Annotated in this window: 96 protein-coding genes and 1 other RNA gene (1 of these 97 running past the window's edge); 47 read left to right on the plus strand and 50 right to left on the minus strand. The window is 46.2% G+C overall.

Annotated elements, in window-relative coordinates; translation table 11 throughout:
• Positions 1-43 precede the first annotated feature (43 nt).
• Together HCJ96_RS10610 and HCJ96_RS10615 are read right to left on the minus strand one after the other, a co-directional pair.
• On the minus strand, positions 44-1,411 hold the full coding sequence (locus HCJ96_RS10610; RefSeq protein WP_169211029.1) for a DegQ family serine endoprotease: 1,368 nt from the start codon (positions 1,409-1,411) through the stop codon (positions 44-46).
• Between the two features lie 77 nt (positions 1,412-1,488).
• On the minus strand, positions 1,489-1,932 hold the full coding sequence (locus HCJ96_RS10615) for a ZapG family protein (protein ID WP_169211030.1): 444 nt from the start codon (positions 1,930-1,932) through the stop codon (positions 1,489-1,491).
• A 273-nt stretch (positions 1,933-2,205) separates the two neighbouring features.
• Here HCJ96_RS10615 and zapE point away from each other — a divergent pair, with 273 nt between their 5' ends.
• The 5 genes from zapE (at position 2,206) to rnpB (ending at position 7,704) form a co-directional block, all read left to right on the plus strand.
• Positions 2,206-3,303 (plus strand): cell division protein ZapE, encoded by a 1,098-nt coding sequence (gene zapE, locus HCJ96_RS10620; protein ID WP_169211147.1) that lies wholly within the window; start codon positions 2,206-2,208, stop codon positions 3,301-3,303.
• A gap of 103 nt (positions 3,304-3,406) precedes the next feature.
• Positions 3,407-4,129 carry a YebC/PmpR family DNA-binding transcriptional regulator gene (locus HCJ96_RS10625; protein WP_169211031.1) on the plus strand — a complete coding sequence of 241 codons (723 nt, stop codon included), beginning with the start codon at positions 3,407-3,409 and terminating at the stop codon, positions 4,127-4,129.
• Between the two features lie 659 nt (positions 4,130-4,788).
• On the plus strand, positions 4,789-5,784 hold the full coding sequence (locus HCJ96_RS10630) for a THxN family PEP-CTERM protein (protein WP_169211032.1): 996 nt from the start codon (positions 4,789-4,791) through the stop codon (positions 5,782-5,784).
• A 327-nt stretch (positions 5,785-6,111) separates the two neighbouring features.
• Positions 6,112-7,251: an AI-2E family transporter gene (locus tag HCJ96_RS10635; RefSeq protein ID WP_169211148.1), complete on the plus strand. Its 1,140-nt coding sequence runs from the start codon at positions 6,112-6,114 to the stop codon at positions 7,249-7,251.
• A 97-nt stretch (positions 7,252-7,348) separates the two neighbouring features.
• An RNA gene (rnpB, locus tag HCJ96_RS10640) (RNase P RNA component class A) lies at positions 7,349-7,704 on the plus strand.
• A gap of 11 nt (positions 7,705-7,715) precedes the next feature.
• Here the strand turns inward: rnpB and HCJ96_RS10645 are convergent.
• Both HCJ96_RS10645 and HCJ96_RS10650 read right to left on the minus strand, forming a co-directional pair.
• Entirely contained in the window at positions 7,716-9,143 is a 1,428-nt protein-coding gene (locus HCJ96_RS10645) for an O-antigen ligase family protein (RefSeq protein ID WP_169211033.1), read from the minus strand.
• Complete coding sequence (locus HCJ96_RS10650) at positions 9,140-9,853, minus strand: hypothetical protein (RefSeq protein ID WP_169211034.1); 714 nt, start codon at positions 9,851-9,853, stop codon at positions 9,140-9,142. The genes HCJ96_RS10645 and HCJ96_RS10650 overlap by 4 nt, the downstream gene beginning before the upstream one ends.
• A gap of 227 nt (positions 9,854-10,080) precedes the next feature.
• Between HCJ96_RS10650 and HCJ96_RS10655 the strand changes: the two genes are divergently transcribed.
• Positions 10,081-10,569, plus strand: coding sequence for a 3'-5' exonuclease (locus tag HCJ96_RS10655; protein ID WP_169211035.1), 489 nt, complete (start codon positions 10,081-10,083; stop codon positions 10,567-10,569).
• A 22-nt stretch (positions 10,570-10,591) separates the two neighbouring features.
• On the opposite strand, the gene HCJ96_RS10660 is transcribed toward HCJ96_RS10655, so the two are convergent.
• Together HCJ96_RS10660 and metK are read right to left on the minus strand one after the other, a co-directional pair.
• Positions 10,592-11,086 carry a hypothetical protein gene (locus HCJ96_RS10660; protein WP_169211036.1) on the minus strand — a complete coding sequence of 165 codons (495 nt, stop codon included), beginning with the start codon at positions 11,084-11,086 and terminating at the stop codon, positions 10,592-10,594.
• Positions 11,087-11,316: 230 nt separating this feature from the next.
• On the minus strand, positions 11,317-12,462 hold the full coding sequence (gene metK, locus HCJ96_RS10665; protein ID WP_169211037.1) for a methionine adenosyltransferase: 1,146 nt from the start codon (positions 12,460-12,462) through the stop codon (positions 11,317-11,319).
• Positions 12,463-12,765: 303 nt separating this feature from the next.
• Between metK and tkt the strand changes: the two genes are divergently transcribed.
• The 5 genes from tkt to HCJ96_RS16540 all read left to right on the plus strand — a co-directional run bounded on the left by tkt (position 12,766) and on the right by HCJ96_RS16540 (position 19,435).
• Positions 12,766-14,757 carry a transketolase gene (tkt, locus tag HCJ96_RS10670; RefSeq protein ID WP_169211038.1) on the plus strand — a complete coding sequence of 664 codons (1,992 nt, stop codon included), beginning with the start codon at positions 12,766-12,768 and terminating at the stop codon, positions 14,755-14,757.
• A 21-nt stretch (positions 14,758-14,778) separates the two neighbouring features.
• Positions 14,779-15,789 (plus strand): erythrose-4-phosphate dehydrogenase, encoded by a 1,011-nt coding sequence (epd, locus tag HCJ96_RS10675; RefSeq protein WP_169211039.1) that lies wholly within the window; start codon positions 14,779-14,781, stop codon positions 15,787-15,789.
• 26 nt (positions 15,790-15,815) lie between these two features.
• Positions 15,816-16,991, plus strand: coding sequence for a phosphoglycerate kinase (locus HCJ96_RS10680; RefSeq protein WP_169211040.1), 1,176 nt, complete (start codon positions 15,816-15,818; stop codon positions 16,989-16,991).
• A 112-nt stretch (positions 16,992-17,103) separates the two neighbouring features.
• On the plus strand, positions 17,104-18,003 hold the full coding sequence (locus HCJ96_RS10685; RefSeq protein WP_169211041.1) for a fructose bisphosphate aldolase: 900 nt from the start codon (positions 17,104-17,106) through the stop codon (positions 18,001-18,003).
• Between the two features lie 271 nt (positions 18,004-18,274).
• On the plus strand, positions 18,275-19,435 hold the full coding sequence (locus tag HCJ96_RS16540) for a diguanylate cyclase (RefSeq protein WP_169211042.1): 1,161 nt from the start codon (positions 18,275-18,277) through the stop codon (positions 19,433-19,435).
• Here HCJ96_RS16540 and ppx read toward each other — a convergent pair.
• From ppx to HCJ96_RS10705, 3 genes are all read right to left on the minus strand, one after another.
• Complete coding sequence (ppx, locus tag HCJ96_RS10695) at positions 19,432-20,973, minus strand: exopolyphosphatase (protein ID WP_343034705.1); 1,542 nt, start codon at positions 20,971-20,973, stop codon at positions 19,432-19,434. The genes HCJ96_RS16540 and ppx overlap by 4 nt on opposite strands.
• Entirely contained in the window at positions 20,970-23,048 is a 2,079-nt protein-coding gene (gene ppk1 / locus HCJ96_RS10700; RefSeq protein WP_169211043.1) for a polyphosphate kinase 1, read from the minus strand. The genes ppx and ppk1 overlap by 4 nt, the downstream gene beginning before the upstream one ends.
• A gap of 98 nt (positions 23,049-23,146) precedes the next feature.
• Positions 23,147-23,653 carry a glycine cleavage system transcriptional repressor gene (locus HCJ96_RS10705; protein WP_169211044.1) on the minus strand — a complete coding sequence of 169 codons (507 nt, stop codon included), beginning with the start codon at positions 23,651-23,653 and terminating at the stop codon, positions 23,147-23,149.
• Between the two features lie 164 nt (positions 23,654-23,817).
• On the opposite strand from HCJ96_RS10705, the gene HCJ96_RS10710 reads away from it, so the two are divergent.
• The 6 genes from HCJ96_RS10710 (at position 23,818) to HCJ96_RS10735 (ending at position 30,591) form a co-directional block, all read left to right on the plus strand.
• Positions 23,818-24,552: a class I SAM-dependent methyltransferase gene (locus tag HCJ96_RS10710; protein WP_169211045.1), complete on the plus strand. Its 735-nt coding sequence runs from the start codon at positions 23,818-23,820 to the stop codon at positions 24,550-24,552.
• A 129-nt stretch (positions 24,553-24,681) separates the two neighbouring features.
• Entirely contained in the window at positions 24,682-27,342 is a 2,661-nt protein-coding gene (locus tag HCJ96_RS10715) for an ATP-binding protein (protein ID WP_169211046.1), read from the plus strand.
• A gap of 82 nt (positions 27,343-27,424) precedes the next feature.
• Positions 27,425-28,333, plus strand: a complete 909-nt coding sequence (locus tag HCJ96_RS10720) for a hydrogen peroxide-inducible genes activator (protein WP_169211047.1) — start codon at positions 27,425-27,427, stop codon at positions 28,331-28,333.
• A gap of 123 nt (positions 28,334-28,456) precedes the next feature.
• Positions 28,457-28,999 (plus strand): sigma-70 family RNA polymerase sigma factor, encoded by a 543-nt coding sequence (locus HCJ96_RS10725; protein ID WP_169211048.1) that lies wholly within the window; start codon positions 28,457-28,459, stop codon positions 28,997-28,999.
• On the plus strand, positions 28,992-29,666 hold the full coding sequence (locus tag HCJ96_RS10730) for an anti-sigma factor family protein (protein ID WP_169211049.1): 675 nt from the start codon (positions 28,992-28,994) through the stop codon (positions 29,664-29,666). The genes HCJ96_RS10725 and HCJ96_RS10730 overlap by 8 nt, the downstream gene beginning before the upstream one ends.
• Complete coding sequence (locus HCJ96_RS10735; RefSeq protein WP_169211050.1) at positions 29,659-30,591, plus strand: CCDC34 family protein; 933 nt, start codon at positions 29,659-29,661, stop codon at positions 30,589-30,591. The genes HCJ96_RS10730 and HCJ96_RS10735 overlap by 8 nt, the downstream gene beginning before the upstream one ends.
• Before the next feature lie 70 nt (positions 30,592-30,661).
• On the opposite strand, the gene HCJ96_RS10740 is transcribed toward HCJ96_RS10735, so the two are convergent.
• Positions 30,662-31,210: a VOC family protein gene (locus tag HCJ96_RS10740; RefSeq protein WP_169211051.1), complete on the minus strand. Its 549-nt coding sequence runs from the start codon at positions 31,208-31,210 to the stop codon at positions 30,662-30,664.
• On the minus strand, positions 31,210-32,298 hold the full coding sequence (gene hppD / locus HCJ96_RS10745) for a 4-hydroxyphenylpyruvate dioxygenase (protein ID WP_169211052.1): 1,089 nt from the start codon (positions 32,296-32,298) through the stop codon (positions 31,210-31,212). Before hppD ends, HCJ96_RS10740 begins: the two co-directional genes overlap by 1 nt.
• A gap of 173 nt (positions 32,299-32,471) precedes the next feature.
• Here hppD and HCJ96_RS10750 point away from each other — a divergent pair, with 173 nt between their 5' ends.
• Together HCJ96_RS10750 and HCJ96_RS10755 are read left to right on the plus strand one after the other, a co-directional pair.
• On the plus strand, positions 32,472-32,933 hold the full coding sequence (locus HCJ96_RS10750) for a MarR family winged helix-turn-helix transcriptional regulator (RefSeq protein WP_169211053.1): 462 nt from the start codon (positions 32,472-32,474) through the stop codon (positions 32,931-32,933).
• Positions 32,934-33,029: 96 nt separating this feature from the next.
• Complete coding sequence (locus tag HCJ96_RS10755; protein ID WP_169211054.1) at positions 33,030-33,629, plus strand: FMN-dependent NADH-azoreductase; 600 nt, start codon at positions 33,030-33,032, stop codon at positions 33,627-33,629.
• A 66-nt stretch (positions 33,630-33,695) separates the two neighbouring features.
• Here the strand turns inward: HCJ96_RS10755 and HCJ96_RS10760 are convergent, their stop codons facing one another.
• On the minus strand, positions 33,696-35,108 hold the full coding sequence (locus tag HCJ96_RS10760) for an undecaprenyl-phosphate glucose phosphotransferase (protein ID WP_343034707.1): 1,413 nt from the start codon (positions 35,106-35,108) through the stop codon (positions 33,696-33,698).
• A gap of 478 nt (positions 35,109-35,586) precedes the next feature.
• On the opposite strand from HCJ96_RS10760, the gene HCJ96_RS10765 reads away from it, so the two are divergent.
• The 4 genes from HCJ96_RS10765 to HCJ96_RS10780 are packed head-to-tail and all read left to right on the plus strand — an operon-like array spanning position 35,587 to position 40,343.
• Positions 35,587-36,786 (plus strand): outer membrane beta-barrel protein, encoded by a 1,200-nt coding sequence (locus tag HCJ96_RS10765; RefSeq protein ID WP_169211056.1) that lies wholly within the window; start codon positions 35,587-35,589, stop codon positions 36,784-36,786.
• Positions 36,786-37,331, plus strand: coding sequence for a polysaccharide biosynthesis/export family protein (locus HCJ96_RS10770; RefSeq protein ID WP_211162773.1), 546 nt, complete (start codon positions 36,786-36,788; stop codon positions 37,329-37,331). The genes HCJ96_RS10765 and HCJ96_RS10770 overlap by 1 nt, the downstream gene beginning before the upstream one ends.
• A gap of 60 nt (positions 37,332-37,391) precedes the next feature.
• Positions 37,392-39,608, plus strand: coding sequence for a GumC family protein (locus HCJ96_RS10775; protein ID WP_169211057.1), 2,217 nt, complete (start codon positions 37,392-37,394; stop codon positions 39,606-39,608).
• 15 nt (positions 39,609-39,623) lie between these two features.
• Positions 39,624-40,343: a CpsB/CapC family capsule biosynthesis tyrosine phosphatase gene (locus tag HCJ96_RS10780; protein ID WP_169211058.1), complete on the plus strand. Its 720-nt coding sequence runs from the start codon at positions 39,624-39,626 to the stop codon at positions 40,341-40,343.
• Here the strand turns inward: HCJ96_RS10780 and HCJ96_RS10785 are convergent.
• Positions 40,334-41,809, minus strand: a complete 1,476-nt coding sequence (locus HCJ96_RS10785; protein ID WP_169211059.1) for a hypothetical protein — start codon at positions 41,807-41,809, stop codon at positions 40,334-40,336. The two genes, HCJ96_RS10780 and HCJ96_RS10785, sit on opposite strands and share 10 nt — an antisense overlap.
• A gap of 390 nt (positions 41,810-42,199) precedes the next feature.
• Between HCJ96_RS10785 and HCJ96_RS10790 the strand changes: the two genes are divergently transcribed.
• The 4 genes from HCJ96_RS10790 (at position 42,200) to HCJ96_RS10805 (ending at position 46,856) form a co-directional block, all read left to right on the plus strand.
• Positions 42,200-43,369, plus strand: coding sequence for a glycosyltransferase (locus HCJ96_RS10790; protein ID WP_169211060.1), 1,170 nt, complete (start codon positions 42,200-42,202; stop codon positions 43,367-43,369).
• Complete coding sequence (locus HCJ96_RS10795) at positions 43,353-44,675, plus strand: O-antigen ligase family protein (RefSeq protein ID WP_169211061.1); 1,323 nt, start codon at positions 43,353-43,355, stop codon at positions 44,673-44,675. Before HCJ96_RS10790 ends, HCJ96_RS10795 begins: the two co-directional genes overlap by 17 nt.
• Before the next feature lie 67 nt (positions 44,676-44,742).
• The gene (locus HCJ96_RS10800; protein ID WP_169211062.1) at positions 44,743-45,873 is read left to right on the plus strand and encodes a glycosyltransferase family 4 protein; all 1,131 of its coding nucleotides are present in this window, start codon (positions 44,743-44,745) and stop codon (positions 45,871-45,873) included.
• A complete protein-coding gene (locus HCJ96_RS10805; protein ID WP_169211063.1) occupies positions 45,870-46,856 on the plus strand; it encodes a glycosyltransferase family protein in 987 nt (328 codons plus the stop codon). Before HCJ96_RS10800 ends, HCJ96_RS10805 begins: the two co-directional genes overlap by 4 nt.
• A gap of 30 nt (positions 46,857-46,886) precedes the next feature.
• On the opposite strand, the gene HCJ96_RS10810 is transcribed toward HCJ96_RS10805, so the two are convergent.
• Positions 46,887-47,663 (minus strand): sulfotransferase family 2 domain-containing protein, encoded by a 777-nt coding sequence (locus tag HCJ96_RS10810; protein ID WP_169211064.1) that lies wholly within the window; start codon positions 47,661-47,663, stop codon positions 46,887-46,889.
• Between the two features lie 81 nt (positions 47,664-47,744).
• Here HCJ96_RS10810 and HCJ96_RS10815 point away from each other — a divergent pair, with 81 nt between their 5' ends.
• The 3 genes from HCJ96_RS10815 to HCJ96_RS10825 are packed head-to-tail and all read left to right on the plus strand — an operon-like array spanning position 47,745 to position 50,267.
• On the plus strand, positions 47,745-48,611 hold the full coding sequence (locus HCJ96_RS10815; protein WP_169211065.1) for a glycosyltransferase family 2 protein: 867 nt from the start codon (positions 47,745-47,747) through the stop codon (positions 48,609-48,611).
• A gap of 19 nt (positions 48,612-48,630) precedes the next feature.
• Complete coding sequence (locus tag HCJ96_RS10820) at positions 48,631-49,422, plus strand: Stf0 family sulfotransferase (protein ID WP_169211066.1); 792 nt, start codon at positions 48,631-48,633, stop codon at positions 49,420-49,422.
• Between the two features lie 44 nt (positions 49,423-49,466).
• Positions 49,467-50,267: a polysaccharide pyruvyl transferase family protein gene (locus HCJ96_RS10825; RefSeq protein WP_169211067.1), complete on the plus strand. Its 801-nt coding sequence runs from the start codon at positions 49,467-49,469 to the stop codon at positions 50,265-50,267.
• Here HCJ96_RS10825 and HCJ96_RS10830 read toward each other — a convergent pair.
• The 4 genes from HCJ96_RS10830 to trhA all read right to left on the minus strand — a co-directional run bounded on the left by HCJ96_RS10830 (position 50,256) and on the right by trhA (position 55,294).
• Positions 50,256-51,743: a lipopolysaccharide biosynthesis protein gene (locus tag HCJ96_RS10830; RefSeq protein ID WP_169211068.1), complete on the minus strand. Its 1,488-nt coding sequence runs from the start codon at positions 51,741-51,743 to the stop codon at positions 50,256-50,258. The genes HCJ96_RS10825 and HCJ96_RS10830 overlap by 12 nt on opposite strands.
• A 132-nt stretch (positions 51,744-51,875) precedes the next feature.
• On the minus strand, positions 51,876-53,951 hold the full coding sequence (locus HCJ96_RS10835; protein WP_169211069.1) for a right-handed parallel beta-helix repeat-containing protein: 2,076 nt from the start codon (positions 53,949-53,951) through the stop codon (positions 51,876-51,878).
• Positions 53,952-54,130: 179 nt separating this feature from the next.
• Positions 54,131-54,640: a hypothetical protein gene (locus HCJ96_RS10840; protein WP_169211070.1), complete on the minus strand. Its 510-nt coding sequence runs from the start codon at positions 54,638-54,640 to the stop codon at positions 54,131-54,133.
• A gap of 18 nt (positions 54,641-54,658) precedes the next feature.
• Positions 54,659-55,294: a PAQR family membrane homeostasis protein TrhA gene (gene trhA, locus HCJ96_RS10845; RefSeq protein ID WP_169211071.1), complete on the minus strand. Its 636-nt coding sequence runs from the start codon at positions 55,292-55,294 to the stop codon at positions 54,659-54,661.
• A gap of 558 nt (positions 55,295-55,852) precedes the next feature.
• Here trhA and HCJ96_RS10850 point away from each other — a divergent pair.
• From HCJ96_RS10850 to HCJ96_RS10870, 5 genes are all read left to right on the plus strand, one after another.
• Positions 55,853-57,013: a hypothetical protein gene (locus HCJ96_RS10850; protein WP_169211072.1), complete on the plus strand. Its 1,161-nt coding sequence runs from the start codon at positions 55,853-55,855 to the stop codon at positions 57,011-57,013.
• Entirely contained in the window at positions 57,013-57,450 is a 438-nt protein-coding gene (locus tag HCJ96_RS10855; RefSeq protein ID WP_169211073.1) for a type 2 periplasmic-binding domain-containing protein, read from the plus strand. Before HCJ96_RS10850 ends, HCJ96_RS10855 begins: the two co-directional genes overlap by 1 nt.
• The gene (locus HCJ96_RS10860; protein WP_169211074.1) at positions 57,443-59,029 is read left to right on the plus strand and encodes a sensor domain-containing diguanylate cyclase; all 1,587 of its coding nucleotides are present in this window, start codon (positions 57,443-57,445) and stop codon (positions 59,027-59,029) included. The genes HCJ96_RS10855 and HCJ96_RS10860 overlap by 8 nt, the downstream gene beginning before the upstream one ends.
• Entirely contained in the window at positions 59,022-60,929 is a 1,908-nt protein-coding gene (locus HCJ96_RS10865; RefSeq protein ID WP_169211075.1) for a putative bifunctional diguanylate cyclase/phosphodiesterase, read from the plus strand. Before HCJ96_RS10860 ends, HCJ96_RS10865 begins: the two co-directional genes overlap by 8 nt.
• Before the next feature lie 391 nt (positions 60,930-61,320).
• Complete coding sequence (locus HCJ96_RS10870) at positions 61,321-63,291, plus strand: class I adenylate cyclase (protein WP_169211076.1); 1,971 nt, start codon at positions 61,321-61,323, stop codon at positions 63,289-63,291.
• An 85-nt stretch (positions 63,292-63,376) separates the two neighbouring features.
• On the opposite strand, the gene HCJ96_RS10875 is transcribed toward HCJ96_RS10870, so the two are convergent.
• Positions 63,377-64,285, minus strand: coding sequence for a porin (locus tag HCJ96_RS10875; protein WP_169211077.1), 909 nt, complete (start codon positions 64,283-64,285; stop codon positions 63,377-63,379).
• 386 nt (positions 64,286-64,671) lie between these two features.
• Between HCJ96_RS10875 and HCJ96_RS10880 the strand changes: the two genes are divergently transcribed.
• Positions 64,672-66,546, plus strand: coding sequence for a methyl-accepting chemotaxis protein (locus tag HCJ96_RS10880; RefSeq protein ID WP_246261330.1), 1,875 nt, complete (start codon positions 64,672-64,674; stop codon positions 66,544-66,546).
• Positions 66,547-66,599: 53 nt separating this feature from the next.
• On the opposite strand, the gene HCJ96_RS10885 is transcribed toward HCJ96_RS10880, so the two are convergent.
• From HCJ96_RS10885 to HCJ96_RS10980, 20 genes are all read right to left on the minus strand, one after another.
• Positions 66,600-68,279: a Na(+)/H(+) antiporter subunit D gene (locus HCJ96_RS10885; protein WP_169211079.1), complete on the minus strand. Its 1,680-nt coding sequence runs from the start codon at positions 68,277-68,279 to the stop codon at positions 66,600-66,602.
• Positions 68,279-68,590: a hypothetical protein gene (locus HCJ96_RS10890; RefSeq protein ID WP_246261292.1), complete on the minus strand. Its 312-nt coding sequence runs from the start codon at positions 68,588-68,590 to the stop codon at positions 68,279-68,281. Before HCJ96_RS10890 ends, HCJ96_RS10885 begins: the two co-directional genes overlap by 1 nt.
• Positions 68,590-70,101 (minus strand): proton-conducting transporter transmembrane domain-containing protein, encoded by a 1,512-nt coding sequence (locus HCJ96_RS10895; protein WP_169211080.1) that lies wholly within the window; start codon positions 70,099-70,101, stop codon positions 68,590-68,592. The genes HCJ96_RS10890 and HCJ96_RS10895 overlap by 1 nt, the downstream gene beginning before the upstream one ends.
• Entirely contained in the window at positions 70,098-71,606 is a 1,509-nt protein-coding gene (locus tag HCJ96_RS10900; RefSeq protein WP_169211081.1) for a monovalent cation/H+ antiporter subunit D family protein, read from the minus strand. The genes HCJ96_RS10895 and HCJ96_RS10900 overlap by 4 nt, the downstream gene beginning before the upstream one ends.
• Positions 71,599-71,961 carry a cation:proton antiporter subunit C gene (locus tag HCJ96_RS10905; RefSeq protein ID WP_169211082.1) on the minus strand — a complete coding sequence of 121 codons (363 nt, stop codon included), beginning with the start codon at positions 71,959-71,961 and terminating at the stop codon, positions 71,599-71,601. The genes HCJ96_RS10900 and HCJ96_RS10905 overlap by 8 nt, the downstream gene beginning before the upstream one ends.
• Positions 71,958-72,380, minus strand: coding sequence for a Na(+)/H(+) antiporter subunit B (locus tag HCJ96_RS16315; RefSeq protein WP_169211083.1), 423 nt, complete (start codon positions 72,378-72,380; stop codon positions 71,958-71,960). The genes HCJ96_RS10905 and HCJ96_RS16315 overlap by 4 nt, the downstream gene beginning before the upstream one ends.
• Entirely contained in the window at positions 72,370-72,930 is a 561-nt protein-coding gene (locus tag HCJ96_RS16320) for a DUF4040 domain-containing protein (RefSeq protein WP_246261294.1), read from the minus strand. Before HCJ96_RS16320 ends, HCJ96_RS16315 begins: the two co-directional genes overlap by 11 nt.
• Positions 72,927-73,268: a monovalent cation/H(+) antiporter subunit G gene (mnhG, locus tag HCJ96_RS10920; RefSeq protein ID WP_169211084.1), complete on the minus strand. Its 342-nt coding sequence runs from the start codon at positions 73,266-73,268 to the stop codon at positions 72,927-72,929. The genes HCJ96_RS16320 and mnhG overlap by 4 nt, the downstream gene beginning before the upstream one ends.
• Positions 73,265-73,573: an MrpF/PhaF family protein gene (locus HCJ96_RS10925; RefSeq protein ID WP_246261296.1), complete on the minus strand. Its 309-nt coding sequence runs from the start codon at positions 73,571-73,573 to the stop codon at positions 73,265-73,267. Before HCJ96_RS10925 ends, mnhG begins: the two co-directional genes overlap by 4 nt.
• Positions 73,570-74,058 carry a Na+/H+ antiporter subunit E gene (locus HCJ96_RS10930; RefSeq protein WP_169211085.1) on the minus strand — a complete coding sequence of 163 codons (489 nt, stop codon included), beginning with the start codon at positions 74,056-74,058 and terminating at the stop codon, positions 73,570-73,572. The genes HCJ96_RS10925 and HCJ96_RS10930 overlap by 4 nt, the downstream gene beginning before the upstream one ends.
• 334 nt (positions 74,059-74,392) lie before the next feature.
• Entirely contained in the window at positions 74,393-75,088 is a 696-nt protein-coding gene (gene phoU / locus HCJ96_RS10935) for a phosphate signaling complex protein PhoU (RefSeq protein WP_169211154.1), read from the minus strand.
• A gap of 30 nt (positions 75,089-75,118) precedes the next feature.
• On the minus strand, positions 75,119-75,928 hold the full coding sequence (gene pstB / locus HCJ96_RS10940) for a phosphate ABC transporter ATP-binding protein PstB (protein ID WP_246261332.1): 810 nt from the start codon (positions 75,926-75,928) through the stop codon (positions 75,119-75,121).
• 108 nt (positions 75,929-76,036) lie between these two features.
• Complete coding sequence (gene pstA, locus HCJ96_RS10945; RefSeq protein WP_343034706.1) at positions 76,037-77,332, minus strand: phosphate ABC transporter permease PstA; 1,296 nt, start codon at positions 77,330-77,332, stop codon at positions 76,037-76,039.
• A gap of 20 nt (positions 77,333-77,352) precedes the next feature.
• Positions 77,353-78,738, minus strand: a complete 1,386-nt coding sequence (gene pstC, locus HCJ96_RS10950; RefSeq protein ID WP_169211087.1) for a phosphate ABC transporter permease subunit PstC — start codon at positions 78,736-78,738, stop codon at positions 77,353-77,355.
• A 158-nt stretch (positions 78,739-78,896) separates the two neighbouring features.
• Positions 78,897-79,973, minus strand: coding sequence for a PstS family phosphate ABC transporter substrate-binding protein (locus HCJ96_RS10955; protein WP_169211088.1), 1,077 nt, complete (start codon positions 79,971-79,973; stop codon positions 78,897-78,899).
• A gap of 161 nt (positions 79,974-80,134) precedes the next feature.
• Positions 80,135-81,403, minus strand: a complete 1,269-nt coding sequence (locus HCJ96_RS10960) for an inorganic phosphate transporter (protein WP_169211089.1) — start codon at positions 81,401-81,403, stop codon at positions 80,135-80,137.
• Between the two features lie 13 nt (positions 81,404-81,416).
• Positions 81,417-82,094: a TIGR00153 family protein gene (locus tag HCJ96_RS10965; RefSeq protein ID WP_169211090.1), complete on the minus strand. Its 678-nt coding sequence runs from the start codon at positions 82,092-82,094 to the stop codon at positions 81,417-81,419.
• A gap of 330 nt (positions 82,095-82,424) precedes the next feature.
• Entirely contained in the window at positions 82,425-85,544 is a 3,120-nt protein-coding gene (locus HCJ96_RS10970) for an efflux RND transporter permease subunit (RefSeq protein ID WP_169211091.1), read from the minus strand.
• 11 nt (positions 85,545-85,555) lie between these two features.
• Positions 85,556-86,665, minus strand: a complete 1,110-nt coding sequence (locus HCJ96_RS10975; RefSeq protein ID WP_169211092.1) for an efflux RND transporter periplasmic adaptor subunit — start codon at positions 86,663-86,665, stop codon at positions 85,556-85,558.
• A 37-nt stretch (positions 86,666-86,702) separates the two neighbouring features.
• Entirely contained in the window at positions 86,703-87,317 is a 615-nt protein-coding gene (locus tag HCJ96_RS10980) for a YigZ family protein (RefSeq protein ID WP_169211093.1), read from the minus strand.
• Between the two features lie 142 nt (positions 87,318-87,459).
• Here HCJ96_RS10980 and HCJ96_RS10985 point away from each other — a divergent pair, with 142 nt between their 5' ends.
• The 5 genes from HCJ96_RS10985 (at position 87,460) to HCJ96_RS11005 (ending at position 94,627) form a co-directional block, all read left to right on the plus strand.
• The gene (locus tag HCJ96_RS10985) at positions 87,460-88,956 is read left to right on the plus strand and encodes a DUF2235 domain-containing protein (RefSeq protein WP_169211094.1); all 1,497 of its coding nucleotides are present in this window, start codon (positions 87,460-87,462) and stop codon (positions 88,954-88,956) included.
• A gap of 82 nt (positions 88,957-89,038) precedes the next feature.
• Positions 89,039-90,172 (plus strand): sensor histidine kinase, encoded by a 1,134-nt coding sequence (locus HCJ96_RS10990; RefSeq protein WP_169211095.1) that lies wholly within the window; start codon positions 89,039-89,041, stop codon positions 90,170-90,172.
• A gap of 107 nt (positions 90,173-90,279) precedes the next feature.
• Positions 90,280-91,812, plus strand: coding sequence for an alkaline phosphatase (locus HCJ96_RS10995; protein ID WP_246261336.1), 1,533 nt, complete (start codon positions 90,280-90,282; stop codon positions 91,810-91,812).
• A gap of 121 nt (positions 91,813-91,933) precedes the next feature.
• Positions 91,934-93,706 (plus strand): SLC13 family permease, encoded by a 1,773-nt coding sequence (locus HCJ96_RS11000; protein WP_246261301.1) that lies wholly within the window; start codon positions 91,934-91,936, stop codon positions 93,704-93,706.
• Positions 93,707-93,775: 69 nt separating this feature from the next.
• Complete coding sequence (locus HCJ96_RS11005; protein WP_169211097.1) at positions 93,776-94,627, plus strand: patatin-like phospholipase family protein; 852 nt, start codon at positions 93,776-93,778, stop codon at positions 94,625-94,627.
• Here the strand turns inward: HCJ96_RS11005 and HCJ96_RS11010 are convergent.
• Both HCJ96_RS11010 and HCJ96_RS16545 read right to left on the minus strand, forming a co-directional pair.
• Positions 94,624-95,523 carry a glycosyltransferase family 2 protein gene (locus HCJ96_RS11010; RefSeq protein ID WP_169211098.1) on the minus strand — a complete coding sequence of 300 codons (900 nt, stop codon included), beginning with the start codon at positions 95,521-95,523 and terminating at the stop codon, positions 94,624-94,626. The genes HCJ96_RS11005 and HCJ96_RS11010 overlap by 4 nt on opposite strands.
• Before the next feature lie 202 nt (positions 95,524-95,725).
• A complete protein-coding gene (locus HCJ96_RS16545; protein WP_169211099.1) occupies positions 95,726-97,639 on the minus strand; it encodes an SGNH hydrolase domain-containing protein in 1,914 nt (637 codons plus the stop codon).
• A 249-nt stretch (positions 97,640-97,888) separates the two neighbouring features.
• Between HCJ96_RS16545 and HCJ96_RS11020 the strand changes: the two genes are divergently transcribed.
• Both HCJ96_RS11020 and HCJ96_RS11025 read left to right on the plus strand, forming a co-directional pair.
• Positions 97,889-98,149 carry a hypothetical protein gene (locus HCJ96_RS11020; protein ID WP_169211100.1) on the plus strand — a complete coding sequence of 87 codons (261 nt, stop codon included), beginning with the start codon at positions 97,889-97,891 and terminating at the stop codon, positions 98,147-98,149.
• A gap of 114 nt (positions 98,150-98,263) precedes the next feature.
• The gene (locus HCJ96_RS11025; RefSeq protein WP_169211101.1) at positions 98,264-99,748 is read left to right on the plus strand and encodes a bifunctional 2-methylcitrate dehydratase/aconitate hydratase; all 1,485 of its coding nucleotides are present in this window, start codon (positions 98,264-98,266) and stop codon (positions 99,746-99,748) included.
• Positions 99,749-99,867: 119 nt separating this feature from the next.
• Here HCJ96_RS11025 and HCJ96_RS11030 read toward each other — a convergent pair whose 3' ends face one another.
• Genes HCJ96_RS11030 through gntA form a run of 3 tightly spaced genes read right to left on the minus strand, consistent with a single transcriptional unit; the run spans position 99,868 to position 102,417 of the window.
• Positions 99,868-101,124 carry a cyclic di-GMP phosphodiesterase gene (locus HCJ96_RS11030; protein ID WP_169211102.1) on the minus strand — a complete coding sequence of 419 codons (1,257 nt, stop codon included), beginning with the start codon at positions 101,122-101,124 and terminating at the stop codon, positions 99,868-99,870.
• A 41-nt stretch (positions 101,125-101,165) separates the two neighbouring features.
• Complete coding sequence (locus tag HCJ96_RS11035; RefSeq protein ID WP_169211103.1) at positions 101,166-101,753, minus strand: DUF1989 domain-containing protein; 588 nt, start codon at positions 101,751-101,753, stop codon at positions 101,166-101,168.
• A 1-nt stretch (position 101,754) separates the two neighbouring features.
• Positions 101,755-102,417: a guanitoxin biosynthesis heme-dependent pre-guanitoxin N-hydroxylase GntA gene (gntA, locus tag HCJ96_RS11040; RefSeq protein ID WP_169211104.1), complete on the minus strand. Its 663-nt coding sequence runs from the start codon at positions 102,415-102,417 to the stop codon at positions 101,755-101,757.
• A 512-nt stretch (positions 102,418-102,929) separates the two neighbouring features.
• On the opposite strand from gntA, the gene mscL reads away from it, so the two are divergent.
• Together mscL and HCJ96_RS11050 are read left to right on the plus strand one after the other, a co-directional pair.
• The gene (gene mscL / locus HCJ96_RS11045; RefSeq protein WP_169211105.1) at positions 102,930-103,352 is read left to right on the plus strand and encodes a large conductance mechanosensitive channel protein MscL; all 423 of its coding nucleotides are present in this window, start codon (positions 102,930-102,932) and stop codon (positions 103,350-103,352) included.
• A gap of 216 nt (positions 103,353-103,568) precedes the next feature.
• A complete protein-coding gene (locus tag HCJ96_RS11050) occupies positions 103,569-103,883 on the plus strand; it encodes a hypothetical protein (RefSeq protein WP_169211106.1) in 315 nt (104 codons plus the stop codon).
• A 110-nt stretch (positions 103,884-103,993) separates the two neighbouring features.
• On the opposite strand, the gene HCJ96_RS16460 is transcribed toward HCJ96_RS11050, so the two are convergent.
• Positions 103,994-106,462: a S8 family serine peptidase gene (locus HCJ96_RS16460; RefSeq protein WP_169211107.1), complete on the minus strand. Its 2,469-nt coding sequence runs from the start codon at positions 106,460-106,462 to the stop codon at positions 103,994-103,996.
• A gap of 667 nt (positions 106,463-107,129) precedes the next feature.
• Between HCJ96_RS16460 and HCJ96_RS11060 the strand changes: the two genes are divergently transcribed.
• Complete coding sequence (locus tag HCJ96_RS11060; protein WP_169211108.1) at positions 107,130-109,637, plus strand: patatin-like phospholipase family protein; 2,508 nt, start codon at positions 107,130-107,132, stop codon at positions 109,635-109,637.
• A gap of 82 nt (positions 109,638-109,719) precedes the next feature.
• On the opposite strand, the gene HCJ96_RS11065 is transcribed toward HCJ96_RS11060, so the two are convergent.
• The 3 genes from HCJ96_RS11065 to HCJ96_RS11075 all read right to left on the minus strand — a co-directional run bounded on the left by HCJ96_RS11065 (position 109,720) and on the right by HCJ96_RS11075 (position 112,025).
• The gene (locus HCJ96_RS11065; RefSeq protein WP_169211109.1) at positions 109,720-110,274 is read right to left on the minus strand and encodes a carboxymuconolactone decarboxylase family protein; all 555 of its coding nucleotides are present in this window, start codon (positions 110,272-110,274) and stop codon (positions 109,720-109,722) included.
• Positions 110,275-110,485: 211 nt separating this feature from the next.
• Positions 110,486-111,079 (minus strand): hypothetical protein, encoded by a 594-nt coding sequence (locus HCJ96_RS11070; protein ID WP_211162774.1) that lies wholly within the window; start codon positions 111,077-111,079, stop codon positions 110,486-110,488.
• An 85-nt stretch (positions 111,080-111,164) separates the two neighbouring features.
• Positions 111,165-112,025 carry a DUF5694 domain-containing protein gene (locus HCJ96_RS11075; RefSeq protein WP_169211110.1) on the minus strand — a complete coding sequence of 287 codons (861 nt, stop codon included), beginning with the start codon at positions 112,023-112,025 and terminating at the stop codon, positions 111,165-111,167.
• 277 nt (positions 112,026-112,302) lie between these two features.
• Here HCJ96_RS11075 and HCJ96_RS11080 point away from each other — a divergent pair, with 277 nt between their 5' ends.
• Complete coding sequence (locus HCJ96_RS11080) at positions 112,303-114,060, plus strand: monovalent cation:proton antiporter-2 (CPA2) family protein (RefSeq protein ID WP_169211111.1); 1,758 nt, start codon at positions 112,303-112,305, stop codon at positions 114,058-114,060.
• Between the two features lie 99 nt (positions 114,061-114,159).
• Here the strand turns inward: HCJ96_RS11080 and HCJ96_RS11085 are convergent, their stop codons facing one another.
• Entirely contained in the window at positions 114,160-115,110 is a 951-nt protein-coding gene (locus HCJ96_RS11085) for a DMT family transporter (RefSeq protein WP_169211112.1), read from the minus strand.
• Positions 115,111-115,213: 103 nt separating this feature from the next.
• On the minus strand, positions 115,214-115,343 hold the 3' end of the coding sequence (locus HCJ96_RS16550) for a helix-turn-helix domain-containing protein (RefSeq protein WP_169211113.1). Its footprint extends 578 nt past the window's final position; the window shows 130 of its 708 coding nt (coding positions 579-708); the start codon falls outside the window, past its right edge — the gene reads right to left on this strand; its stop codon occupies positions 115,214-115,216.

The raw sequence follows: 115,343 nt of genomic DNA on the forward strand, positions 1-115,343 counted from the left end.
GAAATGGAAAGAGGGCAGCGAAGGCCGCTGCCCGAAAAGATAGCTATCGGATAACCAGGTAAAGGGTAGAGTTGCCACGTCTGACATTCAATGCAATCACACCTGTGGCGGAGTCCAGCGCATCACGAAATTCGCTTACCGTGGTCACTCTGCTGCGGTTAACCCCGATGATCACATCATCTGATTGCAGACCAATGCGTGCGGCGGGACTGTTGCGTTGTAGCTCAGTAACCAGAACACCGGCATTACCTGCACCGTCATCGCCATTCATCAGGGTGGCACCTTCCAGCGCAGGATGAATTTGCGCCGCAGTCACTTCAGACTGGGTGGCATCGTCCAATACCACTTCCACATTCATCTTGTCGCCTTTGCGCAATACAGTAAGCTCCACCTCTGCACCAGCACCCATGCTCGCAATTTTGGCCCGCAACTCAGCGAAGCTATGCAAGTTTCTACCATTGACCGCGGTGATGATATCACCTGCCTGCAAGCCAGCTTTGGCCGCAGCCGATTCGGGCTGAACTTCGCTTACGAATGCGCCAATGTTCACTTTGGCATTCATCGCTTCGGCTAAGCCAGCATCCACATCACTTCCAAGAATTCCGAGTAAGCCGCGACGCACCTCGCCAAATTCGGCAATCTGATCAATCAGGCTTTTCATCATGTTACTGGGGATGGCAAAACCAATACCGACGTTACCCCCATTGGGACCAAAGATAGCGGTGTTAATGCCAACTAATTCGCCTTTAAGGTTCACCAGTGCTCCGCCAGAGTTGCCGCGGTTTATCGCAGCATCGGTTTGAATGTAGTCTTCATAGCCACCAATATTCAGCCCTGAACGGCCCAACGCACTGACAATCCCAGAGGTAACGGTTTGAGAAAGGCCAAACGGGTTACCGATTGCTACCACAAAATCACCAACCCGAATTTTATCTGAATTCGCAATTGGCAGTGCAGTTAAATCATTGGCATCAATTTTCAGTAACGCGATGTCACTTTGCTCATCTTCACCCAGCTTTTTCGCCTTGAACACTCTGCCACCGGTGAGTTTTACGGTAATTTCGTCAGCGTTTTGAACGACGTGGGCATTGGTGACTACATAGCCTTTATCAGCATCTATGATTACCCCAGAGCCTAACCCCCTGAATGGGCGCTCCTGAACCTGTTCCTGTGGGCCGCCAAAGAAATAGCGGAACATTTCGGGCACTTGCTGACGCGCAGTTTGCGTCCCCTCTACCGCAATACTTACCACCGCGGGCGTTGCCTGCTCAAGCATTGGCGCTAAAGAGGGCACTTCTTTGTCTTTATCATTGCCGAAAAAGGGTAATGCTGCCGAAGCATGCATCTGAAGACCAAAGGCGCCAACAATTATACCGGACACCATCAACATCTGGCGAAAACGCTTGTTCATACTCGCTTACACTCCTTACAAAATTATGCGATATATGTGGTTAACTCAGAGACTGAAGGGAATACAAAAAAGTTCCCTTAGCGGGTTTTTTCCTCGGTAGACTGCCCGGCAGAACCGATGAATAACCCGGAGCCTGTGTTTGCAAAATCAAGTGGCTGAGCACCAGCAACTTTTGATTCTTTATTCTTTTCTTTGCCTTTTAGATTATTTCTCAAATAAGACGTGGCTTGTTCCCCGTAAAACGGAACACGAGACGCATCGTCGCTGTCACCCTGTTTCAGCAGAATTTCATATTCCTGTACCTGCTGTTTGAGTGCATAGCATTGGTTCTCAATGTCTTCAATGGTTTGACGGGTTTGGTGAATGTGGTGTTCAGCCTGTTGTGCCATCATGTCTTTAATTGACTGTTCAGCGCGTTTTTCAGCAGTGCTGTTATCCGACCCAGTATACATATGACGAGCAACAAAAAATCCAATAATCAGGCCTGTAGCCAGTAATGCTAAAGGAATTAATACATCCATCGACATCTCCAGTTTATTCTTTTGGGTAATTAGGGTTGGTACTTATTAATACGCTTCATAGCGATGTTTAGTGCGGTTTTTCCAAGACTATAGCAAGTAACCGCCGCTAATGCGCAGAAAAATGTATGTCAATGTGCGAAGAACTGTACATCGGAAATGCGCAAAATTTACTATTCACCGTGATTTCCCCTTAAATTAAGGCCATAATAACTTTTTTCAAGCGCCTTATAAGATTATCAATTTATTACCATGAGTTCAGCAGTATCGCCACCGATGACGCCCTGGCAAAAATATCAGCAAGACCTCACTTTACCAGACTTTCATTATGATGCAGCCCAGGAGAATGCGGTAAAAGAGTTACAACGTTTGTACGATGATCTCACCCGCACTCAGCCCGAATCAAAGTGGTCACATAAAATTAAGTCACTGTTTGGCAAAGCCGAATCGGTGCCAGTAGTGCAGGGAGTTTATTTTTATGGTGGTGTTGGCCGCGGGAAAACTTACCTGGTGGATACTTTTTACGAATGCCTGCCGTTTGATAACAAAATGCGTGTGCATTTTCACCGGTTCATGCATCGTATTCACGATGAGTTAAAGCAACTTAAAGATGTGTCCGACCCACTGCAAAGTATTGCTGCAAAAATTGCTAAAGAAACGCGGGTGATCTGTTTTGATGAATTTTTTGTCTCTGACATCACCGATGCCATGATCCTGGGTACCTTGATGGAAGCCCTGTTCAAACACCGCATTGTGTTGGTTGCTACCTCCAATATTGTTCCAGATGATTTATATAAAAACGGCTTACAGCGCGCGCGCTTTCTACCCGCCATCAGACTGATTAATGACAATACGCGTGTGGTCAATGTCGACAGCGGTATTGATTATCGCCTTCGCACGCTGGAGCAGGCAGAGATTTATCATCATCCATTGGATGAGGCGGCGACCAAAAACCTGCATGAATATTTTTTACAGTTGGCACCAGAAGTAGGCACTGAAGAAGAAACGATTGAAATTAATCATCGGCCGTTAAAAACGACTCGCAACGCGGATGGGGTAATGATGATTGACTTTAAAGTGTTATGCGAAGGCCCTCGCAGTCAAAGTGATTACATTGAAATCAGCCGTTTATATCACTCTGTCTTGCTCGCCAATGTTAAGCAGATGGGACAAAACAATGATGACACGGCAAGACGCTTCATCGCCATGGTAGACGAGTTTTACGAACGTAATGTTAAGTTAATTATGTCGGCCGCCGTTCCATTGACCTCACTATACAGTGAAGGAAAACTCAGCTTTGAATTTAAACGTTGCTTAAGCCGACTTAAAGAAATGCAGTCACATGAGTACCTGGCGCTGCAGCATTTACCGTAGGGGCTGTTATCGTGCTCATTATCGGGTAGAATCGGCCTAATTTTTTATCCCTGAAACGGGATAGCCTGAGAACAGATACACATAAAGATACGAGAACGTAAAAATGGGAAGAGCATTTGAAGTAAGAAAAGCGGCAATGGCTAAAACCGCTGGCGCAAAAACCAAGGTGTATTCTAAGTACGGTAAGGAAATTTACGTCTGCGCCAAAAACGGAGGGGCCGATCCCGACACCAATCTGTCACTTAAACGCCTGATGGAAAAAGCCAAAAAAGATCAGGTTCCCGGTCACGTAATCGACAAAGCGATTGATAAAGCGGCGGGTGGCGCCGGTGAGGACTTCGTGCCCGCGCGTTATGAAGGCTTCGGCCCGGGTAATTGTATGGTGATTGTTGATTGCTTAACCGATAACAACAACCGTACCATCACCGATGTGCGTAACTGTTTCACCAAGACCGGCGCAAAAATTGGCGCCCCGGGTGCGGTATCGCACATGTTTGATCATCAGGCCATTTTTGTATTTGCAGGCGAAGACGAAGATGCGGTATTAGAAGTGCTGATGGAAGCTGACGTAGACGTGACCGAGGTGGAAGAAGAAGACGGTAAGATCACGGTTTATGCGCCAAACACTGAGTTTTTCAAAGTCAAAACCGCGCTCACCGATGCGTATCCTGAAATTAATTTTGACGCCGAAGAAATCAGCTGGATCCCACAAACGGAAACAGACATCAGCGAAGAGGACTTACCCATGTTTGAAAAATTCATGGAAATGCTAAACGACTGCGATGATGTACAGGATGTTTATCACAATGCGAATTTGCCTGGGTGAACATTACGCCACATAATTTGCTGAAACCATTGTAAAAGCCCACTTCCAGAAGTGGGTTTTTAGTATTAAGGACATAGCAGCAAAATGGGTTCCCCACTAAGCGAACTTAAATTGACTTGTACGAAATTTAACCAAATCATTGATCTTTTTAGACCTCGCAAGGTTATAGACCTGAACGACAAGTATTAACAAAAAGTAATGTTTGTTAACTTTTGTCGTTTGCATATCGCGTGAAGCGATTCTCACCGTTGAATTTTCATTTAAGACAGTGCGAAACATTGCTGTATTCACGTCTAAACAATAACAACTAGCAGTCTCTACCGTCCACGACAATGACAGGGGATTAACTATTCACACTACAAACTTTATCTGCTCAATAACGCTGTAGGTTTTTGTTTGATGCTCGTGCTATTACTGAAGTTAACAGTAATTAGCAGTAAGACACGGCTGGGCGAAGCGACACCCTGAATTGTATGTTGCGATAGATATTTCTTTACTTAATCGTAAATCGCTATTGGTAGTGCCCCAAATGATGCTTTAACCATAATTTAACCAGGAAGCTTGTTTTTAAGTACTTATAGACTAAGTACGGTGGAAGCTTATCTACCAATCGTTGCGGAGGTAATCGCAAATTACGATAGTAAAGGAATCGAAAGATTATGAAAAAATTAAAGTTATTCGCCACTACAACTGTTTTAACCACATGTTCATCTGCTTTTGCTGCACCCATGCTTATTACTGATTGGAATTTTGTAAATGAAGCGGGATTCAGTGGCTGGACCTCGCAGGGCAGTGGCAGCAATCCGATTACCGCATCAGGAAGTAGTTCTGATTTTGGTCCGTCAATTCTGTCTTCAGGCTCACTCCCTGACACTCTTTGCTGGGGCGATCCAGCAACAACAAACGGACAAAGTTGTCTAGGTATAAATTCCCGCGTAGACCAAAATACGACCCAGAGTTGGGGGGAAGACGGCTCAATGATAGACATTAACGGTGGGTTACCGCAGGGTTCTGCACGAACCGTAGGAATGGGAATGGATTATTCATTATCATTCAAACAAGGTGCTGCGCTTCGACATGATAACAATGCTGTAACCGGGGTGATGTTGGATACAGTAACCATTCGCGATGGTATACAACTTGAGGCGATAACGCCAAGTGGAGCAGTGGCAGTAGCACCTGAACTAGAGTTCGTGGTTGATTTTTGGGAAACACCTAACGGTGGTCTTGATGCTGATGGCACTTGCCCCTTCGGCCCACCTTCGCGAACCCCAACTTCAATTAACGAAAATGGTTGCGCGGATATTTTTAAAATCATGGGTTTTGAGGACGGTGAAGGCGCTGATTTAGTTATCGTGGATTCAGGGCCTGACTTTATTGATTTTGCGGTCAAGTTTAAAGTTACCGGCGTTGATGCTTCTATCTGGCATACACACTATGAACTGATCACTCGGCTTAGTGGCTTGGATGTGCTATTTGACGATGGTCAGGTTGGATTCGTGACACGCGAAGCGGGCGTTAACATTCTCAATGCACAATTCTCTAATCGCGCGTTTGTTATCCGCGCAGTAGAGGCAGCGGAACCATCCACCTTTGCAGTGCTTGCCTTAAGCTTATTGGGGGTTGCCGGTATCGCTAGCAAACGACGTAAATAATATGAACTTTTTTATGCAATGGTTAATCCTGACATTGACATAAAAAAACTATCCCCGCTTTGACATCAGCGGGGATTTTCTATTTCTGCAACCCAGTGTTAGCGCTGCCGGGTTGAAAATAGGGTCTAAGAAGAGAGGTCCACTTTACATTCATTCTCGTAAGAAGAGTATGAAATACAAATATGTGTCGTTGTGAAATAGTCGGCCTGACATACACATGTGCCGATGGAAAAGAAATGAATTGGAGTATTAGATACATTGGCAGATGGGAATAAGACCGAAGATCTCAGTCACGACGATCCCCATAAATGGGAAGACCAAAGTGGCATTTCTCTGCGTGAAGCCAGACAAACACATCTCTTGAAAGTATTTCTTGTGCTGTCAGCCATTTACACTTTGTATCTGGCAAAAACGCTGTTTATCCCGCTGGTATTTTCTGCATTTGTTGCGTTGTTACTTAGCCCCTTGGTTGCATTGGGGCGCAAAATCTATATTCCCCGCACTATTTCTGCGTTCGTGTTAATTGGTCTGTTAATCGCACCTTTCACTTTTTTAGGCGTTGAGTTGGTTAAGCCGGCTGAACGCTGGATGGAGACTTTACCCAAAATCTCAGCTGAACTTACTGAACAAATTAATGAGATCAGCGAAAAATTTGAAAACGAACAGAATGCAGCCCAACTCAAAGCAGAAGAGGAAAAGAAACGCAAAGAAGCTGAAGAAGCCTCATTTTTTGATAGATTGTTTAAAGATGATGAACCTGAGCCAGAAGTGAAGAAAGAGGAAGCAGAAGAAAGTGTTGTTACCGGCAAAATTAAACAGGGCAGTATTGAAGTGCTGCTGTCACTACTGGCCAGCGCACCGTTCCTCATTGCGCAAATGTTTGGTAGCGTGATCCTGATCCTGTTTTTGTTAATCTTCGGCCCTGCCTTATTTAAAGTGTTTATTCAGGATTTTCCGGTGGTGGTAAATAAAGATCGCACCGTCGAGCTGGTTGGGCAGATTCAGAAACGACTTTCCAGTTACATCATAACGATCAGTATCATAAATGGGTTGCTTGGCAGCGCCACCGCGGCGGCATTTTATGTACTGGGGGTTGAGGATGCGATTTTGTGGGGGGCGCTGGTAGGCATGCTTAATTTTGTCCCTTACCTTGGCGGCTTAATTAGTTGTACCATTTTGCTTATGGTGGGTGTGGTGCAATACGGGTTAGTCTCAACGGCATTTTTGCCGCCAGCTGTCTTCTTATGTATCAATATTCTGGAGTCTCAGTTCATCACTCCGGCGATATTGGGCAAGAGTTTCAGGCTCAATCCCCTAATCATCATTCTCTGGCTTGCGGTAATGGGCTGGCTATGGGGAATTATCGGCGTTTTGCTTGCTGTGCCTATTCTGGTGTGTATTAAAATCATTTTTGAGCATTTGCATGTGCTGCCCCACTGGGTGAAGTTATTGGAGTCTGACGGGTGACAAGCTGAGCGTGAAGACTGATAGTGGGGCAATGTTAACGCACTGACGAATGAATTAAGCATCGCTTATAGAAGCTATCTCATGTAAAATCCAGCGCGGAGTTGGCCAGGCAATCGCTGCTTTCGCAAGAAAGGGGAGGAAAGTCCGGGCTCCACAGGGCAGAGTGCCAGATAACATCTGGGCGGCGTGAGCCGACGACAAGTGCAGCAGAGAGTAGACCGCCTAAGTGTATCGCATGGTACACCGGTAAGGGTGAAAGGGTGCGGTAAGAGCGCACCGCGCAACTGGTAACAGTTTGTGGCACGGTAAACTCCACTCGGAGCAAGACCAAATAGGATCCCGCTATATGTGGCCCGCGTTGGGATCGGGTAGGTTGCTTGACCTATTCAGCAATGAATAGGCTAGAGGAATGATTGCCCCAGACAGAACCCGGCTTATCGGCCAACTCCACTTATTTCTTTACCTTACCTGGCCTGATATGCTGCTTGGTAACGAATCCGCGTCGACGTCAGTCGATTGCCCACTGCCAATAACACCACAAAAAATGTCGGCAGATAGAAAGCCGAAATGTTGACGTCAAAGCTGGACTGTATCATATAGGCTAGCAAGCCAACGTAGATACCATAGTTAACCAATCCTGCCTGAAAATGGGTTTTGCGTAAGGTTCCGTAAATCAGACTGAGCAATATGATCAGTAACATCAGCGCACCTGCAAAACCCAGTGTAGCAATGGTTTCTAAGTAGTCATTGTGGGCCCGTTTAGACATTGCACTGTTGCCAAGCTTCTCATGTTTAAAATGATGTTGTACATAAGGATAGGTCCCTGGCCCCGTGCCAACAGGACCAAATTCATTGATAACTTTCAGCGCAGTTTGATGCAGCATAATTCGGCCATTATCTTCAAACTGACTTTCGCTAAAGCGTTTAAACACTGAGGTTTGGCTGAATACCGCTATCGCTGCTAATAATATCAGTGTGCTGATTGCCAGCATTTTGGGCTTGAAAATCATCTTGCGAAAGCGTTGATCGGACAGTATGACAATACCTACCACACAGCCTGCTGCCAGTACCATTGAAACCAGAGCGCCACGAGAGCTGGTATTAAAAAGGGTAAGCAGCAGGATGACGATACAAATAAATAAAATGAAAATTTTGGGCGCAAAAAACGTAAACGAAGTTGAGGACGTTGACTGACGCCGCTTGACTGAATGCCACTTCTCAACAAATAAACCTCCTGCAACCGCAAGTGACATAACCAAAAACAGCGCATACTGATTTTTATAGCTGAACGTTCCTCTTACACCCTCATTCCAGCTTAGATCCCAGGGCGGAATTGCCGGGCTTATTTCGAATGCACCACTGGTCGCAAAATTGAGTAAAGAGTAGAGCGCGGTAGTGGTAGCACTTACCACCATTAAATAAAGCAACGCTTTAATTTTTTCAAACGTGTCACATAGCCGAAAAACCCCGAAAAATAGAGCACCCAGACTCGCCAGTTTGATTATTTCGATTAGCGATATATGTGGATAGACGGATATTGGCAGGTAAGTATTCGCACTGCCGGATTGATGCCATTGATAAGTAGTTGGAGCGATACTTTTCAGCCAATTGATGGGAATCGGAATGACATACAGCGACATCCCGACCAACCAGACAACAAATACGCCGGCTGCAATTTTTAGCGAAGTTGGGGTGTTAAAATCGGGTTGCCACGATACTGTGCTAAGTAAAAAAGCGGCAAAAATAGCACCACAAAGAAAGAGTTGCTCCCAAATCAGCTCCGCACCATGCAACCAGGGGAAAACGCAGAGAGTGACACCTAATAATATCAGGGCAATGCGGTGCAAAGAGGCTGATCGATGCACCACTAGCTGAGTATCAAATCCTGTCATTGCAGTTCCTCTTGCAGTTGCTTCAACAGGGCAGAGGTTTTGCGATTGGGTGAGAACTTGGCGAAAGGTCGATACAGTTTCGCTTTATGCATCGCAGTGAACAGCACTTCTCTGACGTCCTCTTCGGAAAGCATACTCTTTATCATAGGGCCCGCCAGCTGCTGGAGAGCTTCAGGAAGTTGCTGCCATCGTGCCACTACCACAGGACCCAGAATAAGTTGGCTTTTTTGCTCCAGACCTCCTGAAGTCAGCGCATCGCGCAAATAGTTTTCTACCCGTTGAGGCGAGGCCTGTTGTTTCACTGCAACTAGAACCATCAGGCTGTCGGCTTCAAAATGGGTAGGTTGAAGTTGTTGAACCTGTTGTAAAATCGTATGCGCAATCTCCAGATAGAATTCGGCATTGTTGTTTTGAGCGAGTAAAATATAGAGTTTTGCCAATGCGATCTTTATCTGCGCATCGTCACGTAGCACTTCATCGGCATGCTGCAAGTCAGCAAGCGTACTAAGCACTTCGGAATCTGAGTAAATCCTGCCCGCCGTAAACCAGTGCTCTACATTTTGTTGTGCCGACTGGCTGGAAAAGTAAACCGCGCCAAAGCGGAAAGATAACAATAAAAGAAATGCAGCAAAAAAAATGACAAACACTCGGATCACAGCAAATGACCAGTTCTGGTTTTTCAGACGTGAGTGAGGCCTGTTCATAGTCATATTGAATGCAGTCATTTTCCAACGTGGTGCGCATACCGCCAAAATATTAGCGAGATTGATCATTAATTCTAAAGTGAAATACGTTTTAAGCAATTATTTAGCCTAAGGAAACTGAAAGTTTAGCGAAGTAACCTCAGGGGCAGATTGATTTATCGCTTATTCCTCCTGATTTTTTTGCCGGAAGCAACTAAGCTTAATTTATTTAATAAGGTAATTCTTAATAATTCATGGTTCCTACTATATTAGATATCGAAGCGAGTGGTTTTGGTGCGCATAGTTATCCTATTGAAATAGGTGTAATTACTGGAGAAGGAGAAAAATACTGCAGCCTTATTAAGCCATTTAGTGAATGGCAGCACTGGGACGAGAGTGCAGAGCAGATTCACGGCATTTCACGCAATGAACTGTTGCACCGCGGCCAGCAGGGAAGAGAAGTCTGCCTGATGTTAAATCGAATGCTAATGGGGCAAACGGTTTACTCAGACGGCTGGGCAGTAGATTATTCCTGGTTAAGAAAATTATTCGCTGCGTCGGGCTTAGCTATGGGATTTTCGTTGTCCCCCATCGAAATGATTTTAAATGAACGACAATTGGAAGGGTGGTACGGTATCAAACAAGGTGTACTGGCTAAAATGAAAACGCCCCGCCACCGCGCGAGCGCCGACGCGCAAATGATTCAAATGACCTACGCGTTGTCGGTGCGCAGCGTATTCTGAATTATTTGTGAGTGGGGAGTGGTTAGAACGCGTATTGCACACCCATTATCAACGTATTGATATCCATTTCACCCACTTCACGGTATTCAAATTCCAGAGCCATATTTAACGAATCAGGTTCGCCGAGTTGCCAACCAAAGCTAGCGGCATTGCCCGCGTTGGTCGGAAGAAACAAAAGTGTATCATCTACATCAGAACTATTACTGCTTTGCACGGCTGCAAACAGGCGTTGGGATGAGCTTGATGATATTGACCGGCTGGCCGTAACTCGCACAGAGTCAATCGGCGAGCGTTGATTGATCGTATCCAGCCAAACGGTCTGGTCAAGCAACTGACGATCATAGTGCAAATCAAATGACCATTTAGGCAGTAATTCTGTCTGGTATGAAATCGCAGATTCAAGCTGATTCGCGTAAACTATGGTTGGTCGATCAAAATCGATATAGTCGGCGGCCATTGCGTAGCAGGGACATATCAACAAACAGGTCATTGCTGTCTTATGTAATGCGTACTTCATTGTGTATTCCAAAAAAACCAAAGTGTGAAAGTAACGTGTTATTGTGCTTTTTATTAAGCAATATTGTTTTTATTTAAGTGTAGACGTCAGTTGCAAAGATAAAAAACTTTTTAAAACTTTTTTTATCTTTTTCGTCTTATCAGCTAGTTACGCAGGGGGCTTAATTTTGATCAGAACTGAATTAGGTACAAAAGGCTGGTATCCGCATCGACACCAGCCTGCTTAGCGCATTAGAGCGCGCTTTTTAATACCTCTGCTTTATCTGTTTTTTCCCACGGGAAATGGTCCCGTCCAAAATGGCCGTAGGCAGCTGTCGCGCGGTAGATTGGACGTTCAAGATCAAGCATTTTGATAAGACCATACGGACGCAAGTCAAAGTGTTCGCGCACCAACGCGACCAGCGTGCTTTCTGATACCGTGCTGGTACCAAAGGTTTCAATACTGATTGAGGTTGGCTCTGCGACGCCGATAGCGTAAGAGATCTGAATTTCGCAGCGTTTAGCCAAACCAGCAGCAACAATATTCTTCGCTACATAACGGCCTGCATATGCAGCAGAACGATCCACCTTTGAAGGATCTTTGCCAGAAAATGCGCCGCCACCATGACGTGCCATGCCGCCATAAGTGTCCACAATAATCTTTCTTCCAGTCAGGCCGCAATCACCCATAGGACCACCAATTACAAAACGGCCTGTTGGATTGATATGCATGCGGGTGTGTTTTGTAATCCACTCTGCTGGCAGTACCGGTTTGATAATCTCTTCCATTACCGCTTCACGCACCGTATCAGTGCTGACACTTTCACAATGTTGGGTGGATAAAACGACGGCATCAATGCCCACAGGTTTATCGTTTTCATACACGAAAGTAACCTGACTTTTCGCATCTGGGCGTAACCAGGCTAACTGACCCGACTTGCGAACTTCCGCCTGACGCTGCACCAGTCGATGCGCATAGGTAACCGGTGCCGGCATCAATACATCGGTTTCGTCACTGGCATAGCCAAACATCAGTCCCTGGTCACCCGCGCCCTGTTCTTCAGGGTGTGACCGGTCAACACCCTGGTTGATATCCGGTGACTGCTTACCGATCGCATTAAGCACCGCACACGAATTGGCGTCAAAGCCCATATCCGAGTGCACATAGCCAATTTCTTTAATGGTCTGACGGGTCAATTCTTCGATATCGACCCACGCCGTGGTTGTAATTTCACCGCCCACTAATACCATGCCAGTTTTTACAAACGTTTCGCACGCAACCCGTGCTTTGGGATCCTGTTCAAGGATAGCATCCAGCACGGCATCTGAAATCTGGTCTGCAATTTTGTCCGGGTGCCCCTCAGACACAGATTCAGACGTAAATAAATGCGTAGCCATAGTTTCTCCAACTCATCTTTTTATCTGTCGCTAATAACGCGGCATTGTACTTAATTCAAACAAAAAAGCCAGCTTTACGTCTGGACGTCTAAAATGTGGCTGTTTCGTTTAATTGACATACGCCCTGAGATTGTATTTAGCCTTTAAAATACACAAAACACATTGAACTGATATTTCGCATGGGGGAGAATACCCGTCTCAATTTCTTTGACACCCAGAGTCCGCAATCAAAGCAAGCTTAGGTTGTAAGCTGTTGATATGCAAAATTGACACTCTGACGCTACTCAATATGCAGGAGATAACATGCCCACTCGTAGTGAACTTGCCAACGCTATACGCGCTTTAAGTATGGATGCCGTACAACAAGCTAATTCAGGTCACCCCGGAGCGCCAATGGGCATGGCTGATATCGCACAGGTGTTATGGTGCGATTATATGAATCACAATCCGGCTAACCCTGAGTGGGCGAACCGTGACCGCTTTGTGCTATCCAATGGGCACGGCTCTATGCTGATTTACTCACTGCTACATTTAACCGGTTACGATCTGGCGCTTGAAGAGCTTAAAAATTTCCGTCAGTTGCATTCCAAAACCCCGGGGCATCCTGAGTATGGCTATGCGCCGGGTATCGAAACGACCACCGGTCCATTGGGCCAGGGGGTCAGTAATGCGGTAGGAATGGCGTTGGCAGAAAAAGTACTGGCGGCACAGTTCAACCGTGACGGTCACAATATCATCGATCACTATACCTATGCCTTCATGGGTGACGGCTGCCTGATGGAAGGTATTTCACATGAAAGCTGTTCTCTGGCAGGCACCTTAGGTCTGGGTAAACTCATCGCGTTTTGGGATGACAACGGCATTTCCATCGACGGTGAAGTAGAAGGCTGGTTCACCGACGATACGCCAAAACGTTTTGAATCCTATGGCTGGCAGGTAATTCGCCATGTAGACGGGCATGATCCTGAACAGATTCGCAATGCTATTGAAGAGGCACGTGCCAATACCACGCAACCGACGTTAATTTGTACCAAGACCATCATTGGTTTTGGCGCGCCGAACAAGCAAGGTACGGAATCGTGTCACGGTGCACCGCTGGGTGAGGATGAGATCAAAGCTGCACGTGAAGAGCTTGGCTGGACTTACGGTAAGTTTGAAGTGCCTGAGGACGTGTATGCAGAATGGAGCGCGAAAGACAAGGGACAGCAGGCTGAACAAAACTGGAATGAGGCATTTGCTGCGTATGAGAAAGCGCATCCTGAACTTGCCAAGGAATTAAGCCGTCGCTTAAGCGGTGACTTGCCTGCTGATTTTACCGAAAAGGCGGATGCATATATCAGTCAGTTGCAAAACAATCCGGACAAGATCGCTACCCGTAAGGCATCGCAAAATGCACTGAATGCTTACGGCCCCTTATTACCCGAATTACTCGGCGGCTCTGCCGATCTGGCCGGTTCTAACCTGACCATCTGGTCAGACAGTAAAGGGGTTGAAGCCAACGACGCCAGCGGTAACTATGTTTACTACGGGGTGCGTGAATTTGGTATGTCTGCGATCATGAACGGTATCATGTTACACGGTGGTTTCAGACCGTACGGCGCCACTTTCCTGATGTTTATGGAATATGCCCGCAACGCTGTGCGCATGGCCGCATTAATGCGCATTCCGGTGTTATTTGTCTACACCCATGACTCCATTGGGCTGGGTGAAGATGGACCAACTCACCAGGCGGTGGAGCAATTAGTAGCCTTGCGTTCGACCCCGAATCTGGACAACTGGCGCCCGTGTGATCAGGTAGAGTCAGCTGTTGCCTGGAAGGCCTCGATTGAACGTAAAGATGGCCCATCGACTTTGATTTTCACTCGTCAGGGCGTGCCTCAGCAAGAGCGCAACGCTGAGCAGCTTAAACTGATTGAACGCGGTGGTTATATTCTTAAAGACTGTGAGGGCACCCCCGAAATCATCTTGTTGGCTACCGGTTCTGAAGTATCATTAGCCGTCGATGCCGCTGAAACGCTTGGCCAACAAGGTAAGCAGGTTCGCGTGGTGTCAATGCCTTCCACCGACGTGTTTGACCGTCAGGATGCCGATTACAAAGCGTCTGTGTTACCTGCTTCAGTGACCAGGCGCGTGGCAGTAGAAGCGCTGGCCAAAGACAGCTGGTACAAGTACGTCGGTTTGAACGGTGCCATTATTGGCATGGATACCTTTGGTGAGTCCGCGCCTGCTGCAGATTTGTTCAAGCACTTTAATATTACCGCAGAAGCGGTGGTTGAGGCCGCACTTGGCCTGTAATGATTGAGTAGTCAGCAGACAATGGTAAGAATCGCCATAAATGGCTTTGGTCGCATTGGCCGAAACGTATTGCGGGCGCTTTTTGAAAGCGGCCGCACGAGTGAAATAGAAATTGTGGCTATCAATGATGTAGCCAAACCGGAAGGAATTGCACATTTATTAAAGTATGATACTGCCCATGGCCGCTTCGCTTTTGATGTGCAATTAAACAATGGTGATCTGCTGGTGGACGGCAAGCCTATAAGGTTGTTAGCGCAACCTGACATTGATTTGTTACCCTGGCGAGAACTGGCAGTGGATATTGTACTGGAATGCACCGGAGTGAACGGCGACCGTCAGTCCGGACTTGCTCATCTGGCAGCGGGGGCGGGCAAAGTACTTTATTCTCAGCCCGGCAGTAATGATTTAGATAATACCATTATTTTCGGTAGTAATGAGCACACGCTAACTGCTGAGCAAAAACTGGTCTCAAATGGCTCCTGCACCACTAATTGCATTGTGCCGGTAATACAAGCACTGGACGATGCCTTTGGCGTGCTAAGCGGCACCATCACCACAATTCATGCGTCAATGCATGATCAGCAGGTGATTGACGCCTATCACGATGACTTACGTCTGACCCGTGCCGCCAGCCAGTCAATTATTCCGGTTGATACCCGTTTGGCCAGAGGGATCGAGCGAATTTTGCCTAAGTTTGCAGGAAAATTTGAAGCCATCGCTGTACGTGTGCCCACCATTAACGTTACCGCGATGGATTTAAGCGTTACATTGGACACAGACGTGACGATTAAAGATATCAACAGTGCGTTAAAAGCTGCGCGAAAAGGCCGCTTATCCGGCATTCTGGATTACACTGAAGAGCCTCTGGTGTCTGTAGACTTTAACCATAATCCGCATTCATGCATTGTGGATGGCACCCAGACCCGCGTCAGTCACCGTCAGCTGGTAAAAACCCTGATCTGGTGCGACAACGAATGGGGCTTTGCTAACCGAATGCTGGATACCGCTGTCGCAATGCATAATGCAACCTAATTAGTTTGAGAATATAAGGAATTCACATGGCAATACCCAGCATGCATGATTTTTCGCTCGAAGGGCAACGGGTTTTAATCCGTCAGGATCTCAACGTTCCGGTTAAAGACGGCAAAGTGACATCAGATGCACGCATCAAAGCATCCATTCCTACCATCCAGGCCGCATTGGATGCGAAAGCCGCGGTGATGATCATGTCTCATCTGGGACGACCTGATGAAGGCCAACCAGACGACGAGTACTCACTGCAACCTGTGGTCGACTATTTAATCGAGGCGCTCGACGTACCGGTGAAACTGGTTAAAGATTATCTGGGCGGAGTAACTGCTTCACCGGGTGAATTGGTGGTACTGGAAAACGTTCGCTTCAATAAAGGCGAGAAAAAAGACGACGAAACATTGGCTAAGCAGTATGCGTCGTTATGCGACATCTTTGTTATGGACGCGTTTGGCACGGCTCATCGTGCGCAGGCATCGACCCATGGCGTGGCCAAATTTGCACCCAAAGCCTGTGCTGGTCTATTATTGGCCGCTGAGCTGGATGCATTGTCAAAGGCATTGGATAACCCGGCGCGCCCCATGGTCGCGATCGTGGGTGGTTCAAAAGTTTCGACTAAATTAACCGTACTGAAAACCTTAGCAACCAAAGTCGATCAGCTCATTGTCGGTGGCGGTATTGCCAATACATTTATTGCGGCCAAAGGCCATAATGTGGGCAATTCGTTAGTTGAAATGGATTTGGTTGACGAAGCCAAACGGCTGATGGATGAAGCTAAGGCGAACAATGCTGATATTCCGGTCCCCACTGATGTGGTAGTAGGTCAGAAATTTGCAGAGGATGCTGAAGCCACCTTAAAATCAGTTGACCAGATTGCCAGTGATGACATGGTGTTTGATATTGGTCCCGATTCAGCAGCAGAACTGGTGGAAATACTGAAAAACGCGGGCACGATTGTATGGAACGGCCCGGTGGGCGTGTTCGAATTTGATCAGTTCGCTGAAGGGACTAAAGCCATTGCCAATGCAATCGCAGAAAGCCCGGCCTTCTCCATTGCTGGTGGCGGTGATACCTTAGCAGCAGTAGATAAGTATAATATTGCAGATAAAGTATCGTATATCTCAACCGGTGGCGGTGCGTTTTTAGAGTTCCTGGAAGGTAAAACCTTACCTGCTGTAGCCATTCTAGAAGAAAAAAATAAATAAGGGTTACCGCGAAACGTTATTCTCCGGCTTCGGTCAAAGCGAAGTCGGAGTCAATTTAAATCCCTACACCTGCCTCCAAGGCAGTACATTAAAATCGAAAGGAGTGATACCCATGGCTTCACAAGCGCAACAAGCTATGCTGGACAAAATGAAAACGCAGAAAGGCTTTATTGCTGCGTTAGACCAAAGTGGTGGTAGCACCCCTAAAGCACTTCGTTTGTACGGTATCGATGAATCCGCTTACAATGGTGATGAAGAGATGTTTAATATGGTGCATCAGATGCGCACCAGAATTATCACCAGTGACGCATTCAGTGGCGAACGTGTATTAGGGGCTATCTTGTTTGAGAACACCCTGGATCGCGAAATCGAAGGAATGTCTTCAGCACACTATCTGTGGCAGAAAAAACGTGTAGTACCATTCCTGAAAGTAGATAAAGGTCTGGCTGACGAAGCTAACGGTGTTCAGTTAATGAAGCCGATGCCAGAGCTGGCGTCGTTATTGGCCAAGGCAACCGCGCAAGATGTGTTTGGTACCAAAATGCGCTCTGTTGTAAAAATGGCGAATCACCAAGGGATCAAAGCGGTTGTTGAACAACAGTTTGAAGTGGGTAAACAAATCATTGCGGCGGGTTTGGTGCCGATTATCGAGCCTGAAGTTGATATCCACAGTCCTGAGAAGGCAGAAGCGGAAGCTTTGTTGAAGGTTGAAATCTTAACTCAACTCAACTTGCTTAAAGACGGGCAGGAAGTGATGTTGAAATTGACGCTGCCAAATCAGGCTAACTTTTATAAAGAGCTGATTGATCATCCGCGTGTCATTAAAGTGGTTGCGCTTTCTGGTGGTTACAGCCGCGATGAGGCCAACGAAAAACTGGCGCAAAACAAGGATATGATTGCCAGCTTTTCGCGCGCACTGACCGAAGGTATTTCTGCACAGCAAACGAAAGAAGAGTTTGAAGCTACGCTGGATACTTCCATCGAAAATATTTACCAGGCGTCGATTGCGTAATTGTTATTTATGCATCCAGATTGGCGTAATCGCGTCAATCTGGAAATTGCCCCCCTGAACCAGACGCTCTTCTTTACTCCCTCCACTAAGATGTCGGACCAGTCTATTGAACGCTGCGCGGCTTTCTAATATACTCGACCCCTGACGTTTTTTAAAAACATACACGAGCGGATCTGGTGGAATTAAGATCCTTCTATTTACTTCATACCACAAGTAGTTACAGCCAAATAGCCATGCGAGGCAATTTGCAGTAGTGGTCGGGGTACTCTCGGTGAGCAGTTTTCAGTTACACATTTTTCAGCTTTCGCTGTTGGGATTAATGATTTTGGTCGGCATGTTATTTACTTTCATGCTTCCAACGCCTTCACAAAAACATAAAGCCCGTTCTACTTATTTTGCCCGTCTATTCCTGTTATCAATGTGGACGGGTCAAGCCTGCTTATCGCTGGCTAATTTTCAGTTCCCGGTTATCGGGAGGGTAGGTTATGCATTTTTCATTACGTTAAGTGCCTATCTGTTATTGATTACCGTAGTTAAACGCTACGGTCATGCGATGCGGTGGCAGGTGCTGACGGCGATGGTGCTGCATCTAATGGCGCTGGTAGGAATAAGCTTTCTGTCCAACATAAACCAGCTAAACCCCATCTTCAGTCATACCATTTTATTAGCTAGTATAGCCACGCCGCTACTGCTTGCCTTTCGCTACATCCAACTCCAGGGTGGCAGCAAAAATCCCGGCGACAAAGTGCTGATTGCAGTGATTCAAACGGCGTTGGCTGTCATTATGGTAGGTGCGCCACTGTATTGGATTTTCATTGAACCCAATGAATTACAGCAGACACTGGTCAGTTTCGGTTTGCACATGGTCACAATGCTGGCATTCATGCTTGGGTTTGCAGTCAGTATTATGCACTCACTGGTAACCCGTTTGAAATTTAAAATTTATCAGGACCCACTGACAAATTGTAAGAATCGCCATTTTTTCTATGAAATGGCGCCCAAGTTGTTAGCGCATGCGAAACGACACAACGAACAGATGTCGGTGGTAATTTGCGATATTGATCATTTTAAATCTATTAACGATAAGTTCGGGCACGTGGTCGGTGACAGAGCGTTACAGCAGTTCGCTAAAACACTGAGTGCTGAGCTTCGTAACGAAGATGCCCTAATCCGTATGGGGGGAGAAGAGTTTCTTATTTTGTCTCCCAGGTGTGATATCGCCCAGGCCAAAGCCTTCGCTGAGCGATTGCGCCATCGTATCGAAGTTAACCCGATGAAACTGTCTGGCGTAGATATTTCACTCACTGCCTCATTTGGCGTAGTTGAAATACATTCAGACAACGATATTTATCACGGGCTCAAAGCCGCAGATACCGCAATGTACGAGGCCAAGTCAGCCGGGCGAAATCAGGTTATTACGGTTACCACTTAAGTTACTACTAAAGAAAGATTAAGCACCTGCCAATATTGCCGTTCTTGTTCCAGATCCGCAGTAATAATGGGTCGGTTAGCAAACCAGTTAGTGGGAAATTGCAACGTACACTGGGTTTTTTCGGCGGTTATGGCGATGTCGGGAAGGTAATTGGCCTGCCGCTTAATATTCAATACTACCGCCAGGCGAAGCAACACAATTAATTTGTGCACGACATCGCTATCATACTGGTTGAATTCGACGATATCCTGTGTACGTATTTTCTTCCGATGATTGCGTACCAATGTTGCCAGCAGCTCCTGTTGCTCCTGGGTAAAACCGGGCATGTCAGCGTTAGTAAGAATGTAAGCTGAGTGTCGTTGAACACCGCGCGAATTGACTTGCAAACCCACCTCATGCAGTAGCGCAGCCCAGCCAAGCATACTTCTGTTCTCTGCCTGATTAAGTTTCCACGCTTTGGCACAGGCATCAAACAGTGTCATTGCAGTATTAAAAACCAGTTGCGCATGCGCAGCATCCACATCATAGCGCGAGGCCATACTCGATGCGGTGCGGGTGCGGATATTCTGATGATGCAGCGTATCTTCCATCTCGTAAATGACCCCCTCACGTAATGCGGCAGAGGAGTAGTACAAATTATCTATTTTAAAGGTTTTGAAAATGCCAATGAGAATGGCTAACCCGGCAGCAATCACCGGTTTTCTATCTTCACTTAAATCGGAAAACGATAATTTGTCGGCGTGTCCGCAATCCACACACTGTTTCATCAAATTCTTCAGGCTTTTTAAGGTAATCGGAATATCGTGCCCATTCGGGCGGTCAAGCTGTACAAGTTTGAACAGTGCTTTAATGGTGCCTGAGGTACCGATGCACAAATCCCACCCCATCGCCTGATATTTACCTTCGATTAGCTCCAATTCCTGTTCAACGGTGGTGATCGCCTTTTCGAACGCTTTGGCTTTAAGTTCTCCCTTAGCAAAAAATTGCTGAGTGTAGCTGACACAGCCCATTTGAATACTGCGACACAGTTTGGCCTCAAAACCCTCACCAATAACAAACTCAGTGGAGCCACCACCGATATCAATTACCAGTCGTTTTCCTTCATGATAGTTGGTGTGGGCCACGCCTGAATAAATTAAGCGCGCTTCTTCGGTACCGGAGATCACTTCGATGGGATAAGGAATTATTGCCTTGGCGGCTTTGATAAACTGTTTTGCATTGGTCGCTTTGCGCAGGGTGTGCGTGGCGACTATTCTGACGTTGTCCGGTTCAAATCCTTTCAGGGTGTCGGCAACCACACGCAACATCGCCAGGCCTCGATCCATCGCTTGTTGCGATAACACATCGTTTTCATCCAGTCCCTGTGCCAGCCGCACTTTCTGTTTAACGGTATGCAAGAGCTGAACAGAGCCAGCCACAATACGTGCCACCACTAAGTGAAAACTGTTTGAGCCTATGTCCAGGGCCGCTACCTTGGTTACTTCTCTACGTTCTGCCTGCTCAAATGCCGCAATTGGTGGAGCGTTGTGTCTACTCACTCAGGGCCTGCTTCTTCAATTTTTTTCAGATAATCGTAAATGGCTTCCTGAGACCGTATTTTCTTGCGGTTGCCCCTGTGAACGTAGCGATTGACCTGCTCTTTGTCAATGATTCGCGCTTTCAGGGTATCCTTAAACTGGAGTTCAATGAGGTCGACCAATTGCTGTTGTAAGCGTTTGTCATAAATTGGACAGCCCACCTCAATGCGATTGTCCATATTACGGGTCATCCAGTCAGCTGACGAAATAAATACCTTACGATCCCCCCCGCCTTCGAAAATCATCACCCGTGGATGCTCTAAAAATCGGTCAACGATAGAGATAATCTGGATATTTTCACTTACCCCTTTAATGCCAGGGACCAAAGAGCACATTCCGCGAATAATTGCCCGGATCGTCACTCCGGCCTGACTGGCGCGATAAAGATCGTCAATCAGCTCTTTATCGACCAGATTGTTGATTTTAATCGTTATGCCCGCTTGCGCACCCTCTTTAAGATGCTGAATTTCCTGTCGAATAAGAGATTGAATTTTGGTACGCGCATTTAAGGGCGAAATTTGCAGGTGTTGAAATTTGTAGCGGCGATAAGGATATTGAATTAAGTCAAACACGCCAACGGCTTCTTCTGCTAAATCCTGATTACGGGTAAATAGACTGAGGTCGGTATAAATTTTAGCCGTTTTCTCATTAAAGTTGCCGGTGCCGAAGTGGGCGTAATGCACCATAGAGCCACGCTCTTCGCGGGTGACCACACACACTTTACTGTGAATTTTGAGAGTGGGCACACCTAAAATTACGCGAATACCCGCATCGGTCATTTGTTTTGACCACTCAATGTTAGCTTCTTCGTCAAAGCGGGCACGTAATTCAACCACCACAGTGACTTTCTTACCGTTATCAACTGCATCAATTAACGAGTTGATAATGCGTGAGTGGGACGCCACACGGTAGATATTGATGCGGATCATTTTAACGCTGGGATCAAACGCTGCTTGACGAACGAACTCGGTGAAATGTAAAAAACGATGATAGGGATAGTACAGCAATACATCGTGGGCAGTAATTGCATCGAAGATAGTGTTAAAACGTGAAAAACTGCGACTATTGATTGCCGCCATGGGCGAGTGCTCAAGATAGTGTCTGCCTACATTTGGGAAGCCAATAAAGTCTTTGAAATTACGGTAATGTCCTGCCGCATGCATGGTATCCAAAGAGGTAATCTTAAGCCCTTTACGCAGGTCATTTACCATGTCTTTGGGCATCGCATGATCATGTATGACCCTTACTGGCTCTGCAATTAGCCGTTGTTTCATGCTTTCCGACATCTTTTCAACGTAGCTTTCATCTATTTCATCGTTGATGTAGTACTCGGCATCACGTGTCATTTTAAATGAAAACGCTTCAAGGGTATCGAATTTGACAAATCCTCTGAATATTTCAGCCAGGCATAACTGAATAATGTCATCAAGCAAAATAATATGCTTCTTCTTGCGGCTTTTTTCAGGTGGAATTACCACAAAGCGGGACATTTCTGACGTGGGAACCTGAACCGCAGCAAAGCGGGGTTTTTTGTCCTTGCGCCTGATGGCCACATATAAATAAACAGCGGTGCCATTTAAGCGGCTGAGCAAATCGGTTTTTTTATCGATTAATATAGGCGCAATATGACGAAGCACTTTGTTAACAAAGAAATTTCGTACCCAGGTTTTGTGGTAATCGTTTAACTCGTCTTTACGAAGGATGTGAATATGATAACGGGCTAGTGATTTCAGTACGTCTTTATGTATCTCATTAAACTTAGCTGACAGTTCTACCACTTTGTTTTGGATTTGCTCCATCAACTGTATTTTCTGTTCGGCTTCAGATTCATTGCCATCGTTTTGCGCAATAGTGATCTGACGCTTCACATCGGCTGCTCTGACACGAAAGAATTCGTCTAGATTGTTGGAGTAAATCCCAAGGAAGCGCAACCGCTCTACCGCAGGCGTGTTGCGGTCTGCTGCCTCTTGTAATACACGTTCATTGAACGCTAACCAGCTTAGCTCTTTGGGGTAATATAATTCAATCGTGTCCATGTGTTCTTATAGTTTATTAACCGCGCACACGTTGTTAATCAACGCACCCACAGGGCTGTCACACCCCTATGACAGCAGTGTGTCAGCCCGCTGTTCCTTTATTTTCCACTTGAAATATCTACGACCAGATCATTGGAGCGGTTCTCCAGCGCGCTCTGCAACGCGGCTTCGTCAAAGTCATCAGGCACCGCAATGACAGCACGCGCTTTAAACATCAGGCTGCCCCACGCAGGAGCACTCTCACAACGGGACTCAAAGGAAACAATATTTAAATTGAACTGGTTAAAGATACCCGTGAGCTCTTGTACTATTCCTGGTTTATCATTACCCATTACATCGATGGTAAGTGTATTACGTAGTTCTGTAGGGGAGGTGGTCACCGCGATTGAATGTACATCCAGATCAGGAATCTTACCCACAGCGGTAACCAGCTCATCCATGCTATCTTCACTCACCTGAACTTCAACAAAGCCGGTAAACATACCTGCCATATGAGCAAAACTGCTGGATAGCCAGTTCCCATTTTGCTGGTAAACTTTTTTTGCGATGGCATCCACGATGCCGGGTTTATCTTTTCCAATAACCGTAATGATCAGTGACTGCATAGTTTTCCTTTGGCAGTAAGAAACGTGTGAGATAATTCAAAGATAGATGGCTTACGCATAATTTTAAAGATGTAAGCAGGATCAGGTGGCAGAAAAAAAAGAAATGGTGCACAATATTTGTACAGCACTATTTCTAATCTGTTGTACATTTTGAAAGGAAAAAAATGAAGAATCTACCTGCTGTCTCCGATGAAAATTGCATGAAGGACTATCCCGAGATTAGAGCCAACGAGCGAGATCGGTTATTGCATTACGTGCGCATTCATCCCAATGCCAGTGTGTTAGACATTCAAGCGGCGGGTGGTTTTTTATCTGACAAGGTTTATCAGAACCTGGATGGACAGGTCACCTGCTACTGTCTTGAACCCAGTGATATTCATCGGGCTCGTTTAAAATCATATCATGTCCCTGTGAACGACGAAGTTGAAAATTTTCCCACTATTGCCACTGAGTCGATGGATGTAGCAATTGGCCTCGCCGGGTTGCATCACAGCAATAGCCACCAGTCTACGTTGAACGAAGCGTATCGAGCCCTCAAACCCGGGGGGCAGTTTGCTGTGTGTGATGTGGTGATTGGCTCTAACATTGCGAGGTGGTTAAATGAATATGTGGATGCAAATTGCGCGTCGGGTCACAAGGGAGTTTTTGTGGAGGAAAATAGCTTACAGCAACAAATATTGAATGCGGGCTTTTCCAATGTGCGCTTATCCCATGATGATGTGCCCTGGGTTTTTCCCTCCATGCAGGTATTCGTCAGCTTTTTTAAAGGCTTATTTGGCTTGCAAACTACGCTGGAGGAAATTGAACGTGCCATCTTTGACTATTTCGAACCTCAGATTTTGCCCGATCGGGTCATATTACCCTGGCGCTTATTGTATGCCACAGGGCTCAAAGGTTAGATTAATCAGACTTTAGTAGGGCAAATTTGACATTTGTGGTAGTCTGTTTGCGTTTTTTTTTCGTTTGATAAACTATCTCTTATTTGATAGTAAGAAAAGCCGCTTTTTTCCATAGACAGGATACCGTGAATGCAACATAAACAGCCACACTATGCTTTTGATAAATGTGAAAATGAGCCTATCCACATTCCAGAAAGCATCCAAAGTTATGGCTTTTTAATTGCTTTCAATATCAGCGATAAACGTGTCGCTATCATCAGCGAAAACGTAAATAGTCTATTTACTACTGATTCTATTATTGGTGAAGACTTTTTAACGTTACTGCGTCCTGAAACCGATGAGAAAGTTTTTTTAGAAGATACCTTTAAGCGCGTACAGCAAAACAAAATTCGCTTACCCATTCGTTTAACTCTTGAAGAATCGTTGTTAACTGCAGGCTCAGATGTGGAATATCTGGCGGTAGTTTACACCAGCGGCGATTATTTTGTGGTTGAGTTAGAGCCTTCCACCGAATTTCGCGACACCTATAGCGCAGAACAATTCATTAAGCTGTATGCGATGAGTATAGCCCCGCGTTTCAAGCAGCTCACCTCCTTAAGTGAAATGGCGCAGGAAATGGTGGGCACGATCCGTTTTCTGACTAATATGGATCGGGTGGTGCTGTATAAGTTTAATGATGACTTTTCGGGCAAAGTAATTGCTGAGGCGAAAGCGGACGATATGGATTCGTATCAGGACCTGTATTTTCCGGCGAGTGATATACCGGCCCAGGCCCGTGAACTGTATAAAACTAATTGGGTGCGCTTAGCCCCGGATACGGAACTTGCTGCATCCCCTTTAATTCCCTCTATCGAACAATCCGGGCGCGAGCCACTCGATTTGACCCGTTCGTTACTCAGACAGTTTTCGCCGATTCATTTGCAATATATCCGCAATCAGGGGCTCCGTGCGTCATTCAGTGTATCTTTGGTTACTGATGGCGAACTGTATGGCATAATTTCATGTCATCACCGCGAACCCTGTTATATACCGCAGGATGTGCGCTTACAATGCGAGAATTTGAGTCAGTTATTTTCCTGGCATCTGCTGGCCAAAGAGCAGGAAATTGCAAAAGCCAAAAAAACCAATATCGAGCGTGCAGTGGATGAGATGCTGGATAAAATTGGGCCGTCCAACCCCATTGGTCGGGTAGTCAAAAGTGGTGAAAAAGCGTTTCTGGATGCCATGAATTGTGATGGCTTTATTTATTTCTCCCAGTACGAAACCATCACGTTGGGCAATACGCTACCGATTGATTTAGTCAAAGCCATCTTTTCAGAAGCCAGCCGTACAGATGCCTTCCCTTATACCAATGATAATCTGTCAGAGACCTGGCCAGAGGTGAAAGAGCATGGTATTGCGGGAATTATGGTCATTCCTCTGTTCGAGAAAAAACGCTACTTTACCGCCTGGTTCCGTAAGGAAACGGTGCGCTTGCAAAAATGGGTGGGCGCCGAAAATGAAAAATCCGAAGATGCACCCAAGGAAGAGCGTTTAAAACCGCGCATGTCATTTGCCATTAATGAAAGGCAGATTAAAAACCATTCGGTGCCCTTTGACAGGGCCGATATTGATACTGCTCATCGGCTCAATCGCATGTTTTTGGTGTATGCACTAGATGTACAGGAACGCATGCATATCAGCATTCAGGAACTGGAAAAGCAGGATCAGTATCGTAACGAGTTTTTAGCTACTCTGGCACATGAACTACGTAATCCGTTGGGCCCGATTATGTCAGGAGCGAGCATTCTTGAATCCACTGATGATGAATCTACCAAGAAACGGGTCAGCGCTATTATCAGCCGCCAGGCTGAATATATGTCAAAGCTGGTTAACGAGTTGATGGATGTATCGCGGATCACGCAGGGTAAAGTAAAGCTTGAATTTGAAAGGCTCAATATTCAGGACATCATTTCTGAGTCGTTGGAAATGGTGGAGCAACACATAAAATCGAAAAGCCATGACGTCCATGTACAGTATCTTGAAGACGGGGTACCGGTATACGGTGACCGTGCGCGCTTAAGTCAGATTTTCTCTAATATCATCCATAACGCAGCAAAATACACTGACAACAACGGCAAAATTACTATCAGCGTTAAGCAGGAAGCCAGCCTGGTGGTAGTGCGAATTTCAGACAATGGGCTGGGTATACCACATGAACGTTTAGGCGATGTATTTAATATGTTTACCCAGATTGAAGCGCATTCAACCCATACTAAAGGCGGGCTGGGAATTGGCCTTACGCTGGTGAGTAAATTAGTTGCACTTCACCACGGAAGTATAACAGTAGAAAGTGAAGGAGAAGGCAAAGGCAGTACCTTTGAAATACGTCTTCCTGTTTCACAGTCTGCATATGATCAAACCACCTATACTGTCGGAGAACCCAAAGCAGTGGCAAGAAAAAAAGTAATGTTTGTGGATGATAACGCGGATCTGGTTGATACCTATTGTTTATTGTGTGAGGCACTGGGCTTAGAAACCTGTGGCGTTTCAAATCCCAATGATGCCGTAGCAACATTCAAGTCCTTTAAGCCTGAATGTGTATTTCTCGATATCGGCATGCCAGACCTGGATGGCTATCAACTGTGCAAACTGCTCAAAGCGCTGCCAGAAGCCAGAGGTGTAAAATTTTACTCGCAGAGCGGGTGGGGCAGTGACAAATACTTGGAAGAATCTAAATCGGCAGGATTTGACGCTCACTATGTTAAGCCTTTGACCAAAGACACGCTCGAATCTATTCTACTGAAGTAGGGTGAGAAAGCAGATAATGTGATTGAGGTTTCTAATCTGTATGCTAGATTAAAAAGGTCCTTTTTAATCAGAAGAGCTAAGCATGAAATGGCCAAACCTCAAACACTTACATTATCTGGTCACGTTGTATCAGGAACAAAACTTTCATAAAGCCGCCCAGCGCTGCAATGTCAGCCAGTCGACGCTGAGTACGGCGATCCAGAACCTGGAAGAACATTTTGGCTCGCAGTTACTTGAACGTGAACATAAAACGTTTGTGTTCACTTCGCTGGGCCTTGATGTGGTCGAAAAAAGTAAAGTGCTGCTGCAGGATGCCGGTGAATTAATCGAATTTGCTCAGAACGCCGGGCATTGGGATAGCGGCACAGTCAAGCTGGGTGTTATTCCCACTATTGCGCCTTTTCTGTTTGAGGGCATGATCGGCGGCTTCAAATCCTTTTTACCTAAATTAACCGTTGAGCTGCAAGAAGACACTACAGACAATTTACTGCAACAACTCATTGATGGCGAGCTGGACTTACTCATCCTGGCCCTGCCTATTGATACCCCGGGTTGCAAACAAATGATCCTGGGTCATGACCCATTCCACCTTATTGCCCACAAAGAATTAGCCGGGCAGTTACCCGACCCATTAGATATTCAGCAATTACCCAAGCGCAGTATTTTCTTGTTACAGCAAGAGCATTGTATGACCGGACATGCGGTCAGTGCCTGTGGCCTGCAGCATCAGGAACTGGTAAGCAACTTAGCTGCCAGCAGTTTATATACATTGGTTCAACTGGCCAATAGCAAACTAGGCTATACCTTTTTGCCAGAATTGGCGCTTAACCAGCAGATAATCAAACATACCGAGCTGGTAGCCTTACCGGCCGAGCAGGGAGCCTGGCGTGAAATTGGATTGGTCTGGCGGGCCGGTACTACGCGCATGCAGTTATTCAGACGTATTGGTGAAATAATCGCACCATTATTACCCCTACCTACTTTGCGCTAAATTTTTTTCGCATAATTTCAAACTATTTCCGAGGTTAGCCCGACATTAAGCGGTAAGAAGTAAATAGTAACAAGTAACAAGTAACAAGTAACCGACATATAACAATAACCAAGAGGACACACAGTGTTCGAGAAGCGGGATGAGCAACTGGTAAGCAAAGCGCAAGAAGGCGATAAAAAAGCCTGGTTTATGCTGATCAAGCGTTACGAACAGGCAATTTATCACTATGGCATCAGGATGACTGGAAATACCCATGATGCCGCGGACCTGATGCAGGATATTTTTATTTCTGTATTCAAAAGTCTCGCGAGTTACAGGGGGGACGGTGCATTCAAGGGCTGGTTGTTCAAGATTGCACATTATCGTTGTATGGAGTTTTATCGGCGCAAGCGCCCCCAACAGTCACTGGACGAATGTGTTGAACAGGTAGCCGAAGACGTTACGCCAGAATTCGGCTTATTATCGGATGAATTGAGTAAACAAGTGGTAGTGGCGATGCAAAACTTATCTGTAGCGCAAAAAGCGGTGGTTGAACTTAAGTTTTTTCACCACTTTACGTTTGAAGAAATTGCCCAGCAACTGGGGCTTTCTGCCAACACAGTTAAATCAAGACTGTATAGCGCGTTAAGCAAGTTAAAACTGGATTTGGAGGTGGACAATGCATAATCCGGAGTACGAATCCTTAATTACCGCTTGGCTGGATGGCCAGCTATCTGCCGAGCAAAGACAACGCTTTGAGCAACTCTGTCTGGAAGATGAGGCCTTTGCACAGCAGGTTGAAACAGCCAATCAATTCTCGCTGGCAGCAGAGCAGTTTGAAAAGATGCCGGTGCCTGCATGGAATAAAGATAGCACCTGGTTCGCCCACCACACTAAAGCCCCCTGGTGGCAGTTGCAATGGATACCGCTCGCTTCGATGGCGATGTCAGTAGCGGCAATGGTGATGGTGCTTTCCGGATTTCATGTGCAGGTAAACGACGGTCAAATGACACTAGGTTTTGACCGTGGACCAGACGAAAAACAAATCAATCAACTGGTAGCCAAACGTTTGGATGAATACAAGGAGTCAAACCAGTTATTGTTGACCCAGTACATGGATGCTGTGGCTAAACAGCAACAGGAAAGTGGTGCGCAGTTGACCCAATATCTGCTGTCTTCCAGCAGGCAGGAGCGACGGGAAGATTTTGCCGAATTGGTCAAATTTATAAACCAGCAGCGCAGCGATGATCAGCGTTTTTATGCACGACAAATCAACAATCTTGAACAGGAAATTGATGCAATAGGTACTACCTATTCTGGCCTGGGCAGACCTTTGGAGACATCCCATGAATAAAGCAAAGTTCAATTCGATCGCAGTTATGATGCTTACCGCCAGTCTTGGTTGTGCCAGCACTACTCAGGCTGCGACTAAAAATTACTCAGAACTGAATAAAGAAATACAAATTATGACCGGTGTGTTGGATACCGCCCTCAAGCAGAGCGGGGGAAGTGACAGTATTCGTTACCGCGCTCTGGAGGCGACTTATCTTGCCGGGCAAGGGGTGGTGTATAACGTATCCACGCGCAGTACCGGGTTGGGTTTACTAAGCGGTTTGCGAGATATTTTTGTCAATATTCCAGACGCACCGCCGGCACCTAACGTGTTTATCTCTGATGATAACGAAATTGAAATCGACATGGACCATGATTGGGAGCACTTTGCCGAAGAAACGGTCCATCACTTTGAAGAGGCTTTTCGTGAGCAGCGTGAAGAGATGCGAGAGTTGCGCAGTCAGGAAAGAGAATTGGCGTGGGAGCAACGCGAGCTTGAAAGAGAGCAGCGCGATCTTAGATTCGAATTGCGTCAGGCCGATCGGGAACGTGAAAAAGAAATGAAAGAAGAGCTGCAAAAAGTAGAACAGAAAATGAAACAGTTTGAGCAGCGTAAACAGGAACTGGCGAAACATGCTCAGGAGATTGAGCAGGACCAGAAAGAAAAACTAACCAAGCGCAAGGAGGCACAACAAAAAGCCTATAAACAGTTTCTGGCTAACTTCGAATCCAACATTGGTGACGCCTTATGTCGTTTCGGCAGTGGTTTGCGCGGTTTGCCAGATAGTGAAAACGTAAGCTTTGTATTGAATGATTTCAGCCGCAACGATAACAATCAATTGGTAGATCGCGTGTACGTATTCTCACAGGACACCATCAAAAATTGTGTCAGAGAAAAGATCAATTCATCAGAATTGTTATCATCAGCGATGGTTTACGATTTTTAACGCACCCGCAAAGAAAAAAGCCACGTTTGTTCACACAAGCGTGGCTTTCAAAATAGACATAACCGGGAGGTTAGTTTTCTGAGCCTGGAAACGCGCCACCGGTATGTAGCCAATCAGCATGCTTAGGTGCCTGCTTGGTTTTAGACCACTCTTCGAGCATGTCAGGTGCAACCCGCTTCAACTCTTCCAGCATACCAGGCTTGGCTGTATTGGCAGCCAGTTCAATACGATGACCATTGGGGTCGAAGAAATATATCGATTTAAAAATCGCATGGTCAGTCGGGCCTAGCACTTTGACGCCATTACTTTCCAGTTTTTCTTTTGCTGCGAGCAACTCATCCATGCTCTCTACTTCGAACGCTATGTGCTGAACCCAGGCTGGCGTATTGACATCGCGCCCCATCTCAGGCGAGTTGGGAATTTCAAAAAATGCCAGTACATTGCCCATACCTGCATCTAGAAAAACGTGCATGTAAGGATCAGGCTCTTTAGTCGAGGGCACTTCGTTTTCAGCAATAGCCAGCTGAAAGTCCATGCCCAGCAGATCGCGATAAAATGTCACAGTTTCTTTGGCATCTTTACAGCGATATGCCACGTGATGAATACGTTTAATCGCCATTAGGCAACCTCACCTTTTTTCTTGATTACGCCACGGTTTAACTGGTCTCGTTCAATTGACTCGAATAACGCTTTAAAGTTACCTTCGCCAAAGCCTTCATCTTCTTTACGTTGAATAAACTCGAAGAACACCGGACCAAGCATGTTTTCTGAGAAGATCTGCAACAGCAGACGGGGCTTGCCACCCTCTGTGGTACCATCTAATAGAATGCCGCGAGACTTTAATTCTTCTGTTGGCTCACCATGGCCAGGCAGACGTTCTTCCAGCATTTGATAATAGGTTTCTGGTGGCGGAGTCATAAACTTCATGCCGCGCTTTTTCAGGCGATCCCAGCATTCTAGCAGGTTGTCACAGGAGAATGCGATGTGCTGAATACCCTCGCCATTGTATTTCATCAGATACTCTTCGATCTGACCACCACCGCCAGCGGCTTCTTCATTCAATGGAATGCGAATTTTGCCGTCAGGGGCGGTCATCGCCTTAGATAGCAAACCAGTGTATTCACCTTTAATATCGAAATAACGGATTTCGCGGAAATTAAACAACTTGGTATAGAAGTTTGCCCAGTAATCCATGCGGCCGCGATAAACGTTGTGGGTCAGGTGATCCAGCGTGTGGAAACCACAACCTTCAGGTTTGCGATCAACGCCTTCTAACCATTCAAAATCGATATCATAAATAGTCTCACCTTCCTTATAACGGTCGATGAGATAAAGCGTTGCACCACCGATACCTTTAATGGCAGGCAAACGAAGTTCCATCGGGCCCGTATGCACTTCGACAGGCTGAGCACCCTTTTTCAATGCTTCCTTGTAGGCAAATTGCGCGTTCTTAACGCGAAAGGCCATACCGCACGCACCCGCACCATGCTCTTCAGCAAAATAAGCGGCGTGGCTTTTAGGTTCGTAATTGGTGACAAAGTTGATGTCACCCTGACGCCACAATTCCACTTGCTTGGACTTGTGCACCGCCACCTTGGTGAAACCCATTGCGTCAAATACCGGTTCCAGAATGCCTTTTTCTGGAGCCGAGAATTCTACAAATTCAAATCCATCCAGTCCCATTGGGTTTTCAAATAAATCAGCCATACTGCTCCCCTTTAATCTCGTTATCAGTATTAACCATAGTCGCCACCGGACGAGAAAAAAAGCGGGTGGTCAACTATTAGTTGCAATGCCAACCAATTTAGTTGCACCAACAACTATTGTCAAATATGCTGACTTTCAGGTGCAAAGTGGGTGGAAACAATATAGGACACTGCATGTCAACCGAACGCAACGAGTCTATTTTAAAACTGGAGCGATTTTTACCCTATCGACTGTCTATTTTATCAAATAAGGTCAGTAGTTTAGTGGCTGATATTTATAAGGATAAGTTTGCTATCTCCATCACCGAATGGCGAATTATGGCGGTGTTGGGGGAATACCCGGATATCTCTGCGGATGAAATCAGTGCCAAAACTCAAATTGAGAAGTCGATACTAAGTCGTTCTGTGAGCAGGCTGCTGAAACGAAAACTGATTGAACGCGACATGGCGAAAGAGGACAGACGCCGTTCAGTAATCCGTTTATCCGCTACAGGAAAGTCAGTGTATGATGAGATTGTGCCGCTCTCCTATGAATATGAACGGGCGTTATTGAAATGCTTGAGTCAGGCCGAACAGGCGCAGTTCAGTGCGCTCATCGACCAACTTTATGAGCACGCTTCCTCGTTACACATCTGATTGTTCAATAAATACGAACAATCAACGCCATATAACGAAATAGCGCTGTATGACGGGCTTGCGTAACATTCTATCTAAGCAATTTAGGAGAATCTTATGCACAACGTTTTAGTTATTCATTCCAGTCTGAATCAAGGCAAGGGCAATTCCAGCCAGTTGGTGGCGCAATATGTACAAAAGTTGTCTCAGCGGGGCAACGTAAATGTAGTTACCCGTGATCTCATGCAGGACAATCTTCCGCACCTTAGCGCACAGGAAATGTCTACATGGATGATTCCTGTGGAAGAGCGCTCTGCAGAAGCGCAACAGCAGGCCGCTTTCTCTGATCGTATCGTCGAAGAAGTACATAATGCCGATGAGATTGTGCTGGGTGTGCCTATGTATAACTTTGGCATCCCGTCAGTGCTGAAAGCCTGGATCGATCGTCTCGCTCGCGCAGGCGTCACGTTTAAATATACTGAAACCGGCCCGGTAGGCTTACTTAAAGATAAAAAAGTCACCATCATCGCTGCCCGGGGCGGTATTTACGCGGGCACTGAGTTTGACACCCAAAGTGCCTATTTAACTCACTTTTTCAATTTTGTCGGTTTGACTGATATTTCGTTTATCTATGCAGAAGGGTTGGCCATGGGGGATGAGAGCGCACAGCAGGCAATGAGTACAGCAAATCAGAAAATGGATGAGCTTGCCGCATAGTCAAACTACTTACATTCGCCCATAAAAAAGGCCTCATCAATGAGGCCTTAGCGGAGCGAGAAATAATTAGTAAACGTGTTTACCTGAGAATCCACCAAGCACGGTCTTGAGGATAATTTTCAGGTCAAACCACACTGACCACCTGTGCATGTAGTCTAAATCGTACTCCACACGTTTAGCCATTTTATTAACTGTTTCTGTTTCACCACGGAGGCCGTTAATCTGTGCCCAACCGGTAATTCCAGGGCGTACCTTATGGCGTAACATATATCCCGTAATGAGCTTACGGTATTGCTCGTTATGTGCAACAGCATGGGGACGCGGTCCAACAATCGACATACGGCCTTGTAGTACGTTGATAAATTGAGGCAATTCATCGAGCGACGTACGACGCAGGAACGCGCCTAATTTCGTTACCCGTGGGTCATTTTTAGTTGCTTGCTTAACTACGGCGCCATTATCTTGCGTACTCATTGAACGGAATTTGTACACAGTAATTTCTTTACCGTCCAAACCATAACGTTTCTGTTTGAAGATGGCTGGGCCAGGCGACGTAATCTTCACCGCCGCAGCGATAATCAACATGGGAATCGCCAGAACTGCCAGAATCGCTGTGCTTACCACTACGTCCTCAATACGCTTGAACACATCGTTAGCGCCCTGGAAAGGCGTGTCGTAAACACTCAATGCCTGGACATTACCCACTGTCTGCCAACGCGAGTTCAACAGCGAGTACATGAAGAAGTTAGGGATCAGGTACACATTTGCTGTGGTGTCGCTACACTTCTCCAAAATCGCTTTGATTCTATCTTCAGCTGATGTAGGCAAAGCAATATAGATGTAATCAACTTTATGGTTTTTTGCCATTTCGATCGCTTGTTCGATATTACCTTTGATCTGATCCTCGAAGTTTTTCGCATCACGATCTTCAACGCGGTCGTCGTAAACCCCTTTAAAATGGATACCCAACTGGTCGTTTTCAACCATCTGCATAGCCATGTTGTAACCCACCTGGTTCGCACCAATGATGATCGCGGTACGGCTGTTCATACCACTTTTACGCACTTTGAAGAGAACCTGACGCATGCCGATCCGCCAAGTGAGTAACAAAATAAGTGAGGTACCGAACCAAACTGAAACCATTTCAGGAGACAAAGTCAGGCTGTAGGCTAAAAAGTAACCAATAGTTAAGGTGGCCACACAACTTACCAACCATGTCATCGCACTACAGCGAAGCATTGAGGTGGTGTGGCTGCTACGCCATGAGCGGTACAGATCAAACCCTTCAGCAGTTAGCTGAAATGTCACAACATTTGCGAACAACAAGATAAGCGCTGTTGTGCTGATGCCTAATTCGTAGTAGAACATCGCTAAATAAAAACAAAAAGTGATGAGAGACAGGTCAATCAGGCGGTACAAAGTAGAAAAACTACTCTGGTAGTAACCTTTAACACCCTTGTCTTCAACCTTTTTCGCCATAGTGTTGCTAATTAGCGTCTGACTGTTAAGTAAATTAAATTTCATTTCTCAAGTGCTCCGCGTGATAAACCAGATATTCCGTGGTCTGGGTGGAAACAAGCATTATTTCCGAAGACTTCCAATTACATGCTTACCGGATATCTACGCAACAACCATTCCAATTTTGCGAGGATGCAGATAAAACGCTAAAAAAATGGTTTTGGCAATCAAATTTTTTTTCAGCTATTTCAGTAGTTAGCTCTACATTGCATAAGTTTAATGTTCTATTGAGCCATAATGGCACCTACCTGACCCCTAACGTTTGGTGCAAATTCGTTGTGCGGAAATTACCCACATTTGTAATTTTGGTATGTGGCACACTATTAGCATGCCTCTTTTCGATATGATTATATCAAGTCCACTTGAAGATAAACCTGCAAGTCTGGCTAATCATCTATGCCAATGCTTTTTCAGTATCAACATAAATCGCGGAGATAACATGATAAGACGTACGTCCAGCGCAGTAGCTCTTTCACTGATTTTGGCCTCACCTGTCATTGCTCAGGAAGAAGGGCGTATACAGCTAGGGAGTGTTGATCTAATTCCTGAGCTAAACTCGCAGCTATCATATATAGATAATGTAACGTATGTCAGTGATGACGAAGAGAGTATCTCCAGCTGGGCGAGTGTAGTCGCCCCGCAGTTAAAAGCAGTTACCCGCTTCAGCACTCACGAAATTGCATTGGCTTATCGACTGGAACGTGGGGATTATTTTGATAGCGATGCCGACGATTATACTGACCACTTGATCCGCTTACATGGCGACTTCGAGTTTGGCGACCGACATCGTCTCGATGCTAATGCTACCTACGAAGATGGTCATGATGAGCGTGGTCGCAGATATTCCAATGGGGACGCTGCTTCGTTAACCGAGGTGGATACCTGGAAGGAGACAGGCGTTGACGGTACCTATTCGTTTGGTGCGCTGTCAGCGCGGGGTCGACTGGATATCAGTGCTGGACGTGCCTCCCTCGACTACGACAAAAACTTCGCTGCGTATCTTTTTAGAGACAGAGATTATACCGATTTAGGTGCGGCCTTTGCCTACAAACTTGGAGGGCAAACCCACGCTGTAATTGAAGTCGAAACCACTGATATAGCTTACGATTTAGCGGCCGATGCGGCTAATCCACTGGACAGTGTTGAGAACAGTATTCTGGCAGGTGTCACCTGGCGTTCCAGCGCCACCACGAAAGGATTTGCTAAAGCGGGTTATAAGGAGAAAGATTTCGATTCCGCACAACGTGAAGATTTCTCAGGTGCCGAATGGGAATTGGGGATGATGTGGAGCCCGCTTACTTATTCACATTTTGAAGTGTCAACCAGTGCCGATACCCGCGAAACAAACTCAGATGCTGACTTTATCGAAACCAGAGATTACCGTGCCACCTGGACGCATGAATGGGTTGAGCGTTTTTCGACTCAGGCCGGGCTGGTTTATTTCCAGGATGAATATGTCGGCAGCCCTACGGAGCAACGCACAGACGATGTGACACGGGTTGATTTATCGGCTGATTACCAATTCAGACGGTGGTTGGCGTTCGGTATTTTTTACCAATTCAGCAACCGCGACAGTGATCGCGACGACGTGACTTTTGATAGAAATGTCTATGGTGTAACGGCAAAGGTCACTCTGTAATGCAAAGATTTAAAAATTACCTGATGGTAAGCGCACTCATGCTTTGGGCATGCGGCGCTTTGGCACAACAGGGTAATTTGAATATGAGTCAGTATCGACTCGGGGTGGGAGACAAGATCTCCATCAGTGTGTTTGGTCAACCGGATCTTTCGTTAGAAACGCGTTTACCCGACATTGGTAAAATCAATTACCCGTTTCTTGGTGAGCTTGAATTGGTCGGGTTGACACTTTCAGATGTGGAAAACCTCATTTTTCAGGGATTAAAAGGAGACTATCTGGTTAATCCCTCGGTTGCGGTTACCATAATTGAGTATCGTCCGTTTTTTATCGATGGAGAGGTCAAGCAACCCGGCGGCTATCCCTACCAGCCTGGATTGTCTGTTAACAAAGCCGCAGCACTGGCTGGTGGGTACACAGAGCGTGCTTCCCGTTCAGATATCCAGATCGTGCGCCAGCAAAATGGCAAACAAGTCACCCTGGAAGTAAGCGTGAGTGAGCTTATTCAACCCGGTGATGTCATTACCGTTGAGCAACGTTTCTTCTAAGCCTGCTTGAATTCAACGTAATCATGAATGCAATCGCAAAATGACGAGGATGAACTAACTATGTCAATAAAAATGAGGGATCAGATTCAAGCCACCATACTTGATGATGAGACCATAGATTTTGCGCACTATTGGCAAGTATTTAAACGCTACGCAGGCCGTATCGTATTACTGGCGGTATTGTTTACTGTTCTGGTAGGCTTGATAGTAATGAAAATGACGCCCCAATACACGGCATCTGCTTCACTGCTTATTGAGTCACAGCAGGCGAATGTTACCTCTATTGAGGAGGTATATCGCACCGACACGACGCGTAAAGAATACATGCAAACACAGTACGAGATTTTGCAGTCGCGGCAAGTTGCTGAGCGTGCGGTTGAAGAACTGGATTTAGCCAATAATCCCGAGTTTTTGCCATTTGAAAAAGAGCAGTTTGTGCTGCTTGATAAAGTTAAGGCCTGGGTGAAGAAAAATGTCTCATTTATTCCCCAGCGTGAAAAGCCTCAGTTGTCTGAAGAGGCGCGGGCGATAAACCGCAATAACGCGGCAGTCAATAAATTAATGAATTCGGTGTCGCTATCATTGGTAGAAAATACCCAGGTCATCGAAATTCGTGCGATCAGCTCCTCTCCCGAACTTGCAGCGCAAATTGCCAATACCATGGGCGATGTTTATGTTGAAAATTACCTGCAGGCAAAAGTCGACATGACCGCCAAAGCAACCTCGTTCCTTAACGAAAGCATGGAAGGGTTGCGTGACAAGCTGGCGGCAGCGGAAAAGAAGCTGGCTACTTTTTACGAGAAAAATCAGTTGGTCAATTTATCTAATGGGGTTGTTGGCCTTGCTGCGACCGAACTGGAAGAATTAAGTAACCAGCTTATCATCGCCCAGGATACATTAAAAAAGAATCGTACGATTTATAATCAAACTCAGCGTAATGGTACCGATTACAATGCACTTGCTCGCCTGCCAGAGGTATTGAATCACGCAAACATTCAAAATGTGCGTAAGCAAGAAGCGGAAGCACTGCGGCGGGTGTCAGAATTGAACAATGTGTTTGGGCCAAAGCACCCAAAAATGGAAGCGGCCAATGCTGAATTAAAATCTGTGCGTGATACGTTACAAAGCCAGATCCATGATTTAATTTCCAGTATTACCACGCAATATCAGGCTTCACAAGACAGGGTCGCTGATTTACAGGAAGAAGTCGCCACAGCGAAAGCTGAATATCGTCGTGTTTCAAACCTGGAAAACAAACGTCGCTCCCTACAGCGTGATGTGGATATTAACCAGCAGCTTTATGAGTCGATGTTTCAGCGTTTAAAAGAAACCAGTGAGCTCAGTGGGTTCAAATCGGTAAACGCACGCATTCTGGATCCAGCGGTAGCACCTAACAACCCCACCAAGCCGAATAAAAAACTGTTAGTCAGTGCAGCCTTTGTCATCAGTTTTGGCTTTGGTATTTTGCTGGCTTTCATGCTTGAAGCCCTCAACAGTGGTGTGCGTTCAGTAGAGGATGTAGAGAAAAAACTGGGACAGCGAATGCTGGGGCTTATTCCGCTGATCAGTCGTCGACGCAAACAGGATATCCCGCTGCGTTCCTACTTCGACAACAAATTCCACCAATTCTCTGAGGCGGTCAGAACCTTACGTACCAGTTTGTCATTAATGAATATCGAGAAACAGAATCAGGCAATTTTGATCACCTCCAGTGTGCCCAAGGAAGGTAAAACGACGGTTTCAGTTAATCTGTCATTTGCGCTGGGTCAATTAGATAAAACGATTTTAATTGATGCTGACTTGCGTCGACCCGCTGTGGGCAAACGGTTTGGCGTGCCAAACTATCAGCCGGGTCTGTCCAACCTGATCATGAAGACGCACTCGTTTAAAGAGTGTCTGGTCCATGATGAACAGTCTGGGGTCGATCTGATTTGTGCGGGTACGATTCCATCTAATCCGCAGGAGCTGCTGGCCGGTGATGGTTTTCGCGCATTGATCAATTATCTGAAGAAAAACTATAAATATGTGGTGGTCGATACAGCGCCAACACAGGCGGTAAGTGATGCAATGGTGGTCTCTAAGGCCTGTGATTCGGTTATTTATGTGGTACGCGCAGACAGTACCAGCGAAAAAATGATAACCAATGGTCTTGGCCGTTTCCTTCAGGTGGGGCATCGGGTTGATGGGGTTGTGTTGAATCAGGTCGACTTACGTAAGTCAGATGTCTCCGAACGCTACGGTGGTTTCTATGATCAATATGGATACAACAATAATTAAAGGCAGGCCAGGCCTGTGATTGATATTCACAGCCATATTATTCCCGGCATAGATGACGGCGCCAGAAGCATGGAAATGGCGCTGTCGATGGCGCGTCAGACCGAGCAGGCGGGCGTAACGCATCTGGTGTGCACACCACACATACACTGGGGTTACTTTGATAATAGTGTAGAAACAATTCGCCACGGCTTCGAGCAATTGCAGGGGGAAGTTGAAAAAGCGGGTATTCCATTAGGCCTCTCGTTTGCCGGCGAGGTCAGAATTAATGAGATGGTGCCAATCTGGCTTAAAGATGCGCAGTTACCGTTTTTGGGAAAGTGGAAAGGGCGCAACGTACTATTATTAGAAATGCCCCACAGCCATGTACCCGGCGGGCTGGACCAACTGGTCAGGTGGTTGTTAAGCGAAAATGTGCAGCCACTCATTCCTCATCCAGAGCGTAATCGCGATATTCTTAAAGCCCCTGAAAAAATTCAATGGTTGCGAAACCTCGGCTGTATGCTGCAGGTTACTGCCGGCGCTTTTACCGGCACTTTTGGACACAATGTGGAGTCATTGGCCTTTACCATGCTGGCGAACAATCAGATTGATTTGGTCGCCTCTGATACCCATGATACCCAGCGACGACCGAACGAAATGGGTGGGGCGCGGCAATTAGTAAAACAACATAGCGGTGAAGAAATCGCCCAGCGTTTATTTAATGACACGCCTGCTGGCATCGTGTTTCATGACTGAACAGCCCCCTTGCGGGTGATGGTGTCAGCACAATAGGCCAGTGCCATTACCACCGCCAACAGAGCATTGTTGGCAGGCCCTTGCATCGCATGTGTAAAGGCACTGATGATAAGTGTACCCGTTATTACCGTTATACAAACAAAACCAATACCATTACTGGATGCACGCGTTTCAAGGTACAAAGCGTAAATGGCCGCGCGCAATGCCAGCAAAAGCAGCCCTAAGTAAAACAAAGCGCCGACGATACCCTGCTCAACTATGCGCTGATGCCAATCGCTTTTCTGTTCATTCACCAAATAACCGCTCCAATGTTTCAAGATGGAATGATGAGAATCCTTCACGGTCCCTCCACCTGTGCCAAATACAGAGAGCAATGATAAAAAATTGGCCGGAGATTTTGTGTCATTTACTGCTATCACTGACTGGCGGTCACGTTCGTTTTCTGCCAATACCACTTGTAAGCCATAGTCGGGTGAAAAATGGCGCTTGAATTCGCTATCGGTCAGTGCCCAGTTAACCCCAAACGAAAGCGTTATCAGGTTGAACGCAACCAGCCAACCTAAAAACCACCGGTACCTGAGTGAATGGAGGGTAAATTGTTTAAATGCGATTAAGCCGACTAGAACCAGGCTGCTGGAGCACGTCAGAATGATAACCACGTGCTGGGACAGTAAAAGCCCTACAAAAAGGATCGGAATGGTGAGTCGGATTGCGCCCTTAGGACTGAAAATATACATGATCCAGCGCCTAAAGCGCGCGCGTACGGTTTTGGTTTTGCGGGACTGCAGGGTGATCAGTAAAACACCTAGCATACAGCAGATAGCCACAAATACGCAGTAAGCGTACTGTTCAGGAAGCAGAAATGTGCCCGTGGCTTTAGACGGCACGGGTAAATCGAAAATAGGGCTGAATGACGCGTTAGCAGTAAGCAGAAAACTGCCATACAGTACCTGAAAAACACCTGCCACACCTAACGTCACAATAACAATTATCATCCGCTTGGCCGTGGTCACCAACATAATCGCCAGCATGAAGATGGCCATGAACACCAGCGTCTGATGCAAGCCTAACACGGTTTGCGCGGGGTTAACTGACAGCGTTCGCCATGTTTGATCACTATTTGACAGGGTTAAAAGTGTTCCATTTAACGTATACCTGATCAGTTCATCAGGCAATGGGATCAACTGTACCAACTGCCAGAGAATAATTAGCAACCAGCAACTCATTGCAGACCACGCGTGGCGTAGTTTCAGTGCGCAGGGTTGGGGGGTTAGCAGGTAAGTGGCTGCAGTAATACACCAGACGGTCAGAGTAAGTCCTGACCATCCCCACGATAGGGTTGCACCCAGAGGTAACGGTAAGCTGAATAGTGTCATCAGCAGCAAGGCAAAACTGACGCGTTGCCAAAACTGACTTGTATTTATCGTAATGGAAGCGGGCGCAGATTGGGCGGAATACAGGGTCAAATCAGATCGCTTTCTTATACTTTTGATCTGTTTACTGATTTACCGTCCGGCTGGATTACTAATACCCATCTCACGCCAATGCCATTGGGTATAACATCCGTTACTTATAGATAACAGGTCTTCGCTGACCTAGGCGGTGAAGATAGGCGCTGCTACAAAGTTGATATATGATAAAGCCGCGTAAGTGGTAACGCCTTGCTTATCACCGGCAAAAGTTTTCACTATAAAGAAAACTTCTGGCACAGAAAATGAATAATATTTAACGTTGTACAATTGAATACGCACGGTGGTGAAGCTGTTTGGAACACACGTTAAAGCAGCTTTACGTCCCCAACCACCACCGCTTGCGTACTCAATCCTGATGTAGAAAGTCTGATAGGGAAAGTCCTCATGCCGCACACTTCCAAGCCCGTCGTTTTCATTATCAATTCTCTGGAAGGCGGTGGAGCTGAAGGCGTAATGTGTCGGCTACTCAGTATTATGAAATCCTATTTTCTCAGTCAGCAAACTAAGGTCTTTCTGGTATTGCTGGATGACGTGCAACAGGATCACCAAGCACCCGATTACGTGGAAAAGGTGGTACTCAATTCTAAGGGTAGCCTGCTAAAAGGGCTTACTCTTTTACAGTCGACTCTGAAAAAAATACAGCCTCAATTTTGCTTTAGTTTTTTAACCCGAGCGAATGCGTTAAATGTACTGTTGTCAAAGCGTGTAGGCTATCAGGCATTCATCTCTGAACGGGTAGCGACCAGCAGTCACTTTGCGCATGGACTGAAAAGTCTGATCAGCAAAGCCTTGGTGAGAGTCACTTATCCGAAGGCCAACACCGTGGTTGCCTGCTCTGCCGGAGTAGCGGCAGATTTGGTGACTAATTTTGCAGTACCACAAGATAAAGTGTCTATTCTGTACAACCCATATGACATGGATGAAATTGCTAGCAAGGCGGGTGAAACAGTAGCTGATTTGCCGCACAAACCCTACATTATTGCCACCGGCAGGTTGGCTGAAATTAAAAACTTCTCACTGCTGATTGATGCGTTTGCTAAGTCGGCAACATCATACGATTTGGTCATTTTAGGGCAGGGTGAACTTGAACAAAAACTGAAGACTCAGGCAAATCAGGCCGGCATCGGAGATCGCGTGCATTTTGCTGGTTTTAAAACCAACCCATACCCTTACATCCGGCATGCCCAATTTTTCGTCTCCACCTCTAATGCGGAAGGGTTTCCCAATGCTATTGTAGAGGCGATGTGTCTGGGTAAGGCCATACTGGCCACAAATTGTGAATCTGGGCCTGCAGAAATCATTGCTGACGAGTATCCTCTTTCATTAGATAACTTTGCTACGAAAAAATTCGGCTGTCTGAGTCCGGTCAATGATGTGGAAAGTTTCACCAAAGGACTCAACTTTCTGAGCAACGAACAAAAGCAAGCGCACTACGGCGAATTAAGCCAAAAGCGTGCAAAATCATTTAGTAATGCTATTTTTGAGCGTAAAGTAATCGGCATTATTGAAGGTCACGCTGATAAAGAGGCGACAGCATATGTTCACGCTGGTTAAAATTGTCTTCGCGCTGCTCAGCGCGTTTTTGGTATACAGGGCTATTTCTCGACAGTGTAATAAATATTTAGCCTTTGTGGTGGTCGCGCTATGGTTACGCTTTACGCTTTCTGCCTTCCACAATGTCACTTATGATCCCCTTTTTGCGGGATTTTCGATTAATGCACTAGCGTCAATTGGTATCGCGTTTGCCGGTTTATTATTGCTTCCGCGCAAAGTCATCGCGTTACGCTCATTGTTGTGGTTATACATTTTTTTAGCGTGCATTGTGGTGAGCGGGATCGTGAACATGCGTACCATGGGGCTAATTAACGTGATGGTCAAATGGACTGTATTTTTAGTCATCGCGGGTGCGCTATTTATGGCGATTCGAAAAACCGGCAAAGATTTGGCCCTGCGAAAGGTTTTGGTTGCATTCTTTTTGCCGGTGTCATTGCAAATTATGTCCGTGCTTTTAGGGGAAGTGAAAGCCACAGAAGCTGATGGTTCTGCCAGTTACATTGGCGGTTACAACCATGAAGCTGCGTTTTCGATGATCATCGCCAGCTTTACCCTGGTGGTGGGGCTGTTATCATCAAAAGCTATCCGTTATCGGGCGGCGCTTTTTGCCCTGGGGTGTGTTTTGGTAGTTCTGGCGAATTACCGTACCTCAATTCTGGCAATTTTACCGATGACAGCCATGTTTGCCTTTTCACTTATTGAAGCCAAGGTTGCCAATAAACATAAACCTGTTTTTTATGTGCTGTCGCTTTTTGGTATCGGTTTAGCTTTTTTGGCCTTGTCTTACACAATGCAGGACCGCTTTGGCGATATTTTTGTGTTCCTTAGCAGCTGGCAGGATTTGATCAAAGCACCGGAATATTATTCAGAAGCAGAAAAAGACATATTTTCCGCCCGCGTTTATATCTGGAGTTTGTACATTCACGCCTACCTGTTAGCCGACCCGATTAATCAGATTTTCGGGATGGGACCAGAGGCGTGGAATGGGGTTTTCAAAAAATACGCGCACAACACCTATGTGTCCTATTTATACGAATATGGAGTGGTTGGGCTGCTGGCCTTTCTCACAGCGGTAGGTAGCTTTCTTATTCAGGCATTTAAAACCAAAGACCGCAAGTTTGCCTGGTTGCTTTTTTCATCAATGATTGGCTTTTTAATAATGAATCTGGCCACTATGCCACTGTGGAATATTGAGGGATTGTTGCTTTATGCATTACTTATTGGTGTCACCATCTCGCCAGTGAATGGGGTTAGAAAAACGGCATTAAAAACTTCAGGGGTTTCTACAAATCTGGCGCGAAACTAGCAAGCTAATCGCTAATTGTGAAAAAAATTTAAGCCTGGTCAATGTGGATCGGCGAGTGGGGTAGAGTATGAAAGTGTGTGCAGTGGGTCTTAGGGGGATTCCGGATGTCATGGGCGGAATCGAGTCTCATTGCCAACAACTTTACCCAAGAATGGTTAATGACAATGTAGCCATCACCGTCATCGGACGTTCTCCTTATCTACCTAAACATCCGGCTACCTATCGGGGCGTAGAAGTTCGTTCGGTATGGGCAGTAAAAAACAAATTCCTGGAAACGATTCTGCATACGTTTCTCGCCATCCTTTATGCGCGCTTTTTCGTTAAACCGGACGTACTGCATATCCACGGTATCGGTCCGGCGTTGTACACGCCCTTGGCTAAGTTGTTAGGTTTTAAAGTTATCGTAACGCATCACGGCGCAGATTATGATCGTCAAAAGTGGAATGGATTTGCCAAAGGCATGCTCAAGCTGGGCGAATCAATGGCGGTGCGCTTCGCAGACAAAACCTTGGTAGTGGGGCGCTCGTTGACATACAAGTTGAGACGACGGTTTAATAAACACGCGTCGAGGATTGTGTTTGTTCCCAACGGCGCACTTACCGGCGTGGATGAGCACTTAAACGCAGACAAACTCCCCAAAGATTTGGCGATAAAGGCGGGAAGTTACATCCTTGCGGTGGGGCGCCTGGTGCCAGAAAAAGGCTTTCACGACTTAATTGACGGTTACCGCAAAAGTAAAACTGAACACAAGCTGGTTATTGTGGGTAATGCTGATCATGAGGATGAATATTCCACCAGTTTAACTGCCCAACGTTCCGGTAATGTGATTTTTGCGGGCCGCCGCCAAGGCGATGAACTCAATGCCTTATACAAATTTGCCCGGGTATTTGTTTTGCCTTCTTACCATGAAGGGTTACCCATTGTAGCGCTGGAAGCGATCAGCGCGGGGACACAGGTAATCGTGTCTGACATTGACCCCAATTTGGATATTGGCCTTCCCTCGGATTGTTATTTTCCTGTTGGCGATATTTCGGCATTGGCAGATAAACTGACCAGATTGGACAAGCTTAAATTAGAATTGGATAAGGATGCGTTTCTTGCCCGGTTTAATTGGGACGAAATCGCGCAGGAAACCAGAGTGCTATTTGAACAAACGCTGACCAAGCTTAAAGCGCAGCGACACGCGGTGAAAGAATGAGCCACAAACGTCATCTTTATCTTTATCCGTTTGAACACAGCAATGCATTCGTTGCTCGCACCAAGCAGGCATTTTGTGAGTTAGGCTATGTGCCCCGCTCATTTAAACAGCTATTTGGTGTGCACAATCTGTTTCACCGAAAAGATAATGCAGTGGTGCTGAACTGGTATGAAGACCAGCCTTTTCGCAAAGGGTTGAATACAATCACCCGGCCCATGTTTGTTGTTAGCTTTTTTTTCACCCTGCTCGCAATGCGATTGTTCAGCAGCAACGTGGTGTGGGTCAGACATAATTTCAAACCGCACAATGTGGCTAAAGCATCGCTGCTTTATCGTGTGGTCATCAGCATGCTGCAAAAGATCGCGAATAAAGTGGTCACCCTTGAGGCGACGCCAGAGATTAAGGCTGCAGTGGTTAAACATCCTTTATACAAGGATGATGCACATCTGCTTGCAAAGATACATGCCGGTCACCAACAGCACCGGTCTATCGATTATCTGTATTTTGGCTCAATTAAGCCGTATAAGCGTCTTGATGCGCTGTTAGCAGTATGGCCGCAGGATAAAAAGCTGGTTATTGCAGGTTATTGTTCTGATCACAATCACGCTGCGGAGTTACGCCAACTCATTCGAGCAAGGCATCTTCAGGTTACCTGGAATAATGCGTTTCTGAGTGATGAAGAGCTTGAAAGTACGGTTACCAATACCCGGTTTGTCATTTTGCCACACGATGACAATGCGATGATATCCTCAGGCACGTTTTATTATGCACTAGGTCTTGGCGCTAATATCATCTGCTTTGATTCAGCCTTTGCCAGAGAAAAAGCGCGTGCCTTTGAGTTTGTAAAAATCGTCGATCGGGAGCGCCTTGCTACACAGCTGGATGCCATAGAATACGTAACGTCCTGTGATGTTTTAACCAGTGCTTATCAGCACTATAACGAAAAAGCCATCGCCGATTCCTGGCGACCTGTACTTACCTGAGTGACCTGCTTTAATCGTCTGCGCGAGGTTTTACGCTTGCGTGTTTACGGCATTGAAGATTTCGTAATCAATTTCACATATCTTTCTAATTTTAGCCATTACCTCCGGGTCAGAGGTTATATCAGTATAAGCCTGTTGATTTGGGCTCTTGTTCTGACTGGCAATATTAATCTTAGTATCAAAGGTCTGGTTAAATTTGCTTTGCCATAATGGCATGTTTTCCAGGGTACCGGTGACTGAAAAATTGTTCAGATTCGCCAGCGCAGCGTTGACTGTTTGCTGAGCATTAGCCAGGATGGTGTGGCTGTCTTTTTCGCCAGAAAAATACCTGGCATAAGTGAGCGCTGAGGATACGGCTTTGTCTGACTCAAGATACTGCAGAAGTTCCTGATCATGTTTTTGCCATGCAGACGCTTTGAAGCGGTTGTAAACATATTCGGAAATAAAGCGTTTTACCGGGTCACGCAATATCGTGATAAAGTGCCAGTCATTGCAATATTTACTGACCACTTGAGGATTGGCTACACAATGACCATTGGTGTAGCGCATTTGCGGATCGTTAAGTTGAAAAACCAGTTGGGTTTCCCGTGCGGTCATCATGTCGATACCGAGCAATTCTGCGGCCGCCTGACTACTTTTTAAATCAATGTAACCTGTGTAGCGTGTCGCCTTTAACCATAGAGGATAAGTCGAAGCATAAATTGCTTTGGATAAGGAAACACCGGCACACTTAGGTACGTGACAGAAGAAAATTTTTGGATAACGTGCCAAAAAATTTTCCGATTGGCGTTTCAACATTTCTTGCATGATTCTTGCTCCGATTTATTATTATTTCCAATATGATGCGTCACTATTAACCGCATTTTAAGCTAACAAATTAGGGATACTATGAGTTTTACCGTTAGCGTTGTCATAACTACCTTTAATCGTCCTGCTGAATTGAAAGAAGCACTGGATGGTGTGTTTACGCAAATCGAACAGCCAAAAGAGGTGATTGTGGTAAACGATGCATCATCCTTGCCATATGAAGATATTATCAGCGAATACGAGCAACGGCCGGAATTTGTTTATAAATTTTTATCCACTTCATCGGGCGCCAACAAAGCGCGAAATATAGGCGTTGAGGCGGCCTCAGGTGACATCATTGCATTTCTGGATGACGACGACATCTGGATGCCTGATTATTTGTTGGAACATATCAAAGCGTATGAAAATGGCGCCGATGCTGTGGTCAGTGGCTATCAGAATTTAGGATCTGAACGAGATGTTTATGTACAGCCAACCGAAATTGTGGATGAAAACGTGCTTCGTACCGGAAATCAGTACTGCGGAATGAGTGGTTTCAGTATGAAGCGAGAGCTTGCACTGAAAGAGCGTTTTGATGAAAGCCTGCCCAACGGTCAGGATTGGGATATGTACGTCAGATTGCATCAGGCCGGGTATAAGTTGATGAATATACCGAAAGCGATCTTCTACTATCGCTTTCAGAACATGGATGGCATCGGTGCGAAAGTGGCTAAAATGACGCCGGAAGAAGCGGTGATTCGCCTGCGTTCGGCGGACAAGCATCGTACATTTTTAGGCGATGAATTTTACCGTCGCCGGGTCGCCGCTCAATTGCTGGTTTATCTGCCGCTGAAAAAGCACAAGCTCAAGTGGGTGTTAAAGTCAGTTCATTTAGCCGGTTTAAAAGTGACCCTTTCGCATTTATTTAAGGTAACCACTAAGAAAATGCGACAGCGGGCGTCTTCCTGAAACTAACCGAAGGAATGAAATGAACTATTACGAAGAGCAGTTTCAGGAAAAGTATCACTATCCTGTGGAAACGAAGGTACAAAAAACCTTAATCATTGCATCCACAGTACGTTCTGGCAGTCACATGCTAGGGCATGCACTGCACGAGACTGGCGCGTTTGGCTTTCCTTTAGAGTATGTAAACGACAAAAACCTGCAACGCTGGAAACAGATTTTCAACACCCGTACCCTTGGCGACACTCTGGCGCAGATCCAAAAGCATCGTACCTCGCCCAATGGCGTTTTCGGTATCAAAATTCACTACTCTCATTTGCACCAGTTTGGCGGCTTCGACCAATTAAAGCATTACTTTGTGAACCCTTCATTCGTCTGGCTGACCAGAGAAGACATGATTGCGCAGGCGGTATCCTTATCCATTGCCAAACAAACTGGCGCCTGGATCTCTCAACAGCATATTGAAAACGAGTCGGTTACGTATGATGCAAAACAGATCGATGAAGGTTTACGCCGGGTAATTTTTGAAAATGCCTCCTGGCAATATGCATTGAATGCATCGGGCAGTCGCTTTATGCATCTGAATTTCACGGACGTTAAACTAAATACCGCCAGTGTCGTTCGCTCTATAGCTGATTTCATGCAGGTGGAGGTGGATGTCGCCAATGTACCGGAAAAACCGGTGACAAAAAAACAAGGTAAACGCATCAATCAACAATGGATTGAACAGTTTCAACAACAATTCGATGGCAATACACAACTGATCAGTCTGAAAAACGAAAGTCTTTTTCGCAAACTTTCCCGAAAATTTTCTTAAGCCATTCTGGCTTATTTGCCGCAACGTTTTTACAAGGAACAATTATGTTACATCAGTGGGCAGAAAACATTATTCGCAAGCATAGAAAAGAGCGAGTGTTTTGGTGGGAGCCTAAGGATCAACGCCCGAATATCGGCGATTACGTTGCCTACGATTTGGTGTCGCGCATTCTGTCGATGAAAGGTCAGTTTATTAAAAATAAAAAAGACAGCCGACACAAGTTGATGACAGTGGGGTCGGTACTGCACTTTGCTAATACAGGTGATACGGTCTGGGGTACCGGGCTGAACAAAAAAATGGCAGATGAACGTAATCGGTTTGAAGATTTGGATGTGCGAGCCGTTCGCGGTCCGTTGACCCGGGAGTATTTAATTAAGCGAGGGATAAACGTGCCGGAAGTATACGGGGACCCGGCTATCTTGCTCCCCTCGTTCTATCCTAAGTCGTTAATGCGCAACAGTAAACTCAAGCGTGATTTCATCGTGGTCAATCATATGAATGACGACATGCAAAAATATCGCGGTTATGAGTCACATTTAGTCACTCCCATGCAGTATCCTGGCTCGTTCATTGAGCAAATCGTCAATGCGGGGCGGGTTATTTCAAGCAGTTTGCATGGCGTAATCATCGCTGAAGCTTACGGCGTGCCTGCTGTCTTCTTTGACTCTAACAGCGGCGAATCTATGTTTAAATATCAGGATTACTATCAGGGGACGGGACGCTCAACTGTTCCGAAGGTCAGCTCGATCGAAGAAGGATTAAGTCTGCCAGTGATGTCTCCGCCTGATTTCACGCCTATAGCAAAGAAACTTTATTCTGCCTTTCCGTTTGATTTATGGCTGTGAAGGCTCTTCCGGGGGGAAAGGGGGCTTCGGGGTTTTTTTAACTTTCGCTCCTTTCAGCTCGGTTAACGCTGCGAGAGTTGGTTTTCGATAAAACAGCAACAACAGCCCTGCATAAATTACCGCACCGATAACAACCAAGGCGGGTAATTCCAAAAATACATTATCCAGTTGCAGCGTATCAAACCTTTCAAGATAAAGGACGCTGCCAAACATCACTAATCCTACCACTGAAAATGGCCAGGTGGGTTTAAGCCCAGCAATTAGACCTATTCCCATATGTTTTTTCACTACCGCAAATTTCAGCACTACCGTGATGTAATTGGCAATAACCCATCCTATGATCACCGCAACCAGACCCCATGGCACCATCATAAGGGGGATAAGCAAGTTGACCACCAGATTAATGATATTCAGGGTGAATGCTTGTTCCGGGTAACCTCTGGAGATAAGCAGGTTAGGTAAGTAATACGCCATAACCTGAGTCGGTGCGATAAGAGCTAAGATTGAAAGTAAGTACGCACTCTGTACCCATTTATCACCAAATACAATGTCGATGAAGGGGTGCGCAACAGCACCGATACCAAAATAGATCGGCACTACAAAAAGTGCTGTCAAACTAACAATTCGGTGAAACGCCAGATGCAGACGGTTTTCCTGAACACGCGCGAGACTCGCCAGTGCAATCCGATTCAGCGGCTGAAAGGTGAGATTATTAATTACCGAAAAGCCCTGCTTTGCAACAGATGCGTAGGCAAAGGTGGCGGCACCGAGAAAAGTAGCGATGATAATGTTAGACGTGCGCGATGAAAAGAAGTTGATAAACGACATGGCTATCAAGGGCTTGGCAAAGCGAATAATTTCAGGCAAATGACGCTTGTCATGTACTTTACCCGGAGAGAACGACGACTTATAGCAGGTTAGCGTTGTGGATATAACACTTTGCACAATCTTGCCATAAATGATTGCCCATGCTCCAAAGCCTTGTAGGGCGGTGACCACAGAAACAACGCCACCTACCAGCACCCCGGCCATGTCATAAGCAGCCAGCTTCTTATTTTCAAATTCACGTTCCAGCTTTGCTTTGTGAACTAAACGGAAACCATTGGCCACAGGAATGATGGCTAACGCCGCGATAAGTTGTGCAGCTAATTCCGAATAAGTGTAATAGGCAACAGGCACTGCTATTAAGAAAATTAATACCGCTATAGCTCCCGACACGCCAATCAGTATCCAGAACGACAGGCTGGCGAAGTCGTCGTCCCATTTGTCTCGCTGAATCAGGTTTTGGCTGATGCCTACCGTGACGAACAGGTTACAAAAATCGACTACCATTAAACAGATGGCAACCAACCCGAATTCCTCAACCCCGAGTAAGCGCGCCATAATGGCGTACACTACAAAGTTAATGAGCTGAGCAAAGCCGTTTGCTGATAGGTTGAAAAAGGCCCCGGTAACGGATTTGGCTTTTAAGGACATTAAAACGGACGTTCCTTGTAAACTTCAATAAGGGTGAGCAGGCAAAAAGCCTGCCATTCATTTTAGCAATTGTTGCACTATGTGAGAAGTGAGAACAAACTGATACTCTTTACGCAAAACCATCGCTAAAGATTACTTGTTGTTCCTGGGCGCAATCCCATAAATAAACTGCATGTTGTCCACACTGCGTTGGCTGAAATTGTCGATGTGGTGCATATCACATTTTGGTAGTTCTACCGTGGCGTTACTGCTTTGATAAATATCACTGGCCACCGATTCATTCAGCATGTCTGAAAATTGATAGGGTTGCGTGATATTGCCGTCAACTTTTGCTTTGCCGGCTTTAATATTGAATAAATAATCATTCAGGTAGTGATTACCCGCAAATCCCTGCGGATCATACACATTGAAACCTACCTTGTTGGCATCCTTCCGGGTAATGATCACATTGTTTTGTGAGTTAATCCAAAAGGTTTCATCATCCTTAAAGCGAGAAGCGGTAATACCATTACGTTCCACCGTGATGAGATTATGAAACAGGTTGACCTGACCAAACGGTCTACTAAGCAAGCCTCCGACTTTAATTGCTGCCCACTGTTTTCCGCGTTGATCACCCAAATCATGCACATAGTTGTTAAAAATAAAGCTTGGGCCTATTCTCGCTGGAGCCGCGCTGATTCCAGAGTAGGTATGTGAAATGTCATTGTTGTACACCAAAACGTTGTGTTGACCGCCGTCAATCTCGATCGCATCGTCGTTTGCATAGGCAAGCGTGTTATTATAAATTGCCGAATCTCTGACGAAGCCACCCAGTGATTCTGCATTTTTACGCCCTTCTATGACATCGTTGAAACGGTGCTCAGCACTGGCTTTGAATACATTGTTACGTAGAATGATCTGGCCTTTAAACGCCGGATCTGGATGGTTGGCATACGCTAAAAACGCATTGGCCCCGTTAGGATGCCCCTTTGACCAGTCATTGGCAAAAGGGTTGGGATCATGCACGTGGCAATTCTCCACGGTGATGACCCCAGATTGCTTGAAGTACAAGGCAGAGTCATAGTTAATTGGCTGCGCATTTTCCAGCTCAAACGCTTTCCCATTTTTAGTTAAATTCGGCTGTCTGCCCCATTTGGAAATATCGCACTGATTGATCCAGATGTGATGCGCGTTTTCAGCATAGACGGCATGGGTACGGCCTCCTCTGACCGTAATATTTTCAAAATAAATATAACTGTTATCACCAATATAGATTGCGTGCTTGTCGCCGTCTTGCGGTTTAATAACCAGCTCTGGATCACCCACTATCTTAGCCCAGCCATCAGCAGTTCCTTCAATACCCAGCTTTTCCAGATCCAGGGTGCCGCCATCATAAATATCGCTGAGCTGGTATATTTTCTTTGGATTAACGGGGGGCTTGTCAGGGCGGGTGGTAAACTGCGTTTGTAAAACGTCAGTGGCCTGATTTGCGTCAGTGAGTGTAATTTTCACATCATAGGTGGTATCTGCTTCCAGAAACACGATGGGGCCCGTCAGCAAGCCCTGCACGGGTTCCCAGGTAAGTTGTCGGGCCTTTTGCCAACAGTTGCTCTCAATGGCTTTGCGATATTCCACCGTCGCTTTAATGTTTTTGTTCTGATTTAACACACTGATATTGGCAGACTCGATCAGCGCTACTATTGCAACATTGTTTTCTGCGACCGCAGCCCTTGCCGTTACCGTGGCCTGAGGGATATATAAATCGGTTTGATTGGCCCAATTATCCAGCGCATTTAAATTAATATCCGGCAGCGTTTTCAGATGGCGATATAAATCATAGCGCTCAAAGGGAAAGAACAACAACCCCGCTTTCACATAGCCTTTTGTGTGTTGTGGAGAACGAGCGATGAGCGACTCAATGGTGTAATTCAGCGTGGCACCCTGGCGAAGCTCAATAAGCATTTCAGCCGCCGGACGATGGGCGCTCTCTGGTAACGGCTTAAGCAGACGACGGAATTTGTTTGTCGCGCTCATGCGCGTTACCAGCGCGGTAATCTCTTCTACCGTAGTCAGCTTTTGTTCTTCGATTTTTGCTAACGCTGCAGCGCCTGGTTGGCCATCAACCGCCACAGCCGTAGGTTGATTGTGAGATTCTGCATTTGTGCAACCGCTTAATCCCAGCCAACTGATCATCATTGCAATTCCCACTACACGTTGCATAACTGCCATATATTCTTTCTCTCAAAGACCGTTTACCCGATTAATTTCAGCTCAGGTAATTGTTAGCAAAAATGGGTTGACGCAACATTGATACCAATCCGCGAAGCAGCAGGCTAGCGCAGGGTTAACAAGAATCTCAGCAGGAAGATGTAGCAATTAAAAGACAAACAGTGGTAACAAAAGTACCACTAGCGAGACAATTTAACAGACTCACCAAGTTGTTGAGCCCAACGCTGTTCAGATGACGTCAACTGATACGTACGCTTACGATCCAGATAATGCAGCAAGCGATAGCTGTCGCCCGAGGTCAAGCCAAGGTAGTGACAAAATGCCAGGACGAATAATAAGGAGCGCTTACAACTGCTATCACAGTGTAAATACAGCTGCGAGGATTGAGTAACAATTTTCTTAAATGACACCAGATATTGCTGCAGAAACCCTTGCTCAGTTTCTGTTAACGGTGAATGGACCTGATAGGGCATCCATAGCCAATTCAGCGCAGCAGTTTGCATTGCGGAACGAAGCGTTGGTGCAATTTCTTCTTCAGTCTGAAAAGTAACTAAATGAGTCACTCCACGAGCAGAGAGCGTGTTTAGTTCATCAAGCGCAGGCAACGGACCTAAACACAGCTTACTGTTCAGTAAGGAAACCATTGCGTATTGAAGCGGAGAGTCAGCACCATCAATTGTTTCGGACATTTAACCCACAACGTAAAATTAGACGACGTAGTAGTAAATAGAAAAATAATGGCAACTGCAACCGCCAAGTACAAATAGATGCCAGATTGCATGGGTATATTTTACTTTTTTAGCCACGTAAAAAAACACGCCGAAACTAAAACAGAGTCCACCGGCGACGATTAACCACAAGCCTGCGCCCGGTAAGGCCATATATAAAGGATATATTAAGCCTAACGCGATCCAGCCCATCATCAGATAGGTCATCAGAGATACTTTCGGAAACCGATGTTGAGCAACCAGTTTAAATACGATACCGCCTACCGCCAGAGCCCAAACTACGGCGGTCATGGTTATACCCAGCCAGCCCCCCACCGCAACTAGCAATAAGGGAGTGTAGGTACCCGCAATCAATAGATAAATAGCACTATGGTCAAACAGCTTCAACCAACCCTTGGCCTTCTGGTGGGTTATCGCATGGTAAAGTGTAGAACTAAAAAACATCAGGATAAGCGTGGCACCGTAAATGGCTCCGGCAGTGATCGCGAGAGGGTGCTCTGCGCGCAACATCATAAATACCAACCCAACGATAGCCGCAATGAAGCCAACACCGTGCGTTACGCTGTTGAGCCATTCTTCAGCAAGCGAATATGCTTTTTGCTTCATTGTAGTCATTAAACAAAGTCCTCCTACCACTGCTCGAATAATAGTAGCGTTTCAGCGTACACTTGTACACTTTTCAGCGAGATTGCGATTAAAAAGTTATGTCATTTTTTGTGTATGACCATTCTAACTGTATTTCAGGTTCGCAAATATGTCTTTGGAATTTAATTTTATTCATATAAAATTCAATCGGTTATGAGTTTTGGTTAAAATGTCTAAGACGTTATTACGGTCCACCTGCACCCTGACTGGCGGCTCCTCGTGAACTCTCTCGCATGAGGTTGACTGGTGGTGTTGGTAAGTATCTGAAATGTATGTGAAAGCGTTTACAGTGGGAAAGTTATACTCGTGGATGGAAATGGACACTTGTGCACATTATCTGTTGTGGTAATTTGGAAATAAAATGTCGTTAAGGCGAGTAACTTGTCGGGTTACCCTACACGGCCTCTAGGTAAAATGATTATAATGCGCCAGATTAATGTTCTATACCTGTTACTGGTTTTTATTTCGCTTACAAGCGCTGCTGAACCATTGCTAAATACCTCGGGGTTTGGCTCACTCGGGATAGTAATGAGTGACTCAGACCAGTTTGGTTTTCGAAGTGATTTCTCGAAGCCGGATGCCGTATTTGAAAACGATTTGGATCTGGACCAAACGAGCAAATTAGGTGTTCAATTTGATCTTATCGTTTCACCTGCTTTTGATGCTGTGGTACAGGCAGTTTATCGTGATCAACAGGATTACACCCTGGACTCTATGTTGAACCTCGCATTCGTGCGCTACGCACCGTCGCCAGAGTGGTCGTTGCGGGTGGGGCGTACCGCATTTGATCTGTTTTTACTTACCGAATACCGGGACATCGACTTCGCATTGCCGTGGGCGCACGTTCCCAGCGAAATCTACGGTGTCATTCCACACCGCTTCCTGGATGGTGTTGATTTGACCCACAGTAGAAGATGGGGCGACCTGATGTTTTCAGCCAAATTATTCTACGGTGAAAGCGAGTACGGGGTGACTGCCTATTCTTCTGAAGAAGTGATCCCATTTAATCTGGATAATATTGTCGGCGTTGCACTGGATTTGCAAACGATGGAATGGGAACTGGCGTTCAATCATACCCGGGTTAAATTTGACAGCGACCTGCTCTCGCCACTGGCTGAAGGAATTACTTTACTCAATCAGCAAGTGCCTGGCTTTGCAGTCTTATGGCCCAGCGCTGGGGTGATAGGTGACGCCATAGATGTGAATAATCGTGAGGGTAGTTACACATCAATCAGTGGGCAATACCGTTTCCAGACAATGACGGTGATGTCTGAACTGGCGCATATTGAATCGAACAGTCTGGCAGTACAGGATGTTTATAGTGGCTACGTAAGCGGCATTTTCCACCATAACAGACATAACTGGTATGCTACTTTTGCTTATAGCCATGCAGACAAATTTTCTCTCGGCCCGGTCAATGAGCCTTTCCTGACACAAATCCCCGGTGCGACAGAATTACTGGCAAATGCCCGCGTTTTTCTCAACTTTTACAGCGTAAACCAAAAAACCTTCAGCATAGGCTGGCGTTGGGATTTTCACGAACACATTTCACTTAAACTGCAATGGGATCATACTCGCATCGATAGTGGCGGCAGCACCTTGTGGCAGCCTGCACAATTAGGAGGCAATCTGGACGCACCAGAAGGTCAGGTTAACACTGTTTTTTCAAATCTGAGTTTTTCATTCTGATGTTGGGCTTAACACTTATCAAAGCAGTCGCACTGGCTGGCAGTATCAGCTTATCTGGCATGGCCAGCAGTACCGAATTAGTGGTTGTGGTGCATAAAGACAATCCAACTGAAACGCTCACACGCTCACAGTTGATTGACTTATACATGGGCAAATACGTTGCTTTCCCGGATGGCAGTAAAGCGCAACCGTTGGATATTGACAATGATGAGGCTACCAAAGAGCAATTTTACAAGGCGCTGGTAGGAATGCCATTGAACCGGGTGAATGCATATTGGTCGCGGATCAAATTTTCTGGACGCGCAAGGCCCCCGGTGGCGCAACAGGATCAGCAAGCTGTATTGTCTTACATTGAGTCAACCGGCTCAGCTATCGCGTACATCCATGAAAATAATCTGACCGATAATGTAAAAGTGGTGTACCGATTCGATGAATAAGAGTGGATTGCTGGTTAGATTAGCCGTAGTGATAGGGTTTGCCTCGCTTGCAATCGGCTTTCTTTCGACCCAGCTTTTCTACCGCATAACGGTTAATCAGGAAATCAACATTGCTAATCAAAGCATCGAAAGCCTGTTTAAGACAGTTCAGGCAACCGCGGCTACCGCTGCGTACCTGGCTGAGCAGGACCTTGCCCAGGAAGTGGTCGATGGCTTGACCACCAACGATGTAGTCAGAAATGTGGTAATGACATTTGAAGGTAAAACCGTTCGCGCGAACGAAGAACCTTTACGTAACCCGGTGACCTTTCCTATTGCGTCACTGTTCGAACCTGACCGTGCCATTGGTGAAATGCAGATTGCACCCAATATAGACTATATCAAAACGCGGGCTGAGCAACTTGCCGGAGAAAACTCCAAAGCGATGATCATGCAGGCGGCAGTGGTGACAGTCGTAGCTATTTTTGTTGCCTTTTACCTGATTACCCGACCTATGATCATGATTGCCCGTGCGCTGCACCGCACAACACCGGGGGATGGAAGTCGCCTGGCGGTGCCAGATTTTCATGGTAACAGTGAGCTAGGCGTACTGGTCAGCGACGTGAATAAGTTGCTGGATAAGACGGAGGCGCAGTTTTCGCAGGAACGTCAGTTGCGTGAAGAGATTGAGGCGCTGGAAAAACGCTTTCGCATGCTATTCGAAAAATCTATCTCACCGATCATTCTTATGGAGCCTCGCGGCAATATTCTGCTGTACAACAGCGCATTTGAAGAAACCCTGGAAAAACTGGGTAAATCTTTTCGCAAAAGCTTTGGTCCCTTGCTCGAAGATTTGTTTGTAGAGCCGGAGGCATTAGCCTCATCGGTCGAAATGGCGTTTGCCAATGATGAAATCGCGACGGGGGAGTTTCGTTTACGCAGTGACAAAGAAACAGAATCAATGTGGGCCCAGGTTATTGTTACGTCCATCATCAGCGATGACATGCGAGAATATTATCAAGTCACGTTGCATGACATTTCAAAACGGAAGCGTGAACTCGACCTGCTGGCCTATCAGGCTGACTTTGACAAATTAACCAAACTACACAATCGCCAGGGGCTGGAAAAACATCTTCACAACCTGATCGATGTAAATACACCGTTTACCCTGGTATTAATGGATTTGAACTGGTTCAAACAGGTCAATGATATTTATGGACATAAATCGGGCGACGAAATACTGATATTTGTTGCCGATAAAATAAAAAAGGCAATCAGACCGAATGATTTAGCCGGACGCTGGGGTGGCGATGAGTTTGTTCTGATACTAAAAAATGCGGATCAGACGCAGACTACACAGGTGGTTGAGCGGTTGGTGCGCCTGATCTCCAAACCCTACTATCTGCGTAAATTCGAACAAAACGTGACTATTGGCGCCAGTGCAGGAGCTGCCTCATTCCCGACCGATTCGAGCGAACTGCAGGCTTTGCTGCATCTGGCTGACCAGGCCATGTATCAGGCGAAGAAGGTCAAAGATACGTCTCCAGAAGACTTTTTGCGCTTTGCCGAACCCATCGATGTCGAGCAAGACAATGCCTGATTCTGCAAGCCTCTGGCGCGCCTTTGGCACACTGCTCTCGCTGCCAGACATCAAGTCCCGTGTCGCCCAGGTTAAAGCCGTTATTGTGGTTTTTATCATTCTATTTTTGTTATTGGCATCAAGCAGCGTACTTCACCTGCAGGGTGAGTGGGCGGTAGAAAGTCTGGCTATTGTGGTCATTTTGCTCGCGTTAAACTGGTTTTTAACCGCGGATACGACCAATATCGTCGCCGGTATGATGCTGTGGACCGTCACAATTTACGCTGTTTCCAAAGCTTTCTATTACGATGGTTTGTACGACACGGCATTATTGCTTTATCCCTTTGTTGTTATCTTTGCCGTTTTTCTGGGTAGTCGGGTTATGGTTGTCCCGCTGGTCTGTTTCATGTTGATCAGCTATTACTTCATTGCTTATGCCGTTTCTTCCAACATGGTTGTCAATAATGTGCTGACCGCTTATCCCGCATGGGCCAAAGCCAATGATATGGCAATTATGATGGCCACTTACGGGTTAGGGATCGTGGTGATTGCCAAATTCATCAGAGCGCTGATTGCCAAGCTGTCGCAACAGAAGGAGACCAATCGCTTAGCCAAAGAAGAATCTGAAAAGCGCATTTTATATAACGATTTGACCGGTCTTCCAAATGCAGAAAAATGTAAACAGGATTTAGAAGTGTGCCTGCAAACCAGCCCTAAAGATGGCAGTTTGATAGGCTTTGTTACTTTGCATTTAAACAATTTCAACTGGATTAATTCAACGTTGGGGCATACTTTTGGTAACGAATTGTTGAAGCTTCTTGCCAGACGTTTTGAGAATCTACAGAATGATAAGACGGTGGTATACCATACCTCAGGAATTGAATTTTCATTCGTTAAACGTACCCCCGATTTTGAAAGCCTGAATGATTTTTGCAACCAGATTATCCGTTTAACGATTATGCCGGTGTCGATGCCAGATTATGGTTATGAGATTAACTGTTCGATAGGAGTCGCAGCCGCGCCGTTCGATGGTAACACTTATGCAGAATTGCATCGTAAAGCCAGCTTCGCGGTTTATCGCGCCAAAGAGGATGAGCCAAACTCCCATCACTTTTACGATAAGGAAATGGAAAGCGCTATCGTACGCCGCTTAGATTTGATCACTGATCTAAAAACGGCAATTGAACAAAACGAATTTGAATTGTATTACCAGCCAAAAGTGCATCTGGCCACCAATACAATTGTCGGCGCCGAAGCACTTATTCGTTGGCACAAAGGGAATGAAATTATTCCGCCCAATGCGTTTATTCCGGTGGCGGAAGAATCAGGTCTGATTAATGAGATTGGCAAATGGGCTATTGAAACGGCCTGCCGGGAATGCGCTCGTTGGCAGAAAATCGGTATGAAAGGCGTCACGGTGGCGGTTAATTTGTCCCCAGTCCAGTTTAAACGGGGCAATTTACCCACCTATGTATTTCGGGCTTTGCAACAGTGTGGGCTGGACCCCAATATGCTCGAACTGGAAATTACTGAGTCGTTGTTTATCGATAATGCTGATCACGTTAAACAACAAATTCACGTGATGGCCGAAAAAGGCGTCAATTTTGCGATTGATGACTTTGGTACCGGCTATTCCAATTTAAATTATTTATCTCACTTCAATGCATCGACCCTCAAAATTGATATGTCATTCGTACGTCAGATGCTGCAGAACAAACAGCAACAACATATTGTCAACGCGATTATCAAGATGAGCCGAGTGATGGATTTAGAAAACGTTGCAGAAGGTGTAGAAGACGAACAAACCGCGCGAGAACTACAGGCCCAGGGGTGTGTCTACGGGCAGGGTTATTTCTGGTCGGCGCCGGTACCGCGTGATAAATTTTTGCGTTTACTTAAACAGCATACCTATGCTGCTTAATCAAAATCTCTCTGGCAACGAGTTGAATTGTCATCTGCACAGGTAAACGATGCGTTAACTTATCCAACCAGAAACTCATTCAAGCCCTGTTATTTTAACGTTTGACAGCGTGACAGCAGTGACCCGCATTGCACTAAACTGGATTTGGATGACTGCTTATGAACATGCTAAACAGGTACGCAAGATTACCATCAAAGCGAGACTAACTTTTTAGTCTACAATTTAGGCTGAATTTGAAGATTCGGGTAGATTTGAGTATGAAAACCGAAAACACGGTTTGTTGACCTCACATACAGTGCTAAAATTTCACGCCGTTATAGAAAATACAAGAGTTGCCTGGCAAAGTGTTCGTGTTACTCTTTCCGATGAAAACTTTAAGATAATGAGCGCAATGACATCGCAACAAACACTTACTGTTAATCAAAATCTGACGATTCGTCTGTTAAGAGTATTGCGCTATAACAAAGCCAGAATCGAACGCTCATTGTCGTTGTTATCAGAGCAACACCGCCCATTGTTTCATGTGCTGCCTTTCCTGCTCCACGTAAATCATCCTGATTTGCCAGGCTATATTGAAGATGACAACACCCCCCATGGATTAAACAATTATTCCTACCGCGATCAGATTAAGTTTGCATTGCTTGAGGTATTTCCTCATCTGCAAGGGTTATTTGACGATATCCGGCAGCTTTGGCCACGTTCACGCTCGATAGATGCATTGGTTCTGATGGGCAGCATTGGCACCATCGCTCAATCTACAGATTCTGATTTCGACTATTGGGTATGTATTAACAGTAAATTGCTCACACCTGAAGCTCAGGTACTGCTGCAAGAAAAATTAACTGCAATAGAGCAATGGGCGGCAACGGAATACGGTATCGAAATCCATTTTTTCCTGTCAGATATCGAGCAGGTAAAAGCCTGTGATTTTGGCGTGGCAGAAGGTGAAAGCGCAGGCTCTGCGCAAGCGGTATTACTGAAAGCCGAATTTTACACCACCAATATCGTGGTTGCGGGTAAGGCGCCATTCTGGTGGCTTGTGCCAGAAACGTTCTCGGAGCAACAATATTATTCGCTGATGCAACAGCTGAATGAAGGCAATTCCCCGGATCCAAACTGGTTTATGGATCTGGGCCATCTGGAAAAACTCGACCCTAATGAATTATTTGGGGCGGCGATATGGCAGCTTGGTAAAGCGATGGACTCGCCCTTCAAATCAGTGCTGAAAATGGCAAAACTGGAAGTCTTCCTGGAAAATCTGGAAGACGAACAGCCATTGTGTAATTTACTTAAAAAGCGCGTTCACAACGGCGATGAAGCGCCGGGTTCGGTCGCTATTATTGATCCCTATGCTTTGATGTTCGATCAACTGATCCAGCATTACGAGTCAGAGGAGCAGTACGATGCGGTTAACCTGTTACGAGAATGTTTATATATCAAATGTGCTCCCAAGCTCAGCTATCCGGTTAAAGAAGGTCAGGCAACCTTTAAGCGAAGAATTATGGCTGGCTATGCTAAACAATGGGGATGGATACGCTCAGAGATACGCCATCTGGATGATCTGGACGAGTGGTCTTTTCAGGAATTAGTGCAGCTGTCACGAAGAATTCATCGTTTTCTTATTCAGTGCTATCGGCGCATGTCAAGTAAGCTCTCTACGGGTCAACAACTGGTAAGCAAAGAAGATATGACGGTCATTGGAAGACGCCTGGACACGTTTTATTCAAGAAAAGAGAACAAGGTTGAGTTCCTGCGTAGTGGTTTCGACAACCGGGTTTATTGCCCCCAGGTTACCTTTAAGCTGACCAAGAAGAAAAACAACAAAGTGGTCTGGAGTGCTCATTCTGGTGATCTTATGGGACAGTACGGTGAAGCGTTAGCAGAAACCAGGATGATACAGTTTCCCTCACCGATTCGCCTGGTCATGTGGGGCGTAAGTAATCGCATTATGAACGAAGAAACGCGGTTCTTCCTGGACTACGATACAGACCCGCTCACCGAAAACGATGTGCATAACTTAATTAAGCATACGCTTGAATTATTTCCCCCAGTAAAAATCAATGCCCTACCACGGGAAAATTTGCTGTCGCCACAGCAAATAAAAACCTGCATGGTCGTTGTTAATTTCACCACGCCACGGCCGCGCGTGTCTGTCGACGAAGTGTGGGTTGTTTATTCAACCACCTGGGGCGAAATGTTTGTGGTGGAAGGAATAGAGGCGCTCGATGCGATGTGGTTTGAACTACAGGAAGTGACACCGCGTCCGCCATGTTATGTGCATATTCCGCAATGCAAACACAAAAAATATTTGTTCGAAAAATTTACGGAGAAAACGGAGCTTCCGTTTAAGTTATTAGACTGACCACGCTGGTGGATTTATCGCTTAGCGAATCAAAAAAACAGGCTCTAGGCGCCTGTTTTTTTGATTCGACCGGGTGCGGGTTAGATTAGAACTTATGCTCAAGCCCTACAGCCAGCCAGTTTTTGTCGTCGCTGTTATCCAGTGCGCGATCAGTATACCAGACGAACGCTTTGGTATTTTCACCTAGTTTGTAGTCCGCACCAATCGACGTGCTGGAATCGTCTTCCAGGGTCTGGTGTTGCGCTTTGAATTTCCAATCGTTAAAGCTGTAAGAGGTGCTCAGTGTGAAGCCGTTCTCACTATTACCGTCAACAACCGCTTCCTGACTGTGCAGAATAGCGCCCACAACCCACGCATCAAATTTTCCCTGAATAATCGCGCGTTGCGCATCGTAACCGTCTACTTCGCTATCAATTGCGATGGCCGCGTAGAGATTGGTTTTCTTCAACTTGGCGTCACCGAATGAAACCGCTGCTGAAACAGCGTCGTTACCACTCACTTCATCTTCAGCGATGTAGGTAATCGAGCCTGTGAAACCTGAGAATGCCGGGCTAATGTAAGTGACTGAGTCACTCATGCGGTTTTCGCCTTCCCACAATCCTTTTAAGTCTGCTTCGTAATCGTTGAACTGGTCCACCGGTTTACTTAAATCTTTTAGTACGGTGTCTTTTCTACCGACTAAAACAGTACCGAAGTGACCTGCAAGGCCCACATACTGGTTACGAGACTTTAAATTTTCAGCACCAGACTCGTCGGCAACGTCAACCTGCCACTCAAGTAAATAAACGGCTTCAAGACCATCAGCTAAGGTATAGTCACCTTCGACGCCGATACGTGAGGCATTGCTTTTGAGCTCAGTAAAGCTGCCTTCGCCTTCATCTGACATCTGGCCGCTTACATTAACTTTGCCGTAAACCGTTAGTGGCTCTGCGTAAGCAGAAGAAATACTCAGCGCTGATAATACAGCGAAAGAAAGAGGTTTTATTAAACGCATAATTCAAATTCCATAAAAACGCCTTGAATGGCGCGTACGATATGCCATGTATATTACAGTTTTGTGACATTGCGTAATAATTATCACACTTTTGCCATTTTAAGCCGTGGCTATTCTTTATTTCGATTACAACCACTAACACAAGTGTGAAATATTATACCTTAGACATACTGGTCGATATGTTAAGCACCTGTGTAAGGTGCAACAATACAGAAGAATTGCCAGCGACGCTATTGTGCTGCTTACCAGACTGGTTATTTAACTGTGTACGTAGCGTCTAGTCAATCTGTAGCGGGTATAGTCGGCACTAAAATTTGCATCTTACCAGAGTAAATAGACTAACCTTAATTTAATTCATGCTGAATAAGGGTAGTCACATTGTGAAAATGTCATTCGATTTAACCATCCGCCAAAAACTATTGCTCAATGCGGTCATCACCGCACTGGGGTTAATAATTTTAGTTGCGGCACTTATGCGTGACACGCGCTCGCAGGCGGCAACGGCGGAAGCGCTCACTGAGCTCAAGGCGATCGAAGCGGGAATTTTGCTATTACGGCGCAACGAAAAAGATTTTTTAGCCCGGCTGGATTTGAAATATCAGGAAAAGTTGAACGCAAACTATCAGCAGCTGAGACTTGATATTGCAGATTTAAAAACGCAACTGAATGATAAGCAAATTGATACTGTACCGGTAGAAAACCTGCAGCAGCATCTTTCAAGCTATCATGCCGCCTTTAATCAATTGGTATCTTTGCAGCAACAGATTGGCTTAAATCCTAAGGACGGCCTATACGGTGGTTTACGCGCGTCAGTGCATACCGTTGAAGAAGTGCTTTCAAACTATGATGACAGTGCATTATTAGTGGGCATGTTACAGCTGCGCCGCAACGAAAAAGACTTCATGTTACGCCTGGACTTAAAGTATCTGGACCAGTTTAACCAGAATGTTGAGTCATTTATCAGTCAGGTGAGAGACGCGAATTACAGTCCTCAGGTTGAAGCAGACCTGATAGCCACTATCAGTAATTACCAAAGCCAGTTCAGAACGCTGGTAGAAATGCAGCAAGCACTCGGGCTATCAGCAGATCAGGGCAAGCTGGGAGAAATGCGCAAGGCCGTGCATCAAACGGAAGAGTCGCTGGCGACATTGGAAAATTCGGCACAGGCTAATTTGACCGCCAGTGAGGAACAGGCCATTTTTCTTACCCTGTTAGCTGTGCTCATAATTATTGCAATAGTACTCATTTCCAACTGGTATATCGCCCGAGCCATTATAAAACCGTTGACGCAAATCAATAACCGCGTGCAGGAAATACGTCAAAACAATGATTTAACGTTGCGTACTGATGTGAAAGGGCGTTCTGAACTGGCCGGGCTGAGCTCATTTATGGATGCGTTACTTTCCCAGTTCCAGTCAATCCTCAAAGAAGTTAACAAGGCGATTCAGTCAATAGAGCAAACTATCGGCAATCTCGCCGAAAATATCACCAGTACGAGCCAGGGAATGCAGGAACAAGAGCGCGAAAGCGAAATGGTCGCAACCGCCGCGCATGAAATGGAAGCCAGCATATCTGATGTTTCTCACAACACTCACGCGATGGCGCAGCGCGCTGAAACAACGCGCACTGATACCATCGTCAGAAAAAAAGAGATAGACAGCAGCGTAGGCGAAATCAGTACCTTATCACAGCGACTGGATGGGGTTGGTAAAGTGGTAAATCAGCTGGATGCTGACAGCCAGACAATCGGCTCAGTGCTAGATGTAATTCGCGGAATTGCTGAGCAAACAAATTTATTGGCGTTAAATGCGGCAATTGAGGCGGCAAGAGCGGGTGAGCAAGGCAGAGGATTTGCTGTGGTAGCTGATGAAGTGAGAAATCTTGCAATGCGTACTCAGGAATCCACCCAAGAAATAGAAACGATAATTTCTACCTTGCAAGATCGCACAAAGAACATTGTCGCTGAAATGAAACTATGTCAGGAGCAGGGGGCTAAGAGTGCTGAGAAAGTCGCGGCGGCAAGCAGTGCGCTCACAATAATGACCGACGATATCGCCACCATTGTGGAGATGACCGTTCAGGTAGCCGAGGCCATTAGTCAACAAACTCAGGTGACCAGTGATGTCAATCGAAACGTAATTAAAATCAGAGACATATCTGCACAAGTTAGCTCAAAAGCAGAAAAAAATGCACGAGAAAGCGATTCGCTAAAACATCAAATTCTGGGTCTGGGACAAACTATCGCCCAGTTTAAGGTATAAAGCGTTAAAACGGGCCGGTGTCACCTGACATCGATTCACCGGCCACTTTTCTTTTAAAGGACCCTGGCAAGAAAGCCTACAAATAACAGCAGCACTAACACAGCCGACATTCGCTTAGTTAGTTGCGTAATCGAGTAACTGCTGGACGATTTGTTATCAGGCAGCTTCGCATACCAATTTGAGGTCAAATCCCGCGCCTGCGTTTTCAGCACGCTCAACCGGTGACTGATGCCGCTGCTTACCGCTGGCAGGGCCTTCCGATAGAACCAATCTACGTCCAGGTTCACTGAACGCAATTCCGGTGGATACAACCCTTGTTTGTTAAGCCAGACAAAAGCCAACGCAGAGAAAAACAACAACTGCAACTGGGTAAGAGTATGCGTGATGTCATAAGGCTTATAATCGTGTTCCCATGGCAACAACGAATACATCACATCCGGATAGCTGCCAATCACGATACACAGCACGGATGCGATGAACATCGCTGCGAGCATGTTGGCGGGCGCTTCTTTTGGGCGCAAACCTGAATCGTGTGCGAAAAAGGCGAAGAACGGTATCTTTATTCCGGCATGATGGAATACCCCCGCAGACGCGAATAGTAACATTAGCCAGAGATATTCGTGACCGGCTTCAATCATCGCTGCCATCACCATGCTTTTTGACACAAATCCGCTAAATAACGGGAAGGCAGAAATTGACGCCGCACCGACGATACAAAACCAGGTTGTTTTTGGCATGGTTTTGTACAGACCACCTAAGTCAGAGCCATTCACATGGCCAACCCGATGCAACACTGCACCCATGGTCATAAATAACAGCCCTTTAAAAATGACATCGTTGAACGCGTGTGCGACCGCGCCATTTAGCGCTAACGCCGTACCAATTCCGATACCGCACACCATAAACCCGAGCTGGTTAATCAAACTGTATGCGAGCACTCGGCGCAAATCGTTTTCAATCACCGCATAAAATATAGGGAAGCAGGTCATAGCTGCACCTATATAAACCAGCAGTTCAGTGCCGGGGAAGCAACGGGCCAAGGCGAACACGGCCATTTTGGTGGTAAACGCCGATAAAAACACGGTGCCCGTTGGCGTCGCTTCCGGGTAAGCGTCAGTGAGCCAGGTATGTAAAAATGGAAATGCGCATTTTATGCCAAATGCCAGGAACAATAGCCACGAGGCCAACCCATCCAGGCCAATATAGTCAAATGCGAGGCTTTGTGTCTGCTGATAGTGGAGTGCGGTACCTGCCAATAGAAGGACACCTGAGAGTACCTGATAGATGAGATAGCGCAACCCGGCAGAAGACGCTTCCGGGGTGCGTCTGGCCCAGATTAACCATACTGAGGTCAGTGCCAGCATTTCCCAGAACAAAAAGAGGGTAATCAGATCACCTGCAAAACACGCCCCCAGTGCGCTGCCCGCGTAAACTAATCCCGATACTTGTTGCAGTAGATCTTTCACATGCAGACAGTACAGTAAGGCTAAAAAGGCGGCAATATGAAACAAGTAGCCAAACATCAGGCTTAAGCGGTCAACGCGCATCAACTGAAGCTCAAATTCCATAAAGCTAACCTGAACGGCTTGCAAGCTGTCACTATTCAGGAAAAGGCTTACACCACTGATCAGCGGTACGAATAATACCAGCCAGCGGGTTTTAGCAGGCAGCAGCGGCAACAACAGAGCCGCTGCGTAAAAGCCAATAAACGGGGGAAGATCAGCCAACCACATCAATGTTCACTCTCCTCATTTTCTGGCGTTTTGGTTTGCGTTGCCGCAGAAAAGTAATCTTCATCGCGCATGAGTACTTTTCTCATCACTTTGGCAATCAACACCAGTACCACACAGGCAATAAAGCCATAAAGTGCATAAAATGTCGGTACGGATTCAAAATAAACATAAATGTGGCGATGCACAAAAAAGTCTAAAACAAGCAGCAATACACACAGTGAATAAAAAATGCGTAGAATCAACCGTACGTTTTCGGGCTTGTCAAAGAAGTACACTTTTTCGTCGTTATTTTCCGAAGTAATCTTGCTCATTAATTTTGTACTCCGCTTGCACCTGCTTCGAGCTCTGTTACGGTGCCTTGCTGGGCCAGGCTATAAAAAGGCTCAGGGTGAAAAAACAGATAAATACACAGAGCCGCCGGAATCGCTAAACCGACCAGGCAGGGCAAGGGTGCCTCTTTGATGCCATGTTTAGGTTCTGGCTCTAACGACGTGCCAAAATACGCTTTAAGAGGGATTATGCCCAGATAGTAAATATTCAGCAGCGAGCTAATGAGCAGAGTGATAACAATCGACCAGCGGATGACCTCGGCTCCGGTAAATTCAATGCCGCCCATAATCAGGTACCATTTGCTCCAGAAACCCGCTAATGGCGGCAGCCCAATTATGCTTAATGTCCCGATGAGGAATACACCAAACGTAAACGGCATCTGGCGACCCAGACCGGCAAGTTCACTGATCTTTGTTTTATGCGCGGTGATCAGAATGGCCCCCGCGGCAAAAAACAGGCTGATCTTGGCAAAAGCGTGCATGGCAATGTGCAGCGCGCCACCAAACATACCAATCGAATTGACCATCATTATGCCTAACACAATGTAGCTAAGCTGGCTGATGGTTGAATAGGCCAGACGTTCTTTTAAATTGTCACGGGTTAATGCGACCAGTGAGGCCAGAAGAATGGTGAGTAATGGCAAAAAGATCAGCCATTGGTACCAGAATGATCCTTGCAGTAACTCCGGACCGAAAATAAACAAGGTCACTTTGAGTAAGGCAAACACGCCCGCTTTCACCACCGCTACCGCATGTAACAGCGCACTAACGGGAGTGGGTGCCACCATAGCGGCCGGTAGCCAGCGATGGATAGGCATAACTGCGGCTTTGCCAATACCAAACAGGAATAATAAATATAAACCCGCTACCCATCCCGAGGAGATATGTCCCTGCAGCACGCCACCTTCGGTAAACGTCAGGTTACCGCTAAGCTGCCAGACGATAAGTATGCCAAACAGGAACAGACCAATTGATGTACCCATTAATATGCCCAGATAAACCCTGCCACTGCGGCGGGATTTTTCATTGCCTTTGTGGGTTACCAAGGGATAAGTAGACAGGGTTAACACTTCATAAAATAAAAACAGGGTAAAGAGGTTATCGGAAAAGGCAATGGCCATTACCGCAGCAATTGCCACAGCAAACAACACGTAAAATCGGGTTTGATTTTGCTCCTGATGAGTGCGCATATAGCCTATCGCGTAAATCGATGTTACCAGCCATAAACTGCTGGCTATCAAAGCAAACATTAATCCTAAGCGATTGATAACAAAGGTTACGGCCAAACCTTCCACAGGTTCTGCCAGCGTCCATGGCTGTGCTTCAGCGCCTTCAAAATTTAAATAGAGATTCAGCACCACTACAAACAAACTGGTTGCGGTAGCAATGGTAACTAATTCACGCACATTGGGGTGATTATCCAGTCGTGAGATAATTATGGCGCCCAGTGTTGGTAGCAGAAACGTTAGCAGCATCAACATGTGGTCTGTCATGGTGTAATACCTCGTGCTGAATACAAAGCATCAACGGCTATTTGTGCGCCCTGAAGCGTCATCTCGGTATTAAAGCCAAAGAAAATGCATAACAGTGCCAAACCCCACATGGCAATAATCATCCCTACCGGCATGCGGGCGACACTATCACCGCCTTGTTCCACCTTGCTAATTCTGGACTTGGATGCGGGTTGAAAATAGAGCACTTCGATTAGTTTCCAGCAATAAATTACGGCCATCAGCGAGCCTACCAGTAAAACAACCACCACCATCCACTGCTGTTGAGCCAACGCAGCCTGCGCAAGATTCCACTTGCTCACGAAACCTACCGTGCCGGGTACCCCGATTAAACTCAGCGCACCGATAATGAATGCCCCGAAGGTAATTGGCATGCGCTTACCCATGCCACTGATGGATTGATAGTGGGTACTGTTGAGTCGATAAACCAAGACGCCAGCAACCATGAACAGCATGCCTTTCATTAATGCATGGTTGAAGATATGTAACAGGCTGGCACGGAGGCCGTCATCACTTAGTAAACCAATGCCAATCACGATGTAGCCAATTTGTGCGACACTGGAATACGCCAGCATCTTTTTAACTTCGTTCTGCCCAATGGCTAGCCACGACCCATATATCACAGCGACGGTACCAATAAACAGCAACGCCTGTGGCAGCCAGCTGTCGAGCATGTAGTCAAACGAAAATACGTCGTAGAGGCAGCGAATCAGCGCGTAAAGCGCCACTTTGGTGGATGTGGCAGAAAGAAATATGCTTACCGTACTCGGTGCGTAGGTGTACGCATTAGGTAGCCAAAGATGTAAAGGGAAAATGGCGGCTTTTAACGCCAGTCCAACCACGATCAATGCAAAGGCGGTATGCAGTAACGGACGGTTTTCAATGGCGGGTAACAGACCGGTCAGGTCCTGCATATTCAGTGTGCCGGTGGCCGCCAGCAACATTCCGATACCCAGCAAAAAGAAAGTCGCACCCAATGTTCCCAAAATCAGGTAATGGAATGAAGCCGTCAGTGCGCGGCGGTTTTTCCCCATTCCGATTAATGCGTAAGAAGCAAGTGAGGATATTTCCAAAAAGACAAACATATTGAATATATCGCCGGTCAGACAAATCCCCACCAAGCCTAAAAAGCACAGCAAAAATGCCGCGTAAAAAAGCGGTGCAGCGTGAGCTTCAATTTCGCGATCCACGCTTTTGCGCGCAAATATCATAGTGGTAAGTGCGATAAGACAAACAATAAAAGTGACCAGCGCGTTAAGTGGATCAATCAGGTAAGCGATGCCCCAGGGTGGCGCCCAGCCTCCCATCGCATAGTGCACTTCGCTTCCGCCTTGTATGTCGGTCATTAACACGAATGACAAGTAAGTGCAGACTGCTGTAACAGCTAAACTGACTAACCAACTGAACCGGGTATTGTTAACAATCACCATAAGGGGGGCAGCGATTAATGGAATGATGATGAGTAAAACGCTGATATGCTCAGTCATCCTGTCGATCCATAGTAATTATTTCATCCTCTTCAATTGAGCTGTACGCTTCTCGTATTCTCACAATCAATGCAAAGCCTAATGCGGTGGTGGCTACGCCGACCACAATCGCAGTGAGCATTAAGACCTGTGGTAAGGGATTAGAGTAGAGTGAATAGCCTTCAGCAATAATGGGAATGGTGCCCCCATCAATTTTGCCCAGGCTAACGTAAAACAAAATTGCACCTGTTTGAAAAACACTCAGACCAGCAATTTTCTTTAACAAATTACTGCAACTCATTAATGTATACAGGCCTACCATCATCAAACAGATAATCAGCCAATAGCTGATATGTCCGGCAATAAACGTCATCATCGGAACACCATCCTGCGTGCAAAGCTGAAAAATATTAATAGCATGGTGGAAGCGACGGTCATGCCAACCCCGAGTTCTATCAGGATGATACCGATATGTTGCCCGGTGACCGGATTGTCGGCCAGTACGTTGTAGTCAAGATAATTCCCTCCTAACAACATCGAAGCCACACCCACACCGCCATATAACAGCACACCGCCACTGGCTAAACCGATCAGCATTTTGTCGGTAAGTACATCTGCAGCTTTGTCCATACCAAAAACCAATGCATACAATAGGATGGCGGTACTAAAGATGACCCCAGCCTGAAAGCCGCCACCGGGACTAAAGTCCCCGTGAAACTGCACATAAAAAGCGTACAGAAAAATAATCGGGATCAGTGCTTTGGCGATGACTCGCAGAATTAAATTATCTTGCATTAGACCGTCCTCTCACCACCGGCTTTCTGCGTCTTTTTAATAACAGCAGCACTCCCACACCGGCTGTAAAAACTACCGTAACCTCACCCAGCGTGTCGAACCCTCGATAGCTGGCCAGGACCGCGGTTACCAGGTTAGGTACCCCGGTATCCTGTTGACCCTGTTCAATAAAGCGCGCCGCCATCTCGGTATGAAGCGGCGCATTGGGATCACCAAAATTGGGCAAATCTAATGTGCCGTAAAACAGCAACCCGCCGGTTAGCAAGGTGATTATCATGGCGCTGGGCGAAAAACGACTCCGTGGCTTTTCGCTACTGCGACGAGTCGCGGCCAGTGTTGCCAGCATTAGCACAGTGGCGATACCAGTGCCAACGGCGGCTTCGGTAAAAGCAACGTCTGGTGCATCCAGCAGCAGGAACAAGCTGGCGACAAGTAAACTGTACAGGCCGAACATCATGGCCATGGCAAAAAGGTGACGCGCCCGCAGAATTCCTATTGCGCTGGCAATTAGAAAAAGTAACAGAAATACATCTATGATCAGCGCCATCATGATTCTTCTCTCACTTTTATTTTCATTGATGGAGCATCCTCTCTCACGCCTATTGGAGTCAGCCCCCATTTCCAGGCACTGTGGGAAAGGGAAAATGATGCGGTGGGGCTGGTGAATAATAAAAACGCAAAGATCAGAAACAGTTTCACAGTGGCTAAGGAGAAGCCGGCCTGAAAAGAAAGCCCGAATAAAATTAAGAAGCTACATAGGGTATCGGTTACGCCGACCGCATGTAAGCGACAGTAAAAATCGGGCATCCGATGCAATCCAATACCCCCAATAACACTCAATAGCGCACCCAGAGTGATAAGGGTGTAGCTTAACCAGTCCAGAATCATAACTTTTCTCCTGGCTTGGTTTTGACATGGATTCGCTCGGTAGCATAGAAGCTTCCCCGTTCGACTAACCGGAGTGCGGCTACGACACCCACGAAGTTGAGCAACGAGTAAAGTAGCGCAATATCCAGCACGTCGGCACGGCCAGTGACAAAGGCTACTACAGCAACGAGTAATACGGCCTTGGTACCAAACATGTTTACCGCCAGAATACGGTCAAATACCGTTGGTCCTGCAAGCGCTCTGGCCAGCGCGAGCGCCATCGTGACCAAAATAGAGAAACCTATAACATACAGGAACATGGTCATTGTTGAGCCTCGTTACTTTGTGTTGCTTTGGCAGGGAATATATCGGCAAGGTCTCCCTCTAACAACGCGGTAGCGCCTTCTTTACTGATGGTATGCACTAAAACAGAGTCCGGGTAAATTTCGATACTGGCCGAGCCCGGGGTGAGGGTAACTGAGTTGGCGTAAATAACCTTGCTCAAGTCGTCTTGCTTAGGAAATGGGATGCGAATAAGCTGAGGCTCTACAGGACGCACACCGATAATGCGCAGAACGACATCGACATTCGCTAAAAAAATTTTATACGACAGCACTATCCAGTATTTAATCAGGCTGCCTGAGAGATGAATGGGGTGACTCTCATCGTCTATTATTCGCATTCGATAACTGAGCCACAGGGTGAAACAGACCGACACCACACCGAATGAAATCATCAGTGGGTTATAGTGCCCCGACAGCAACAACCAAAGTATCATCAACAAGCTGGCTACACTAATGTAATGCTTCATCCGTTATTATTCTCCAGCTTTACGCCTCTTTTTATTATGACCTACTCGAATGTGTTATTTACCATAGTCTACATTTTTAGCCGATTGCAAGCGTTAAGCGCTCTAAATGGCTAAAATTAATACAAAACAGCGATGATTTGTACGCCCTGTAGGTTGAATCAACTCTTAAATTGGATAATAGAACGAAACCAATTTTGATAAACAGTGGTGTATCTAATATGGTCACATAGTGTGAGTTAAAAGTAGCTACCATCATTGCGGCGAAGGCCGCAACGACACGTTTCTTCGATAAAAAAGGGAGCAAAGTGCTCCCTGAGTGATTAGCCGAAACGGTTTACGCTTTACCGATGCGACGCTCTATTTCCTGCAGACTGGTATGACGAACATCCGTCCCTTTAACCAGAAAAATGACATGCTCTGCGATATTGCGCGCATGATCACCAATACGTTCGATAGCACGCAGTGTCCATAAAATGTTCATGGAGCGGGTGATCGCACGTGGGTCTTCCATCATATAGGTAACAATTTCGCGCATTGCTGATTTATACTCTCGATCCACCTCTTTGTCAGTGCGCGCGACTTCAAGCGCCTGATCCACATCAAAACGGGCGAATGCATCCAGTACGGTATTGACCATTTTCTGCACCAACGCACCGATATGACGGGCTTCTTCATATCCCTTTGAGCCCGAGTCCTGCAGCGCAATCGCCATTTTGGCCACTTTTTGTGCTTCATCGCCCATACGCTCAAGGTCACGGGTCATTTTCGTAATAGCTAATACCATACGCAGATCAGAAGCGGCGGGTTGGCGGCAGGCAAGCACACTGGTGCAGGCTTCATCCAATTCCACTTCTTTCAGGTCAACTTCATCTTCAACCCGAATAACTTTTTCAGCTAACTCACTGTCAGCGCTTTCCACTGCTTTGACTGCGTCGGCGATTTGTTGTTCTACCACCCCACCCATCTTGAGCACCATATTTTTAAGTTGCTCAAGATCTTCGTCAAACTTATGGGAAATATGCCTTTCCATACTTTTCTTATCCATTGCTTACCTCCGCAATTAACCGAATCTACCTGTGATATAAGCTTCCGTCAGCTCATGCTCAGGATTGGTGAATACTCGTTTCGTGTCGTTTACTTCTACCAGTTTACCCATATGAAAATAGGCCGTTCGGTGTGAAACCCGGGCTGCCTGTTGCATTGAGTGGGTAACGATAGCGATGGTGAACTTTTCGCTTAGTTCAGTAATTAGCTCTTCAATTTTTGCCGTGGCGATTGGGTCAAGTGCTGAACAGGGTTCATCCATGAGGATGACTTCAGGACTAACCGCTATGGTTCTGGCAATACAAAGACGTTGTTGCTGACCTCCTGAGAGCCCGGTTCCGGGAGCGTGTAAGCGGTCTTTTACTTCTTCCCATAAGCTTGCGCGACGTAGACTGTTTTCAACAATCTCATCTAGATCTGTTTTACGTTCTACCAGTCCATGAATACGTGGGCCATAGGCAACATTGTCGTAAATTGACTTCGGAAACGGGTTGGGTTTCTGAAACACGATACCTACACGAGCGCGCAATGGCACCACATCCTGTTTGGGATGATAAACATCCAGTTCTTCCAGCTTGATCTCGCCGGAGACCTTGCAGATTTCGATGGTGTCATTCATACGGTTAAGACAGCGCAAAAAGGTTGATTTACCGCAGCCAGAGGGCCCGATCATCGCAACCACTTCATTTTTGCCAATATCCAGACTGACATCATGAATCGCTTGCTTGTCACCGTAAAATACATCCACGTTGCGCATGGTCATTTTAGGATGCTTGGCAAAGGGTTTGCCAACGGTTTTACCGACCTTCGCCGCACTATCATTCATTTGTTCCGCGCCAGAAGGCTTGCGTTCCGCCTCGTTGGTATTGGCGTTCAATTTTTCATTTTCCTGGATGGGGGTATTTACTGCTTGCATATTATTACTCCTATCAGCCTACCAACGACGCTCAAGACGTCTACGAAGCCAAATGGCGAGGGTATTCATTGAGATTAAAAAGGCCAAAAGCACCATGATTGCCGCTGATGTTCGCTCAACGAACGCACGTTCCGGGCTGTCTGACCATAAAAAGATTTGTACGGGTAATGCAGTTGCCGGGTCAGTGATCGCGCCTGGTACATCAACCACAAAGGCCACCATGCCGATCATTAATAAAGGCGCTGTTTCGCCCAGCGCTTGTGCAAAACCGATGATTGCACCAGTGAGCATGCCAGGCATAGCAAGCGGCAATACATGATGTAGTACCATTTGCATTTTCGACGCACCTAACCCGAGTGCGGCATCACGTACTGAGGGCGGTACCGCTTTAATGGCTGCACGGCTTGAAATGATGATGGTCGGCAGAGTCATCAAGGTTAGTACTAAACCACCTACTAATGGCAGGGAGCGCTGCATTTCAAAAAAGCCGATGAAAATTGCCAAACCTAACAGACCGAAAATGATGGAAGGCACCGCCGCAAGGTTGTTGATATTCACTTCAATGAAATCAGTAAACTTATTCTGGGGTGCGTATTCCTCAAGATAAACCGCGGCTGCAACGCCAATCGGAAATGACAATAATATTGTCACCAGCAAGGTCAGCAACGATCCCATCAATGCGCCTAGAATACCGGCCTGTTCAGGTTCTCTGGAGTCTCCTGAGGTGAAGAAGGTGGTGTTAAAGCGACTTTCCACCTGATCATTTTCAATCAGCGTATTGACCCAACCCATTTGCTTTTCGCTAATACGACCAGCGAAGGTCTCACCTTGAGCGTCTTCGCGATTTTTAACATAGGTGTCAATATCGTCATCGGCCAGCATCCAAACCGGCACGGTCTGATTAAGCAATTCAGGATCGGCTTTTAATTGCTCTCTTAGCTTAAACGCTGCGCCATTACTGACAACCGCATATAATGCTCTGCGGTCGCGACGATCTGAAGCCTCAGGAAATTGCTCCTTTAACGCATTTCTGATTAGACTGTCAAAATCTGCCATCGCCAATTGTCTGGCATCAGTAGGATCATCCAGCCCCATTTCCACAGGGTCAAAAGTAATTTCCAATTTGATATAGGTCTGCAAAAACGCGCTATGGCCTTTTGAAATAATATCGGTAAATAACACCACCAGACACAAAAGACCAAAGGCTATGGCACTTATTCCATACGCTCTGAAACGCTTTTCGGCACGGTAGCGCTTTTGCAAACTTTGATTCACTTTCTCTGCAGTAGACAGAGTTTGATTCGAATTTGTCACTGTATATTTTCCTATTGCGCTTATTCGTACTGTTCGCGATATTTTTTCACTACCAGCAGTGCGATGTAGTTAAGCACCAGCGTGATAGTAAATAGCATCAAGCCCAAGGCAAACGCAGACAACGTTTTAGGACTATTAAATTCCTGATCGCCCACCAACAAGGTAACGATCTGAACGGTAACGGTAGTCACCGAATCCAGCGGATTGGCGGTAAGATTGGCTGCCAATCCAGCGGCCATGACCACAATCATGGTTTCACCAATAGCGCGTGAAACGGCCAACAGAATACCGCCCACGATACCCGGCAGCGCCGCTGGAATCACCACTTGCTTAATGGTTTCAGAACGCGTTGCACCCAACCCGTAGGCACCATCGCGAAGTGACTGTGGCACCGCGTTGATGACATCGTCAGATAACGATGAAACGAAAGGAATAATCATAATGCCCATTACCAGCCCTGCTGCCAGCGCACTCTCAGAAGAAACGCTAAGCCCAATCAGGCCACCGGTATCACGAATGAAAGGGGCCACAGTTAACGCGGCGAAAAAGCCGTAAACGACGGTTGGAATACCTGCCAGTACTTCCAATAAAGGTTTAACCGTACTGCGCACGGCAGGGCGTGCGTATTCAGATAGGTAAATTGCCGCCATTAATCCGGCAGGTACTGCAATTATCATGGCGATCAAGGAAATTAATAAGGTTCCCGCAAACAGCGGTACAGCACCAAAGGCGCCACTGCCGCCGACCTGATCGGAACGAATGGCCATTTGTGGGCTCCATTCCATACCAAACAGGAATTCAGTGATCGGCACTGACTGAAAGAATCGAATCGATTCAAATAAAACCGAAAAGACGATACCAGCAGTAGTAAAAATAGCTATGGATGCGCAGATCAGTAACAACCATTTAAACCCGTTTTCAACCTGAACCCGTGCGCGGGTTTGCGCAGACATTCTGGCCCAAATCACCACCATAATAATTAAAAATAAGGATGCCAGACAGGCTATCAGTATCAGCTGGCTGGTTTCGCGCAGGCTTTGTAATCTCTCTGCAGCGGTAACCATATAAGGCTCCGCTCCGGCTCTGGCGCCGTTCTCGGCAATATTGCTGATCATATTGAAGATCAGGCCGCGCTCGCTGTCCGGCAGCGCTAGTACCGCTTGCGGTAACTCCTGCATAATTGCCTGGCTGATAATGACATCATCAAACGCCATCCACAGAGCTAACAGGATAAAACAGGGAATGCCGCACCACATGGCCATCAATGAGCCATAGTAAGCGGGAAGTGAGTTAAGCGACTTTCTTCCTCCGGCTGCCTGACCGAGCTTTAATGCGCGGAATCGACCCAGAAAAAAAGTCATGGCAATTGTCGCAGCCATCACCATAAATATCTGCGAAAAATCCATAGTACCTCAATAATCTCTAGCGTTTTTAAAAATAGACGCCCCCTTAATGAAGCGGCGTCGCATTGCTTATAGCGCTTAAAAGCCAGTCAACGATGACTGGCTTTTTATTTTATTTTCATTAACGACCTGTTCCTAAGTACAGGTCGTGTAAGACAGACCTAAAGGGTCGTCAATGACTCAACTTTCTGTCTGACATCATCAAGTCTATCAGAATTTAACGGAATCATACCTTTTTCAGTTAAATAGCCTTCTTCGCCCGCAGCTTTTTTGCTGGTGAATTCAGCCAGATACTCGCGAATACCCGGGATCATGTCCACGTGGGCTTTTTTCACGTAGAAATACAAAGGACGGGATACCGGGTAAGCACCATCGGCAATCGATTCGAAGGTTGGATCCTGACCGTCAATCGCAGAGCCCTGAATCTGGTCAATATTCTGATCCAGGAAACTGAAACCGAAGATGCCCAGTGCATTTGGGTTGGCGTTCAATTTCTGCACGATCAGGTTGTCATTTTCACCCGCTTCTACAAAGGCACCATCTTCCCGAACCGTGTGGCAAATGCCTTTAAATTTGTTTTTTAGTTGCTTTGATTTGGCCGCATCGCTTTCCGCCTTTGATTGCTCTTCGATGTGAGCGATCCAATCAATTTCTTTACAACCTTCTTCCATGACCAGCTCAACAAATGCATCACGGGTTCCAGACGTTGGAGGCGGGCCTAATACTTCAATCTTGGTTTTAGGTAGCGCTGGGTTAACGTCGCTCCACATTTTATAAGGGTTAGCTACCAGTGTTTCACCACCTTTGGGATCCGGTACTTGCTTTGCCAATGCCAGAAACAAATCTTTACGGCTTAAATCAAGTTGCTTAGCATCAGCAGAGTTACCAATGACAATGCCGTCAAATCCAATTAACACCTCGACAATGCCCTTAACACCGTTCTCTTTACACATCTCAACTTCGCTTGACTTTATCGCTCGCGATGCGTTGGTGATATCAGGGAATTGCACACCTACACCCTGACAGAAAAGCTTGATACCGCCACCTGAACCCGTCGACTCAACTTTGGGTGTTTTAAACTGAGTAGATTTACCGAAACGCTCTGCCACTACGGTCGAAAAAGGGTAAACGGTGGACGACCCTACGATGTTGATGTAATCACGACTTTGTGCCTGAGCTTGCATACTGATTGCTGAAGTTGCTGCAACCATTGCAACGGTGGTAATCAATTTTTTCATAACGTCCTCACAAATTGTTTGCGGTATCTTTAAGTGATGCGCGGAGTATAGATGCCAAATGTGACACTTTTATGACAAATGTGACAGTGTAGTGTAGTACAGATTATGAAGAAGAGAAGTTCAGGCTGAGAAATGATACAGCCTGAACAAATAGTGCAGTGTTAAGCGCCGAATGTCGCTTTGATGCAATAGAAGAAAATAATCGAAAGGCCAGCACCCGCGGGCAGGGTAATCACCCACGACACCACGATATTGCGAACCACTCCCAGGTTCAATGCAGCGATACCGCGCGCCATGCCCACACCTAGTACCGCACCAACTAATGTTTGCGTGGTAGAAATAGGTAGACCGGTTCCCGATGCAATCACCACCGTACAGGCCGCAGCCAGTTCCGCCGCAAAACCGCGACTCGGGGTTAAATGGGTAATGCCTTTACCGATAGTGCGGATTACCCGATGACCAAACAGTGCCAAACCGGCAACAATGCCCAGGCCACCTAATGGCAGGATCCACCACACCAGTGACGCCTTAGCGGCAATCTCACCACCACTTGATACGATACTGACCACCGCGGCCAGTGGACCAATGGCGTTAGCAACATCATTTGAGCCGTGAGCAAAGGCCATACAACAGGCGGTCACGACCATTAATACTGCGAAAACCTTTTCGACGTTAGCAAATTGAGTGCCTTTGTCAGCAGTCACTTCGAACCTGATCCGTCTGATGGCGAAATAACCCACCACACCAATTAAAATAGCAATGGCGATGGCTATCATGTAGCCCTGATCCGCAGGTAAATCCAGACCTACATGCTTTAACCCTTTCTTAATGGTGACCAGTGCCATAACAAAACCGGCCAGGGCCATGTAAAAAGGCACGTAACGTTTGGCATTTTCAAATGGTCTGTCAGTATCGAAAATGAGCTTTTGGGCACTTTGAAAGATTAAATAGGCAATAAAACCGGATATGGCCGGCGTAATAATCCAGCTGCCAACGATACCGCCAACTTTACCCCAGGATACCGCATCCATACTGATACCTACCGCAGCAAAGCCAACTATCGCGCCCACGATGGAGTGGGTGGTTGATACTGGCCAGCCCAGGTAAGAGGCAAATGCGAGCCAGATACCCGCAGCCAAAAGAGCTGAGATCATACCGAACACAAGCAGTTCAGGCGTGTCAACAAAATATCCGGAATCAATAATTCCTTTACGAATGGTCGAGGTAACTTCACCCCCAGCCAGATAAGCGCCGGCGAATTCAAACACCATGGCGATTAAGATTGCTTGTTTAATGGTAAGTGCTTTAGAACCCACAGAGGTTCCCATTGCATTGGCCACGTCATTCGCGCCAATGCCCCAGGCCATTAGGAAGCCTACTCCGGCAGCTATTAGTATTAGTATCGTGCCGTAACTAGTTATAATATCCATCAGGTATTACTCTTTAATTCGCTAACATTAGTTCTAAACGCGAACCCACGCGCTCTGATGTATCGGCCAGGCCGCCAACCCATTCAATTATGCTGTATAAGAAAACCACATCTACCGGATTGAGTTCGGATTCAATCGCACGCAGCTTACGGCGAATTGCCACCTGCATACCATCGGTTTCATCTTCGATGCGGTCCAGGTGTTCAATCATGTTTTCTACCAGACGTACCTCACGGCCCTTAAACCCGGTTTCTAACAAGTCATCAAGTTCATTGATAACTTTTCTGGCTTGTTCGGTGGCGTCTAGGCAGCGCACCAGATAGGCCATAAAATCTTCTTGCAGCTGCGACGGAATGGGGAGCTCACGGCCGAGCACGCGACCGGAAATGTCTTTCGCTTTGTTAGCAATTTTGTCTTGCTGTGTCAGCAAATCAAGTAAGTCCTGACGCTGAATTGGCATAAAAATGCCACTAGGTAAACTGATACGCAGTTCACGCTTTATTACGTCGGCCTTTTTTTCTAATTGAGAAATAGACTTTTGTAATCTTTCCGCTTCTTGCCAGTCTTGTTTGAATACGGCTTCAAAAAACGGCAGTAATTGCTGGCTGCAATCATGTACCACGTTGATGTGGTCTTCGAGTGGCTTAAGGGGAGACTTTGCAAATACCCCTAAAAATGAATTTCCAGGCATAATGTCATTCACTTTGTTAGTTAATATTTTTCTGACAGGGAAATGAATTTGCGAACCGCCCCGGTTAACGCTAACCCTATCTGAACCGATTTTATTACGGTCAATCCATCGAAACGGCGCGCATCATACACTAAGCTTTCCCGGTTTCGAAATTTTCAGTGTAATTAAGTCGAGCGAAAAAAGAACTATCCGCCTTTTATAGTTAAAACGCAAATCTTAACTGTTGATAAACACTAACATTTTTCGAGCTGACATGAGGCCGTATCGCGAAGTCAGAGGTCGCCCTGAGTTTATGTGTTTGGGGATTTATTGCACTAACACGGCGTGTCTTCAGTCAGAATAGCGGCACCTGCCGTCATCTTTTGGAGTGAGTTTAAAGAGTAAGGAATACATCACCGGCACCACTCCTAAGGTTAACAGTGTACCAATCGCCAGTCCAAACGCGATCGCCGCAGCCATACCGTAAAAAAGCACATCGCCGCTAAGCATGAGGGGGACTAACCCCAAGATGGTGGTAAATGCGGACATTAGAATTGGCCGCAGCCGCCTGACACTGGCCGATACGATAGCTTCCGATTCGCCTATGTCGTGGTTTTTTTCTAAGCAGAATTCACTTCGTTCAGTATCAATGCGTTCTATTAACACGATACCGTTGTTGACGATAATACCTGCCAGGGCATATAAGCCCAGAATTACCATAAAGCCTAAATCAGCGCGCATTACCAATAAACCTAACGCTGCCCCAATCACAATCAGGGGGATGGTGAGGACAATAATTAAGGTTTTCCGATAGGAACGGAACTGTGCGATGAGTAGCAGAACTATCAACCCCAAACAAAGCGGCAAATACTTGTTGAGTGACTCCTGTGAGTTCTTAGATTCTTCAATGACGCCATCATATTCAATTTCGTAGCCATAAGGTAAGCTGGCGCGTAGCTGATTGATCTGATCAGATAACAGCGGTTTCAGTTCCTCCGCATTATGCACTTTACTCTTGCCTTCGACGGTAATGGTGCGAAACAAGTTCTCGCGGGCAATCCGGGCGAAACCGGTTTCGAATTTAATATCCGCGACCTGGGTTAAGGGCACGCTCACATTGCGCGATTGCGAGTAGATATTAACACTTTTAATTCGCGCCAGATTGTAGCGTTCATCGTCAGCTGCCTGCACAACAATCGGCAAGATATCGTCCCCCTCCAGATATTGCGTGATGATACGACCAGAAAAATAGGTATTCAGGGTTTGCGCGATATCGCTGCTACTGACACCAGCACGTCGGGCTTTTTGTTGATTGATATTTAATTTAATCTGGGTGACACGATTTTCCCAATCGTTTTTGATGTCGTAAGCGCCGGGCTGGCTGGCCAATAACTGCTCAATTTTTTGTGCGGTGGCAAACAGTAAATCTTTATCGGGCCCCTTTACCTGAATATCGATTTTACTGGAATCGGAAGGGCCCAGAAACATTTTGGAAACCCGCGCAAACACCCCAGGAAACTCTGCTGCAAACATGCTGCGTAAGCTATCAATAGTGGGATTCGTGTATTCACGTTCGCCCACATCAACCATAATGAAACCCTTGGAGGGTTCGGGATCAACAGGGGTGAGCGAGAGCACAAATCTGGGCCCACCAAAACCGCCATAGCCCACGTGTTTTTTCACGTGAGGAAACTGTTGTTTATCGTCAAGACGTTGGAAAATTTTCTGCATGGCGGCTTCGGTGTCTTTAATTGAACTACCGGCGGGCATGTCCAGATAAATCAGAATTTGCGAGCGATCAGAATCGGGGAAAAATTTGGTGGGCACCTGGGTCATGGCGAACACGCCTATAACAAAGAGGCCTAACATGCCCAACATAAACAAGCCCCGTACGTGCAGCACTTTACGTAAAAGCGACTCATAGGACGGATTTAGGCGATTGAACAAACGGCTCAGGTTAAAGCGCTGGGTTTGTTCCTCTTGTTTAACTGTATCGGGAATGAAGTGGTAACAGAGAAAGGGCGTGATTGTTTGTGACAGTATCCAGGAGATGATTAACGAAATCAGGATGATCAATGAAACAGAACGGGTGTACTCTCCTGACGGGCTTTCTGCCAGCATTAATGGCAGGAACACTAAGATGGTGGTCAGTGAAGAGGTGAGTAGCGGAAAGGCAAGTTCACGACTGCAATCATGCAGAGCCTGCTCGCGGGTTTCACCAAGCTCAAGCCGGCGCTTAAAGTCTTCCACAACCACAATACCGTTATCCACCAGAATACCCAGTGAAATGATTAATGTAGCCAGCGACATCCTTTCCAGTGTCATTCCAGTCAGTGCCATCACTGCAATTGTGAGCAAGATCACGCCAGGCACAATTGCCCCCACAATTAACCCAGCGCGCACGCCTAAAAACAGGACTACCACAGTACACACTATCGCCAATGTTTCCAGTACGTTGATGCTCACTCCATTGACGGCCAATTCCACCACATCAGCCTGACGGGTAATAGTTTCAAGCGCGATACCGGCTGGCAGGGTGTCATTCAATTCCGTCATGAGTTGTTCCATGGCGGGGGTAAACTCAAGCACATCAGTATTGTCATTTTTGGCGATGGCAAAAATTATCGCACGCTCGCCTTTGTAAAACGCCGTTTGGCTGGGTGGGTCAACCAGATTGCGACTGACGTCGGCAATATCTTTAAGTGGCACAGTTTCTTGTTGCCCTGGCAGCGCGACCAATGCCTCTTCTACCGCTTCAACGGATTCAAAATAACCTGAAGGCTGAATGGTAAAGTTAGTGCCGTTGGCGTCAACGGTACCGCCGGGTTGAATAATATTCTGCTGTTGCAGGTTATCAACCAGTTGTGCGGGAGAAAGCCCCATCTGTGCCAGCTTTCCATTATTGAACTCGATGGTGATTTGCTCGGGAATGACGCCCAATAAATCAATACGCTTTACACCCTCAACTTTAAACATCGAATCACGAATGTGTTGAGCGATATCAAAGCGTTCGCCCAGTGGATAACTTTTGTCAGCAACCAGCGCTACCGTCAATACCGCAACATCACCGAAATTATCATTTACCAGCGGGGTTGAGGTGCCCTCGGGAAGTTGGTTTCTAACCTGTTCCAGTTCGTCCCGCAAATCATCCCAGATCTGTTCCAGTTCAAAATAACGATCCTGAATCTGCACGTGCAGAATTGACTGGCCGGTCATCGAAACCGAACGAATCTCTTTCACTTCGGGCAACTTTCGTGCGGCCTCTTCAAGTGTTTTGGTGATCAGTAATTCTACTTTATCCGCAGGTAACCCAGGGTATTGGGTAGTGACGACGGCCTCCCGAACAGTTACGCTGGGGTCTTCCTGTGCAGGCAGGTTGAAATAACTAAACAGGCCAAACAACATCATGGCAACCACTATCGCCAACATGAGGCGGTTGTGCACCAGGCTTAGCTCAGACATGGACTTCATTGCTTAGCCCCTTATTCGTTAAATAACCTGGGCTTACCAGAGTCGACGTTCACCCGCTGGCCTTGCTTTAAGAAATCAACTCCTGCCCTGACCACTTCTAATCCGGCTCGCAAGTCTCCTTGCACTAGCGCGGTATGGGTATTTAACTCAACTAGTTTCACAGTCCGTTTGCTTACGGTTTGCTGGTCATCAGTTTGCTCAATTGTCCATACAAAGTGAGTGTCGCTATCACCGGCACCCAACGCAGTTAACGGGATAATAAAGCTATTATCCGGGGGATTTTGTTCACCATAACTAAAGGTGACTTCGGCACTCATGCCTGGCTGTAATGAATCAAGCTGGCCATTAAGTCTGACGGTAACGGGGAAGGCGTTCGCACTTTGCGCCTGACTGCCGATCTCGAAAATAACACCCGGGATGGTTTCCTCACTCACGGCAAACACTTTTACATTGGTCTCATCGCCGGTACTTAATCGGTTAACCAGATTTTCTGGCACCAGTACGGACACTTCGATGCCTGCGGTACCCTGAATGATGAAAATAGGTTGAGATGGTGTCACGCGCTGAGAAGGTTCGATTAGACGCTCGGCTATTTTTCCCGGGTAGGGGGCAGCCAACTGGGTGTCGGCCAAATCTTCCTCTGCCAGCTCCAATTGCGCTTTGGCAATCTCTACCTGATCCTTTAATGAATTAACCTGCGTTTTCGCCACGTCCAGAGTGGCTTCTGAAACTGAGCCTGAAGATTGTAACTGTGTTTTGCGTTTTAAATCTGTCTGCGCTTCGCTCAGGCGGGCCTGAACTTCAGAAAGCTGACCTTTACGCTGTTTAACCGCAAGTTGAAACACTTTCGGTTGAATGGTTGCCAGTATATCGCCTTTTTCAAAGGTATCGCCCAGATTAACTTTAACACTGTCGACCACGCCGGGAATTTCAAAACTTAACTGGCTGGTTTCAGCAGGCTGGGTAACACCGGACAACACATGCTGAAAGGTTCCATCAAAGCTCTTAACGGGGGCTGTCACCACGGTCCTGATTAATTCGGGTTGTTGTGTTTGTTTTTCGCAGCCCGCAGCCACGAGCATAAAACAGAAAATGAGGCTGAGAGAGCCACGGATACGCATAACAATAACTGTCCTAGATTTACTGGTCAGACTTCTGTTACGAAGTTCGACCTGCTTTGGTTTGACTGATCACGGTTCCTATTGGCCCCAGTGCGGCGAAAAAGGCTTTTTGAACAGATACAGGAAGCGTAATGGTCATGGTAACCCTGCTGGAATAATCGACCTTGTCGACCATACCGTCATGCTGTTCCAACCAATGTCGGATGTACTGTTCATGGGCAAATTCCGTGACCACGCTAACGCAACTGATCGGTACCTCGCGTTTAATTTCAACTTCATTCATGGCAGCCTGCGCTGCTGCTGAGTAAGCACGCACCAGCCCTCCGGCACCCAATTTAATTCCGCCAAAATACCGCACCACAATTAGCATGATGTTGCCCACCTGCTTATGCTGCAACACATTCAGTATTGGCTTACCCGCGGTTCCACTGGGCTCGCCATCATCAGACATGGCAGCAGCTTCAGGCGTGGCGGGATCGCCAATAACGTATGCCCAACCGTGATGGCGCGCATCAGGGTACGCCTGTTTAGCCTGCGCAAGCAGCGTCATTGCTTCGCCGCGTGATGCCGCAAAGCCGACGTGGGAAATAAATCGGCTTTTTTTAATTTCTAATTCAGTTTGGGCTGAATTTGCAGGAACAGGAAAACTCATCTAAATACAAAGCTGCACTGGGTGATATTGCTATGGTAACAGGGATTAAATTAACCCCCAAAAAAGTTGCGAACGCGCAACGGGTGAGCGATATTTGTACAGGCATCACAGCTTAATTGCTCTCTCTTATAAGGACATAATTATGCGAAATCTCGTGGTCTGTTGCGATGGTACCTGGAACGATCCCGCTAACTCTGATGATGGCGTACCTGCGCCTACTAACGTGCGAAAATTGTTTGAAGCCGTCGATCTGTCCAGTGTGCAGCCTGTACAGTTGAGTCGTTATCAATCTGGTGTGGGGACCGGTGGTGCAATCGATCGCGTAGTAGGAGGGTTAATTGGGTTAGGTTTAAGTGAGGATATCTGTGACACCTATCAATGGCTGGCCGACAAGTATCAGGCGGGTGACAGAATTTTTTTATTTGGGTTTAGTCGCGGCGCGTTTACCGCACGAAGTCTGGCTGGCATGATAGGGAAATTAGGGCTGGTGGACTTCGCTAAACATAGCAACAGCAGTCGTCAACAATTGGTGAAAAGAATTTATAAAGAAGGTTATCGTGAAGGGCAGGATCTTGTGGATATCACTTTTCATCAGGATTCTGCAGCAGTTTACTTTATAGGAGTCTGGGATACGGTTGGCGCGCTGGGGATCCCAGACGATAAAGTGATTCTGGACTTGTTTGATAATCCTGCACAATATCAATTTCATGATACCCGGTTAGGGTCTTATGTAAGTTATGCCAGACACGGCGTGGCGATGGATGAAAAACGGGGAAGTTTTTCGCCAACCCTGTGGCAACGTCCTCCTTCAGGCGTGGATATGAAACAAATCTGGTTTCCAGGCGTACATTCAGATGTGGGGGGCGGCTACAAGGAAACCGGATTGTCAGATTGCGCGTTAAAATGGATGATTGACGAAGCAACTCAAGTTCCGGAGGGAATTCGATTTCACGAAAAAATGGTGACGCAATTAAAACCAGACGCTCAGGATCGACTTCACGATTCCTACACGGGCGTAATGAAAGTATTACAAACTGCACCGCGCGCTATTCCCGATCTGGATGACAATACCAGCCCGGTCCACTCGTCAGTGCAACAGCGGCGCGACTTGCCGCCAATTAATCAGGGGCGTTATTTCCCCACACGTACATTTAACGGCGGAAAAGTTGAGGTTGATATATATGCCAGGCACCATTGGTACTGGACCGGTATCTATTTGCAAAAAGGCAAAGAATATACCTTTAAGGCCACCGGCGAGTGGAATGACGGTAATGTCAGTACGGGTCCAAAAGGCGCTGATGATGGCAATTTTCAGATTGGCGAGATAGCGCACCTGGCTGGAAACTTGATGGGGTATGTTGAACAGGGCTGGAAGTTTTTAAGTAAAAAAGAAATGGCTGATTTTTGGGGCTCAAAACGGGTGGAAACCGCAGAATGGTTTTCGCTGATGGGCGCGGTATCGTTTCAGGGAAACCCTAAACGAGACGGTACACATCAGCCATTAGATATGTATATCATTGGTGAGCACGCGAAAATCAAGGTGAAAAACTCTGGATATCTGTACTGCTTTGCTAATGATGCATGGGGTTTTTACCATAATAATCGGGGGTATGTATCAGTATCGATCACTGCGCATTAGAAGTTCGAAGCGGCTATAAAGTCGCAAATGAAATTGATTTGCAGATGACTTTCTGCCGCAATGTGTCACGGGGGCACAGGTAATGAAGACCAAAGAATGTTCAGCCTATATCAAGGCAAATAAAGAAGCTATTTTTTCTGAGTGGGAAAAAATAGCAAATCAGGAAGTCGCTGCAGCTTCAAAAACACCCGATCTGGTAGTTCGCAACTATTTACCTTTTTTTATGGATAATCTCATCCATACACTGCAAGAATACCAAGGTGCGCAGGACGAACAGGAATTTGCTGGAATTAACTTTGACGCCAAATACAGTCATGAGCATGGACGCGCCAGAGCGACAATCAGTCACTATGACCTGCGTCAGGTCATTCACGAATATTCGCTCCTGCGCCAGGTGTTGCGGAATCGTTTGTTAAAAAACAATATTCTTTGCTTCACTTCTTTAGAGATCATAGACCGTTTTGTTGAGAACAGCAGTATGGAGGCGGGGCAGTATTTTGTTGACTCTATTCAGGAAGTGCAGGACAAACTCACCGGTATCATTGCCCACGATTTACGCAATCCGATTTCTGTTTCTTTGTCCTATCTGGAGGTTGGCGAGTTGGGGCTTTTACCTCCGGAAGGTGTTTTTGCAGCGCTTAAAAGAAGCCTGAATCGCACGCTCATTCTGATTCAGGACTTACTTGATACGGCACAGGTAAAAGCGGGAAGCGGAATGACTTTTCGTTTCGAGCGTACCGATATTATGAAACAGGTGTGTGCCGCAGCCCGAGATGCTGATGACATATATGATAACCCAATAGCATTTGATGCAACGATAGACAATGCCTCCGGTATTTTTGATCATACCGCCATTCAGCGAGCGGTGGAAAATCTTATTTCCAATGCAATTAAGTATGGCAAAGTAAAAGCGCCGATCACGGTTGCCATGCAAGGTGACAAAAACAAAGTGTTATTAAGCGTGCATAACGAAGGTTCATTTATAGAAAAAGGAAAGCAAGAGTCTATCTTCAACTACCTGTCTCGGGATGATAACAAGACAAACAATCAAAAAGTGGGCTGGGGTTTGGGTTTATTTTTGGTGAAAATGGTGGCCAAAGCGCACAAAGGTAAAGCGTGGGTCGAAAGCGATAAAGAAACTGGAACAACCTTTTATATTGAACTTGACCGCTATTCGCAGGATGAGAATACTTCATTTTCACAAGTTATTGCGTAAGGCAGTCAGAGTGAGTTCAAACCGAGCCATACTTGCTTTTATGATGCTGATTCAGCGCATTGAAAGCAGACCTTTAGGAAAATTGAGCTAATGACTTTCCTGTGAGTATGAAAACAAACAAGTTACGAGGTTTCTTCACGGTCATTTTCCTGTTAGCAGGTTTAAATGCCTGCAACGGTGACGGTAGCACAGGAAGCCCCGCTGCGGACGACAAACAGGATCCTGTTGTAACTAAAAATATAATACTTATGATCACCGATGGTGCCAGTGACGGTACCTGGGACATTGCCAGTTATTGGACGCAGGGCGAACCACTCAATAAAACGGCTCCCTATAATAAGCTGCCAACGCGATTAGCCATGTCCACGTTCGCGCTTTGGCAGCGCCACTCTCCTGTAAGCTGTGACAAAAAGAAGGTTCAAGAGGATGGCTATGTGGCTGAGTTAGCGTGGGACACGCACCCTGCTAATCAGGCTCCACCGGGTGATGGTAGTGCGGGCTCGTCGGCGTATTTCCGGCCTTTTGAAGGTTATAATTATTTAAACCGCAACTATACCGATTCAGCCGCCGCTGCGACCGCGATGGCAACGGGTGAAAAAACTTATCTGGGGGCGATTGGCGTCGACTATTGTGGTCAGCCGCTCACCAATCTTGTGTCTATCGCTAAGCAGAAAGAGTGGGCAACCGGTGTGGTTACTTCGGTGCCGTTTAATCATGCTACTCCGGCCGGATTTGCTGCTCACAATACCTTGCGCTCAAACTATCAGCAAATCGCACATGAGATGCTTACCAGTGGTAAGCTGGATGTGGTAATGGGAGCAGGTCACCCACACTATACCAATGACAATCAGGTGCGTAATGCGGCCGCGTACACCTACATCAGCCAGGCAGATTTTGAGCGTTTGCGCAGTGGCAATTTTGTTGCCCAAAATAACCAGAAGCCCTGGCTTCTAATCGAAGATAAAAATGATTTTGAGATGCTGGCAGCTGACATTGCGTCCGACATAGCAAACGAGCAACCGATTATGGGGCTGGTACAGGTAGGGTCAACGTTGCAAGCAAGGCGGGCGTGTAGTAAAAGCAGCACGGTGGCGTTTACCTGCCCGTTCAATAGCAATGTTCCCACACTCTCTACCCTGGCAAAGGGAGCGCTAAATGCGCTAAGCCGCAATGAGAACGGCATGTTTGTTATGATTGAAGGCGGCGCTGTCGACTGGGCCGCCCATGATAACAATTTGTCTGCTCTTATTGAGGAGCAAGTCGACTTTAACCAAACCGTTGCTACCGTCGTTGAGTGGGTAGAGCGAAATAGTAACTGGCAGGAAACGGTGCTTATCGTCACCAGTGATCACGGTAATGCATTTGTGCTTGGTGAAGATTCAGCGCAAATTCCATTTGCGCAAGTGACTAACCCAGGTGCACAGAATATGCCCTCGGTGAAATTCTTCAGTAATAACCATACCAATGAATTAGTCAGGGTTTATGCGAAAGGCAAAGCCAGCAGTAAATTTGAGCAGTACCTTACCGGTACTGATTTTAATTTTCCGGAAAATTATAACCACACCGGAGCCAGTGGGCAGTTTATTGATAACACTGCCATTTTCCACCTTGTTGAAGGGATAATCATGCAACAACAGTGATCGCCATGAGGCACTAAATGTTGTTTAAACAATAAGGAAGACCAACAAGTTGGCACTGTCTATGCTGTGCGAATGTCATTATCAACGGTTAACCACCAAGTATTAAGTACGAAGAACACCTATGTTGAGCTGGGAAGGCTGGGCTGCATCCATTATTACACTAAGTGTGTTGATTCTACTGATCACCACCAAAATTGCGCCACATTTAATCTTAATGGGGGCGTTGGTTATCTTAAGTGTCAGTGGCATTCTAACCGCCGAAGAGACCTTAATTGGCTTCAGTAACGCCGGGCTGATCACAGTGGCGGCAATGTTTGTCGTGGCCGCCGGTATTCAGGCGTCAGGCGGCGTTGATTGGCTGGTTAATCGTGTGATGGGCAAGCCGCAAAGCGTGCGCGGAGCCATGTTGCGACTGTTCATGCCGGTAACCACACTCAGTGGATTCTTAAACAATACACCGGTTGTCGCCACCATGATCCCGGCGGTTAATACGTGGTGTAAAAGAATTAATATCAGCCCGTCCAAGTTAATGATACCACTAAGTTATGCCTCAATTTTGGGGGGAACGCTCACCCTGATAGGTACCAGCACCAACCTTGTGGTTAACGGGCAATATCAGGAACTGACCGGAAATCCCGGCTTTTCATTATTTGCAATCACTGCCGTGGGTTTGCCTGTTGCGATTTTAGGGTCTTTATTCATGTTTTTGCTGGGACCTAAATTATTACCTGACAGTAAGCGAGAATCACCGTTTGATAATATTCGCGAATTTACCTTCACCCTGGCCGTGGAAGCCAATGGACCATTGGTGGGTAAATCAATCAAGCAGGCCGGGTTACGGGAATTAAAGCGCTTATTTCTAGTTGAAATAAATCGTCAACATCGAATATTAAACGCAGTCGCCTCCGATGAGATATTGCAGGCGAACGATATTCTGGTGTTTGCCGGTGCCACAGATGCAATCGCTGATGTGTTGAATATTGCAGGTCTAAAAACTACGCCAATCAGTGATGCCAGCGAAGACAGCGTTAATTTGCAACGTTTGGTCGAGGTAGTCGTGTCTCCACATTGTGCCGCGGTGGGGAGCGCGTTACGCGACGTGAACTTTCGTAAGCGCTACGGTGCTGCAGTGGTGGCAGTGGCGCGCAATGCAGAACGGGTTTCAGGCAATCTGGGTGAAACAGTGTTGGAAGCGGGTGACACTTTGCTTTTGGACGCAAGGCCATCGTTTATGGCACGTCAGCAATACAGTAAAGACTTTTTGTTAATCCATGAGATCCCGTTCGAGAAAACCCGTCATGAAAAAGCCGTGCTAGGGTGGGGTATCCTGATCACCGCGGTAACGGCGGTCGGATTTGATCTCATCTCCATGCTGAATGCTGCCCTGTTGGCAGCTGCAACCATGATCATCACGCGCTGCCTGACGCCTGGCCAGGCAGAAAGAAGTCTGGATATACCAGTTATCGTTACCATTGCAGCGTCATTTGCACTGGGCATGGCCTTACAGAAAACCGGTGTCGCCTTGTTTTTAGCTAACCAGATAGTCGCCCTGAGTATGGGAGAAGCGTTACTTTTATTGATATTGACGTATGTCACCGTTTCGTTGCTGACAGAAATTATCACCAATAACGCGGCGGCACTATTAATGATGCCCATCGTCATCGAAATAACCAACAGCGCATCGCTTAATCCGGTGCCTTTCGTTTTTGCAATAATGATGGCGGCGTCTGCCAGTTTCGCCACGCCCATAGGGTATCAGACTAACCTCATGGTCTATGGTCCAGGAAACTATCGCTTCAGTGATTTTCTGAAAATTGGCGTTCCCATGAATATTTTAGTCGGGACGGCTACCTTACTGGTTTTGGCTTTGCTGTATCCGCTATCGGCGCCGTAAATCAGTTGCAAAATGCAATTTCTCTTCTGGCGCGAGTGAACTACGCTCTAATCAGGAGGGAAGTTATTTATGCATGTAGCCACGCACACCAACGTCATCGTGCCTATTTTTTCTGGTGGAGGAACGCGGTTTCCTGCTCATATCGGTTGTTTAAAAGCGTTAGAGGAAATGCAACTGAATTTTCCTGCCCTCGTAGGAGTTTCAGGCGGCTCGATTATCGCTGCACTCTATGCGTGTGGCTATAGCGTTGCAGAGATGAAAGCACTGGCAGAAGAAACGGACTTTAAACAATTTGCTGACTTTTCGATAATCCGACTCATCCGTGAGGGAGGGTTGTCCAATGGCAATAAATTTGAAAACTGGCTTGACGAAAAGTTACATGGAGTAACCTTTAACTGCTTGCCCACTCCTCTCCACATCCTGGCGACCGATATTAATGGCGGGGGGCCGGTATTGTTCAATCAAAAACTTACACCTGAACTTAAAGTTGCCACCGCGGTGCGTTACTCAATGTCGATCCCTTTAGTTTTTTCGTTTAAGGAATTCGATGATCAGGTGCTGGTGGATGGGGCGATTTTGTCTGAAGACGAGTTATTCAAGGACTGGCTTCATGATGGCACGCCTTCCGTTTGTTTTAGACTAAAGAGCACAGCCAGTAAGCAGCCACGAAAAAAACGTAATCGCTTCCCTTTACCAGTGTATTTACTGATGCTAATCCGTGCATTCATGAATGCGCTAAGCAGAGAGTACGTACATGCTGAATATTGGCAGCATACGGTTGTTATCAATACTGGCGATATTTCCGCTATCGACTTTAAGGCCAACCATCATGCCAAAGAACAGCTATTTAATGTGGGCTATAATACGACACGGATGATCCTGCCGAAGAAATTAGCCCATGTACAATCTTATCGCGGTTAAGCTGTTTTGTGAGTTGCATCGATAGAGTTGCCGAATTCATGTTGCATCGTGGGCGTCACCGATAACAGGGTACTGAACTCATAGGCTTTACGTTCATCTTCGGTGGGCAAGCGCAACACATGGATGTTGGTCGACTGAAAATCATCATTTATCAAGCCTGATTCGGCGAAGCGGAATAACACATCCTGACAAGGGTAGTGCCCCCACTTTTGATGAAATGTTTCCGCATTACGAACAAAGTCCACCAAGTGATTAATGGGGCATTGATAGTGTTCGCGGTTGGGAATAAACGTGATGGTGTCCACATTTTCAGTTGTCAGACCGGCTTTAAGACAGGTTTGGAAAAAATCTTCGTCATTTATGCCAAAACCGCTGTAGTTTTCATCAAACCCACCGATTTCTTCCACATCACATTTGGCAATGAAGAACATTGAAGGGTTATTATTCACGCTGAATGCTTTACGTTCGCCGATGCAGCCAACACGATGGTAGTTCGCCTCGATTTCAGCAAAAGGAAGATCAAGTAGTCCTTTGTCTACGCAAAACACCCGAGTGGTTAACACATAACGTTCGGTCCAGGCCTTGGCAAATTGTTCGAGCAGTAAAGGCGAGATGACACTTTCTACATTAAGATACAGGCAGTGTGTACTGGTAGCGGCAGCAAGGCCCTTGTTTCTGGCGCGAGCAATTTCCAGCCCACCGCTGGATTCAAATTTGTGTTGAATTGGGAAATGTGGGCTTTTAAGCAACGAGAATTCTGAAGGGGGGTTCATCCAAACCACTACAATTTCATCTGGGCGACGTGAACTTTCCTCAAACTGCTTGATGAGTCTGACGAGTTGTTGTGTTCTGGTTTTAACTATCACCACGACACTGATGGTAAAGTCGGTTTTCATTAAGTCACTCCGCTGCGCACGACATTATAAATTCAGTATTGATGAGCAAAAAAAGCACCACTTTCAATAGATGCTATCCCGCTGATTTTGAAGGTTATAATAAAATTGCAATTAGACTTAAGTCGCAGATGAGTGCATGAATTGAGTAGCTTCTACATTCCGTAGAAAAAGTTACATTAATAAGCTTTCTCAGATGTACAACTTAATGCTTTTCCATCACCAATGCCTTATGCTTCTGAATCACCATGTCTGCCAAAATGGATGCGCCGTGAACGGATGGATGATTGTCGTCCAAATATAATGATTTGCCGGCGTCGACGGCATAACATTCTTCGCGTCCACAAAAGGCATCCCGTGAATTAATAAAGAAAACATTATCAGGATAGTCTGCTTGCTCAAAATGCTGCAGAATAACCTGATTGCGGCGTTCATAATAATCAGTGTCCGTACCTTTAACCTGACTCATGTCGGCGCTATCCGCATGGGCCTGGGTTAGCAGCGTACGCAATTCTCTGCGAATTTCAGGCACCGGTAACATTACATAAACTGTGCGCTTATTTTCTGCCAGTTGCACAATGGCAGCATCGAGTGAGTTTAAAATGCGATTGACTCTTTCCATATTTTCCTGCGCCGGTACATCAGGGTAAACCTCACTATGCTCGCCAAACAGCGTCCATGAGAAGCGATGGGACATCACCACGTGTTCTATGTTGGCATCTGCCTGAATATCGGCAAAGGCTTCCTGATACCAGCGCGTACACTTACTCATTCCTACTTCCTGCAATAGCGAGGGAGGACAACCTGAAAAACTGTATTGACGTAAGCCCTCTTTCTGCGCTTTTAGGCGTCTGGCCAGTGCATAGGATAACTCTACGGAGTGACTGTCTCCTAACACCGCCCACCTGGCATTTTTATCAACAAAATCACAGGCGGAGTTAGCGGGTGGCTTGTATTCATGGAGATGACACTGGTCGCGGTATGGACTGTGCTGCGCCGTTTTTATAGTCTCCACAGTCGCGGCATCGAAACGCTGCATTACGCCGTTTTGCATTAAAACCCACACACCTACCGCGCTGAGTGAGGCTGCAATCCACAGGGGTTTCGCTTTCCAGAACTGTTTGAACTCCTTAATCGCTCGCCATTCGAACTGCTCTACATAGCGGTAACTGAGCCACCCCAACAGCACTGATAGCGGAATACCGATTGTCCACCAATACGCAATTTCGTATTGATAACCCAGTACGGCAATAGGCCAATGCCACAAGTAAATCGAATACGACCACCTGCCAAGCGCCTGAAAGACGACATTGTTGGTAACAAAATTGGTTTGAACGTTAGCCACAATGACCAGCAAGGTGCCTACCACGGGAAGCAGCGCAGCATACCCTGGCCAGGCCATCTTGTTGTCTACAATGGCATAGGCGTAAGCAATCAGCGCGAGTCCTGCCAGATTAACCCAACGAGCAGAAACGTCAGTAAGCGGTCTGCCATATAACGCAATAACGCCGCCAATGGTAAGTTCCCACGCACGCGCCGAGATCAAAAAATAAGATGCGTTAGGCCATTTAAATGATGAGTAAACACCAAAGATAAAAAATGTGAGGGTAAGAAAAACGACCACACGCTTTAAGTGGTCAAGCGATAAAAAGGGCTTGAGGGCCAGCAAAATCAGCGGGTAAAATATATAAAACTGCCATTCTACAGCCAGTGACCAGGTATGCAGCAGCCACTTGGAGTGGGATGAGCTGTCAAAATACCCTGACTCCAGCCAGTACATGAAATTTGAAATGAAAGTTACGCTACCTGCTGCATGTTTTCCTAACGCAGTGTAGGCAGTTGGCAACAAATAAAACCAACCGAAGATCATCACCACTGCACAAAGCAACGCTAACGCCGGGATGATTCTGTTGGCTCTGGCAATGTAGAATTTGGTCAGACTGAATGTATCTTTTTCCACCCCGCGAAAAATGATACTGGTCATTAAAAAGCCTGAGATAACAAAGAAAACATCGACGCCAGCGAATCCACCGGGTAACAGGGACGGGGCGAAATGAAAGATGACCACCGCAATGACAGCGATGGCACGAAGACCGTTGATGTCGTATCTAAAATTCACAGAAATTACTTACCTTGCTCTACTCGGTACGATTTAAGCAATAAATGCACCCGTTCTCTTAAACCTGACGTCAGTGAATTAATATGGCTCATGAAATAATGATTTTGGGGATCAAAGGGTTGAGTATAATTCAACTGATGTCGACCTGAACAATGCAGCGAACATTAGACGAAAGTATAAAAAAAGTCTTCTGATTGTCATATAAGCGGGATATACTTTTATGTAGATCAACAGCTGAAGTAGACATTTGTGAAGTTTGTATCCTTTTCAATTATCGTATGTTGCCTGTGGAGCTTGTCTACCAAAGCGGATGAGTGCACAGAGATGATGGACCTTTATATTCAAGAATTGAAAGAAAGCCTTGATGAACGGGTTGATTATACCAAACCGCACGACGTATCAAATGCGGTCAGGGAACTGGAATTTATCGAAATGAACCGTAATTTGATTCCGGACTGTGAGTTGGCTAAAGGTATTTTAGTCATCGAACCCATAACTAAAAACGAATAGCGCTAACCGCTATCTCTGCTTGGTAAAAACCAATTTAACCTTCTCTATTTAACAAAATTTCATCCAACACTTCAATTTAGCGTACAAAAGACTAAATCTTGAAGGAGTTGTAACATGAACAAAGAAGGCGACTTAAGTAACCGCACCGAATATGATCAGGTTATTCAAGACATCGCAGATTATGTAATTCATTATGACATTTCCTCAGAAGAGGCGTTAAGCACTGCCCGTTACTGCTTAATGGACACGCTTGGTTGCGGTCTATTAGCACTGCGTTTTCCTGAATGTACCAAACATCTTGGCCCGCTGGTGCCCGGCACAGTTGTGCCAAACGGTGCGAGAGTACCGGGGACCCAATTCACCCTCGACCCAGTGAAAGCGGCGTGGGATATTGGCTGCATCATTCGTTGGCTGGATTTTAACGATACCTGGTTGGCGGCTGAGTGGGGCCACCCTTCCGATAACCTGGGCGCAATCCTGGCTGTGGCGGATTACTTGTCGCAGACGCGAGTGGCAAAAAACGAGTCTCCGTTGACGATGGGTGATGTATTGGTTGCTATGGTCAAAGCCCACGAAATTCAGGGAGTTATTGCGCTTGAGAACAGCTTTAATCGTGTAGGCTTGTGCCATGTACTGTTGGTACGCGTGGCATCGGTGGCGGTGGTTACGCACATGTTGGGAGGCAGTCGTGAACAGATTATGGCGGCAGTCTCCCAGGCCTGGGTTGATGGCTCGGCACTTAGAACGTATCGACATGCACCCAATGCCGGATCGCGTAAATCCTGGGCAGCAGGGGACGCGACTTCTCGTGCAGTGCGCTTAGCCGATATAACCATGCGAGGAGAAATGGGTATTCCCAGTGTATTGACCACAAAACAATGGGGATTTTATGACGTTGCGTTCAGTCATACTAACAGCGACCTAAGTGTCAAACCTGAGTCGCAACGAAAATTTTCGTTTAGTCAGGATTATGGCACCTATGTGATGGAAAACATTCTGTTCAAGCTGAGCTTTCCTGCCGAATTTCATGCTCAGACTGCTTGCGAAGCGGCAGTTAAGCTACATCCAGAAATTAAAGGTCGCATTGATGAGATTGAACGCATCGAAATCACCACCCATGAATCAGCCATTCGCATCATTTCAAAACACGGTGAACTCGCCAATCCAGCGGATCGTGATCATTGCCTGCAATATATGACCGCCGTTCCCTTGCTACTGGGTAAATTGGAAGCCGAACATTACGAAGACAGTTTTCACGCCAGTCACCCTGAAATCGATGTATTACGTCAAAAAATGAAAGTGGTGGAAAATAAAGGTTATAGCAGTGATTATCTTGATCCGGAAAAGCGCTCAATTGCTAATGCAATACAGATATTCTTTGCGGATGGTACCAGTACACAAAAGATAGAAGTTGAGTATCCAGTAGGGCATCGCCGTCGTCGCGATGAAGGTATTTTACTGCTTCAGGAGAAATTTGAACGTAACGTAGCGACCCGTTTCCCACCTCAGCGTTGCCGTGACATCATCGACATGTGTGCAAAGCAAAAAGCGTTTGAATCTATTCCGGTCAATCAGTTCATGGATATGCTGGTGATTTGATGCGAACGGGTTGCCATGTCGTTCCCCTCTAAGAGGGAATCTTCTGGTGACCGGGTTATCCCTGCGAACAAGCGGGGATAACCTGCTGGTGTTAAGTATTCATCTATTGATGGTCGGGGTTACACCATGTTTTCATGAAACACTTTGTGAAAATCGATATCGAACTGGCTGGCTTTGACTTGGCGTACAATCTTAATGTTCTGAATACGGGCCAAATCTATCTCTTTTACTGACAGGTAATGTTTTGATTTAATCGAATAAAAAGGTTTAACTGTAGGATGTAATGGAGTATTTCTATTTTCCTTGCACACCATTGCCACGTGGCCATTAGAAAGTTCAACCAAGGTACCTTCGGGAAAAATTCCCATACACTTAATAAAATGCTGCACTATGGTACTATCTAATTTCGTCTGGCTTTCTGCCAGCAATACTTTTAATGCATGCTGGTGGGTAATCCCTAACCGATAGGGGCGGTCCGCTGTTATTGCATCATAGGTATCTACGATGGCAACCATTCGCCCAAACTCATGAATCTGAACACCAACCAATTTTCTTGGGTAGCCAGAACCATCCAGTCTTTCATGGTGTTGGGCAACCACATTGATGATCTTTTCCGGATAACCGTGTTGCTGTAGATATTCTTCACCTAATTTTACATGGCCTCGAATGATTTCTTTTTCGTGTGGCGTCGCATTACCCGCTTTGAACAAAATTTCATCGGGGATACAGATTTTGCCGACGTCAATTAATAACCCGGCCACACCCAGGTCGTGTACGTCATCAATTGACATATTCATGTGCTGGCCCAGATGAATCAAGTGAATTGAAACGTTAAGCGCATGTTCGAGCAGATAGCTGTCTTTTTTTCGAATACGTGCCGCACATCCCATCGCATTAGGATTAGACTCAATCATATTGATCATCAATTCAGTGAAATCACTTACGTAAGACGTGTCCAGAGGGCGTCTTTTCTTCACACTTTCGTGGATGAGTTTTTGTAGCGAAATACCTTTGCTATGCAACTGCAGCGCAGCGGCCAAATCCGGAGCTGCTGGTTTATTTGGTATGGAAGGATCTACGACCGTTTCTAAACTTGAAGCACCACCAGTTCGAGCTGATTGCGAGCGCATGGGATCAATAATTAACCGCGTGACGCCGTTGCTTATCAACCGTTCTATGGTAGATAGCTGCTGAATCGTACCCGAGTTCTTTATTGCAAGCTCGCCTTTTTGGCGAACAAACTCAACCACATACATACCAACTTTAAGCTCGTCGATATCAATTGTTTTTAAACCAGACATGTTAACTTCCGTGATGCGATATTCGATGCTTCCAAGCACGGGTACACCCATCAGACCTGCCTTATCTGACGCCATACCTCCACCCATACAGAATGGATCATATTGGAATGCTTTTTTTAATTCTGATCGCTTATAACATAATTTATCGGTTTATAGCTAAAATTATTTGATTCGCCAGCAGAGCATGCAGTTAAGCCAACTATCAAATCCATATGCGCTTTAAATATTGTGAAGTCGCCAGCTTTGCTGGTTGGAGGTAGCACGGATATCTTACCGTTTTCGTCCAATTTAACATTCATAAATATGTTAAAAGTGGTACCAATGAAGTGTTCTGGAATGTCATAGGGACTTAATGCCGATACCAGGTTGCCATGGCAGCCAGGTACCGGTGTTTCGTCAGGATAAAAGTGCTTAAAGGTATCTTTGCTGCAAGGGGTCAGTAAAAAGTCATGGCTCTCAACTGTATCTTCAACAATTTCCAGCATGATATTACTCTGGTTGGAATAAAGCAGACTGCCTTTGCCAAAATGAATGCCTTCATTGTAATCCAGCGTGCGCCCGGAAGATAAGAATTCGCTTTTATTGGATTGATTAAAACAGTAGATATCTGAAACCTGCTCGCCCTGAGGATCGATAACTTTTAGATATTGCCCTTTTTTCAATGTGAACGACGTGCCACTTCGAGGTGAAATTACGTTTTCCATTTTATTCCTTAACATGAAAGGGGCACTGCCAGTTTTTTTCAACCTGTCGCCCGCTATATTGATAGACTTCTGAACTCTCTCCGAAACTGGCCAGCATAGGGTTCATCGTGCCTGAGTAACGTTGATCCCGCTGTCGAATATGATCACGCATTGCATCAAATTTATTGTGTGAGCGCAAATAATCGAACTGTGCATGAAGATTAAAAACCAGTGCGGGGTATTCAAACTGTCTGCTTTTACGGGAGCTGTTTGGATTCAGACCAATGATGAAAAATGCCTGGCCGCCCAGAGAAAAGCTAAACTGACTATGCATTGGATTGCTCGACACTTCTGGATCCCATTCGCTGATTGCGTGGTCACTGTCGTGTAAGTCCTGCAATTTATTAAAAAGCGCCGTTTCGAATTCTTGCTCGTCCAATTCTTCTGAATCTTCAAAAATGGCGATAAAAGAAGAATACATATTAGTATTCAAATCAAACGAGTCGATGAAGTGATATAAGTCGCCCAAAATGTCGGTAATATTGTCATCCTTTTGGATGTCCCCGTAACAGTTAATCGTCAGATTTTCCCGGTTCAGTGCGGTTTTCGCGCCTATACAGGGGAAGGGTTTATTGGAAATAAACTGGGTAAGTTCATTTTCAATATGTGGCTTCCTACAGGTCATATCGTCACTCCCTTTGGTTGCATCGATCAGTAAAACGATAATTGGCTAGCTTATGCATAGTCAGGTTTGATCTTCAGGGCCTACACAGATTGCGCCCACCCAACCTTTGACAGCAAACACCGTTCCTATTTAACACCCATTTTTAAAAAGGCTTTTTTTCAATAGCTTAGCTTCATATGGTGGGAGATGTGGTAATGCGTGTGTGAACAAAATACGCAGTCGCGGGAACATTACGATTACGTAAAGTTAATGTTTGGCGCACTTGTGCGAACAGGGATGTCAGATCTATCTGGAAGTGATGGAGTGATGATTACGTCGCCGCCAATCCCCTCTGTCGACTACACATATTACAATTTTGATTGTGCTGAACCGAACGTTGTCATTGTCAAAAAAGTATTAATAAACGTGAATGCGCAGCGGGGGGAACGGTAAATGAGTCATTGAGGTATCTTAGCAAGCACAATAAAGAATATGTTGATGGTTTTCGGCCAGAATCTTAGCAGGGGAATATAATGAAGCTGTTTGATGAATTTAAAGAGTTTGCGATAAAGGGAAACATGATTGACATCGCTATTGGTGTCATTATCGGTGCTGCGTTTAACAAAGTGATCGATGTGCTGGTAAAAGATATTTTTCTGCCTCCGTTAGCCTATGTCACTGACGGCCAGAAGTGGGAAAATCGGAAAATTGTACTGCGTCAGGCATCGGAAGCTGGGGGCGAAAAGATTGATGAGATTGCGCTGGCGTATGGCAAATTGCTGGAAACCTCAGTCGACTTTATGATCATCAGTATCACTGTCTTTGTCATCGTTAAGATGATGAATTCGCTGCGAAAAAAAGCACATGATGTTAAGGATAATTCCGTTTCCACACCAAAAGAAATTGAACTGTTAAATGACATTAAGGAAATATTGGAACGGCAGAGCAAACACTAGTGCCTCATAAAAGCTCGGCAAAACCTTAAGTTAATACAAACTGGTTCAGAGATGCAGTGGCAAATTCGATAGCGGCTATGGGTAGCGAATTTCACTACGAAAGGGTATTTGTGGTATTAAAGTAGAATTCAGCGGTCAAAACGAATATGGTTAGCCCATTCATCGTTCAGTACTTTACGCTTAACTGCATGTAATTTGTAAAGGGTATACAAATATATGTTCGGAATTCTGAAACAGAAAATTACCGCCAATAGATTTAAACGACATGAGCTTGGGGTTATTGAGAATATTCCAGCCGACGTTTTTCAACAGATTATTGATGAACAGACCGCAATGGGATGGGAAAGCAGCGGCTCATTTCATCAGTTTAACTGGTCAAAAAAGTGGACGCTTAAACTCAGGAAAGGAACAACCGTGCTGGAACTTGAATGGAGCCCCGAAGCGCAGGGCAATATGGTGGGTCTGCAACGCATATTAACTGATGTGGCGAAAGAGTTTGAGCTCAAGGTGCTGGTCTGCCCGACCTATTAGTCGACCACCAGCATCGTAGTTTACCTGAATCAAAAAGGCCTGAACGAATGTTCAGGCCTTTTATTTTCTACATCACCCCGATATCGACGAGGCTAATTTTAACAATACGCTTAGGGTTGATAAGACGTATTCAAGGTTACACCTGAGAAGGTGCTATAAGCACGAATGCCTATGTGCCAGGTTCCAGCCTGTGGGTTGTTGAATGAGCAGGTCTCTTCATTGCCATTCTCATAGGGACGACAATCGTATGACGACGTGGTTGGCTGACTTCCATAGCGAATGTAAAGGTCAGCGTCGCCGCTTCCACCGGTGATGGTGAAGTCCAGAGTCGACATGCCTGACGGTACTTCCCAGGTATAGTATTTCCAGTTATTAGTAGAAGCAGAAATATTGGTTACCTGTGAGGTTGCACCTTGTCCGCCAGAACCTGCAGTGTCGTAGTCTGCAATCAGTTGTGCACCAGAAAACGCCGAGTAACCAATGACTTTCACATAGTAGGTTCCAGTAGACGGCGATGAGAAGTCGCAGCTTTCAGTGTTACCCGATTGCCATGAACGACAATCATACGTTGACGTGGAAGGAGCGCTACCTGAACGGACATACAGATCCGCGTCACCTGAGCCACCGGACAGGTTAAATGTCAGATTAGACGCACCTGCAGGAACATCAATGGCAAATTCAAGCTCTTCGTTTTGCGCGCCTGAAAGGGCAGTTTTTGCCACACCTTTCGTCAATGCCTCTGGGCCTGTACCTGTTCCCGAGCCGCAATTTGCAGCCATGTAGTCAGACGCCGCTTTGGTCTGCACCATGCCATAGCCTGTGCGATTGTCGCGACCCGCTACATCAAGATCATCGGCAGTGGCAGATAATGCTGCACGAACTTCGGCTGCAGTACAGGTAGGGTTTTTACTCCATGCCAGTGCAGCGACCCCTGCTACATGGGGTGTTGCCATTGACGTACCATTGTAATATGCATAATCGGTATTGCCAGCGACATCAAGCGTCGCTGAAGTACCTGCGGCCGCAACCAGTTGCTGACCCAAAGTACGATTTACTGATACCGTGGGCACGTCAACAGCGCCGGTAGCATCTACCAGGAATGGGTTTTGTAAACCAGGACGTGCCGCGTTGCTGTAAACCACCACACCCGCTGCGCCCGCATCAGCACAGGCTTTGGCTGGATCAACTTCGGGATACGTGCTGCCTATCTGGTTTGCATGACGTTCAGCAACACAGATTTTGCCGCTCATGTTGCCACAGCTATAGCTGCTTCCAGTGCGCGAACACGCTCCTATCACACCTGAAACAGTGCCGTTCACGTTCGTTACAACGTAATCTGGCCCGCTCTGAACATATCGCGTTGGCGGCAGCACGCGATCATCGCCAGTGGTACTGCCACCGAAGGTGATAAAGCCTTGTCTGCCATCGTTTACCCCAACCGGTGACAGGATAGCTTCACCTGGACCAGCAACTTCAACCTGATTGGTATATTGTGAAAATTCGGCATGCTGACCTGACTCGTCAACCGCGGCAACGGAGATTACCGAGTCATACGACGCGGGATATGAGAGCGTTGAGTCGCCCGAATTACCCGCTGCAGCCACCAGCAAAATGCCGTTATCGTAGAAATTTTGCAAAGCGTTACGCTCTGATGTCGACGAGCCTGTTCCACCCAGTGACATATTCACGACCTGCGCACCGGCATCGTCACATCGTTGAATCGCTGAGACCAGGTCACTACTGTAACCCCAGCCAGAGTCGTTAAACACTTTGATGATATGCAGGTTTACGTTTTGATTGGGTAGCACGCCCACAACACCCTGCGAGTTATTGATCGCTGCAATTGTTCCCGCTACGTGCGTACCGTGAGAACCACCGGGTGTTGACCACGCGCCTGTGCCGCTGTCACTGGTTCCACTGACCATATTGCCACTTAAATCAGGGTTGTTAATGTCATAACCTGAATCAATGATACAAACCGTCATATTGGCAGCTTCGTTATCAGAAACCAGGTCTGCCTGAACCGCACTGATACCCCAGGGTTGGGTTTGTGCCATCAAATAACGGATAGGGTCAATCTCAGCAAATTTAACTTTTTTGTTCTTTTTCAGTTTATCGACAATTGCCTTGGCAGACTTGTGGTCGAATTTTTTATCAAGTTTTAAGGTCAACTTGGTTTTACCCAGCGCCTTGCCAACTTTCAGTTTTTTGCCTGCTGCTTTTTCTAAATCAGCCAGAATTGAACGGCTTTTGCCAATTCGCTTATTGCCCAGGTCAAATCCCTGAGTCGCGCCTTTGGTTGCACCAGAAACTACCGCGCCAACCGAATCGACAGCAGAGCGTAATGCTTCTGTCGCCACTGATTCGCTGGTGAATTCTACGATGATTTGGTCTGTCTCGGCAGCAAATTCGCTGCGCTGCTTTGCGTTATACCAATTGGCGAATCCGGAGGAGGTGCCGTCGGCTTTTGCAGTATTTTGAGCTGCCACTTCTTTGATTGCTGACGTCTGTGCAGCAGACGCCGTAGACAAACAGGCGAGTGCAATCGCACTGGCACATGCAGTGAATCTAAATTTCATATTTTTGCATTCCTTCTAAAACAACTACCTGCGTTGGATTTATATCCAATCTTTGATGGTAATCACGTTGTTTTTACACTTGTTGAGTTGAGTGCTGGGCTCGTGTGAACTTCCTACTACTGAATGGAATGTCAGTGACGACTAGCAACGTTGGGTTGCTAACACAGTACTGATTAATATTAGAAAAACTTTATCTAACATCTAATCCTTGAGGAGAGAAAAACATTTTTCAGGACGATTATTCATCGCCTATTCATACTATTGCGTGAATGAAATTAAATTGCAACATTATTTTAGGTGATATATTTCTATGCCAATTTGCCCGTGAAATGAGGTCGGATCGTTGCAAAAATTCCGGGAGAGGACACTTAGGGCAGGGAAGATAAAATTTAATGCAAATGGCTGAGATTAAGCGGCTATATAGATTGCACAACACTGAAAGCCTGCTAAATTGTATAAAAAAAGAACACACATTGGCGGGCCTCTGTAAAGGAAAACTGTTAGCGTATTCCGGCATAAGAACCTGCAAAAGATGGCTCTCCGCTTTCCCGCCAACGAACCTCGGCAAGATTAATCAACTTCCAGGCCACTTAACACCCACTGTTTTTATGATCGACACAACGCTTGCAGTTTGAGCTCATTATTCACTTTTTAAAAGGAAAGGGAAATGGGTAAAGTTCTTAAACTCGGTTTTGCTATGGGAGGAGGCGTATCCCTTGGTTCCTTCTCCGGTGCAGCGCTTACAGAGTCAATTAAACTCGCACTTTTGTATGCCAAAGATACGAATGGAGACGAGTATAAACGTATTGAAATAGATGTGTTCTCCGGCGCCAGTGCAGGCGCTATGAGTTTGGGTATTATGCTCAAAGGGTTAGCGTTTCCTGAGCATAACGCGGTGAAAAGAATGCGCGCATGGGAAAAGCTTATTGGGGATTACGGCTTTGATGCAGACAGCATTTCAGAAGTTAAAAAGCAGCAACTGATTGATACTGAATTAACCCAACAGGCATTGACTCAAATCTGGGTCAGAGAAATTTCCATTTATAAACTACTCAAAGCTGCGGGCTCGGGCAAAGTGCCTCCGCTTCACAGTCAGGCAGGTATTTTTAATAAAGCGGCAATCACGGATATTGCTAAAAAGTTCCTGTCTCCACCAATGGGTAACTATCAGGATGACCACAAAGCTACCTATCCCATTCTTGCCCCCCGAGTTCTATACAGTTGCAGCATCTCAAATTTAAGTCCCCTGATTGCCAATGTTCAGGAGTTGTATTTAGAAGCGCCCGAGGGTGGTGCCGCCGGTCCGGATATTGCCGCTAACGATGCGTTGAGTTCTAAATTTCACCAGGAACATCGAATCTTTGATATCAATTTTAACGAACTGGATAACGACAAGTTTGCCAATGACGATATTCATCCAAAAAGGTGGATGCGTTTTCACTGGGGGAAGGCAGTTGCGGGCGAATCCTTTGACATAAGAAGTGAAGAAAACTGGAAACACATTGTTGCTACCGCCATCGCCAGTGGCGCGTTTCCCATTGCCTTCGAGCCTGTGCCCTTGATTCGATACAAATGGGAATTTCCCAAAGGGCTATGGAACTTTCACGATAGTACGCAGTATCTCTACAGTTATGTCGATGGTGGGGTGTTTGCAAATTCTCCGGTATCAGAGGCATTTAAACTGGCATCGCATATTGATGCCACCACGCATTTAAATGACGAGGAAATTGAAGAGGAGTTTGAACGGCGGATTATATTTGTCGACCCCTCTATCGATAACACTGTCACGTTTAATCTTAAAGGGTACAAAGAATACAAAGACCAAAAACCCATCGACTGGCTTGGCGAAATTAGCGCCACCACCGATGGAAACGATTTGCTGTGTCTGTCGTCATTGGACAAGTTGGTTCCCTGCGCAGTGAGTTTACTGTCAGCGATCAGCTCGCAGGCATCGGCTCATCAATCTCATCAGAACTTTCAAATTGCCAACAAAATTAAAATGCGTAACGATTTTCGTAAGTTACTGCAGGGGCAAGTTACCGCCACCGAAGATAAATTTTTGCAATTGCGTTTCGAGTTACAACATTTGCTCAGACAGTTTTCTAATAAGGCGCTTATCCCAACATTGGCGGCTGATCTCGCCGCAGAGTTTGAGCGCCTGGCGCGTGAGCCTGATTCTGTATTTACCTCCATCAGAGGCAAGGGAGAAATTCTGGCACATGGCAACTGGGCAGACATCGAACCTGAATCGTTACGCAATGCCGGTATGCATGCGATGCTATGTAGTTTTATGGACTTGATCGCAGATCTGGAAGCAAAGAGCCGTAACAGTCAGCTTATTTCTATTGGGCCGGTAAAAATTGAGCAACGGGATGGCATTGAAATTTCAGAAAAGATATTTCTGCCTGGCTCTCCATTGGCTGGGTTTGCCGGATTTATGTCAGAAGCTCCAAGCGCGTACGAAGTGACTGTTGCCAAATACTGTAGCTTCGCCAAATTAAAAAGTGCAGGTTTATTGTCTGCTCACCAGCCTACACCACACGCGAATCGGTATCCGGGCGAATTTAAAGATAGAGAAGGTTTCGCACTCACCTACAAGGCCGGATTGCTGTTGCTTGCAGACCGCATTGGCAAGGCCATAAAGTCCTCGAATTTCGTTAATTTAGGCTGGTTCAACGGCCCGGTTCTTAGTGCTCTTCAAAGCATTATTGAATCAATGATTAAAGGTTTACCCTATAGAAATAATACGAAAGACTACGAATTTCGAGTGGAGGTTAATGACAAACAGTTCGAGCTTGATGGAAAGGGATGGACCGATAATGACCGACATCCAGTACGGCTTGCAAAAAACAACGGTAAATTGTATCTGATTTGTTTTGCAAAAAGGCTCTGGGATGTTCCCGAAACGGCATCAGCAGCGGAAAAATGGTCTGGCTATTTCATTGAGCAGGGAAAGCTGGCGGTTGATCGCGATTCCTGGGGGCCACTTAACGATAGCGATTTTGTGCGCATCCCACTTCCTTCAGACGCATTGCTGAAACTGGCGGATACGATACCTAACCCGGTATTTTATTCAAAAAATGCGTTGGATAAGAAGCAAAAGCCTGCTGCCGAAGCACTGTTGAACATGTGGGAATTGAAAAACGATGTGGTGCCATACACGGAGTTATTATAAGTTAAGGGGGCTAAATAGGCAGTTTAGCCCCCTTAGAACACAAGGTTAATAACGCACACATCACGCTCGTGCGCAGTTTACCTTAGTCATCTTTGCTCCACATAAAGTCTTTAAAGGGATCATCAAGTGGTGTTTTGGCAAGATTATTGATGTAGTTACTCATGATCTTCTGACACATCACAGTGACGATCTCGAGCAGGTGGCGATGGGTGTAACCTGCCTGATAAAATGCATCGCGCTCACTGTCACTGATTTTTGAACGGTTCATCAAGATAGACAGGGTCGTCTTTTTCAACACTTCCAGTTTTTCATCTGGTAGCGGCTTTTCTTCACGCAAGGCGGTGATAATATCTTCATCCACGCCCATATTTTTCGCGATTGCCGTATGCGCTGGCACGCAGTAACTGCATCCATGTTTTGCGCTGACACCAAGCCAGACGACAGTCAGCTCTGCTTTGGTAAACGCCGTTTCCTGAGCCAGCCGATGCAAGGTTTGATAAGCTTCAAGCGTAGCAGGTGATTCGGCCATAATGCCATGTAAATTAGGGATCATTCCAAACTCGTCAATGGACTTCTTAAGCAGAGGTTTCGAGTCTTCAGGAGCAGAATCTTTGGTGTGTATGGTAAATGTTGTCATTTGTAGTACCAACCTTAATTTGATTTCCGTCGAGCAAGTGGATACGCAGGTATTGGGGGTATGGGTTTTAAAATATTCTTAATGAATTAGGTATTGAAAAAGCAGAGGGTTATTCCAAAGGGCAGTGGTGTCAGCCACGCCGGTGGTGTGTAAGCGAAACATCCACGGCGTTAGCTGAAGAATAACAATGGCAATAAAGAAGCTTAAAAAGTTAGTTTTCCGCACCCCACGGGGCCGGGGGCGTGTCGATAGCCTGGTTTAAATCAAAGTCGACTCTGAATTCACGCCCTTCACGTACCAGTTGATAGCTGAAACTATCGGGATAAACATACATTTTCCAGACATTGCCAATGGATTGTGGCAGGCCCTTTTCTGCGAACATCCACTGCGTGTAGCTATCGGCCGCAAATGCCTGTACTTGCTTGAAGCCAGGTGTGGATGTTATTCCGCCGTACATGGTCACTGCATCTTCACTGCCATCTTCATGGCGGTGGTCGTGCTTCAAACTTAATCCACTGCCGGTTCGGGTGATGATCCAGGTACGCGAACGATCTTCACCAACATGAAAAGGAATGGCAATTTTGTCATCACTACATTCCCGCACATGCATAACTAAGCGCTTGTTTGTGAACGCATCAGAGCGGGCATTATCCACCACAACCTTACCCGCAAATGCTTTACCACAAAGGGCAGCCAGCGAGTCAAAGAAAGCCTGATGGGTGGGGTGGGAATGTTGAGTTGGTAGAGTGGCCGCAGCAGAAACAGATGACAGTATCAGTCCGGTTAACAGCAGGTAAAACTTCATCGCAAGAACCTTGTTAGTTTTTATTCAATGTTGTTAATCTACTTTACCACTTTATAAGTGATGAATGGATTTACCTTACGATTATTCATTCGCTTTCTGACATGTTCGTCTGGGAATGCATGATGTCATCCGCAGCTTGCAAAAAGGGTAACGGCGATACGCGTTCAAATTCCGATGAACCATCAAAAAGATAGTTCAGCACGTTAAGGTGACCAGCACCGTAGATGAGTAATATACGCTCACCATTTTTATAAGGGAGTTGTTGAATATTCCGTAAAATACGCAAATTGCGGTTAAACCAGCGACCGGTTTCAAAGTCAGCACCAAAATAGGGTTGTTCCTCAGTGGCATACTTGAAGTGGCCAACAAGATAATTGTTCAATGATTGGCGGATTGTATCGGGCTGATTCAGTCGGATTAATTCTGCCGCTATACCCCGCTCTTTATAAACCGGGTCGCCCTGAGAAACTTTCAATGCTTTGTCAGGTGGGTTGTTATAAAACGCGTTAAATGCTGTCTCTCCCTGTTCAGAGGAAAGGTATGTAGCGGTTGCCTGATAAAGCTTGCCCCAGGTATCCACTCCATGCACTTTATTTAAAGAGCGCTTGTTTGCGATCCGGAACCCCAATTGATAAGTTTCCGAGCGGCCGGGAAGCTCGCCTGTTTTCAGGTATTGTAGATAGGCACGGTTTAGTGCGTTGGCGTGTTTAAGTTTATGCTCCACAACGACATAGTCTGGTTCAAACTCACTTAACGCATTCACGATTTGCTCTATTTGCTTTTGAAATTCGGGTTCTAACACATCAATTTGGTGTGTCTTTATTACTTGTTGTGCATCAAGATTGGGAAATGTGAAATGAAAAACTCCGACAGGCAGTATTTTTACCTGTGCATGAACCTGGCTCATGCTGCACATCAGCAGAATCATTATTAATGTGAATTTCATTGATATTACCTTCAATTTGTTTGCCGCCAAAACTATCAAACTCTGGTATGTCTATCAGTGAGGCTTTGTAACAAACAATGAATGAAACAGGAACCGCGATTGATCAGAAGGTACGCTGAACGTGAACGCTAAAAAACTGAATTTAAATAAATTGTCGGGGTGAGCGGTCGGGCGAATTAGTTCTGGTCGTTGCTAATTAAACTTGAACTTTCGTGAAGCGCAGTCATAAGATAAGTGAGCACATTCGGCCAGTGGAAATAACTTAAACGGGTTCATTATGACGTTACTACCTTCAACTGCTGTTTTTCTTGCCGCTGCCGTCATCGCAGTTCCTTTGTTCAAACGCTTAAAACTGGGGGCTATCTTAGGCTACTTGTTTGCGGGTGTGGTTATTGGTCCGTCAGCACTGCATATTGTTGGCCATCCGGAAACCATTCTGCACTTCGCCGAATTGGGTGTGGTGTTATTATTGTTTATTATTGGTCTGGAGTTAGAGCCACAAAAGCTTTGGCGGATGCGCTATCAGATCACTTTTAGTGGCGGTGGGCAGCTGATAATAAGTGCAATCGCTCTTGGCCTGATTTGCTATCTGCTGTTATCCCTGGAATCCACACTCGCCATTGTAATTGGGCTTGCCATTGCGCTTTCCTCAACGGCTTTTGCTATACAGTTAATGAAAGAGCAGCGTATCCTCGCGTCTCCACCCGGCCAATTGGGGTTCGCCATGCTGCTGATGCAGGATCTAGCTGTTATCCCCATATTGCTGCTGGTTGAAGGGCTGGCGCAAGGCGAAAATCTGAACGGTCCACCTTGGTGGATGAGTGTAGTTTTGGTGGTGGGCGTGTTGCTGGCCGGTCGTTATCTGTTAAACCCGTTTCTTCGTCTTATTGCCCGTTATGGTAGTGATGAAATCATGACGGCCGCGTCATTACTGATCGTCCTTGCCACTGCTTTGGGTATGCAGCATGCCGGTTTGTCGATGGGATTGGGTGCATTCGTGGCGGGGATGCTGTTAGCCAATTCAAACTTCAAACATCAATTAGAAGCAGAAATTGAACCGTTTAAAGCGCTGCTGCTGGGCTTATTTTTTATTGCTATTGGAATGAATCTCAATCTTAACTTACTTGTTGAGAAACCAGCTTTCATTCTTGGCTGTAGTATTGCGTTGATTGTGATAAAAACACTGATCATCTTTGCAATTTTAAAACTGAATAAACAGACATCAACCGATGCCATGCGGATCGGACTGATGCTCTCGCAGGGAGGGGAGTTTGCTTTTGTGGTAATGACCCAGGCTACTGGGAATGGGTTGATGGATTCGGCCCTCTCCAGTCAGGTCACGCTCATAGTGGGGATCTCTATGACGCTGACATCCCCACTGGTGATCCTTTACAGCAACCTGTTTAACAGTAAAAATTGTCCACGTGTGTACGATAGTCATCGCGACGTGGATGAACCTAAAGTCATCATTGCCGGGTTCGGCCGCTTTGGTCAGATTTCGGCCCGCATCCTGGCCGCCAACCATATTCCTTTCACTGCGTTAGATATCAATGCAGAGCATATCGAATTTGTGAGCAAGTTTGGCAATAAAGTGTTTTATGGCGATGCCACCAAAACTGAATTGCTTAAGAAAGCGGGAATTGAAGAAGCGCGAGTATTACTGATTGCCGTTGATAATTCGGACGCGGCTATCAGCATTGCCAAATCGGTGAAGGAGCAATATCCGGACATTAAAATTATTGCGCGTGCGCGTAACCGCACCATGGCAATAGCATTCCATAAACTGGAGGTCACGTCTATCATCCGTGAACTATGGGCAGGAAGTCTGGAGGCTGCAGATCATCTCTTACAGGCTTACGGGTTCAGTGAGTCCGAAGCGAAAAAAATGACTGCACTTTTCTCAGAGCACGATCAAGAGTTGCTTGATACAGCGAAAAAACAACAGATGGATGAGCAAGCACTAATTAAGTTGACGGGTAAAGGGCGCGCCCAATTGGAATCGTTATTTAACAATGATGCGCAAAGTCTCAAATAATGTGGCTGAAATGACGTAGCGATTCCAGCTACGTTGTGATTTTCACCTATCTGGAAATTTGCCACCTTGTAGTGTCTGGCAGACTCCAGTATTTACCAATCAATCGCTCACACTCCAACGCTTTCTCGTGTTTGTTAAAGGTGTAGACAAAGCTTTTCTTTGGGGAATAGATTGCAATATTAAACAAAGACTTATCATCACCATGCCAATCCAGCCAACAACGTTAAACGCTTCACCAAGGAGATAAATGGCCAGTAATGTCGCTACCACCGGTTCTATCAAGGTTAGCAATGTCGCATCGCTGGCATGCATCGATTTAAGGCCGTAACCAAACAGCAGGTATCCTAAAAACATAGGGATCACTGCCATGTAGATTAGGACGTAAGTACTAACCTTCGATGCGAACAGGTTATCGCCGGTAAAGAACAATGAAGGAAGCAGTAAAATTGCAGCACCACCAAATATCCCGGCCAGAGAAGACTTTGCCTGCACGCCATGGTTGATCAGTTCACGCGCAGCCCATGAGTAGCCTGCGTATGTGAGACCAGCAACCAACCCTAACAGGACTCCCCATGCCCCCCTGCTGCCTATATTTGTATCGTGGGTATCAGGTATTTTTCCAAGCGATAACAGCGTCATACCGGTAGCGCCAACGAAAAAACATACCCACCACTGTGGCGAAATCGATTTTTTGCAAATAAGACGTTCCAGCAGGGCAGCGAAAAAGGGCGCGCTGGCCAGAGAAATGACAGTGCCAATGGCGATGCCAGACCACCACATGGACGAATAGAACGCCAAGGGATAGAGGGCCACACAAACACTGCCGAAAACTACCAAGTAAGGGCGTTCGAGCATGTTTATGGCATCATCTCGTAAGCTGGCAAATGCGCTGAACGACATCAGAATACCCGCAATGCCCATAGCAAAAGCACCGATAGCAAGCGGGTTGACATCAGCAGCGAAAGTGGCTGCAGTTCCCGTGGTGCCCCACAGGATACTGGCAGCAACAATGGCCAGCGCGCCTTTAATACCTGAACAGACACATGACATCGGTATTTCCTGATTGGTAAGAAGTAAACGGTCTTAAGCATATCAGGTGGTTTCGTAATTAATTTGACAAAAAGGACTATTTAATTGATGGAAAGGGCGGAAGTCATTGCTTGAACTGAGTGGGTGAAAGTCCAAAGTAGCGGGAGAATTTGCGGCTAAACGTAGACAGCTCTGCAAAACCCACCCTTTCTCCGATGTGTTGCAAGGAATAATCGGTGTGGGTTAACAACGCC

The sequence above is a fragment of the Alteromonas ponticola genome (genome assembly GCF_012911815.1).
Lineage (GTDB): Bacteria > Pseudomonadota > Gammaproteobacteria > Enterobacterales > Alteromonadaceae > Alteromonas > Alteromonas ponticola.

Coding starts and splice junctions, on each gene's coding strand:
- HCJ96_RS10610 (WP_169211029.1), bottom strand. CDS start 1,411: ATGAACAAGCGTTTTCGCCAGATGTTGATGGTGTCCGGTATAATTGTT.
- HCJ96_RS10615 (WP_169211030.1), bottom strand. CDS start 1,932: ATGGATGTATTAATTCCTTTAGCATTACTGGCTACAGGCCTGATTATT.
- zapE (WP_169211147.1), top strand. CDS start 2,206: ATGACGCCCTGGCAAAAATATCAGCAAGACCTCACTTTACCAGACTTT.
- HCJ96_RS10625 (WP_169211031.1), top strand. CDS start 3,407: ATGGGAAGAGCATTTGAAGTAAGAAAAGCGGCAATGGCTAAAACCGCT.
- HCJ96_RS10630 (WP_169211032.1), top strand. CDS start 4,789: ATGAAAAAATTAAAGTTATTCGCCACTACAACTGTTTTAACCACATGT.
- HCJ96_RS10645 (WP_169211033.1), bottom strand. CDS start 9,143: ATGACAGGATTTGATACTCAGCTAGTGGTGCATCGATCAGCCTCTTTG.
- HCJ96_RS10650 (WP_169211034.1), bottom strand. CDS start 9,853: ATGACTATGAACAGGCCTCACTCACGTCTGAAAAACCAGAACTGGTCA.
- HCJ96_RS10655 (WP_169211035.1), top strand. CDS start 10,081: ATGGTTCCTACTATATTAGATATCGAAGCGAGTGGTTTTGGTGCGCAT.
- HCJ96_RS10660 (WP_169211036.1), bottom strand. CDS start 11,086: ATGAAGTACGCATTACATAAGACAGCAATGACCTGTTTGTTGATATGT.
- metK (WP_169211037.1), bottom strand. CDS start 12,462: ATGGCTACGCATTTATTTACGTCTGAATCTGTGTCTGAGGGGCACCCG.
- tkt (WP_169211038.1), top strand. CDS start 12,766: ATGCCCACTCGTAGTGAACTTGCCAACGCTATACGCGCTTTAAGTATG.
- epd (WP_169211039.1), top strand. CDS start 14,779: ATGGTAAGAATCGCCATAAATGGCTTTGGTCGCATTGGCCGAAACGTA.
- HCJ96_RS10680 (WP_169211040.1), top strand. CDS start 15,816: ATGGCAATACCCAGCATGCATGATTTTTCGCTCGAAGGGCAACGGGTT.
- HCJ96_RS10685 (WP_169211041.1), top strand. CDS start 17,104: ATGGCTTCACAAGCGCAACAAGCTATGCTGGACAAAATGAAAACGCAG.
- ppk1 (WP_169211043.1), bottom strand. CDS start 23,048: ATGGACACGATTGAATTATATTACCCCAAAGAGCTAAGCTGGTTAGCG.
- HCJ96_RS10705 (WP_169211044.1), bottom strand. CDS start 23,653: ATGCAGTCACTGATCATTACGGTTATTGGAAAAGATAAACCCGGCATC.
- HCJ96_RS10710 (WP_169211045.1), top strand. CDS start 23,818: ATGAAGAATCTACCTGCTGTCTCCGATGAAAATTGCATGAAGGACTAT.
- HCJ96_RS10715 (WP_169211046.1), top strand. CDS start 24,682: ATGCAACATAAACAGCCACACTATGCTTTTGATAAATGTGAAAATGAG.
- HCJ96_RS10720 (WP_169211047.1), top strand. CDS start 27,425: ATGAAATGGCCAAACCTCAAACACTTACATTATCTGGTCACGTTGTAT.
- HCJ96_RS10730 (WP_169211049.1), top strand. CDS start 28,992: ATGCATAATCCGGAGTACGAATCCTTAATTACCGCTTGGCTGGATGGC.
- HCJ96_RS10735 (WP_169211050.1), top strand. CDS start 29,659: ATGAATAAAGCAAAGTTCAATTCGATCGCAGTTATGATGCTTACCGCC.
- HCJ96_RS10740 (WP_169211051.1), bottom strand. CDS start 31,210: ATGGCGATTAAACGTATTCATCACGTGGCATATCGCTGTAAAGATGCC.
- hppD (WP_169211052.1), bottom strand. CDS start 32,298: ATGGCTGATTTATTTGAAAACCCAATGGGACTGGATGGATTTGAATTT.
- HCJ96_RS10750 (WP_169211053.1), top strand. CDS start 32,472: ATGTCAACCGAACGCAACGAGTCTATTTTAAAACTGGAGCGATTTTTA.
- HCJ96_RS10755 (WP_169211054.1), top strand. CDS start 33,030: ATGCACAACGTTTTAGTTATTCATTCCAGTCTGAATCAAGGCAAGGGC.
- HCJ96_RS10760 (WP_343034707.1), bottom strand. CDS start 35,108: ATGGCGAAAAAGGTTGAAGACAAGGGTGTTAAAGGTTACTACCAGAGT.
- HCJ96_RS10765 (WP_169211056.1), top strand. CDS start 35,587: ATGATAAGACGTACGTCCAGCGCAGTAGCTCTTTCACTGATTTTGGCC.
- HCJ96_RS10770 (WP_211162773.1), top strand. CDS start 36,786: ATGCAAAGATTTAAAAATTACCTGATGGTAAGCGCACTCATGCTTTGG.
- HCJ96_RS10775 (WP_169211057.1), top strand. CDS start 37,392: ATGTCAATAAAAATGAGGGATCAGATTCAAGCCACCATACTTGATGAT.
- HCJ96_RS10790 (WP_169211060.1), top strand. CDS start 42,200: ATGCCGCACACTTCCAAGCCCGTCGTTTTCATTATCAATTCTCTGGAA.
- HCJ96_RS10795 (WP_169211061.1), top strand. CDS start 43,353: ATGTTCACGCTGGTTAAAATTGTCTTCGCGCTGCTCAGCGCGTTTTTG.
- HCJ96_RS10800 (WP_169211062.1), top strand. CDS start 44,743: ATGAAAGTGTGTGCAGTGGGTCTTAGGGGGATTCCGGATGTCATGGGC.
- HCJ96_RS10805 (WP_169211063.1), top strand. CDS start 45,870: ATGAGCCACAAACGTCATCTTTATCTTTATCCGTTTGAACACAGCAAT.
- HCJ96_RS10810 (WP_169211064.1), bottom strand. CDS start 47,663: ATGCAAGAAATGTTGAAACGCCAATCGGAAAATTTTTTGGCACGTTAT.
- HCJ96_RS10815 (WP_169211065.1), top strand. CDS start 47,745: ATGAGTTTTACCGTTAGCGTTGTCATAACTACCTTTAATCGTCCTGCT.
- HCJ96_RS10820 (WP_169211066.1), top strand. CDS start 48,631: ATGAACTATTACGAAGAGCAGTTTCAGGAAAAGTATCACTATCCTGTG.
- HCJ96_RS10825 (WP_169211067.1), top strand. CDS start 49,467: ATGTTACATCAGTGGGCAGAAAACATTATTCGCAAGCATAGAAAAGAG.
- HCJ96_RS10830 (WP_169211068.1), bottom strand. CDS start 51,743: ATGTCCTTAAAAGCCAAATCCGTTACCGGGGCCTTTTTCAACCTATCA.
- HCJ96_RS10835 (WP_169211069.1), bottom strand. CDS start 53,951: ATGGCAGTTATGCAACGTGTAGTGGGAATTGCAATGATGATCAGTTGG.
- HCJ96_RS10840 (WP_169211070.1), bottom strand. CDS start 54,640: ATGTCCGAAACAATTGATGGTGCTGACTCTCCGCTTCAATACGCAATG.
- trhA (WP_169211071.1), bottom strand. CDS start 55,294: ATGACTACAATGAAGCAAAAAGCATATTCGCTTGCTGAAGAATGGCTC.
- HCJ96_RS10850 (WP_169211072.1), top strand. CDS start 55,853: ATGAGTGACTCAGACCAGTTTGGTTTTCGAAGTGATTTCTCGAAGCCG.
- HCJ96_RS10855 (WP_169211073.1), top strand. CDS start 57,013: ATGTTGGGCTTAACACTTATCAAAGCAGTCGCACTGGCTGGCAGTATC.
- HCJ96_RS10860 (WP_169211074.1), top strand. CDS start 57,443: ATGAATAAGAGTGGATTGCTGGTTAGATTAGCCGTAGTGATAGGGTTT.
- HCJ96_RS10865 (WP_169211075.1), top strand. CDS start 59,022: ATGCCTGATTCTGCAAGCCTCTGGCGCGCCTTTGGCACACTGCTCTCG.
- HCJ96_RS10870 (WP_169211076.1), top strand. CDS start 61,321: ATGACATCGCAACAAACACTTACTGTTAATCAAAATCTGACGATTCGT.
- HCJ96_RS10875 (WP_169211077.1), bottom strand. CDS start 64,285: ATGCGTTTAATAAAACCTCTTTCTTTCGCTGTATTATCAGCGCTGAGT.
- HCJ96_RS10880 (WP_246261330.1), top strand. CDS start 64,672: ATGTCATTCGATTTAACCATCCGCCAAAAACTATTGCTCAATGCGGTC.
- HCJ96_RS10885 (WP_169211079.1), bottom strand. CDS start 68,279: ATGTGGTTGGCTGATCTTCCCCCGTTTATTGGCTTTTACGCAGCGGCT.
- HCJ96_RS10890 (WP_246261292.1), bottom strand. CDS start 68,590: ATGAGCAAGATTACTTCGGAAAATAACGACGAAAAAGTGTACTTCTTT.
- HCJ96_RS10895 (WP_169211080.1), bottom strand. CDS start 70,101: ATGACAGACCACATGTTGATGCTGCTAACGTTTCTGCTACCAACACTG.
- HCJ96_RS10900 (WP_169211081.1), bottom strand. CDS start 71,606: ATGACTGAGCATATCAGCGTTTTACTCATCATCATTCCATTAATCGCT.
- HCJ96_RS10905 (WP_169211082.1), bottom strand. CDS start 71,961: ATGATGACGTTTATTGCCGGACATATCAGCTATTGGCTGATTATCTGT.
- HCJ96_RS16315 (WP_169211083.1), bottom strand. CDS start 72,380: ATGCAAGATAATTTAATTCTGCGAGTCATCGCCAAAGCACTGATCCCG.
- HCJ96_RS16320 (WP_246261294.1), bottom strand. CDS start 72,930: ATGATGGCGCTGATCATAGATGTATTTCTGTTACTTTTTCTAATTGCC.
- mnhG (WP_169211084.1), bottom strand. CDS start 73,268: ATGATTCTGGACTGGTTAAGCTACACCCTTATCACTCTGGGTGCGCTA.
- HCJ96_RS10925 (WP_246261296.1), bottom strand. CDS start 73,573: ATGACCATGTTCCTGTATGTTATAGGTTTCTCTATTTTGGTCACGATG.
- HCJ96_RS10930 (WP_169211085.1), bottom strand. CDS start 74,058: ATGAAGCATTACATTAGTGTAGCCAGCTTGTTGATGATACTTTGGTTG.
- phoU (WP_169211154.1), bottom strand. CDS start 75,088: ATGGAAAGGCATATTTCCCATAAGTTTGACGAAGATCTTGAGCAACTT.
- pstB (WP_246261332.1), bottom strand. CDS start 75,928: ATGAATGATAGTGCGGCGAAGGTCGGTAAAACCGTTGGCAAACCCTTT.
- pstC (WP_169211087.1), bottom strand. CDS start 78,738: ATGGATTTTTCGCAGATATTTATGGTGATGGCTGCGACAATTGCCATG.
- HCJ96_RS10955 (WP_169211088.1), bottom strand. CDS start 79,973: ATGAAAAAATTGATTACCACCGTTGCAATGGTTGCAGCAACTTCAGCA.
- HCJ96_RS10960 (WP_169211089.1), bottom strand. CDS start 81,403: ATGGATATTATAACTAGTTACGGCACGATACTAATACTAATAGCTGCC.
- HCJ96_RS10965 (WP_169211090.1), bottom strand. CDS start 82,094: ATGCCTGGAAATTCATTTTTAGGGGTATTTGCAAAGTCTCCCCTTAAG.
- HCJ96_RS10970 (WP_169211091.1), bottom strand. CDS start 85,544: ATGAAGTCCATGTCTGAGCTAAGCCTGGTGCACAACCGCCTCATGTTG.
- HCJ96_RS10975 (WP_169211092.1), bottom strand. CDS start 86,665: ATGCGTATCCGTGGCTCTCTCAGCCTCATTTTCTGTTTTATGCTCGTG.
- HCJ96_RS10980 (WP_169211093.1), bottom strand. CDS start 87,317: ATGAGTTTTCCTGTTCCTGCAAATTCAGCCCAAACTGAATTAGAAATT.
- HCJ96_RS10985 (WP_169211094.1), top strand. CDS start 87,460: ATGCGAAATCTCGTGGTCTGTTGCGATGGTACCTGGAACGATCCCGCT.
- HCJ96_RS10990 (WP_169211095.1), top strand. CDS start 89,039: ATGAAGACCAAAGAATGTTCAGCCTATATCAAGGCAAATAAAGAAGCT.
- HCJ96_RS10995 (WP_246261336.1), top strand. CDS start 90,280: ATGAAAACAAACAAGTTACGAGGTTTCTTCACGGTCATTTTCCTGTTA.
- HCJ96_RS11000 (WP_246261301.1), top strand. CDS start 91,934: ATGTTGAGCTGGGAAGGCTGGGCTGCATCCATTATTACACTAAGTGTG.
- HCJ96_RS11005 (WP_169211097.1), top strand. CDS start 93,776: ATGCATGTAGCCACGCACACCAACGTCATCGTGCCTATTTTTTCTGGT.
- HCJ96_RS11010 (WP_169211098.1), bottom strand. CDS start 95,523: ATGAAAACCGACTTTACCATCAGTGTCGTGGTGATAGTTAAAACCAGA.
- HCJ96_RS11025 (WP_169211101.1), top strand. CDS start 98,264: ATGAACAAAGAAGGCGACTTAAGTAACCGCACCGAATATGATCAGGTT.
- HCJ96_RS11030 (WP_169211102.1), bottom strand. CDS start 101,124: ATGGCGTCAGATAAGGCAGGTCTGATGGGTGTACCCGTGCTTGGAAGC.
- HCJ96_RS11035 (WP_169211103.1), bottom strand. CDS start 101,753: ATGGAAAACGTAATTTCACCTCGAAGTGGCACGTCGTTCACATTGAAA.
- gntA (WP_169211104.1), bottom strand. CDS start 102,417: ATGACCTGTAGGAAGCCACATATTGAAAATGAACTTACCCAGTTTATT.
- mscL (WP_169211105.1), top strand. CDS start 102,930: ATGAAGCTGTTTGATGAATTTAAAGAGTTTGCGATAAAGGGAAACATG.
- HCJ96_RS11050 (WP_169211106.1), top strand. CDS start 103,569: ATGTTCGGAATTCTGAAACAGAAAATTACCGCCAATAGATTTAAACGA.
- HCJ96_RS16460 (WP_169211107.1), bottom strand. CDS start 106,462: ATGAAATTTAGATTCACTGCATGTGCCAGTGCGATTGCACTCGCCTGT.
- HCJ96_RS11060 (WP_169211108.1), top strand. CDS start 107,130: ATGGGTAAAGTTCTTAAACTCGGTTTTGCTATGGGAGGAGGCGTATCC.
- HCJ96_RS11065 (WP_169211109.1), bottom strand. CDS start 110,274: ATGACAACATTTACCATACACACCAAAGATTCTGCTCCTGAAGACTCG.
- HCJ96_RS11070 (WP_211162774.1), bottom strand. CDS start 111,079: ATGAAGTTTTACCTGCTGTTAACCGGACTGATACTGTCATCTGTTTCT.
- HCJ96_RS11075 (WP_169211110.1), bottom strand. CDS start 112,025: ATGAAATTCACATTAATAATGATTCTGCTGATGTGCAGCATGAGCCAG.
- HCJ96_RS11080 (WP_169211111.1), top strand. CDS start 112,303: ATGACGTTACTACCTTCAACTGCTGTTTTTCTTGCCGCTGCCGTCATC.
- HCJ96_RS11085 (WP_169211112.1), bottom strand. CDS start 115,110: ATGTCATGTGTCTGTTCAGGTATTAAAGGCGCGCTGGCCATTGTTGCT.